The 115,343-nt window shown below is 61.5% G+C and carries 104 protein-coding genes and 1 pseudogene (2 of these 105 cut by a window edge); 66 read left to right on the forward strand and 39 right to left on the reverse strand.

The window, feature by feature from the left end:
• The 25 genes from B5527_RS16855 to B5527_RS16970 form a co-directional block, all read left to right on the forward strand.
• Positions 1-388: the 3' portion of a hypothetical protein gene (locus B5527_RS16855; RefSeq protein ID WP_079602525.1), read on the forward strand. It extends 197 nt beyond the left edge of the window; only the last 388 of its 585 coding nucleotides appear in the window; its start codon lies beyond the left edge, outside the window; the stop codon is at positions 386-388.
• The gene (locus tag B5527_RS16860; protein WP_154072302.1) at positions 388-1,905 is read left to right on the forward strand and encodes a hypothetical protein; all 1,518 of its coding nucleotides are present in this window, start codon (positions 388-390) and stop codon (positions 1,903-1,905) included. The genes B5527_RS16855 and B5527_RS16860 overlap by 1 nt, the downstream gene beginning before the upstream one ends.
• A 14-nt stretch (positions 1,906-1,919) precedes the next feature.
• Entirely contained in the window at positions 1,920-2,201 is a 282-nt protein-coding gene (locus B5527_RS16865) for a hypothetical protein (RefSeq protein ID WP_154072303.1), read from the forward strand.
• A gap of 21 nt (positions 2,202-2,222) precedes the next feature.
• Positions 2,223-2,582 carry a GPW/gp25 family protein gene (locus B5527_RS16870; protein WP_079602527.1) on the forward strand — a complete coding sequence of 120 codons (360 nt, stop codon included), beginning with the start codon at positions 2,223-2,225 and terminating at the stop codon, positions 2,580-2,582.
• 10 nt (positions 2,583-2,592) lie between these two features.
• Positions 2,593-3,468, forward strand: a complete 876-nt coding sequence (locus B5527_RS16875) for a baseplate assembly protein (RefSeq protein ID WP_079602528.1) — start codon at positions 2,593-2,595, stop codon at positions 3,466-3,468.
• A gap of 3 nt (positions 3,469-3,471) precedes the next feature.
• On the forward strand, positions 3,472-4,683 hold the full coding sequence (locus tag B5527_RS16880; protein WP_079602529.1) for a phage tail protein I: 1,212 nt from the start codon (positions 3,472-3,474) through the stop codon (positions 4,681-4,683).
• A gap of 76 nt (positions 4,684-4,759) precedes the next feature.
• Positions 4,760-7,027 (forward strand): hypothetical protein, encoded by a 2,268-nt coding sequence (locus tag B5527_RS16885; protein ID WP_079602530.1) that lies wholly within the window; start codon positions 4,760-4,762, stop codon positions 7,025-7,027.
• Positions 7,028-7,039: 12 nt separating this feature from the next.
• Complete coding sequence (locus tag B5527_RS45725; protein WP_079602531.1) at positions 7,040-7,291, forward strand: hypothetical protein; 252 nt, start codon at positions 7,040-7,042, stop codon at positions 7,289-7,291.
• A 3-nt stretch (positions 7,292-7,294) separates the two neighbouring features.
• On the forward strand, positions 7,295-8,629 hold the full coding sequence (locus tag B5527_RS16895) for a hypothetical protein (RefSeq protein ID WP_079602532.1): 1,335 nt from the start codon (positions 7,295-7,297) through the stop codon (positions 8,627-8,629).
• Complete coding sequence (locus B5527_RS44030) at positions 8,629-9,216, forward strand: hypothetical protein (protein ID WP_154072304.1); 588 nt, start codon at positions 8,629-8,631, stop codon at positions 9,214-9,216. Before B5527_RS16895 ends, B5527_RS44030 begins: the two co-directional genes overlap by 1 nt.
• Positions 9,217-9,219: 3 nt before the next feature.
• On the forward strand, positions 9,220-9,822 hold the full coding sequence (locus tag B5527_RS16900) for a DUF4376 domain-containing protein (protein WP_079602533.1): 603 nt from the start codon (positions 9,220-9,222) through the stop codon (positions 9,820-9,822).
• 68 nt (positions 9,823-9,890) lie between these two features.
• The gene (locus B5527_RS16905) at positions 9,891-11,324 is read left to right on the forward strand and encodes a phage tail sheath subtilisin-like domain-containing protein (protein WP_079602534.1); all 1,434 of its coding nucleotides are present in this window, start codon (positions 9,891-9,893) and stop codon (positions 11,322-11,324) included.
• A 96-nt stretch (positions 11,325-11,420) separates the two neighbouring features.
• On the forward strand, positions 11,421-11,945 hold the full coding sequence (locus B5527_RS16910) for a phage major tail tube protein (RefSeq protein WP_079602535.1): 525 nt from the start codon (positions 11,421-11,423) through the stop codon (positions 11,943-11,945).
• Positions 11,946-12,025: 80 nt separating this feature from the next.
• Positions 12,026-12,289: a phage tail assembly protein gene (locus B5527_RS16915; RefSeq protein WP_079602536.1), complete on the forward strand. Its 264-nt coding sequence runs from the start codon at positions 12,026-12,028 to the stop codon at positions 12,287-12,289.
• Between the two features lie 194 nt (positions 12,290-12,483).
• On the forward strand, positions 12,484-16,125 hold the full coding sequence (locus B5527_RS16920; RefSeq protein ID WP_079602537.1) for a phage tail tape measure protein: 3,642 nt from the start codon (positions 12,484-12,486) through the stop codon (positions 16,123-16,125).
• Positions 16,126-16,181: 56 nt separating this feature from the next.
• The gene (locus B5527_RS16925) at positions 16,182-16,676 is read left to right on the forward strand and encodes a phage tail protein (RefSeq protein WP_079602538.1); all 495 of its coding nucleotides are present in this window, start codon (positions 16,182-16,184) and stop codon (positions 16,674-16,676) included.
• Positions 16,676-16,897 (forward strand): tail protein X, encoded by a 222-nt coding sequence (locus B5527_RS16930; protein ID WP_079602539.1) that lies wholly within the window; start codon positions 16,676-16,678, stop codon positions 16,895-16,897. The genes B5527_RS16925 and B5527_RS16930 overlap by 1 nt, the downstream gene beginning before the upstream one ends.
• A gap of 121 nt (positions 16,898-17,018) precedes the next feature.
• Entirely contained in the window at positions 17,019-18,092 is a 1,074-nt protein-coding gene (locus tag B5527_RS16935; protein WP_079602540.1) for a phage late control D family protein, read from the forward strand.
• Between the two features lie 13 nt (positions 18,093-18,105).
• Positions 18,106-19,278 (forward strand): N-acetylmuramidase domain-containing protein, encoded by a 1,173-nt coding sequence (locus tag B5527_RS16940; RefSeq protein WP_079602541.1) that lies wholly within the window; start codon positions 18,106-18,108, stop codon positions 19,276-19,278.
• Positions 19,279-19,282: 4 nt separating this feature from the next.
• Positions 19,283-19,708, forward strand: coding sequence for a hypothetical protein (locus B5527_RS16945; RefSeq protein ID WP_079602542.1), 426 nt, complete (start codon positions 19,283-19,285; stop codon positions 19,706-19,708).
• Positions 19,695-19,916: a hypothetical protein gene (locus tag B5527_RS16950; RefSeq protein ID WP_079602543.1), complete on the forward strand. Its 222-nt coding sequence runs from the start codon at positions 19,695-19,697 to the stop codon at positions 19,914-19,916. Before B5527_RS16945 ends, B5527_RS16950 begins: the two co-directional genes overlap by 14 nt.
• Positions 19,913-20,236, forward strand: a complete 324-nt coding sequence (locus tag B5527_RS16955) for a hypothetical protein (protein ID WP_079602544.1) — start codon at positions 19,913-19,915, stop codon at positions 20,234-20,236. Before B5527_RS16950 ends, B5527_RS16955 begins: the two co-directional genes overlap by 4 nt.
• A 154-nt stretch (positions 20,237-20,390) precedes the next feature.
• On the forward strand, positions 20,391-22,364 hold the full coding sequence (locus B5527_RS16960; RefSeq protein WP_079602545.1) for a hypothetical protein: 1,974 nt from the start codon (positions 20,391-20,393) through the stop codon (positions 22,362-22,364).
• Positions 22,365-22,396: 32 nt separating this feature from the next.
• On the forward strand, positions 22,397-22,861 hold the full coding sequence (locus B5527_RS16965) for a nucleoside 2-deoxyribosyltransferase (RefSeq protein ID WP_172842573.1): 465 nt from the start codon (positions 22,397-22,399) through the stop codon (positions 22,859-22,861).
• 9 nt (positions 22,862-22,870) lie between these two features.
• The gene (locus tag B5527_RS16970; protein ID WP_079602547.1) at positions 22,871-23,575 is read left to right on the forward strand and encodes a hypothetical protein; all 705 of its coding nucleotides are present in this window, start codon (positions 22,871-22,873) and stop codon (positions 23,573-23,575) included.
• Positions 23,576-23,680: 105 nt separating this feature from the next.
• On the opposite strand, the gene B5527_RS46325 is transcribed toward B5527_RS16970, so the two are convergent.
• Positions 23,681-24,244, reverse strand: coding sequence for a hypothetical protein (locus B5527_RS46325; RefSeq protein ID WP_154072305.1), 564 nt, complete (start codon positions 24,242-24,244; stop codon positions 23,681-23,683).
• A 488-nt stretch (positions 24,245-24,732) separates the two neighbouring features.
• Positions 24,733-24,885: a DUF7220 family protein gene (locus B5527_RS47635; protein WP_425305101.1), complete on the reverse strand. Its 153-nt coding sequence runs from the start codon at positions 24,883-24,885 to the stop codon at positions 24,733-24,735.
• A 104-nt stretch (positions 24,886-24,989) separates the two neighbouring features.
• Here B5527_RS47635 and B5527_RS16980 point away from each other — a divergent pair, with 104 nt between their 5' ends.
• The 3 genes from B5527_RS16980 to B5527_RS16985 all read left to right on the forward strand — a co-directional run bounded on the left by B5527_RS16980 (position 24,990) and on the right by B5527_RS16985 (position 26,380).
• Positions 24,990-25,190 (forward strand): hypothetical protein, encoded by a 201-nt coding sequence (locus tag B5527_RS16980; RefSeq protein WP_245332626.1) that lies wholly within the window; start codon positions 24,990-24,992, stop codon positions 25,188-25,190.
• 99 nt (positions 25,191-25,289) lie between these two features.
• Positions 25,290-25,700: a hypothetical protein gene (locus B5527_RS44040; RefSeq protein ID WP_154072306.1), complete on the forward strand. Its 411-nt coding sequence runs from the start codon at positions 25,290-25,292 to the stop codon at positions 25,698-25,700.
• Positions 25,701-25,870: 170 nt separating this feature from the next.
• Positions 25,871-26,380 (forward strand): hypothetical protein, encoded by a 510-nt coding sequence (locus B5527_RS16985; RefSeq protein ID WP_079602548.1) that lies wholly within the window; start codon positions 25,871-25,873, stop codon positions 26,378-26,380.
• A 32-nt stretch (positions 26,381-26,412) separates the two neighbouring features.
• Here B5527_RS16985 and B5527_RS16990 read toward each other — a convergent pair whose 3' ends face one another.
• Positions 26,413-27,333: a DNA-methyltransferase gene (locus tag B5527_RS16990; protein ID WP_079607332.1), complete on the reverse strand. Its 921-nt coding sequence runs from the start codon at positions 27,331-27,333 to the stop codon at positions 26,413-26,415.
• Positions 27,334-27,454: 121 nt separating this feature from the next.
• Between B5527_RS16990 and B5527_RS16995 the strand changes: the two genes are divergently transcribed.
• From B5527_RS16995 to B5527_RS17005, 3 genes are read left to right on the forward strand one after another with little or no spacing between them, the layout of a single operon-like run.
• Positions 27,455-28,759 (forward strand): hypothetical protein, encoded by a 1,305-nt coding sequence (locus B5527_RS16995; protein WP_154072307.1) that lies wholly within the window; start codon positions 27,455-27,457, stop codon positions 28,757-28,759.
• The gene (locus tag B5527_RS17000; RefSeq protein WP_079602550.1) at positions 28,752-30,671 is read left to right on the forward strand and encodes a DEAD/DEAH box helicase; all 1,920 of its coding nucleotides are present in this window, start codon (positions 28,752-28,754) and stop codon (positions 30,669-30,671) included. The genes B5527_RS16995 and B5527_RS17000 overlap by 8 nt, the downstream gene beginning before the upstream one ends.
• Positions 30,672-31,484 (forward strand): DUF3883 domain-containing protein, encoded by an 813-nt coding sequence (locus B5527_RS17005; protein WP_079602551.1) that lies wholly within the window; start codon positions 30,672-30,674, stop codon positions 31,482-31,484.
• On the opposite strand, the gene B5527_RS17010 is transcribed toward B5527_RS17005, so the two are convergent.
• On the reverse strand, positions 31,481-32,596 hold the full coding sequence (locus B5527_RS17010; RefSeq protein WP_079607333.1) for a DUF262 domain-containing protein: 1,116 nt from the start codon (positions 32,594-32,596) through the stop codon (positions 31,481-31,483). The two genes, B5527_RS17005 and B5527_RS17010, sit on opposite strands and share 4 nt — an antisense overlap.
• A 767-nt stretch (positions 32,597-33,363) precedes the next feature.
• Here B5527_RS17010 and B5527_RS17015 point away from each other — a divergent pair.
• Positions 33,364-33,669, forward strand: coding sequence for a hypothetical protein (locus tag B5527_RS17015; RefSeq protein ID WP_154072308.1), 306 nt, complete (start codon positions 33,364-33,366; stop codon positions 33,667-33,669).
• A gap of 59 nt (positions 33,670-33,728) precedes the next feature.
• Positions 33,729-34,352: a DUF4118 domain-containing protein gene (locus tag B5527_RS17020; RefSeq protein WP_079602553.1), complete on the forward strand. Its 624-nt coding sequence runs from the start codon at positions 33,729-33,731 to the stop codon at positions 34,350-34,352.
• On the opposite strand, the gene B5527_RS47640 is transcribed toward B5527_RS17020, so the two are convergent.
• The 3 genes from B5527_RS47640 to B5527_RS47645 are packed head-to-tail and all read right to left on the reverse strand — an operon-like array spanning position 34,291 to position 35,312.
• A complete protein-coding gene (locus B5527_RS47640; protein ID WP_079602554.1) occupies positions 34,291-34,698 on the reverse strand; it encodes a DUF2493 domain-containing protein in 408 nt (135 codons plus the stop codon). The genes B5527_RS17020 and B5527_RS47640 overlap by 62 nt on opposite strands.
• Entirely contained in the window at positions 34,699-35,058 is a 360-nt protein-coding gene (locus B5527_RS17030) for a hypothetical protein (protein WP_079602555.1), read from the reverse strand.
• Positions 35,058-35,312 carry a DUF6884 domain-containing protein gene (locus B5527_RS47645; protein WP_425305077.1) on the reverse strand — a complete coding sequence of 85 codons (255 nt, stop codon included), beginning with the start codon at positions 35,310-35,312 and terminating at the stop codon, positions 35,058-35,060. Before B5527_RS47645 ends, B5527_RS17030 begins: the two co-directional genes overlap by 1 nt.
• A gap of 229 nt (positions 35,313-35,541) precedes the next feature.
• On the opposite strand from B5527_RS47645, the gene B5527_RS17035 reads away from it, so the two are divergent.
• The gene (locus tag B5527_RS17035; protein ID WP_079602556.1) at positions 35,542-36,462 is read left to right on the forward strand and encodes a DUF2155 domain-containing protein; all 921 of its coding nucleotides are present in this window, start codon (positions 35,542-35,544) and stop codon (positions 36,460-36,462) included.
• A gap of 34 nt (positions 36,463-36,496) precedes the next feature.
• Here B5527_RS17035 and aat read toward each other — a convergent pair whose 3' ends face one another.
• From aat to B5527_RS17085, 10 genes are all read right to left on the reverse strand, one after another.
• Positions 36,497-37,174 (reverse strand): leucyl/phenylalanyl-tRNA--protein transferase, encoded by a 678-nt coding sequence (aat, locus tag B5527_RS17040; protein WP_079602557.1) that lies wholly within the window; start codon positions 37,172-37,174, stop codon positions 36,497-36,499.
• A 97-nt stretch (positions 37,175-37,271) separates the two neighbouring features.
• Complete coding sequence (locus B5527_RS17045) at positions 37,272-38,363, reverse strand: sensor histidine kinase (protein WP_079602558.1); 1,092 nt, start codon at positions 38,361-38,363, stop codon at positions 37,272-37,274.
• Entirely contained in the window at positions 38,360-38,800 is a 441-nt protein-coding gene (locus tag B5527_RS17050) for a response regulator (RefSeq protein WP_079602559.1), read from the reverse strand. Before B5527_RS17050 ends, B5527_RS17045 begins: the two co-directional genes overlap by 4 nt.
• Positions 38,797-40,326, reverse strand: a complete 1,530-nt coding sequence (locus B5527_RS17055) for a sensor histidine kinase (RefSeq protein WP_079602560.1) — start codon at positions 40,324-40,326, stop codon at positions 38,797-38,799. Before B5527_RS17055 ends, B5527_RS17050 begins: the two co-directional genes overlap by 4 nt.
• 131 nt (positions 40,327-40,457) lie before the next feature.
• On the reverse strand, positions 40,458-41,807 hold the full coding sequence (gene accC / locus B5527_RS17060) for an acetyl-CoA carboxylase biotin carboxylase subunit (RefSeq protein WP_079602561.1): 1,350 nt from the start codon (positions 41,805-41,807) through the stop codon (positions 40,458-40,460).
• 87 nt (positions 41,808-41,894) lie between these two features.
• Positions 41,895-42,374: an acetyl-CoA carboxylase biotin carboxyl carrier protein gene (gene accB, locus B5527_RS17065; RefSeq protein WP_079602562.1), complete on the reverse strand. Its 480-nt coding sequence runs from the start codon at positions 42,372-42,374 to the stop codon at positions 41,895-41,897.
• A 41-nt stretch (positions 42,375-42,415) separates the two neighbouring features.
• Positions 42,416-42,883, reverse strand: a complete 468-nt coding sequence (aroQ, locus tag B5527_RS17070; protein ID WP_079602563.1) for a type II 3-dehydroquinate dehydratase — start codon at positions 42,881-42,883, stop codon at positions 42,416-42,418.
• Positions 42,884-43,135: 252 nt separating this feature from the next.
• Positions 43,136-43,882 carry a DUF1236 domain-containing protein gene (locus tag B5527_RS17075; protein WP_079602564.1) on the reverse strand — a complete coding sequence of 249 codons (747 nt, stop codon included), beginning with the start codon at positions 43,880-43,882 and terminating at the stop codon, positions 43,136-43,138.
• Between the two features lie 185 nt (positions 43,883-44,067).
• Entirely contained in the window at positions 44,068-44,835 is a 768-nt protein-coding gene (locus tag B5527_RS17080) for a DsbA family protein (protein WP_079602565.1), read from the reverse strand.
• A 51-nt stretch (positions 44,836-44,886) separates the two neighbouring features.
• Positions 44,887-46,290, reverse strand: coding sequence for a M48 family metalloprotease (locus tag B5527_RS17085; RefSeq protein ID WP_079602566.1), 1,404 nt, complete (start codon positions 46,288-46,290; stop codon positions 44,887-44,889).
• A gap of 124 nt (positions 46,291-46,414) precedes the next feature.
• On the opposite strand from B5527_RS17085, the gene B5527_RS17090 reads away from it, so the two are divergent.
• The 3 genes from B5527_RS17090 to B5527_RS17100 all read left to right on the forward strand — a co-directional run bounded on the left by B5527_RS17090 (position 46,415) and on the right by B5527_RS17100 (position 50,226).
• Positions 46,415-47,602, forward strand: a complete 1,188-nt coding sequence (locus B5527_RS17090) for a pyridoxal phosphate-dependent aminotransferase (RefSeq protein ID WP_079602567.1) — start codon at positions 46,415-46,417, stop codon at positions 47,600-47,602.
• A gap of 153 nt (positions 47,603-47,755) precedes the next feature.
• Positions 47,756-49,081 (forward strand): C4-dicarboxylate transporter DctA, encoded by a 1,326-nt coding sequence (gene dctA, locus B5527_RS17095; RefSeq protein WP_079602568.1) that lies wholly within the window; start codon positions 47,756-47,758, stop codon positions 49,079-49,081.
• A gap of 122 nt (positions 49,082-49,203) precedes the next feature.
• Positions 49,204-50,226, forward strand: a complete 1,023-nt coding sequence (locus tag B5527_RS17100; RefSeq protein WP_079602569.1) for a hypothetical protein — start codon at positions 49,204-49,206, stop codon at positions 50,224-50,226.
• 93 nt (positions 50,227-50,319) lie between these two features.
• Here B5527_RS17100 and B5527_RS17105 read toward each other — a convergent pair whose 3' ends face one another.
• Positions 50,320-51,642 carry an ammonium transporter gene (locus B5527_RS17105; protein WP_079602570.1) on the reverse strand — a complete coding sequence of 441 codons (1,323 nt, stop codon included), beginning with the start codon at positions 51,640-51,642 and terminating at the stop codon, positions 50,320-50,322.
• Positions 51,643-51,800: 158 nt separating this feature from the next.
• Between B5527_RS17105 and B5527_RS17110 the strand changes: the two genes are divergently transcribed.
• Both B5527_RS17110 and B5527_RS17115 read left to right on the forward strand, forming a co-directional pair.
• Positions 51,801-52,136 carry a hypothetical protein gene (locus B5527_RS17110; RefSeq protein ID WP_154072309.1) on the forward strand — a complete coding sequence of 112 codons (336 nt, stop codon included), beginning with the start codon at positions 51,801-51,803 and terminating at the stop codon, positions 52,134-52,136.
• Between the two features lie 87 nt (positions 52,137-52,223).
• Positions 52,224-53,924: a bifunctional protein-serine/threonine kinase/phosphatase gene (locus B5527_RS17115; protein WP_079602572.1), complete on the forward strand. Its 1,701-nt coding sequence runs from the start codon at positions 52,224-52,226 to the stop codon at positions 53,922-53,924.
• A gap of 125 nt (positions 53,925-54,049) precedes the next feature.
• Here B5527_RS17115 and B5527_RS17120 read toward each other — a convergent pair whose 3' ends face one another.
• Entirely contained in the window at positions 54,050-57,190 is a 3,141-nt protein-coding gene (locus tag B5527_RS17120) for an Rne/Rng family ribonuclease (protein WP_079602573.1), read from the reverse strand.
• A gap of 701 nt (positions 57,191-57,891) precedes the next feature.
• On the opposite strand from B5527_RS17120, the gene B5527_RS17125 reads away from it, so the two are divergent.
• The 4 genes from B5527_RS17125 to B5527_RS17140 all read left to right on the forward strand — a co-directional run bounded on the left by B5527_RS17125 (position 57,892) and on the right by B5527_RS17140 (position 64,113).
• Entirely contained in the window at positions 57,892-59,190 is a 1,299-nt protein-coding gene (locus B5527_RS17125; protein ID WP_079607334.1) for an N-acetylmuramoyl-L-alanine amidase, read from the forward strand.
• Positions 59,191-59,408: 218 nt separating this feature from the next.
• The gene (locus B5527_RS17130) at positions 59,409-61,901 is read left to right on the forward strand and encodes a penicillin-binding protein 1A (protein ID WP_079602574.1); all 2,493 of its coding nucleotides are present in this window, start codon (positions 59,409-59,411) and stop codon (positions 61,899-61,901) included.
• A gap of 192 nt (positions 61,902-62,093) precedes the next feature.
• A protein-coding gene (prfB, locus tag B5527_RS17135; RefSeq protein ID WP_154072310.1) for a peptide chain release factor 2 occupies positions 62,094-63,225 on the forward strand; the annotation gives its coding sequence in 2 pieces (ribosomal slippage) (positions 62,094-62,162 and positions 62,164-63,225; 1,131 coding nt in all).
• A 3-nt stretch (positions 63,226-63,228) separates the two neighbouring features.
• Positions 63,229-64,113 (forward strand): NAD(P)-dependent oxidoreductase, encoded by an 885-nt coding sequence (locus B5527_RS17140; RefSeq protein WP_079602576.1) that lies wholly within the window; start codon positions 63,229-63,231, stop codon positions 64,111-64,113.
• On the opposite strand, the gene B5527_RS17145 is transcribed toward B5527_RS17140, so the two are convergent.
• Complete coding sequence (locus B5527_RS17145) at positions 64,114-66,270, reverse strand: carbamoyltransferase C-terminal domain-containing protein (protein ID WP_245332627.1); 2,157 nt, start codon at positions 66,268-66,270, stop codon at positions 64,114-64,116.
• Positions 66,271-66,426: 156 nt separating this feature from the next.
• Between B5527_RS17145 and B5527_RS17150 the strand changes: the two genes are divergently transcribed.
• Positions 66,427-67,650, forward strand: a complete 1,224-nt coding sequence (locus B5527_RS17150; protein ID WP_079602578.1) for an ABC transporter substrate-binding protein — start codon at positions 66,427-66,429, stop codon at positions 67,648-67,650.
• 35 nt (positions 67,651-67,685) lie between these two features.
• On the opposite strand, the gene B5527_RS17155 is transcribed toward B5527_RS17150, so the two are convergent.
• The gene (locus tag B5527_RS17155) at positions 67,686-69,053 is read right to left on the reverse strand and encodes a M23 family metallopeptidase (RefSeq protein WP_079607335.1); all 1,368 of its coding nucleotides are present in this window, start codon (positions 69,051-69,053) and stop codon (positions 67,686-67,688) included.
• A gap of 100 nt (positions 69,054-69,153) precedes the next feature.
• Positions 69,154-69,951: a peroxiredoxin gene (locus B5527_RS17160; RefSeq protein WP_079607336.1), complete on the reverse strand. Its 798-nt coding sequence runs from the start codon at positions 69,949-69,951 to the stop codon at positions 69,154-69,156.
• A 206-nt stretch (positions 69,952-70,157) separates the two neighbouring features.
• Between B5527_RS17160 and B5527_RS17165 the strand changes: the two genes are divergently transcribed.
• Positions 70,158-73,886 carry a DUF3971 domain-containing protein gene (locus tag B5527_RS17165; protein WP_079602579.1) on the forward strand — a complete coding sequence of 1,243 codons (3,729 nt, stop codon included), beginning with the start codon at positions 70,158-70,160 and terminating at the stop codon, positions 73,884-73,886.
• Between the two features lie 203 nt (positions 73,887-74,089).
• On the opposite strand, the gene B5527_RS17170 is transcribed toward B5527_RS17165, so the two are convergent.
• The 3 genes from B5527_RS17170 to tyrS all read right to left on the reverse strand — a co-directional run bounded on the left by B5527_RS17170 (position 74,090) and on the right by tyrS (position 78,503).
• Entirely contained in the window at positions 74,090-75,784 is a 1,695-nt protein-coding gene (locus B5527_RS17170) for a methyl-accepting chemotaxis protein (protein ID WP_079602580.1), read from the reverse strand.
• Between the two features lie 163 nt (positions 75,785-75,947).
• A complete protein-coding gene (locus tag B5527_RS17175) occupies positions 75,948-77,195 on the reverse strand; it encodes an MFS transporter (RefSeq protein WP_079602581.1) in 1,248 nt (415 codons plus the stop codon).
• 54 nt (positions 77,196-77,249) lie between these two features.
• Positions 77,250-78,503: a tyrosine--tRNA ligase gene (gene tyrS / locus B5527_RS17180; protein WP_079602582.1), complete on the reverse strand. Its 1,254-nt coding sequence runs from the start codon at positions 78,501-78,503 to the stop codon at positions 77,250-77,252.
• A gap of 168 nt (positions 78,504-78,671) precedes the next feature.
• Here tyrS and B5527_RS17185 point away from each other — a divergent pair, with 168 nt between their 5' ends.
• Positions 78,672-79,775: an anhydro-N-acetylmuramic acid kinase gene (locus B5527_RS17185; RefSeq protein WP_079607337.1), complete on the forward strand. Its 1,104-nt coding sequence runs from the start codon at positions 78,672-78,674 to the stop codon at positions 79,773-79,775.
• Between the two features lie 38 nt (positions 79,776-79,813).
• On the opposite strand, the gene B5527_RS17190 is transcribed toward B5527_RS17185, so the two are convergent.
• The 3 genes from B5527_RS17190 to B5527_RS17200 form a co-directional block, all read right to left on the reverse strand.
• Complete coding sequence (locus B5527_RS17190; protein ID WP_079602583.1) at positions 79,814-80,326, reverse strand: DUF1697 domain-containing protein; 513 nt, start codon at positions 80,324-80,326, stop codon at positions 79,814-79,816.
• 14 nt (positions 80,327-80,340) lie between these two features.
• Positions 80,341-80,988 carry an alpha/beta hydrolase gene (locus tag B5527_RS17195; protein WP_079602584.1) on the reverse strand — a complete coding sequence of 216 codons (648 nt, stop codon included), beginning with the start codon at positions 80,986-80,988 and terminating at the stop codon, positions 80,341-80,343.
• Positions 80,989-81,271: 283 nt separating this feature from the next.
• Positions 81,272-82,255, reverse strand: a complete 984-nt coding sequence (locus tag B5527_RS17200) for a LytTR family DNA-binding domain-containing protein (RefSeq protein WP_079607338.1) — start codon at positions 82,253-82,255, stop codon at positions 81,272-81,274.
• Positions 82,256-82,285: 30 nt separating this feature from the next.
• Between B5527_RS17200 and B5527_RS17205 the strand changes: the two genes are divergently transcribed.
• From B5527_RS17205 to B5527_RS17245, 9 genes are all read left to right on the forward strand, one after another.
• Positions 82,286-83,530, forward strand: coding sequence for an acyltransferase family protein (locus tag B5527_RS17205; RefSeq protein WP_079602585.1), 1,245 nt, complete (start codon positions 82,286-82,288; stop codon positions 83,528-83,530).
• Positions 83,478-84,635 (forward strand): cysteine desulfurase family protein, encoded by a 1,158-nt coding sequence (locus B5527_RS17210; protein ID WP_079602586.1) that lies wholly within the window; start codon positions 83,478-83,480, stop codon positions 84,633-84,635. The genes B5527_RS17205 and B5527_RS17210 overlap by 53 nt, the downstream gene beginning before the upstream one ends.
• 92 nt (positions 84,636-84,727) lie before the next feature.
• Positions 84,728-86,209, forward strand: a complete 1,482-nt coding sequence (gene sufB / locus B5527_RS17215; RefSeq protein ID WP_079602587.1) for a Fe-S cluster assembly protein SufB — start codon at positions 84,728-84,730, stop codon at positions 86,207-86,209.
• A 130-nt stretch (positions 86,210-86,339) separates the two neighbouring features.
• Positions 86,340-87,092 (forward strand): Fe-S cluster assembly ATPase SufC, encoded by a 753-nt coding sequence (sufC, locus tag B5527_RS17220; protein ID WP_079602588.1) that lies wholly within the window; start codon positions 86,340-86,342, stop codon positions 87,090-87,092.
• Between the two features lie 19 nt (positions 87,093-87,111).
• Positions 87,112-88,437: a Fe-S cluster assembly protein SufD gene (gene sufD / locus B5527_RS17225; protein ID WP_079602589.1), complete on the forward strand. Its 1,326-nt coding sequence runs from the start codon at positions 87,112-87,114 to the stop codon at positions 88,435-88,437.
• Positions 88,434-89,681 carry a cysteine desulfurase gene (locus B5527_RS17230; RefSeq protein WP_079602590.1) on the forward strand — a complete coding sequence of 416 codons (1,248 nt, stop codon included), beginning with the start codon at positions 88,434-88,436 and terminating at the stop codon, positions 89,679-89,681. The genes sufD and B5527_RS17230 overlap by 4 nt, the downstream gene beginning before the upstream one ends.
• Positions 89,678-90,049, forward strand: coding sequence for an SUF system Fe-S cluster assembly protein (locus B5527_RS17235; RefSeq protein WP_079602591.1), 372 nt, complete (start codon positions 89,678-89,680; stop codon positions 90,047-90,049). Before B5527_RS17230 ends, B5527_RS17235 begins: the two co-directional genes overlap by 4 nt.
• A gap of 70 nt (positions 90,050-90,119) precedes the next feature.
• Positions 90,120-90,530 (forward strand): HesB/IscA family protein, encoded by a 411-nt coding sequence (locus tag B5527_RS17240; RefSeq protein WP_079602592.1) that lies wholly within the window; start codon positions 90,120-90,122, stop codon positions 90,528-90,530.
• A gap of 167 nt (positions 90,531-90,697) precedes the next feature.
• Complete coding sequence (locus B5527_RS17245; RefSeq protein WP_079602593.1) at positions 90,698-91,114, forward strand: TfoX/Sxy family protein; 417 nt, start codon at positions 90,698-90,700, stop codon at positions 91,112-91,114.
• A 246-nt stretch (positions 91,115-91,360) separates the two neighbouring features.
• On the opposite strand, the gene B5527_RS17250 is transcribed toward B5527_RS17245, so the two are convergent.
• Together B5527_RS17250 and B5527_RS17255 are read right to left on the reverse strand one after the other, a co-directional pair.
• Positions 91,361-92,428, reverse strand: a complete 1,068-nt coding sequence (locus B5527_RS17250; protein ID WP_079602594.1) for a GGDEF domain-containing protein — start codon at positions 92,426-92,428, stop codon at positions 91,361-91,363.
• Positions 92,429-92,566: 138 nt separating this feature from the next.
• Positions 92,567-94,042, reverse strand: coding sequence for a DEAD/DEAH box helicase (locus B5527_RS17255; protein WP_079602595.1), 1,476 nt, complete (start codon positions 94,040-94,042; stop codon positions 92,567-92,569).
• Positions 94,043-94,351: 309 nt separating this feature from the next.
• Here B5527_RS17255 and B5527_RS46330 point away from each other — a divergent pair.
• Positions 94,352-94,528 (forward strand): annotated as a pseudogene (locus B5527_RS46330) (TMEM175 family protein); the annotation flags it as partial.
• Positions 94,529-95,167: 639 nt separating this feature from the next.
• Here B5527_RS46330 and B5527_RS17265 read toward each other — a convergent pair.
• The 5 genes from B5527_RS17265 to parE all read right to left on the reverse strand — a co-directional run bounded on the left by B5527_RS17265 (position 95,168) and on the right by parE (position 100,554).
• A complete protein-coding gene (locus tag B5527_RS17265; protein ID WP_245332733.1) occupies positions 95,168-95,923 on the reverse strand; it encodes an outer membrane protein in 756 nt (251 codons plus the stop codon).
• A gap of 272 nt (positions 95,924-96,195) precedes the next feature.
• Positions 96,196-96,966, reverse strand: a complete 771-nt coding sequence (locus B5527_RS17270) for an SDR family NAD(P)-dependent oxidoreductase (RefSeq protein WP_079602597.1) — start codon at positions 96,964-96,966, stop codon at positions 96,196-96,198.
• Positions 96,967-97,100: 134 nt separating this feature from the next.
• Positions 97,101-97,286, reverse strand: a complete 186-nt coding sequence (locus B5527_RS17275; RefSeq protein WP_079607339.1) for a hypothetical protein — start codon at positions 97,284-97,286, stop codon at positions 97,101-97,103.
• Positions 97,287-97,461: 175 nt separating this feature from the next.
• On the reverse strand, positions 97,462-98,253 hold the full coding sequence (locus tag B5527_RS17280) for an outer membrane protein (RefSeq protein WP_079602598.1): 792 nt from the start codon (positions 98,251-98,253) through the stop codon (positions 97,462-97,464).
• Between the two features lie 243 nt (positions 98,254-98,496).
• On the reverse strand, positions 98,497-100,554 hold the full coding sequence (gene parE, locus B5527_RS17285; RefSeq protein WP_079602599.1) for a DNA topoisomerase IV subunit B: 2,058 nt from the start codon (positions 100,552-100,554) through the stop codon (positions 98,497-98,499).
• Positions 100,555-100,784: 230 nt separating this feature from the next.
• Here parE and B5527_RS17290 point away from each other — a divergent pair, with 230 nt between their 5' ends.
• The 6 genes from B5527_RS17290 to argC all read left to right on the forward strand — a co-directional run bounded on the left by B5527_RS17290 (position 100,785) and on the right by argC (position 107,983).
• Positions 100,785-101,231, forward strand: coding sequence for a PEGA domain-containing protein (locus B5527_RS17290; RefSeq protein WP_172842576.1), 447 nt, complete (start codon positions 100,785-100,787; stop codon positions 101,229-101,231).
• Between the two features lie 159 nt (positions 101,232-101,390).
• Positions 101,391-101,921: a DedA family protein gene (locus B5527_RS17295; protein WP_079602600.1), complete on the forward strand. Its 531-nt coding sequence runs from the start codon at positions 101,391-101,393 to the stop codon at positions 101,919-101,921.
• Positions 101,922-102,114: 193 nt separating this feature from the next.
• Positions 102,115-104,772: a DUF3857 domain-containing protein gene (locus B5527_RS17300; protein ID WP_079602601.1), complete on the forward strand. Its 2,658-nt coding sequence runs from the start codon at positions 102,115-102,117 to the stop codon at positions 104,770-104,772.
• 219 nt (positions 104,773-104,991) lie between these two features.
• The gene (locus tag B5527_RS17305; protein WP_079602602.1) at positions 104,992-105,981 is read left to right on the forward strand and encodes an MBL fold metallo-hydrolase; all 990 of its coding nucleotides are present in this window, start codon (positions 104,992-104,994) and stop codon (positions 105,979-105,981) included.
• Between the two features lie 356 nt (positions 105,982-106,337).
• Positions 106,338-107,006, forward strand: coding sequence for an FMN-binding negative transcriptional regulator (locus B5527_RS17310; RefSeq protein WP_079602603.1), 669 nt, complete (start codon positions 106,338-106,340; stop codon positions 107,004-107,006).
• Positions 107,003-107,983, forward strand: a complete 981-nt coding sequence (gene argC / locus B5527_RS17315; protein ID WP_079602604.1) for an N-acetyl-gamma-glutamyl-phosphate reductase — start codon at positions 107,003-107,005, stop codon at positions 107,981-107,983. Before B5527_RS17310 ends, argC begins: the two co-directional genes overlap by 4 nt.
• 24 nt (positions 107,984-108,007) lie before the next feature.
• Here the strand turns inward: argC and B5527_RS17320 are convergent, their stop codons facing one another.
• Both B5527_RS17320 and B5527_RS17325 read right to left on the reverse strand, forming a co-directional pair.
• Complete coding sequence (locus tag B5527_RS17320) at positions 108,008-108,736, reverse strand: SDR family oxidoreductase (protein WP_197689309.1); 729 nt, start codon at positions 108,734-108,736, stop codon at positions 108,008-108,010.
• Between the two features lie 13 nt (positions 108,737-108,749).
• Positions 108,750-109,646, reverse strand: coding sequence for an SDR family oxidoreductase (locus B5527_RS17325; protein ID WP_079602606.1), 897 nt, complete (start codon positions 109,644-109,646; stop codon positions 108,750-108,752).
• A gap of 98 nt (positions 109,647-109,744) precedes the next feature.
• On the opposite strand from B5527_RS17325, the gene B5527_RS17330 reads away from it, so the two are divergent.
• A complete protein-coding gene (locus tag B5527_RS17330) occupies positions 109,745-110,587 on the forward strand; it encodes a helix-turn-helix transcriptional regulator (protein ID WP_079602607.1) in 843 nt (280 codons plus the stop codon).
• Positions 110,588-110,602: 15 nt separating this feature from the next.
• Here B5527_RS17330 and B5527_RS17335 read toward each other — a convergent pair whose 3' ends face one another.
• On the reverse strand, positions 110,603-111,001 hold the full coding sequence (locus B5527_RS17335; protein WP_079602608.1) for an MAPEG family protein: 399 nt from the start codon (positions 110,999-111,001) through the stop codon (positions 110,603-110,605).
• Between the two features lie 74 nt (positions 111,002-111,075).
• Positions 111,076-112,881 (reverse strand): PHA/PHB synthase family protein, encoded by a 1,806-nt coding sequence (locus B5527_RS17340; protein ID WP_079602609.1) that lies wholly within the window; start codon positions 112,879-112,881, stop codon positions 111,076-111,078.
• A gap of 197 nt (positions 112,882-113,078) precedes the next feature.
• Between B5527_RS17340 and B5527_RS17345 the strand changes: the two genes are divergently transcribed.
• From B5527_RS17345 to B5527_RS17355, 3 genes are all read left to right on the forward strand, one after another.
• On the forward strand, positions 113,079-113,459 hold the full coding sequence (locus B5527_RS17345) for a hypothetical protein (RefSeq protein ID WP_425305078.1): 381 nt from the start codon (positions 113,079-113,081) through the stop codon (positions 113,457-113,459).
• A 207-nt stretch (positions 113,460-113,666) separates the two neighbouring features.
• Positions 113,667-114,887: an LL-diaminopimelate aminotransferase gene (locus B5527_RS17350; RefSeq protein ID WP_079602610.1), complete on the forward strand. Its 1,221-nt coding sequence runs from the start codon at positions 113,667-113,669 to the stop codon at positions 114,885-114,887.
• A gap of 23 nt (positions 114,888-114,910) precedes the next feature.
• A protein-coding gene (locus tag B5527_RS17355; protein WP_079602611.1) for a homoserine dehydrogenase crosses the window boundary here: on the forward strand, positions 114,911-115,343 show its start. 887 nt of this gene lie beyond the right edge of the window; 433 of the gene's 1,320 nt are visible here — the first part of the coding sequence; its start codon is at positions 114,911-114,913; its stop codon lies beyond the right edge, outside the window.

Consider the following 115,343-nt stretch of genomic DNA (forward strand, 5'->3'; position numbering starts at 1 on the left):
GCTCCGCTGCGTGGTCGTCATCATCGACGAGAACAAGTCAGTCGCCCTCGACGGCGATGCTCGCGCCTGGGATTACGTCGAGACGGTCGCCACCTGGGCCAACATGAATGAGTTCGGCCACCCCGATGCGGCGCCAGCCGGCGCCATCAAGTTCAAGCGCATCAGCCAGCCGGTGCTTCGCCGCGAAGGCGTGGCTGTCGGCGTCATCGAGTGGCAGAGCAACCTGATGATCGGCACCAACCAGGTGATCATGCGCGACTTCGTCTGGAACAATGGCCAGATGGTCACGAAGGTGCCGACGACGAAAAACATGGCGCTCGGCTACGTCCATAACGCAGCTGGCCAGTCCAGCAACGACCAGCTGGATGTAACACCAGAGACTGACTGATGGTTCGTGCAATTCACGCGATGGAGCGCCGCCTCCAAGATCTGGAACGAAAGTTCCAGAACAAAGAGCGCCTCGGCAAGATCGTCGCTGTGAAGTACGAGAAGGACCGCTGGTACGTCAAACTCAATGACGGCCAGAACCAGACGCCGAGCGGCGGCGATGAAGGTGCCGGCGGCAGCCAGGACACCTTCAAGAGCGATTGGCAGCCTTGGCAGGCCCACTCGCACCAGACCATCAAGTATTCGATCCCGCCGAAAATCGGTCAGCACGGAATCATCCGGGCTGTCGGCGGCATCCCCGAACTAGCAACCGTCGAGCCCTTCCATTATGGGCCCGACACGCCGTCACCGCACGGCAAGCAGGATGAAACGGTTGAGCTGATCCACGATAAAGATGATCAGCAGCACTGGGTCCATCAGACCAAGGACACCAACCACCTCATCATCAAGAGCAAACAGAGCCAGGGCGGCATCGGCGGCCTTGGCGACATTGGCGGACTCGGTGACCTCGCCGGTATCAGCCAGATGGCTGGCCTCAGCGGCATGGATTTCTCCGGCCTCATGGGCAGCCTTGGCAATCTCGGCAACCTTGGCAACCTAGCCAATCTCGACATCTCGAACATCGCCAACCTGTCGCAGCTGTCCCAGCTCACCAACATCGGTGGTCTAGCCAAGCTCGCTGACATCGGCAGCATGGCCAAGATAGTCGGCCTCCCTGATCTCGCGCAGCTCGGCAACGTCGCCAGCATCGCGCAGCAGGTCACTGGCGCAGGTCTCCTCGGCCAGGTCGGCGGCATGATCGGCGGCGGTGCCGGCGGTGCAGCCGGCGTCCCTGCGAGCAGTGGAGGATCGGGCGGCTCCGGTAGTTCCGGTAGCGGTTCGAGCGGCCAGCAGCAGTCGCAGCAGACGCAGGCGCCCAAACTTCCGGACGTGCCGGAGGAGGGCGACGACGGCGTCACGCGCACGCTGAACGACAAGGACAAGATCCTCAAGACGGTCGGCAAGAACAAGTCGTACTACCGCCAGGACGAAAAGCTCGTCCACGTCCGCTTCGGTGATCAGGACGCCAAGGGCGACGTGCTGATGGACGACAACCAGGTCAAGATCCAGTTCAAGGACAAGAAGGCCGTCGTCAAGTGGACCGAGAATGACCTGACCGCCCAGATGGGCGATGACGACAAGTCGAAGGTCTACATGACCGAAGACGAGATCCTGATGACGCAGGGCGGCGGCAATGCGTCGACCGTCAAGGTCACGAAGGACCACGTCAAGCTCAGTCAGGGCTCTACCCAGTTCGTGCTGGACAGCGGCGGTCTCACGATCGTTGCCGGCGGCACCATGTGGCGTTTCTCCGGCTCTGGCTACAGCCAGATCGGCGGCGAGATGGGCCACAACCACAAGAACATCGGTTACCTGCACACGCATCCAGGTACCGGACCACCCAACCTTCCATTCCTCGGTGAAGACCCGACCGCGCCAGTCGACGACGGCGGCGGAAGCGGTGTCATCTCCACATAACAGGGAAATCAAAAATGACCGCTTATACCGTTGCCAAGGCCTTCTGGCGCAATGGCATCCTCCAGCCCGTTGGCAAGGTGGTCAACCTCCTTGAGGTTGAAGCCAAGTATATCAAGCACGCGCTGGCGCCAGTCGTCCAGACAGTGGAAGCGGAAGTAGCGAAGGTGGAGTCGGCTGTGGCCGCTGTCACTTCCAAGACCCCCGCTGCTCCTGCAACGCCGGCTGCTCCTGCGGCTCCTGCGGCTCCGGCGGCGCCCGCTGCCCCGGCAGCTCCGGCGGCTCCGGCCTCCAAGTAATCGTGGCGGAGGCGCCGAACAATGGCAGCGCTTCCCACTGATCATCTGATCGACATCGATCGTGAGACTGGCGAGTACATCCAAGGATGGCCTCGCATCAAGCAGAGCATCTTCGTCATCCTCACCACCAGGCTCAAGAGCCGTCTCATGCGCCTGTGGTGGGGCTCGCAGTTCATCGACATGCAGGACAAGCCGATGAACGAGGAGACGATCATGTCCGGCATGATGGCAGCGATCTCCGCGATCAACACCTACGAGCCTGAGTTCAAGGTCACCCGCGTGTCGATCGATTCGGCCGACGCATCGGGCGACATCACCATCACGGTGGAAGGAGTCGATCTCATCGACAACGCAGCGCGCAGGGTGAAAACCGTAATTTAGCGAGGGTGCAATGCCCAACTACACTTCACCCGCGCTCTACATCGACTTTGCGCGGCTGCCTCCGCCTGACGTAATCGAGACCATTTCGTTCGAGACGCTGCTTTCGCAGTATCAGGCGGATGTCGTCTCGAAGAACGACAAGCTCGCCGCGGCGGTCAAGCTTGAGCAGTCCCCGACCAATGTGATCTTGGAGGCGGAAGCCTACGGCGAAATGCTGGTCCGGGCCCGCGTCAATGCGGCTGCTCGCGCGGTGATGCTCGCCTTCTCCAAGGGCGCTGACCTGGACAACCTTGCAGCCTTCTTCGGCTGCGAGCGCCTGGCCGGCGAAACCGACGACAGCCTGCGGCGCCGAGCCCAGCTCGCCCCTGAGGCCTTCACTACGGCCGGATCTGAAGGCGCCTACATCTACCAGACGCTGACCTCCGACGTCCGCATTCGCGATGCGACAGCGGTGAAGATGAACAATTTCGGCGGCGTCCGGGTGAGCGTGATGCAGAGCGGGTCTGATCCCGTGCCGACGACCGACATCATCTACAACGTCGTCAATCGCCTGAACTCGAAGGGTATCAAGCCCCTGACCGACGTGATCAGCGTCGTGCCTGTCAAGGTGATCAAGCAGCAGATCGTCGCCAACATCAGCCTCTATCCTGGGCCCGATGCGGCGCTGGTCATGGCCGATATCGGCACTGCGTTGAACAAGGTCCGCGCGAACGTCTCGCTCATCGGTCGCGATCTGACGCGGTCGGCGATCATCTCTGCCCTCAACCAGGAGGGCGTCCAGTCCGTCGATCTGATCTCGCCGGCACAGAATGTGGTGGTGGACACCAGCCAGTGCGCGCTCATCGAGTCCGCGACGGTTACGCCGCTGCCGTTCCGGGTGGAGTAAGAAATGACGACGTTTCCGACGCGCCGGATGGATCACGTCCTCGCTCCGAACGCTACGGAATACGAGCGGACGCTCGCGTCCCAGGTTGATCGTCTTCTGAACATGGACATTCCGATCCGGGTCCTCTGGGATCCGTGGAAGTGTCCTGAGAACCTGCTGCCATACCTGGCGTGGGCTCTCTCGGTCGATATCTGGGACTCGAGCTGGCCTCTTACCAAGCGTCGGAGCGTGGTCGCCAACGCGATCAAGCACCACCAGGTCAAGGGCACGCTACAGGCGATCGAAACCTACATCGATCTCGTCGACAGCCAGCTGCTCAAGGCAACGACGCCGCCGGCTAAGATATTCTCCGGCGCATCGCTCAGCGTGGAGCAGCGAGAGGCCTGGCTTGCCAAACTTCCGCAGGTCAGGGTCTATCAGCAGTACCTGCTGGGCGCCGCCAAGAAGCGAATCTTCTCTGGTGGCGGCCGGTACAACAGCTTCTTCGAACAGAAGTTCCCGCAGCCGAACGACGCCATCACGCGGCTGTCGAAGCGGGCGACCTGGACCGTCAACGGTGTCGAGACCGACACCAAGATCGAGAACGACGACAGCTATTTCAGGATCTTCATCAAGACGGTCCTGCCGTATTCGGATTTCTGCAACAGACCGTTTAATCTGAAGAAGAAGTTCCCGATCCCGTCGACCGCCTACAAGCGGATCGTGACGATCGCGCCGCTGGTTATCAGTCCATGGCGCGTTGCAGTCGGCCCTCAGCTTGAGCCGGTGTCGACCACGCCAGAGTTGGTCACGACCACGGGCAAGGAAGGGCACGCGGTCTACAGCGGTCGCACGATCTACAAGCGGTATTTCGTTCCGTCGCAGGCGCCGTACCAGATCTACGAGCGGTACGCGGTCAACGACGGCTCGATCCTGACGCCGCAGCGACCGTCGATCCAGTTCATGGGCTACGGTAGGTACGGCATCGCGCCTCACTCTGCCGAGCTGAAGGTGCGGATGAACACGCAGTGGAGCAGGTACAAGGCACGCCTCGGCGAGCCGTTCGCTCCGCGCACGAAGTTCTTCACGCCGCATGACCCAACGCTCATGGCAAAGAACAGGCAGGCGATCATCGCCGCCAAGCGCCTGAGCGACAAGATCGTGCTGGATACCAACACCGTGCCCGGGTTCATCGCCGGACTTCCCAAGTTCGCTGGCGATCCCATCGTAATCTGATCTTTCAACCGAAAGCACAATGCCCATCGTCCGCGGGGACGGTGGGCTTTTTCGTGCCCCAACAAGAGGCCCATAGATGGACCGCCAAGTAATCTTCCGCGACTATCAGGAACAGGTCGCGACTGACCACAACAACATTCAGGATTATGTGCGTACCGCGATGGACAACATCGTGACGGACGCGGTCTCTGCTACCCGCAAATACTCTGGCCTGATGGTCACCAAGACCGGTCAGGTCGAGGTCACCGTGGGTATGGGTCGCGTGTACGATACCGGCGCTGTCTACGCGCTCCGCGCCATCCTGACGCAGTCGCTGGCAACCTATGTCGCTGCAGCCGCAAGGCGCGTCGTCACCATCTCGGCCTATGGCCAGGAAGTGCAGACGGACGTCCAGACCCGCGACTATCTGACCGACGTCGATACCGGGACCGTCGAGCCACGCGCTGTCGCGATGACCGACTCCCGTGACGCACAGATCGTCTTCACGGCCGGCGCCGAAGCAGCTGATCCGGTTCCTCCTGCGATCCCTGCGACCCACGTCGTGATCGCCAACGTCGTGCTGGATACCACGCAGATCGTCTCGATCGACATGCAGGACCAGAACGCGGTCGTGTCGACCGACGCCCTGGACATCCGCACCGATCTGCTCGAAACCTTCAAATCCCTCATCGAGCCGCGCGTCACCTCGCTGGCGTCCGACCTTGCGGACCTCTCGAACCGCATCACCGGCCTGGCTGCTCAGGATGACCTTTCCCGCGTCTACCTCGATCTGGCGCGCGTGAAGGAGAGCCTGCGCTTCCCGCCAGACGCTTCGGGCTTCGACTCTGACTTCTTCCTCGACATGAATAAGTCGGACTACAACAACACGCTGTTGCTCGGCTACGACGCGAAGGTCGAGGAGGGCATCCGCTTCAACGATGCCAACGCGAACCAGTTCGAAATCTCGCTATTCTCGGCGAACGATCCGAACGCGGCGTTGTCCGGCGGCTATCTGATGCCGAAATACACCAACGTGCTGAAGATCCAGACCGGTGCCTACACCGAGTCTCTCGGCATCGCTCAGTACGGCTACCAGGTGCATTCGATGCAGGTGGGATACATGGCCCGCACGCGCATTCGGTATGGCGGAAGCTACACGGTCTGCACCAACGGCAACAGCTACAACACCCCGGGAGAACAGGTCAACACCACCAACCTGTACGATTTCAACACGACTGAGTTCACGACGGTGGAAAACAATCCACCGACTCTCGCTCATCCGTATGCCTGGTCTCGTACCGACTACTACTGGCTCGACACCTGGGAAGAGCCGTTCATGTACGAGGTCACCACCAACCTGTCGATCACAGGTGCTCAGGTGGCTCAGACCTTCCTGGTTTCGAACGACATCATCGCGACCCAGCTCGGATTCTACATCACGGCCAAGGCCGCGAACGAAGACATCCACATCGCGCTCTGCGAAGTGACCGCCGGTCAGCCTGACCTCGACAAGGTCTGTTTGAAGACGACCTACTCGCAGGCGAGCATCGTCACGGGTTGGAACCTGTGCCCAATACAGCCGACCTTCCTCCAGAAGGGTAAGCGTTACGCCTTCGTGTTCATCTCGAACGCGAACCACCAGATCGGCATGACCTCCGGTCAGTCCTATCTGGACGGCACGTTCTTCTACTCGACGGACGGCATCTACTACATGGGCGATCTGACCAAGGACATGATGCTCCAGGTCTATGGCGCTTCGTTCGCTTCGTCTCAGGTTGCGATCGAGTTCGCTCCGATCAACCTCGACGGCGGCTTCCGCGACGTCGACATCCTGGCCGAACAGTGGGTTCCGGGTTCGTGCGAACTCGTCTTCGAGATGCGACCAAACGGTACCGGTGAATGGCAGCCGCTGATCGCCGACAATTCCGGCGTTCTCGGAACTGCTCCGCCGCTCGCTCAGTTCAGGGCTCGCTTCATCGGCACCACCGACATGGCGCCGATCCTGCATCTGACAGGTTCTCGCGTCAGCGTCTCTCGTCCGAAGACGGCATACAAGCATGTCTCGACCCAGATGACCGTGCCGGCGCTGTCGAACATCGCGCACAACCTGACGTTCGTGAACTTGCTCGAAATGTTCGATCCGACGCCGCACACCTACGGCATCTCGGTTCGAGTTGGCGGGACTGAGTACACGCCCGACACGACCATCACCGAGGTGATGGACGCGACAGCGAAGCGTTACCAGAAGACCTACACGTTCAGTCTTCCGGCCGGGACCACGCAGTTCACGATCGAGCAGACCGGAACGACGAACTCTCCGCAGGTCACGTACCACGTCGCCGAGCGGACGTTCTACACCAAGTAAGGAAACCACTTCATGGCAGACACGTCTACCGCAGCCGCTCCGGCGGCTGCTCCTGCTGCTGCTCCGGCGGCGGCTCCCGTCGCTCCTGCGGCACAGCCTGTTTCGCCTGCCGCGCCCGATCCGAACAAGCGTTACCGGGTCAAGCTGGCTCGCGCAGTCGAGGTTGTGCCTGGCATCTGGGCGCGGCCTGGCCACAACGTGACCCTCAGGGGGTCCGACGTCGTCAAGCTCGGCGCCGCAATCATCAGCTACGAAGAGGTCTAAGGAATGGCCCGCCGGTTTGATCAATATTATCAGGTAAAGTCGAGGGACAACCTTGGCGATCCCGATTACTGGAACCGGCGTTTTGATGACATCGATCGTCGAATTTCGTCCAACGAGGACGGACTCTCGGCGATCGGTGGGTTGACGACGTACATCGAGGGTCTCGCTCTCGACCGCCTCAACCTCGTCCTTGCGCCGGCCTTGGACAAGATCACCCTGGTCTCAGAACAGGGCTTCTTGCTTGCCCATTCGAACAACGCGGTGACGCTGGACACGGCGACCACCCAGACGTTCGCCATCTATGATGCCGCCGAACGTGAGCTTTTCGCCCCGTCGCCTTTCGTCACGATCGTGCGCGAGGCCAACCAGACCGACTATGCTTTCGCAAGGCTCGTGTCCTGGGACAAGGTGGGCGGCCAGCTGGTTCTCCAGCCGGTTCAGATTTTCGGCAATCCGGGACCGTTCATCGACTGGACCATCTACGTCGGAACGGCCCTTTCGCAGGCCATTCAGCAGATGCTGGCTGACACCCAGGCGGCGCGAGACGCAGCCAAGGGATATCGCGACAACGCTGCTGACAGTGCAAATCAAACATCGTCTGACAAGACTGCCATCGCGCTGATGAAGTCAGACACGCTGGCGGCTCGTGACGCTGCCGCGGCTTCTGCTGCTGCGGCCAAGGTCTGGGATCCGACGAACTACTATCAGAAGACCGAGGTCGATGCCGAAGTCAACGCCAAGGTCGCCGGCTTGGTCAACAGCGCGCCATCAACGCTCGACACGCTGCAGGAACTCGCCTCGGCGCTCGGCAACGACGCCAACTTTTCGACGACCGTCACGGCTTCGCTCGGAAATAGGGTGAGGGTCGACACCAACGCACAAGGACTGACTGCGGCTCAGCAGTTAAACGCCAGAACCAACCTGGGCTTCCCGGCGAACACTGTTGGCCTTGTCAACATCGCGTCCGCTGCGCAGATCACGGTTGGCGCGGCTGCTGACGCCGTCACCGTCAATCAGGCGTGGGCTGCGGCTGGCTGGGTGCCACTCGGTAACCTGACTGGCACTGTCACAATCGACGGCAACACTGGCTCTCGCTTCGTTGGCACTCTCGTTGGCAACGTCACTATCGCCACCACCAATATGAAGCCCGGTCAGGTCTTAGAACTTTCCTTCGTTCAAGACGCCACCGGCTCGCGAACTGTGAGCTGGTCTGGATTCCTATTCCCAGATGGTATCGCTCCGACAGTCTTCCCGAATGCCAATAATTGGGCGGTTTTCTACTCCGGTGTCTACCATTCCTACGGTTTTATGCTGGGCAATGGCTGGAAGACGTACTGATGATCATCCCTAGCCTTCGACACATAATTACCCCGGCTGGCCACACGGTTATTCCCGGCAGCGTCAGCTACACCACGCCAGGCACCTACTCCTTCACCGTCCCTTACTATCACTCGCTCCTGGCAGACTGTCGCGGAGCGAGTGGGGGCGGCGGCGGTTACTGTTGGAATCAACCATATGGCGGCACGGACGGTGGCGCGGGTGGCTATAGTTACTTTAACGCACCCACCGGCAACATCGTAGGCTACGGCGGTGGTGGCGGTACAGCGGGTAGCTCACAAACACCAGTTCATCACGGTACCAACGGTGCGAACGGCACCGGGTCTGGTGGTGACTACAATGGTGTTGGTGATGCGACCACTGGCGGTATCGGCGCTTACTATCCTGCAAACAGGTCGTATGACGGAGGTAACGGCGGCAATGGCGCTCGGGCCTACAAGACATTCTCCAAGGGTGGCCCGCTCATCCCGCTCTCCGTTATCACCGTTGTGGTTGGCCAGGCTGGCGCTGCTGGTTACGCCGATAACGCAAACCTCGTGAAGGCTACCCCCGGCGTCAATGGCGCAGTCTACATTTCATGGAGCTAATCAATGCTGATCGCCAAAGAGACGACGCCTGGAACATTTGAAGAGATCTTATTTGGGTCTTCCTTCACTGGCCCAGATGGAGTGCTCCATGGATGGCAGTGCATCGAATTGTGGTCCGATTCTGATCTGAATGCGATCGGCGTGTATCGCGTTCAGCCAGTCACGCCGCCCACCGACCCTGAAGTGACGATCTCCGGATACCACTTCGAGCGTGTCAACGGAATTGTCACCCAGATCCTTGATCTGGTTCAGCCTCCACCGCCGACCAAGCAGGATCTTCTGGACTATGCAGCCGCCAAGCGATTCGACCTCGAAGTCGGAGGCATCGTCTCGGCAACATATGGTCCGCTTCCGACTGACCGAGACACCCGAGCCATCGTTGGCCAGACAATTCAGTCTATCGACCTTGGCATCGTCACAGCTCCAGTCAACTTCAAGACGCCGCAGGGATTTGTCCCGCTCGATCGTGCGGCATTCGTAGCAATCGCCACGGAAATGGCCGCCCACGTCCAGTCTACCTTCGACAAAGAAGGTCAGGTTGACGCTCAGATCCAGGCGGGGACGATCACCACGAAAGCGGCGGTTGACGCCGCGCTCACCTCATAAACCAAACCAACCAACCTCACCACGAGCCGCTCCATCCGGGGCGGCTTTTTTGTTTGGGAGAACCATACGTGACTGTTCAATATCTCCACGGCATCGAGACGATCGAACTCGACAGCCCTGCTGGTCCGGTCGACACCGTCAAGTCGAACGTGATCGGCCTCGTCGGCACGGCGCCGGACGCTGACCCCGATATCTTCCCGCTCAACACGCCTGTGGCCGTCTTCTCTGACGCGCTGAAGGCGGGTCAGCTGAAGTCCACCGGCACCCTGCTCGACGCAGTCGACGCGATCTACAGCCAGAAGTCGGCCGTGGTCGTCGTGGTCCGCGTGGACGATGGCCTGAGCATGGAGGAGACCTGGTCCAACGCTGTCGGTTCGCCGACCGGCAAGACCGGCATCTGGTCGCTGCTCAAGTCGCGCCCGATGCTTCAGGTCATCCCGAAGCTGCTCATCGCGCCCGGCCTCACCAGCGGTCGCCCGACCAACGGTCTGATGAACCTGGTCATCGGCGACGTCGGCCAGAACTATGTCCTGGCGACGACCACGATCACGATCGATGCACCACCGGCTGGTGGCCGTCAGGCGACGGCTGTGCCTCAGGTTGTCGGCGGCAAGTTGACCGGTGCGATCATCACTGACCCTGGCTACGGCTACGACGCTATCCCGAACGTCACGGTGAGCGGCGCCGGCACGGGCGCAACCATCACGGCGACCCTCGGCCATGTGGCCAACCCGGTCGGCGTGGCGTTCGCCTCCATCGTCGATCGCCTCCGCGCGGTGGCCTTCCTCGACGGTCCCGGCACCAGCTACGACGACGCGGTCCAGTATCGCCAGGACTACGGCAGCCAGCGCATCTCGATCATCGATCCAGGCGTTCTCTCCTGGAACACCGAGAACTCGGTGTACGTGCAGAAGCCTGCTTCGGCCTACGCGGCCGGCATCCAGGCTCGCATCGACGAGGAGAAGGGCTTTTGGTACTCGTTCTCGAACGAGGTGATCCAGAACATCGGCGGTCCATCGCGTCCGGTCGATTGGATGCCCAACGATCGCGACAGCGAAGCGAACATGCTGAACTCCAACCAGGTCACCACCATCATCCACGATGCTGGCTACAGGTTCTGGGGTCTGCGTGGCACCGGCACCGACCCGCTCTGGGCTCAGCTGTCTGTGCGCCGCACCGCGGACATGATCTACGAGAGCCTCGAACAGGCCGAGCGCGATCGCCTCGACAAGCCGTTCAGCTACCAGCTGCTCACCGGCATCCAGGGCGACGTGAACGCTTACCTCCGACTGCTCCGCTCGCGCGGCGCGCTGATCGGCGGAAAGTGCTGGATCGACCAGACGCTCAACACCCCGGCGACATTCGCTTCGGGCGAGCTGACCGTGAACTTCGATCTCGAGCCCCCGGCGTGCTTGGAGCACCTGCAGTTCCAGGCGGTCCGTAACCCGAACTACTACACGGACTTCATCGAGACGTTCGCGCGGCAGGTCGCCAACGGCTAACGCCGAGGCCACTCCGCATCACCCACCACAATGAGCTAGTCACGAGCCGTCCGGTCCTTGCGGGCCGGGCGCGCTCTGGCGTGGCCGGAGACATCTATGAATAACCTTCGCGACTCCAACATTTTCCAGGACTTCACGGTCTGGATCCAGGACATCGGCAAGATCGGAGAGGCGCCCGAGTTTCAGCCCCCGGAAATCCAGATCGAGACCGAGGACTTCCGCGGCGGCGGTATGGACGGCACCATCGAAATGCCGATGGGTATCCAGAAGATCGAGTTCGACTTCATGCTCCATACCTGGGACGCGCAGATCTGGCAGAACCTCGGCTACGGCCCTGGATCGCTGGACGTGCCGATCACCTTCCGCGGCTACCTGCTGTCGGCAAACGGCGCCGAGAAGAGCGTCCTGATCGAGACTCACAGCCTGATCAAGGCGATCAAGCCCGGCAAGGTGCAGGCCGGCAAGAAGGTCGACCAGACCATCAGCCTCTGCGCCAACTACTTCCGTCACAACATCGACGGGACCGATGTCACCGAGATCGACGTGTTCAACAAGATCACGATCATCGGTGGTACCGACAAGAGCGCCAACGCTCGACAGATCCTGGGCTTCACCTACTAAGCCCTGAGATCACTCCAACCGAGGCCTCGCCATAACCGGCGGGGCCTTTTTGTTTTCCTCATCAAGGTGTGCAAACCAAAATGGCCGAACAAGTTTTCCCTCTCAACCATCCCTTCGAGTACCGCGGCGCGAGCTACATCGAGTTCAAGGCCCGCCGGCCGAAGGTCCGTGACCTCCGCAACTTCATCAAGAACGTCGACAAGGACGGTGTCGCTGCGATGGAAAAGGTCCTCGCTGACCTGTGCGAAGTCGACGAGAAGATCATCGCCGAAGTCGATATCGAGGACTTCACCCCGATGAAGGCGTGGTTCGAAGGTTTTTTGAAGCCAATGCTGGGCGAATAGACCGGATCCTCCAGGACTCCTTCCCGATCTTCGAGCGCTTCCACTGGACGCTCGACGACGTGGAGAACATGGAGTTCTGGGATTTCTGCCTAGTGGCAGACGGTGTCCAGCATCTAAACGCGCGAGACGCTGAAGCGCTCGCAAAAGCTCGGGGTGGATAACCCCGGGCTTCTTTTTTGTTTTCAGGAGCGGTGATGTCCGACGATCTCAATCTCAGGGCCAGGCTGACGGGCGAAGACTCGCTCTCGCCGCTGGTCCAGCGCATCGTGTCCCAATTCGACCGCCTGGAAAAGAAGCTGAAGGCTCTTGGCCAGAACTACCGGAACCCCATCGCTGGGCTTGATGACAAGTACATCAAGCAGCTGCAGAAGGGCGGCAAGGAGATCGACGGCCTCACCGAGAAATACATGCGGTGGGCGCGCTACCAGCGCGACTTCGGCAAGATGTCGTCCACCCAGTGGACGAAGATGACCAATGAGCTGCAGGGCTATCACGACCGGTTCGACAAGCTCAACCGAAAGGAAATGAAGGCCTACGCCGAGAAGGTGAAGCGGGCACAGGCCTACAGCGCTGTCTGGAACTCCCAGGCGAAGGAGCGCGTCCGCATCGAAGACAACATGCGGGACCAGATCAACCGCATCGACGTTGAGCACCTGCGCCAGGAAGAGCGGCGCAACCGCGACCATCAGAACAGGATGCTGAGTGCGCGGCGCCAGTTCGTGCAGCAGGTCAACAAGATCTACCAGGGCGTACGCCGGCTTGGCTATGCCGAGCTTGGTGCGGCGGCTGGCGTCGGCGCAATGGGCGCCTCGTCCGTCCGGTCCGCAGTGGATCTGGACAAGGCGGAGTTCAACGCCCGCATCAATATGGACCAGAGCCAGGTCAACGCCCGGCAGCTGCGTGACATGTGGGCGCTCCCGCGTGCTGTGGCTCTCGGCCAGAACCCGGCAAGGCTGATGGAGACGGCGGCAGACGCCGCCAAGGCAGGCGTTCCTGAAAAGCTCGCCGCCGGCACCGCCGAGATGGTGACCAAGCTCGCCAAGACCATGGGCATCGACGCAGCCCAGGCCATGGAAGGAATGGGCTACGCCATCGCTCAGGAGATCGGCGCCGGCCGCATGTCCGACACGGACATCAAGCCGATCCGACGCCTGGCGAACACCTCGGCGTACCTCGCCAACAAGACCTCCGCGCGTCCGGACCAGATGTTCTCGTTCCTGCGAACGGGTATGGGTTCCGGTGCCAAGCTTGGTCTCGATCAGGAGACCACGCTCGCGTTCGGCGCTTCGGCAATTCAGGCCGGTGCGCAAGGCCAGCAGGCATCCCGATTCCTCGGTTCGTTCGGCGCTGACATCTACGGCCTTCAGATGAAGGCGCGGGACATCCAGCGCAAGGGCGGCAATCGCTCTCAAGAAGACAAGCTGTTCCTGAGCCTGCCCAGCAAGCTCGGCTTCGGCTCGTACGGAAACCTGATCCAAGGTTTCAGGAAGGATCCCAACAACGCCATCTTCGACCTGATCAAGTCGTTCGGCAAGATCAAGGACAACATCCAGCGCGAACAGGCGATGGATGCTCTGTTCGGCAGCGGCTTCGGTCGCTTCCTCGCGAACATGGTCGAGTCACCTGCGATGCTCGATCGCACCCGGGCCCTGTCCAGAGAGGCGATGGGTCAGTCGGAAGAGACCGACTTCATCAGCAAGTCGTGGCAGGAGTTCACGAACAGCCTGGAGTACTTCGTCGACAAGGTGAAGGCGACCTGGACCGTCCTCAAGGACGAGCTGGGCGACGTGCTCAAGCCGTACATCCAGCAGTTCAGCAGCTGGGTCGAAGACTGGTACACGACCGTCAAGACCAGCGGCATCAAGGAACGCTTCGCCGGATTCCTGAGCGGATTGACGGAAGGCTTCCTCGGCCACCCCGGCTCGTTCCGCGACCTGCTCGACAAGGCATTCGGTAAGCCTGGAGAGAAGAGCGGCTCGAGCGCCGATGACTTCATGAAGCTGGGCAAGGGATTTGCGGAGGGCATCAAGTCTGTCGCGAAGGCCTTCGTCAGCATCTCGGCGTATTTCGGCAACAACTCAGCTGACCCTGAGGCGATCGGCCGGTTCGCCGGCAAGATCGTAGCGCTCGTCGGCGCATTGACACTACTGAGTCCTCTCATCAGCGTCATGGGCCTCGTGGTTTCGAGCCTATTCATGTTGGGATCAGCGCTGAAATTCCTCAGTGACCTCGGCGTACTAAAGTTCCTCGCCAAGATCACAGGCCTCAAAGCCGGTAAGGACATGGCCTTGCAGTTCGGCGCGAAGGCTGCCGGCAAGGTTGGACTTGGCGCGCTCGGTGGCTGGATGGGCATGTTGCTATATGGCGACGGCCGGCCGGACAATAGCCCTGAAGACATGAAGGGCCTCCAGGATGAGCTGAGGAATTACTACGAGAAGAACGGCAAGCTGAAGAAGAAGACCTCCGGTGAAGGCTTCGATCCTTCGATGGTCCACCCTGCGGCCTACTACACCCGCAGCTCTGTCGACGATCTGAGCGACCAGCTGAAGAAGTTCGGCGGTATGGTTGAGCGCGCTTCGTTCATCACCACGACCGGCGGCGCAATCCGCGGCGCTGGCTTCGTTGGTGGTGGCGGACTCAGCTCAAGCTACGGATCGTCTTCGGGCATCAGCCTGGGCGGCGGTAGCGGCAGCCCGATGGCTCTGATCCACAGCACTCCGGGCGCACGGCTGCCGAACTTCGGCGTCGGCTCCGGCGGCATAATCAAGCGCAGCAACATCCCGTCCTTCTCGGGCGGCGGCGGTAGCGCTGGAGGGCTGAGCAAGTCGGCATACGAGCGGGTCTTCGCTGGAACGCCGCTCGCTGGCATGTACGACAATGTCGTTGCAGCAGCGAAGGCGAACGGCGTCGATCCGGCTCTGCTGGCCAGCGTCATGGCTCATGAGACTGGCAAGGGCAGTGTGCTGACTGGGAATAACCCCGGCGGCATCATGGACCCTGCCACCGGCATGGCCAGGAAGATGCAGTTCGGTAGCCTTGCTCAGGGCATCGACCGGACAGCTGCCACGGTTGCGAAGAACTACCAGAGGGCTGGCGGTAGCATCGACGCTCTGGGGCGCATCTACGCTCCGGTCGGCGCAGCTAACGATCCGCGCGGCCTGAACGGCGGATGGGCTGCTGGCGTCAAGGGCTACCTCAGCCAGATGTCGGGCTCGGACCAGGCCAGCGGCCTCGGAGATCCGGTCAAAACGGCGGAGCGCTTCCTCAACAAAAACGAGTGGCGCGACACCAAGGAGATTGCGAACTTCATCAAGGCCGACCCGCGTGGCAACGTGAACGCTTGGTGCGCTCGCTTCGTAAACGCCGCTCTCAAGGAAAACGGCGTCCAGGGTACCGGAAGCGCTGCGGCAGCCAGCTTCTATAAGTGGGGCTCCGCAGTTGAAGGTGCTGTGAAGCGCAACGACATCATGGTCTCTCCGCATCACGTCGGCATGGCCACCGGTAAGGTGGACGAGAATGGCAACATTCAGATGATCTCCGGCAACCACGGGGATTCGGTCCAGTACAGCTGGGAACCCCGCGGCAAGTATCAGTTGCGTAGGGCAACGCCTGGACTCGTCAGCGGTGTGCCAGACCCGAAGAGTGTCACCCGGGGTGTTCCGTCGACACCGATCCCTGGTGCTGGTGCGAGCGACATCCGTCGCAATCCTGGTAACGTGGCGATCCACATCAATGGTGGTTCGCACGATCCGGAAGCTCTGGCGACGTTGGTCCAGCGCCGCATCGACGAACAGATGAACTGGCGTATCCACGACAGCGAGTCCGAATACACCTAATTGTCCTGGCCCTACGGGGCCGGGACTTCCCCTTCAATTCCAATCGAGAGGATTCCATGGCATCGGTGCTACTGGGGTTGGGTTCGCTTGACCCTTCCGCAACTGACAACGTGATCCTTTTCTACGCGCCGCTGCCCGGGAACGACACTCCGGGCTTCGAAACTTTTGCGCGAGACTCCCAATACACTTGGGTCTCGAACGATCGCCTGTCACGTGACCCGGCGATGCAGTTCACTGGACCCGGAGAGGAGAACATCGTAATCGACGGGCGGATGTACCCCTACCATTTCGGTGGCCTCTCAACCCTCAAGCTGCTGCGCGATGCTGGTCGCAGCGGCAAACCTTACATCCTGGCACGGTTCTATCCGCTCTCCGGTCCTGGCGGATACGGGAGCGAGAACCTCGGCAACTTCGTCATCATGCGGGTCCGCTCGGCGGAATCGAAGATCGGTGCTGTCGGCATCGCTCACAAGATCGATTTCACGCTGGAGCTGAAGCGCTATGGTGACGACCTGGAGTCGACCGCGCCCGACAATTTCGTGGTGACCTAATGTCAACCTACGTTACCAAGACGTACGATCGGCTCGATCGTATCTGCTACGACAGGTACGGATCGACCGACAACCGGATCGTCGAGTGGGTCATCGACCAGGACTACGGCATTGAGCTGTACGGCATCGTTCTGCCGATCGGGATCGTCATCGACCTCCCGGATGCGCCGCAGCAGATGTCGGGTCCGAAGGTTCTCCCGCAAATCTTCCTCTGGAGCTGATCTGCAATAGCAGATCGTTCCGATCAAAATATATGCGTTAGCGCATCAGGCCGTCCTTCGGGGCGGCCTTTTCGTTTTGGAGGCGTGCGTGCCTACAGGTTACACCCCGATCTACCGGGTCATGCGGAACGGCATCGACATCACTGGTCGCTTCAACGATAGGACCACGCAGATCAAGGTCGATCTTACCGCGGGAGGCGGTGAGGGCGACATCTGCACTATCATGCTCGATGACCGAGACTGGAGAATCGTTCGGCCGTACCCCGGCGAGAACATCTCATTGTGGCTTGGATATCAGGAAGTAGGCCTAGCCTACATGGGGTCGTTCGAAATCGACGACGTCACCTTCCTCGGCAAGCCTCGCAGCATACAACTTACAGGACTCTCCACGGGACTTCGTGACATTCAGAAGTCACCGCAGATCGCAAATTTCGACAACAAGACGGTCGGAGACATCCTCGGGCAAATGGCCGGACAAACCGGCATCAGTACCGCCATCTCGGGCGGACTTGCCTCACAAAAAATCCCCTTCAAAAATCAGGTCGTCAGCAACCTGCACATGATCCATGAGCTGGAGCGCATCTATGGCGCTGTGGCCAAGATCGCTGACGGCAAGCTGGTGTTCGCGCCACGTGACTCGACCGAGAGCGTGAGCGGCATCGCGCTTCCAACCCTCGTCCTGCTGCCGGAACATTTCGGCGATTGGTCAGTCCGGTACAGCTCCAAATCGGAGTTCGCCGGGGTAAAGGCCGCCTATTGGGACAAGGACCAGCACATCCGACAGTGGGTCAATTCCGCGATCCCTGGTGCGGACAACGGCGCTGAACATTTCACCATCGGCAACGTCTTCAACTCCGTTGAGGAGGCCACGGCGGCTGCAGCTTCGAAGGGCGAAGCGCTGAAGCGATCAGAGGTCTACGCGGTCTTCGATCTCGCCAAGGGTGATCCCTGGGTCCGAGATCAGCAGACGCTGTTGGTCAGCGGCATGCGCGACGGCATCAACGGATCCTACGTCGTCGACAAGGCGACCCACACGTACGTCAGGAGCACGGGCATTCGGACGAACCTCGAATGCAGAGCACCTGGTGATGGCGCTGATTACAGCGACCGCGCCGAGGAGTGGTTCCTGAAGCCGCTTCCTGGTGAGCCGATGGGCTCTGTCATCCCAGACGGGACCTTCAACGGTCCGTTCTAACCGAAAGAAAGAAATGTTCAGTCAAGAAATCATCGACGCCATCATGGCGGCGGCGAAGGCCCAGGGCTGGCCCGAGTCGTCCCTGTTGGCTGTAGTCGAGTGTGAAACCTCTGGTCAGCCGTTCGAGGTTGACGGACATACCCCGACCCTCCTGTTCGAGCGGCATAAGTTCTATTCGGAGATGCAGAAGCATCAGCCGAGCAAGCTGAGCAAGGCCATCGCGGCCGGCCTCGCCATCAAGACCTGGAGCCCGAAGACCCAATACAAGGACGAGGGCACTTCCGCCAACCGCGTGAAGCTGATCGCAAAGGCCCGCGAGATCGACGAGGAAGTCGCCAACCGTGCGGCGTCCTGGGGTCTCGGCCAGACCATGGGCTTCAATGCCGAGGAGCTTAAATACGCCAGCGCCACGGCGATGGTGGCCGAGCTGTCCAAGGGCATCGCCGAGCAGATCGAGGCTCTGGTCCGCGAGATCAAGGCCAACCATCTGGACGGCTATCTCAAGGAGAAGAACTTCGCCGCCTTCGCGAAGGGCTACAACGGCGCCGGCTACAAGCAGAACAACTACGACGTCAAGATGCGCAACGCCGATGCGGCGTGGGAGAAGCGTATCGCCAACGGCGACATGCAGGCCAAGCCGGCCAAGTCCGTCACGCTGGTCTATCAGGCCAAGCTGAAGGCGCTGAACTATCAGGTCGGCACGGTCGATGGTGACTGGGGCGATCTGACCACGGGCGCGTGCTCCGCGTTCCAGCGCAAGCAGGGCCTCAAGATCACCGGCCACCCGGATGACGAGACCACTGCGGCGCTCGACAAGGCGACCCCTGATCAGGCCCGCCAGGTCAGCCAGGAGCGTGCCAACGCCACGGCAGAGGATCTGAAAGCCAAGGGCTCGAAGACGATCGCTGCGGCCCAGAAGGGATCCGGAGTGACCAAGGTGCTGATCGCGACCGGCGCGATCGGCGGCGCGGCCCAAACCGGCGCTCTCCACAAGGCCAAGGTTGCGGTCGGCAACGCCACCGGGGCGCACAGCTTCCTCGACTCCGTCCGAGATGTGGCTGTCCACGCCGCCCACTACTGGTGGGTTGGTCTCATCGTGGCCGGCGTCGTCATCCTCGGCTGCTACGGCAAGGTGATCGAGGCCCGCCTGCTGGATCACCAGACCGGCAACAACATCGGAAAGTAATCCAGTGTCCGTCATCGAAACGATCGTGGGGCTCGTCCCCACGGTCCAGGCTCGCGCGAAAGCGGTCCTGGACTTCCTCACCTCGACCACCGGCAAGGTGATCTCGGCCGTCGTGCTCGTTCTCGCCATCCTCGGCTACGTCCACCACCTGGGCGTCGAAAGCCAGAAAGGCAAGATCGAGTCCCTGACGAAGGAACTCGGAGTCGTGAAGCTGCAGCTCGCCGCAGCTCAGCAGAAGACCCAGGCTTGCCCCGAGCAGAAGGCTGAAGCGACTCCTCCGAAGGCCGGCTGGCTGGACGAGCAGGCGAAGGCAGCCGCCGCCCTAAACTCGAAAGTCAATTCCTATGAACAAGAGCTGGCCAAACGCCCTGCGCGCAGCGGCGATCGCCTTTCTGCCGCTGAGTCTCGGCGGCTGCTTGACATCCGGTAAGCCGGATCTGCGCAACCTGCCGCCCGCTCTCGCCGAGTGCGAGAAGGTCGCCAAGAAGGTGGCGCTGCCGCCAATCGCCCCGGGGATGGACAAGGTCGCGGTGATCGCCCGCTACCGATCTGCCCTCATCACTGCCAACAACCGCATCGAAGGGGCATCTGAGTGCTTAGCTGAGATCGACGCACTTCAGACTGGAAACCAAAAATGACCGCGCCGTCTACCATCGACGTGATCAACATTGAAGGCCTCGTAGGCCTGTTCGGACCTACCGTTGCAGCGGTCGGCCTCATCCTCACCGTCTGGTGGCGCATGGATGCAAAGATCGAGTCTGCAGCTGAGAAAGCGCACGATACTGAAAAGGCGCTTGCCGACTTCAAGCTCAAGGTTGCCGAGGAGTACGCCTCCTGGGAGACCGTGAAGTCGATCGAGACCCGTCTGACCGAACGGATGGACGGCCTCGCGGAGCAGGTGATGAAGATGCCTGACGCGATCGTCGACCGGATCATGAAGTACCTGATCAAACAATAATAAGCCGGGTCAACCGGCAACCAACCTCGGCCCCGGTGTCAGCTTCGCGCTGGCCTGGGGCCTCTTTTTTTGTGCCTTCATTTGCCCGAAATTTGCACGAATGCAAATTCTGTGGTAGGCGTCAACCCATAAAATCCCTCCATCCAGAGGCTCCATGACACTGTCAACCGCTGAGCGTGCCCGCAGAAAGAAGATCGTCGAGGATCTCCTGCAGATCGGGTACCACCCTCAGGGTCAACGCGGTGGCCTTGCTTCGGCCACCAAGACCGCTGAGCGCCGCGAAGGCATCAACTATCCCAACTGGGTCCGCGCTGAAGAAGCGCTGAAGCGCAAGCGCAGAGAGAACTTCGCGGTCGATTGGTCGCTCTATGTTCCGCCGGCTAAGGCCGCCACCGTGACCCGTGGGTCCGAAGAAGTTGGCGAAGAACTGTCCGCCGAAGACCACGCCCACATGCGGGCGGTATCGCTCTCGTCGGAGGTTACTGACCTCATCACCGCCTCGAAGTATCCGGTTGTGAATCCGGAAGCTATCATCATCGACTCCTACCTTGTCCGGCGCTATGACCGCTCGGTCGGCGGTTATGTCATCAAGGAGGGCACCCCGCGGACGTGGATGACAGACACCCTGCGTGTCGCGCCGATCACCAATCCGCGGAACCGCAACTTCATCTTCACGGGTGCGCAGAACGATGCGCCGATCCATGAGGAGTTCTGGGCCAACCTCCAGGCCTATGCAGCCTATCTCGACGCTGAGATCGTCGTGGGTCCGTGGACATATGAGACCCAATGGTGGGCTGAGAACAACCCGACCGCGCGTGCCTACGCCACGGAACTGACGCCGTATCTGTGCTTCGGCCAGATGAAGATCGGCGACAACTTCATGTTCTGCGGTGAGATGAACACCTTGCCGACCGCGTCGCAGCCGATCTCGGACCTCGTGACGTATAGCCGGGGCCGCTGGGCCGTGTTTCCGCACGCCAAGCGCCAGCTGAAGTCCGTTCCCTCGACCGACCCCAACATCCAGGCCCACCAGGTCATGACGTCCGGCGCTGTGACGCGCCCGAAGGTCATCCCGCGTAAGGCCGGCGTGAAATCCATCTTCCATCAGGTGGTTGGCGCCACCGTAGTCCAGTTCGACGAGGAGGGGGATGTGTTCTGTCGGCAGATCACCGCTGGCGAGGATGGGGCCTTCTACGACCTCGACGCCCATGTGGAGGACGGAGAGGTCACGACGGGTCACCGCGTCAAGGCGATCACCTGGGCCGACATCCACGTCCGCAAACTCGATGCAGCCAACACCATGGCGTCCTTCGGCTGGGATATGCGTGGGAACGTGGGCTACCAGCGCAACTCGGTGATCGAGGTGCTCAATCCCTACTTCTCGATCTATCACGACATCTTCGACAACGAGCCGGGCAACCATCACCACGTTGGTGACAACGCCTACAGCTATGAGATGGCCATCCGTGGCCGCGATAGCGTCGAGGGCGAGGTCATCCAGTGCGGCGACTTCCTGTTGCGCACCTGCGGCGATGATCGTCAGGGCGTCGTTGCCGAGGGCAACCATGACCTGGCGCTGGAGAAGTATGCCCGCGAGGCCCGCTACCGAAACGACGGCATCAACGTTCGCTTCGGCCTCCAGCTGGAGGATGCGTACCTCGGTCACGTCGAGGCGCGCTCGCACGCGATCGACAATGATCTGCCGGTTCCGCGCTTCTCGCTGCTCGAACACGCGATCCGCATGAAATATCCCCAGCTCGGGGACAAGATCAGGTGGTGCCACGATGGCTACAGCTACCTGATCGACGGCATCGAGGTCGGCAACCACGGCTTCCGCGGCGCGAACGGCGCCAAGGGAACGGTCGCTGGCTTCGCCCGCATGGGTCGCAAGATGACCATCGGGGACAAGCATTCACCGGAGATCAACGAAGGAGTTTACGTGGCTGGAGCGATGAACCTGCGTCACGGGTACAACAAGGGACCGAGCGGCTGGGCTGTCTCGCACGTCGTGCAGTATGCGGACGGCAAGCGGGCCATCATCACGCTGCAGAAGGGCAAGTGGCGGCCCGAGAAACCGATCATCCGGATGCCGGCGGCGCGTGAAGCCGTGGCCCATTCGGTTGCCTAATCGTTTGCATGAATGCAAATAAGGAGGCTTGCATGCTTGTCTATCTGGCCGGTCCGATCTCCGGTCTGAACTTCGAGGGCGCCACGGACTGGCGGCAGTACGCGAAGGCGGAGCTGGCGCAGTTCGGGATCAAGGCGCTCTCGCCTCTCCGAGAGCAGGAGCACCTGAAGACGGTAGGCGTCTTCACGGACTGCGCCAAGGAGACCGAGCGCCTGAAGAGTCCCATGTCGATGCCTCGCGGCCTGACCGTGCGGGACCGCTGGGACGCGCGGCGCTGCGACGTGCTGCTCGTGAACCTGTTGGGGGCAACCAGGGTCTCGATCGGCACCGTGCTGGAGATCGCCTGGGCTGATGCAGCCGGCACACCGATCGTCGTGGCGATGGAGCCGGACGGCTCTAACCCCCACGAGCACGCGATGATCAACCAGCTCATCGGATTCCGCGTCCCGACACTGTGGGACGCGATCGACGTCACGCGGCAGCTGCTTGCCTGCTGATTAGCTTGAATGCAAACAAAGGAGTATGAAGTGACTGTTGTTGGACTCGCAGGTTTCGCCCAGTCGGGCAAGACGACCGCGGCGCTGTACCTGGAGAAGAAGTACGGCATCCGCCGCAAGCACATCGCCGAGCCGCTGCGGGCGATGCTCGCCGTGCTGCTCCAGGCGAACGGCATGTCGAGCGATATGATCACCCGCTATCTGGTGGGCGATCTCAAGGAGCAGTTGATCCCCGAGCTGGGTGTCACCTCCCGCTATGCACAGATCACGATCGGAACAGAGTGGGGCCGCAAGCTGATCGGCGAGGATATCTGGGCCAACACCTGGGAGCGCGGTATCGCTGACGTCGAGTCCGTGATGAACGACTCCGTGCGCTTCCCGAACGAGGCTGAGGCTATCCGCCGCCGAGGTGGCATCGTCATCATGATCAAGCGCCCCGGCACCAAGCCGGCGAAGTTCAAGTGGGGGAAGATCGGGGAATTTCTGTACGACAAGTTCGGTCTGATGTGGGGCGTGCATCCGAGCGAGCGTATCGACCTGATCAGGCCGGACTTCATCATCCACAACGATGCCAGCATCGAGGAGATGTATGCAGACCTCGATCAGGCGATGCGTATCCACCTGAACAAGATGGTGGATACCAATTTCGTTGGATCGGCAAAGAGAACGAAGGCAGCCGCCCTGCTGCCGCTGGCTTATTCGCCGGGGCTCTGATGGCAATTACTTTGAGTCCGTGATGACAGCGGACTCAACTAGTGCCGGAGCCTGCCTCGGGCGATGGGGCAGGCGCCGACGTGATAATAAGTCTAATACAGTGCGTTATCTCGGCTCGGCAGTTTCTTTGACGTCTATCTTCTCCTTAATTCTGATTTTGATCAGCCCGGGAATACCACCCTCAATCTCCCACTCACCTTCGGTGGTCGTGTCGACCCGAACTGTCGTCAACGTTCCCGCATCGACGTAGCCAGCGTCAGGGCTACCGGCATCGCCGGCATGGCTGGCACCGCCGGTAGCGCCGGCACCGCCGGCATCGCCGGCACCGCCGGTAGCGCCGGCATCGCCGGCACCGCCGGTAGCGCCGGCACCGCCGGTAGCGTGGGCATCGCTCCAATCGTCCTCTGTTTCTGTTTCTGCTTCCACGCGGCTCCGCTTTACTTTTTCCTCCCTGAAGGTTCTATCCCTTGCGTCGATGTCGAACTCTAGTTTGAATGGCCGACCGTTATCGGCTTTGGCGTCAAGCTTGTGCAGTTGGTACAGCACGGCAATGTTATTCGCACATATACGGTTGCTCAGCAGTTGGACCGCAATTTCCCGCATCAGAAGTGACCGGATTCCCTCAAGCGACTTCACGGGAACCTGTTTTCCATCCAGATTGCTCTTCATGTTGGCCTCCGTCTGAAGGTAGGAGACCGAGCATTTTACGCCGCGATGATCTCCTTCGCCACCCAGAGGAGGGCTGGATCGCTAAATTCTTGCGTGACCGTCAGTCCGACGAGATTGGACGCATCAAGGCCGTCTTAGGACTAGCCTTTCCGAGAAAATCGGGTCGGCGGTCTAGTGCTGCCGCTTGCTCTCCGCCTCAATAGGGCGGGCATCTATGCGATAAAAAGTCTGGGATGCAGTCTGCCAGTGCTCAGGAGCAAGGACGTTCCTGAGTGCCCTGGGCAGCTCCCTCTAGCGCTGCCCGAAGATTGTCGGATAGACGTTCATCTACGAGAAGCGCATCCAGTTCGAGGATCTCGGCTTCGATGCTGTCGCAGTCTTTCTGCACTGCCGATCCTTCCCCTCGTTGAATTTGCATTCTCTGCAAAGAAAGATGTAGCTCCCTGGCGCCCAGCCATAACGCTGGGGCCGTATGTCTTCATTCCAGTTCACGTCAACCCCCACGTGCTGAAAAAGCAGTCATAGACCTCCTGGCACCACGCATGACGAACGTATGTCTCGCAGAACCGGCGCACGAGGTAGCTGCGGACGACCGAAATGATAGTGAAGATCAGGGTGATGGCGAAGCTCTGCAGATTGATCCCTGAGCGAGCGAATCAGGCAACGATCCAATATGCTGGCGGTATGCATCGGCGACAAGCGGGCAATCATGTGCGCCGACTGCGCCTATGCGCTGCCTTAACCTGTGCCGATCGATCGAGCGCAGAACGCCATCGCCGTCGTGATGGTCGATAATCCCGACAAGGTGGAGCAGGCGAAGCTTCGACCACAGCTGCTGGGATGGTTTGTCGGCCATACGATGAAGCGGCTGAACGGCGCCGCCGACCCGCAGGAGGTCTACGACAAGGTGGTCGAGGCATTTAGCGCCCACGGCCACGGGGTTTAAGCGACAGATCTACGTGTATTATGCTGCAATGCAACCCTTCAAAGTATGCTATCGTTCGACTGCTGGTTGCCTCAACGATTAGTACAGGAGGGGTGAATTATGCGCGTATCGATTGGTTTGATGTCCATAATGCTCACTGCTTTTATACCGCAGATGGCTAACGCCCAGACACCGATCAAGTACGACCTTATGCCTAATGGGTTTGGCATCAACGGAGTTTATTACGATTGGACGTCCATCGTGCTCAATCGCAAAGAAAGCAAAGCTTACGATTGCCTCGCAAGAGAAAAGAGCAGTGGACCGCCACCACTTCTTCTCAAGTTAACATGCGCTGAGACCCACCAACTTCATGGAACCGTATTGAACGGAGATAATGTAGTAACAAGACTAACTCCAGTTGCGCAGCCCAATCCGGTGGTGCTTGGCTTTTGGCAAATCGATCAGGTCGCAGGTGATCTGATATTTTGCGCGCTTCCTAGCGGAGAATGCGGCAGTACACGCGTGCCGTGAGTCATCGTCGGTGTTCATTGGTCGAGCGGCCTCCATTTCGATCGCCAGACCTGCCAGAAGTTAACCTCGCCACACCGGCAGCATGAATTGGCCCGAAAGTATCGGTGCTGATTTGAAAAACATGCAGGGGTTGTGATAGATCATCTTACTGCTTTTGGTGGGGTGAGCCGATGAACGTGAAGCGTGGACTGTGGCGTGCTTGGATATTCGTATCCGTGCTCTGGGTCTTGGGAGCGGTGCTGCTGTCAGCATCAATGGCCCCGGCCAGTTTCGCCAAGAAATATTCTTACATTTACCAGATGAGATCGGACGTACCAGACCCGAACAAGGTTGACTGGACGAAGAATTTCTACGACCTGATGCAATCGCCGTCCCGCAACATGTTGTCATCGACATTCGACGTCGTCAGCTATTCGAACGGGTTAACCTGGGACGAGGACGTTAAAAAAGGTACCCTTATTAGCGCTGAGTTTCCGGACAATTCGAAGCTCTACTTGAGTGCCCAGATGACCAAGGACGACCAGAATTACGTTGCAAAACAGTTCTGGAATCAGCGTTGGTGGCGATACGGCTCTGACATCATACCGTTTGCAGCATGGACAGTCGCGCCACCCATCGTGCTCTTAATACTAGGCGGCAGTTTTTTGGTTTGGGTGGCCCGCGGCTTTGCTCGTGATTAGTCTCGCTGGTTGAGGTTGCGATGTCGCGATAATCAAATTGTCGAAAAATGGGGTGGCCGAGTTGCCACCGAATGGGACTGAGGAAGATCTACTATCGGTTTGTCCAGGGGCCGATGAATCACCTTCCCCTGCCGAAATTCGCCAATTCGTTTTTGGGCGATTTTCACATACTTCTTTTCCTTGTCGCAGCCGATAAACTTTCGACCTTCGATAGCGCTGGCTAAAGCCGTTGACCCCGAGCCCATAAAGGGATCCACCACTACTCCGTTTGGGGGCGTCATTGCCCGTATACATCGTTGCACAAGCCCAACCGGAAATTGGCAAGGGTGAGCCGTTTTTTCGATGTGGGAGGACTTTACATTCGGAATATCCCAAACGTCGGATGGGTTTTTTCCGGCCGGATTCCCGCTCCACTCCCCCTTCTTTGGCCCTTTATAGTGTCGCTTACCCGGATATTTTTGCGGCACTCGAACGGCATCCAGATTGAAGAAATAATCAGCGCCCTTAGTGAACCAAAGAATGCTTTCGTGTCGGCCACTAAACCGCTTTGACGCATGAACACCGTGGCCGAAAGTCCAGACGATCCGATTTCGAAGCTTCAATTCTTTGTCATCAGCGAATATCCCATAGACGACTGCATCAAGAGGAATCACGGTCCCGGCTTTAACATGGTTGCCGACTTGCCAACAAATACTACCGCCGCTCTTGAGGGCTCGGACGAGCAGTGGCAGCAGACGTATATGCTCGCTTTTGAATTCCTCGATGCTTGAGGATTTTTCGTATTCCTTCCCCATGAAATAGGGGGGCGAGGCAATGATGAGGTCAACAGAATCAGCCTTTAGTTCTGACAAAAATTCGAAAGCATCCCCGTGCACAAGCTCAACTGGCAGCCTGCTTTGTGCGCCCCGCGACTGAATCTTCCCGTTGGCAAGCTTCTGGATGTGGTTGGGCATAATAATTTCCATCGGTACAACACCCAGAGCTATCATAGGAAGGCTAGCGGATCCAGAGGATTCTCTGTTAGGTTGCAGAAAGAAACAACCTTGCCGGCGGCTTCGAGGGGGGAGCGGGGGGATGAGCTATCAGATTACGTTACGGTCGAGCGCTGAACGCGAATCGTTAATCAATTCCGCTATAGCAGCAAGTAGGCAAACTCGCGAATTCTATGATTTTCGGAGTCAGCGGACTGAACTTCCGTTTGTCCGCCTACCGGAAAACGCTTTGGTCTATCGTATGGAGAATTTTCGAACCTTCATTGATCAAAAGGAATATGTCAGACGAGAGAATAAGCCCGCCGGCTTTTTTGGTACCGGGCAAGAAACGGAAAGCGTCCAGCAGCTTCAGCACGAAATACTCGCAAAACTTTCGCGTAAAGGCGTTGCCGATTCGGTCGTCCCAATTATCAATGTGCTTAAGACCGACAAACAAAGAGAGCCTCTCCTGATCTCGTTCAGGGGTGTGGTCGTAAACGGCAATCGTCGATTAGCCGGGATGCGAGAACTCCTGTTCGAGGATCCGCAAACGTTTGGCGTATTCTCCCACGTAGACTGTTTAGTTCTACCTCAGGATGCTACTCCGGATGAGATAGTCGATATCGAAGCCGCCCTACAAGCTAAGCCAGAGACTCGCCTGGACTACGATTGGATCGGCGAATGCCAGTTGATCGCCCGCCTCTTAGAAACCCACAAAAACATCGAGACTGTTGCTCTGCGACTTGACCGCAAAGAAGCGGAAATTAAAAATTACTTGGCCGCATTAACTGAGGCCAACCTCTATCTTCGCGATTGGGCTAAAGCTGAAGGAGAATACAGTCGCGTTGTGGATGCCTTTCAGCTCTTTAAAGATCTGCCGTCGAATGTTGAGGGGAAAAGTGCCAGCCTAGCCGAGGCCAGTCGCGCCATTGCTTGGAGCCTGTTTGACAAACGAAGTGATCTAAAGGAGCGGCTGTATGCTTTCAATGTCACGTTTGGTGCAAAGGCTGCTGATGTTCTAGATCGCGTCGCAAACAATCTAAATATGCCTCTCCAGGAAAAGGCGAAGCCCGCTGACGATGGAAGTTTCGATGTCGATTTCGAATCCGACGGAAAAGATTACGAGCCACTGATTCAGGCTTTAAAAAACCCGAAGACAAAGGAAGAGGCGACCGAAACTCTTTTAGACGTTTGCCGAGGAATACTAGAGACAGAGAGGGAGCTGAAGGGAGGCAACTCCGCTTTAAAGGCTGTCACACAGATTAACGCTCGATTGAAGGATGTTGATATTGGAGCATCCGATCCGAACACGCATGCTGCAATCGAGAAACAGCTGCTTGAGATACTAAGTCGGACGACCGGCCTGCGGACCATTCTTCAGAAATTGAGAGGCCCCGATATTGGTTGATTCGAGCTCGCCAGATATTTCCGACATAAATATAGAGTTCGATGCGGTGCGGCTTACAGGTCGCTTCGTTCGGCGTGCACCTGATGCCGACTCAATCTGGGACAGGTTGCGCGCGAAAGCTATCTCCGATGCCATGGAAGCGACAATAACTGATAATGTACTTGAGTTACCCTGGGCCAATGTTCTTTCGCTAGTTCGAGAATTCGGATCGCGTTCCCAGCAACAGCAATTCGGGTTTCGCTTTCGTCCTGTCGGCGCAGCTTCAGAAATGCTACGCAAATTCTCGGACGAGGTTAGAGCAACCAATCTGTTTAAAGCGACGGGAGTACCCTTTCAGGGGGACATTACGGGGCGACTTAGCGAACTCGGTTTTACAAAAAGATCCCTGAAGCCTTTTCAACTGAGAGATTTGCGACAATTACTGCAATTGCCTCATGGTGCAAATTTTTCAGTGCCGGGCGCCGGGAAGACAACCGTAACATTTGCTCTCCATCTTTTAGTCCACAGGCCGAATCAAAAGCTGGTGGTAATCGGGCCAAAATCTTCCTTTGCCGCTTGGCGAGAGGTTGTGGACCAATGCATGGATCCAACAATCTCAACGAACGCAATCGAGCAGTTTTGCATTCTTGAGGGCTCGGCCACCGATATCGATCAGCTTCTTCGGTCGGGCAATCAACGATATCTCATCTCCTACGATTTAGCGGTAAGACAGGCAGATTTGCTCGCCAGCTATCTCGCGCGAAACCCCGTGCATTTAGTGCTTGATGAGGCGCACAGAATGAAGGCTGGCCTCGCGTCGCAGCGTGGTGCGTTTTTATTGAACGTGGCGAGTCTGCCCGTCAGGCGCGACATACTTACCGGAACGCCCATGCCACAGGGTCCAAATGACTTAGCAGCGCAGTTGGGTTTCTTGTGGCCCGGGCAAGGGCTCGACCTGCAAATATCTCGTGGTCGCGTGCCGCGCGAAGTTTGCCAACATTTGTATGTTCGGACGACAAAGAATGAACTTGGTATACCTCCAGCAAAGCGCCATTTCATTCAGGTCCCAATGGCGCCCGGACATCTGGCTCTATATGCGGTCGTTCGCCGCGAGGCTTTGAGCCAATTAGCGCAGGTTACTTCAGCAAAAATCGGTAGCCAGATTGATTTTGTTGGTGCGCGACGATCCGTGATGCGCTTGCTTCAGTTATCTTCCAATCCAATCTTGGCGTTACAAGGTATGACCCGGGATATTGTGGGCTTGGATTCCGGAATTGCCGACCAAGTTATACTGGAAGGACCGTCTCTTAAGATGAGGGCAGTCGAAGATCATGTCCGGAGTTTGGTATCCGAGGGCAAGAAGGCGCTTGTTTGGACGATCTTCACCGACACTCTCCACGAACTTGAACGAATGTTGGCCGACTTAAACCCGGTATCTCTCTATGGCGACGTGCCGACCGGTAATGATAGTGACTTAAACAGCCGCGAGGGTCGCATACGACGCTTCCACGTTGATTCCTCTTGCCATGTCTTGATTGCCAATCCGGCCGCCGCAGGAGAGGGAATAAGCCTTCATACGGTTTGTCATGATGCGATATATTTGGATCGAAGCTACGTCTCCACGCATTATTTGCAGTCCATTGACCGAATACATCGCTTGGGACTTGCAGCTGGCACTGAGACCAATATCTCGATTTATCAGACCAAGGCGCCTGCCGGCTTAGGCAGTATCGACTTCTCAGTAAGTCGCCGTCTGCGAAGTAAGATCCGAGGCCTACAGCAGCTGCTTGATGACCCTGATTTGCATGAAGTTGCACTAGACGAGGAAGCCGCCGACGACCCCATAGATTATTCCGTTGATCTTCAAGATCTCGTCGATCTCGTCGCAGAACTTGAGGGCACCGCACGGAATTTGGACGAAGACGAAACGTAAATGCGCGACGGCGTTCAACGCATGTTTTCGATGAGCGCTTTTGAAGCATTAAAGCACCTTCGTTCTTATCGAAAAGCTCATCCACAACTCACTGATACTGATTTGATTGCCTTGACAACGAGAATGGAGATAGGTGCTCTTGACTACGACGCGGCAGCGATGCTTGACCTGCTAATTCCCGAAGCGTCTGAGATAGATCATCCTGTCCGCTTCCTTCGAGCATGCATCGAAGCGGCTCTCGTTCAAAATCCAATTTGGTCCAGATTGGTCACTTTGGGTCGTCAGAAATTTATTCAGAAAATAAGCCGAGATGAGGTGAGCTGCTTTCGGTGTGCACAATTGTTGGATGAGCCTCCGTCGGAAGAGACCGTTGCTTGGTGGGACAGGATTCAATCCAACGGTCGAACCATTAGCGCTGCCTCCGCGATGGATCAGGCGCGGAGGGCGGAAAGACTTTCGCTGGCCTTCGAAACTGAAAGACTGAAGATTTTGGGTATTTCGCGAGCGCCAACATGGATGGCGATTGAGGACAATACTGTCGGGTACGACATTCTGTCATTCGATGCGGGTGAAGCGGAACCAATATCGCGACTAATCGAAGTAAAGTCGTTCCGCGGCTCGGGTCGCTTTTATGTTACTCGGAACGAATGGAGGACGGCGTTGAAGTTTGGTCCACGATATGTATTCCACATTTGGGATATGGACAGAAATAAATTGCACGAGCGCACTGTCTCTGAACTGATGCCGCAGATCCCGACTGATGGCGACGGAGGCGAATGGAACAACGCAATATTAATTTTGCTGGCGGCTTAGTAGTCAAAACACTCATTGAGCACAGCTTCCGCCAGCTCGAAGCGGGTCGTAACTGCCTGAGTGCTATTAGTTCCATAGGTAATAGCTTTTAGAAATCGATCGTCGGAAAGTAAGTACTTAAATGCCAACCTAACGCGATCCCCTGACTTGGATTTGGTCGCAAGTTCGTCGCTATACCGCGCGATAAGTACTGAACAAACATCAAAAAGTGCAATGTTAAGCACGTTGCGGCGACCGTCGGGGTTTCCGAGAGACTTTCGAAATGCATGGTCTCCAAATAAATACCGGTTCATGCGCATTGATTCGCTGAATTTATTGCGCAGGCCAAGAAGTTCCGATTGCGGCAAAACATTCATCGCCTCTAGGCCAGATGCCAAGAACACCTCCATATCGCTCTTGTAAGACTTCCAACCATTTAGGAAAAACGAACAAAATCTGTTTATCGCTTCGCGATCACGCATCGCTTTGCGGTCCAGCGATTCGCCAGTCGCCAATTTAAACATTGTGCTATCGGCAGCGTGCTTTAGCCACAGGGTCGCGGGACCGTTATAAAGTGCATTGCGCATCTGTTGTCGTGTGAGAGGCACACCACTGTTAACGCGTTCGAAGATATCCAGCCTCGCTCGCTCTGGTGCCTTAGAATCAAGAATGTACGTAATGAGCTGAGTGTCGAGTAAACGCTCCTGCAGTTCAATCGCCAACTCAGAAAATTTCTTTCCATCCAGTAGGTGGGAGACATCCGCCGATTGCTGCGGAGCCAAATCTTTGAGCCGAAATAGTCCCTTCACGTATCTATGAAACGTAGTCAAACGCTGAAGCCCATCGACGACAATTATTCGGCCGTCTTTTGCCTCCGCGAGATAAAAAACGGGAAGCGGAATGCGCATAATACAGCTTTCGATCAGCTTCGATTGCTTATCCTCCGGCCATACAAAATCTCTCTGGAAATCCGGATCTAAAATGTATCGCTTGCTATCAATGCGGCGGATGACATCCGAGATTGAGCGAATTTCGTTGCGCACAAAGACTGAGTCGAGTGAGTACTCGCCCCATGAAGCGGACGGCGCATCATCGAACCCTTCGACCTCCGAAACTAACGCGATGGTCGTCATGAAGCTCCGTTTATGTGTTGCTTTCAACCTTAAGCGTCTCACCTTAAATTTAAAGCCCAGCAAAACCAAGGCTTTCCCTTCAACAAGGAGGGTAAAACCGATACGAAATTGGAGAAGGCCCACCGGCGATCTTGGTGGTATCGGCCTTTAGGAGGTGGCCAAGCGTCACCCGGCTTGCCTTGGGCGCGGCGGCATAGACCAAAGTGGTACGCACCATCGCTGTCTAGATCGATTCGGCGGCCATTACCGCGCCAAGAATAGCGCCAGGCCGCCTCACGATCAGATCGCGCTGCTGCCGCCGGGATCGTTAATGTACAAGCGTTGTCAACCATAGTTGGCGTAACGTCGCTTGCCTCCAGATGTCTCAAGGTCCGTGATTTCTCCAAAAGCCCGTAAAAGCTTGATGAAATTGAATTTAGGAACCTGCGGAACAATTGCCCCTCCATTTGCATTCGTCGTTTGCGTTACCTCATAGAATGCAAATTGGCAAGTGGGCTAATGGAACCGTGACCGATTTCGAATTCGGGCCATATAGCTGAGATGATGGAACTTTTTGGAACTTTTTGCTCAGTCTGCAGAACAAAAAGGCAGGGCTTGCACATTTGAGCAAACCGCGTTAGTGCAAATGCCAAATCGAGGGCCGATTGGCGGCATCGCGAAGACTGGCTGGCAGCAAAAGAAAAATGAATAGTTCGTTTGAATACAGATCCTACTGCGTCGAAAATGATGGCCCACTCTATACTGCGAGACCGATGGATGGGGACGAGATGACGCTGCGGTCTGCCTATCTCATCAGCATCATGAAAGGCGTCGATGCCCTCTGGGACGCCATGGACCTTGTGGCAAAGAAAGCATCCACTGACAGCCTTCCAGTCTGGATCAAGGACTGGCTCAAGAATCCATCAAGCTTCATCGATCTCGATCTCGCCAATGGCGCCGCTCCATTTACGGAGCCGGCGAGCATCCTGCCGTTCCCCAAAATTCCTCTTTCGATAGTTACGAAGGCTGCTGCAAGTGGCGCCGCCCTCGTAGTACTTGCACCCTTGGTGGCAGATTTGGCGACTGTCTTGTAGATGTAGGGAACGTTAGGAGGCGAGCGGTAGGGAGGCTCGCCTTTTCTTTGGGGCGACAAATGAAAAAAAACTTTGAGTATCGCCACTACGCGATCTCGCACCTCGGTTCGAACTTCATCGCCAAGTCTCAGGACGGCGACGATGTGGCGCTGGTGTCGGTTGATGTTCAGCGACTGATTTTCGCAATCGACAAACTGTGGGATGGCTTGGAGAGCGGATACTCGCCGGCATGGTTCAAGCAGCTTCCCATTCATGTGCTCGATCTCGATGATCCAGCTTTCGCCAGACACTTCCCTCCGATCACAGAAACCGTACCGATCGGGCTGTCGCTGATTCCGAGCATCTCCTATGCCGTGATGGCTCTGTTTGTCACATTACCGATCGCCTTCTTTATGCATCGGTTGATCGTGGCTTCCGAGCCCGAGGTAATCTTCACTCTCGCGGTTTGCACAGCGGCAATGGGATTCGGCACCGTGCCAGCCCTCGTGCTCACGGTTCTTTCGGCGGTGGCGTACAACTTCAGCATTGTTCCGCCGGTCACAGAGTTTAGCTTCCCGACCGTCTGCGAGATCGTATACCTGATGATCAATGTGAGCGTATCGATTGTGGTACCGTGGGCGCTCAGGAAGGTGGGCGAGCACCAACGAGCTGCGGCTCAAGGCCGTATAGCCAACATCTCTTAGTCATGTCGCGCGTTCCGTTGCCTCCAGGGAAGCCGATCGCGTGCTCCGGCCGGCCTTCTCTGAGCATGCGCTCGTTCCTGATCGCGCCAGCAGCTGCATCGTAGAATTTGCCGGCGCGGTTGCGTCTCACCACGGCGCCGGACCTTGTGATGTTGTCCCAGTCTGCAGGGTAGGGGTCGAATGCGACTCCGCGGTCCTCAGCCCATTCCCTGGCCAGCCTGTCGGTTCCGGACGCTTCCCCCTCAATGATGCAGCTTATCATGGAGCGCGCATCCTGTGCGTCCAGAACGCGATACAGCCATCTTCTGTCGCGGAAGTTTCGGCCGCCGAAAACTAATACCCTCATTTAGTGCATCGCCTTCGGACCCATAGCAAAGGCGTGAAGCCTGGCCTTGAGCGTTTCGTCGTTCTCGTCGGTCTGACGCTCCGTGAGGTAGCACTTCGCGACATAGTCGAGGAGTTCTCCGCTTACGGGATCTAGCTGAACCTGGATGATCTCGGGGCGCAGTTGATCCCTGACACGCGATGCCGGGAATGTGCGCTCCATCCGCTGGAGTCCGGGGTTGGTGCAGATCACCTTCACCTCACCGGCACCCACAGCCTCAACGACCTTGAAGTAGACGCCGGTCGCTGACTTCATTCCAGACAGCTTTGTCAGAGCCATGCCAGCGATGCGGCCGAGGAGTTCTTTGTTGTCTTGTTCCATTACTTCACCTTGGCAGCCTTGCTTAGCCAGCTCAGCTGCTCTCCAATTTTCAGTCCATCCATCGGGATGCCAATTTCGTAAAAACGTGTCCACAGGAATTGCATCAGGCCAGACCGATAGATCTGTCCTGCAAGGATCAAGAGCCTCCCGCCATGGATTCCTAGTAGACCCGGTCGCCGAACCCGATCTCGTTTCCGTTCTTGTCGATGCCGCTCATCGGCGTGGTCATCGTCTTCTCCATGAAGTAAGGTCAATTGTTCTGGGGAAGGCGGGTTTCTCGCGTACCAGTTTCGTACCAGAAACGAGTGTTAAAGGGTGAACGAGGTGCGAACATGTGACGTCTGATGCATTGATATTGCTGCAGAAAAATCTGACGTCGTAAACCCGCCGTATTCGGCGTGTTAACCGGAGGCCCTGCGAGCGGCGGATTACCCCGTACCGTGTACGATGTCGCGAGCCCGATTCGCCTTTTAAAGCCGCGAGATGCTTCGAACCATTGCCCTGACCGGTTTTGCGGCCCTCGTGGCCGCCTCAGCGATCTCGCTTGCGCCGCCGGCGCACGCGCAGATCGGCAATATCTTTTCCGAACCCCCGCCGCGTCCGCCCGGTGCCATTCCGCGTGGCTATCAGCAGCAGCAGCCCGACGACGAAGAGGACGTGCCGGAATTGCCGCAGGGCCGGCTGTTGCCGACCCCCAACCGTCCGCTGCCGGGGCAGGGCGTGCCGCCCCCCGGTGCGGTGACGTCTCAGCCGCTGGCGCCGCCGCCCGGTACCACCGTCATTCCCCAAAATGCCCCGCCGGGGATCGCGGTCGCGCCGCCGCAGCCCAACCAGGGCGTCGCGGTCGCGCCGCCGGCCGCCAACCCGCTGCCCGGACTGCCGCCGGGGCAGCACCAGCCCAAGGGCGTGCCGCAGGCGCCGGCCACGTTGCAGCCCGGTGACGAGGTGGTCACCGAACCGCCGGCGCAGAAGATCGTCAACAAGAAGGCGAGTTTTTCGGGCCTCGACAAGATCACCGGCCGCATCATCAATTTCGACGAGGATATCGGCGAGACCGTCCAGTTCGGCGCGTTGCGCGTCAAGACCGACGCCTGTTACACGCGTCCGGCCACCGAAGCCGCCAATACCGACGCCTTTGTCGAGGTCGACGAGATCACGCTGCAGGGCGAAGTGAAGCGGATTTTTTCGGGCTGGATGTTCGCGGCAAGCCCCGGCCTGCACGGCGTCGAGCATCCGATCTACGACATCTGGCTGACCGACTGCAAAAACCCGGAAACCACCGTCGTCAGCGCCGCGCCGGCCGATGTGCCGAAGCCGGCGCCGCCTCCGGTCCAGAAACGCGCGCCACCGAAGCCGCGTCCACCGCCGCTGCAGCCCGCGCCGTTCCCGGCCTTCAGGCAATAACGTGTCCGGACGCGGTGCAGCGTCCGGAGAACGTTCACCCCCGCGCCGCGATGATCTGAAGCGCCCGCAGGCCGCTGATCGGCCGGTCGACCGGTAATGTCGAAAAATCCGCCTCGCCTGCAATCGCCCTGTCGAGCAGGGCGGTGTAGCGCCGCCGCGAGATCTCGACCGCGCCGAAGCTGCGCAGGTGCTCGGTGACATACTGGGTGTCGAGCAACTCGAATCCTCCCGCGATCAGCCGCGCCACCAGATGCACCAGCGCCACTTTCGAGGCGTCGCGGGCGCGATGAAACATGCTTTCGCCGAAGAAGGCTCCGCCGAGACTGACGCCGTACAGGCCGCCGACAAGGTCGTCATCGTCCCAGACCTCGACGCTGTGGGCGTGCCCGAGTTCGTGCAGTCCGATGTAGAGATCGCGGATCCGCTTGTTGATCCAGGTGTCGTCGCGGCCTGCCTGCGGCGCCGCGCAGCCTGATATTACCGCCTTGAAGGCGGTGTTGACGGTGACGGTGAAGGCGTCGGAGCGCACCGTACGCGCCAGGCGCGAGGCGATGCGAAAGCCGTCGAGCGGAATCACGCCGCGCATTTCCGGCTCGACCCAGAACAACGTCGGATCGTCGGCACTTTCGGCCATCGGGAAGATGCCGCAGGCGTAAGCGCGTAGCAGCACTTCGGGGGTGATCTCGGAAGCGGCGGAGTCGCGTGACGTCATGGGCGCGAGGATAGCAGGCGGAAAACGGCCGTGCGATGGCCGGATCATCAATGCCGCGTGTCACGCCCGCCGGTGGCCGGCCCGCGCACCACCGCCGCTAGCTGGCGGCCGCGCTGGCGGGCGTGGTTGCGGGCGCGCTGACGCGGCGAAACCGCAGCACGATGCGGGTCCCGGCATGGGCCGGGTCGCGCTCGACGCTGGCATCGAGCTTGGACGCCATCGCGGTGACGATGCGCTGCCCCATGCCGGTGGAACGCGGGTCGGTCTTGACATTGAGGCCGACGCCGTTGTCGGCAATCGACAACACCACATTGTCGCCCTCCGCATTGAGGACGATGTGAATAGGGCCGGCGCCGTCGGGGTAGGCGTATTTTACGGCGTTCATGACGAGCTCATTGACGATGATGCCGATCGCTACCGCCCGGTCCGGATCGATTTCGATCTGTTCGGCCTTCAGGGTCAGCCGCGACATCCGGTTGCCCTCGGCGGACCTCCTGAGATCCTCGAGCAGGGCGTCGAGATACTGATTCAGCAGCACGCTCTTGAGGTCGTGCGAGGTGTAGAGCCGGCGGTGCACCTGCGCTACGGCGGCGACCCGCCCCATCGCATTGGTCAGCGCCACCTTGACGTCCTCCTGGGTGCTTGAATTGGCCTGCAGGTGCAACAGCGAAGCGATGATCTGCAAGCTGTTGCCGACGCGGTGGTTGACCTCGCGCAGCAGCACCTCGCGCTCGGCGGCCAGCGCGGCGTAGCGGTCGCGCGAGGCGTGGACTTCGGCCTCGGCGTCGTCGCGGGCCTTCCGGATGCGCGCCTGCCGCAGCGCGCCGTCGATGGCGACGTGGAGCAGGGGAATGAAATCGCCCTGGACATCCTTGACCAGATAGTCGGCGGCACCGGCCTTCAATGCGGTGACGGCAATGCTGGAATCCTGCGCGGCGGTGACGAATACCACCGGCGGCGAATTCGGGATCGCCAGGATCCGCTCGAGGGTTTCGAGGCCGTCGAGGCCGGGCATGTATTGGTCGAGCGCGATGACGTCGATGTCGCCCTGCTCGAGGCGATCGAGCCCGTGTTGGCCGCTGGCCGCATGAACGACGTTGAAACCGAGCCGCGTCATGCCGCGGTCGACCAGCCGGGCGAGCGCCTCGTCATCGTCGATATAGAGCAGCGTGGGCATGGCGGAGGTCATATGGCGGCTGACGGAACCTGAATGACGGAGAAGAACAGCCCGAGCTGGCGAATCGCGTTGGCAAAGCTTTCGTAGTTCACCGGCTTGGTGATGTAGACGTTGCAGCCGAGTTCATAGCAGCGCTTGATTTCCTGGGAATCGTCGGTCGTGGTGAGCACCACCACTGGCGCACATTTGAGATATTTGTTGTCCTTGAGGCGGCGCAAGATCTCGATGCCGGTCATGTCAGGCAGATTCAGATCGAGCAAAATCAACAGCGCGTGGCCCTTTTGATCGAGGCCGGTGCCATCGCTGCCAAATAGATAGTTCACCGCCGCCGTACCGTTGGTGAACGGTATGATCTGGTTATTGACTCCGGACCGGCGGATGTTTCGCTCGATCAGACGGGCGTGTCCCTCGTCGTCCTCGATCATGATGATGGTAACTGGTTTGCTCATGAATCCCTGTTCCGGTTACTGGCGGTCCAGCCAATGGGCAGTGTTATCGTGAATGTGCTGCCATTGTGAAGGTCCGATGCGACTGACATGGTTCCACCCAGGCGCCGCACCAGGGCCCTGACATGGGCAAGTCCTATTCCCTGACCGGGCTTGTCCTGGGTACCGGCGCGGCGAAAAAGGTCGAAAATCCGCTGGTGGTCCCTGGGATCGATGCCGCGCCCATTGTCGGCGATCTCGAAAATCGCAAAGCCCAGCTTTGTCCGGCCCCGAACCGAGATTTCGCCGGGAACTCCGGGCTTGAGATATTTGATGGCATTGTCGATCAGGTTCGAGAAAATCTGTTCGATCGCGAGGCGGTCGCTGATGATTTCCGGCAATGGCTCGATGTGAATCTGAGCATTGGCATCGGCGGCCTGATGGGCAACCGTTGCGACGATGCCTTCGATCAGTTCGCGGGTATCGATCCGCACCGGTTCGAACTCGCGCCGCCCCTCGCGGGTCAGATTGAGGATGGCGGTGATCAGGCGGTCCATCTTGGCGATCGACGATTTGATGAAACCCAGGGCCTCGGTGAAATCCTGCGACAGCTGTTTGTCGTCATCGTCGAGCACCGGTTCGGTGTCGCTGGCATCAGCCGGCACCAGCGGCGCCGAAGCCGCGTCGCGGCCGAGCGTCGCGATTCGCCTGAAAATATCGCCGCGCAATTCCTCGAGTTCGCTGGTGAAACCCATGATGTTCACCAGCGGCGAACGCAGATCGTGGCTGACGATATAGGCAAAGCGCTGGATTTCGTTGTTGGCCTCGCGGAGGTCGGCGGTGCGTTCGTCGACCGTAGCTTCCAGATTGAGGTTGTTGTCGCGCAACCGCGCTTCGGCGTTGTCGCGTGCACGCGCCGAGCGCCGCACCAGAAAAATCGAGATGGCCGCCAGCACGACGACGAAGCCTGAACCGATCCCGGTCATCGAGGCTGCCAAGGTCTGGCTGCGGTCGGCGTTTGTGGTGCGCTCGATAAACAGACGATCTTCTTCGGCGCGCATCTGGCCAGCCAGATCATCGATGTGGTTCATGGTGTCGCGGCCAATGTCCTCGCGCACGATCCGGGTGGCGTCGTCCATGCGCTGCGTGCGCGCGAGTTCGATCGCCTTGCGGAATTCCTCGATCTGCTGATTGACGAGAGGAAGCATTTCGTCGAGGAGCCGCTTTTGAATGGGGTTGTCGCCTGCGAGTGCGCCGAGCCGCTTCAATGCAGGTGTCAGCAGGGACGCGGCTTTTTCAAAATCGATCTGAAAATCCGGCAGCAAGGTCGAAAGATAGCCGCGCTCGGTGCTTTCGGCGCGCTGCAACTGCAGTTGGCTGAACGATATCTGGTTTTCGACTTCCACGGTGTGCAGCACCCAGCGGGCGTCGTCGCGCGCCTTGTTGACCAGGTAAACCGAGCCGGCGCTGATCACCGTCAGCACCACGAGGCCCGCCGCAAGCAGCAGGATTTGCCCAATCGCGCGCCGGCGCGTGACATCAGGCGTCACAACAGTCTCGCGTCATGAAGCAACAAGATTCAAGCAGGCCCCCGGACGGGAAGGTTTCCCAACCGGGCCAAACGCTCGTTCGCGCAATTGGTTCCATCGACTTAGAGGGGTTTTGGACGTTGGACAGCCGCTCAACCGGCCGGCTGTCCGGCCAGATACTGTTCCAGCCAGTGGATATGGTAGTCGCCGTCGATAATGGCGGGTTCCCGAACCAGCGCCCGAAACAGCGGGAGCGTGGTCTCGATGCCTTCCACCACCATCTCATCGAGCGCCCGCCGCAGCCGCATCAGGCATTCGGCGCGGGTCTTGCCATGGACGATCAGCTTGCCGACCAGCGAGTCATAATAAGGCGGGATCACGTAACCCTGGTAGACGGCGGAATCGATCCGCACCCCGAGGCCGCCCGGCGGGTGATATTGCAGGATCTTGCCGGGCGAGGGGCGGAAGGTCACGGGGTTTTCGGCGTTGATGCGGCACTCGATGGAGTGGCCGTTGATGACGACTTCATCCTGCGTCACCGGCAGATCGCCGCCGGCGGCGATGCGGATCTGCTCCAGCACGAGGTCGATACCGGTGATCATCTCGGTGACGGGATGTTCGACCTGGATGCGGGTATTCATCTCGATGAAGTAGAATTCGCCCTCTTCATAGAGAAACTCCACGGTGCCGACGCCGAGATACTTTATCTCCTGCATCGCTTTCGCCACCGTGGCGCCGATTTTCGCGCGCGCGGCGGCATCGAGCGCCGGCGAAGGACCTTCCTCCCAGACCTTCTGATGGCGTCGCTGCAGCGAGCAATCGCGCTCGCCGAGATGGATGGCGCCGCCGTGGCCATCGCCGAGCACCTGTATTTCGATGTGCCGGGGCTTCTGCAGGTATTTTTCGAGATAGACCGAGGCATCGCCGAACGCCGATTTGGCTTCGTTGGCGGCGGTGGAGAGTGCCAGCATCAGGTCGTCGGCGGTCTGCGCGACCTTCATGCCGCGCCCGCCGCCGCCGGAGGCGGCCTTCACCAACACCGGAAAGCCGATGGCCTGCGCGATCGCCATCGCGTCGTCTTCGGGACCAACCCCGCCGTCGGAGCCGGGCACCACGGGAATGCCGAGCTTCTTCGCGGTCTTCTTGGCCTCGATCTTGTCGCCCATCAGGCGGATGTGTTCGGCCTTCGGCCCGATGAAATCCAGATTGTGCTCGGCGAGGATTTCGGCAAAGCGGGCATTTTCCGACAGGAAGCCGTAACCGGGATGCACCGCGTCGGCGCCGGTGATTTCGCAGGCCGCCAGCAGCGCGGGGATGTTGAGATAGCTGTCCTTTGACGGCGGCGGACCGATGCAGACGCTCTCGTCGGCAAGCCGTACATGCATGGCGTCCGCGTCGGCGGTGGAATGCACCGCGACGGTGGCGATGCCGAGTTCCTTGCACGCCCGCAGAATACGCAGGGCGATTTCGCCGCGATTGGCTATCAGGATCTTGTCGAACATGTTGTCCTAAATGGCGAATAGCGAACAGCAAATGGCGAGTGGCAAGAGCGCAAAAACCATTCGCTATTCGCCACTCGCCATTCGCCTCTACTCAATGATCACCAGCGGTTCGCCGAATTCGACCGGCTGGCCGTCCTCGATGAGAATCTGCGTCACGGTGCCCGCGCGCGGCGATGGAATCTGGTTCATCGTCTTCATGGCTTCGATGATCAGCAGCGTCTGTCCGACCGACACCTTGGAGCCGACTTCGATGAACGGCTTGGCGCCGGGCTCGGAAGCCCAATAGGCGGTGCCGACCATCGGCGAGGGCACCACGCCCGGATGCTTGGCGATGTCGGCGACATCGGGCAGCGCCGCTATTGCCGGCGCGGACGCGGCGGGCTGAACGGCCTGCGGCATCGATGCTGCAATGCTGATGTTGCGCGCGACCCGCACCCGCAGGCCCGCGCGCTCGATCTCGATCTCGGTGAGGCTGGTCTCGTCCAGCAGCAAGGCGAGTTCGCGGATCAGCGCGCTGTCGTCGCTGGTGAATTTTGCGGCTGTTTTGTCGTCAGGCTGGCGCGCCATGAGCTTGATCCGGGGCTTTCTGTTTGGTGACGAGCGGAGCGTCAGGGTTTCGCCGTGACGCCGATCCGGGCGGCAAGACCTGATATCGCGAGCCTGTAACCCTCGATACCGAAGCCAGAAAGCGTTGCGAAAGCGGCCTTGGCGGTGAAGGAATGATGGCGGAAATTCTCGCGGGCGTGAATATTGCTGATGTGCACTTCGACGGCCGGAATCTTCACGGCCACCAAGGCGTCATGCAGCGCGATCGATGTGTGCGAGTAGGCCCCGGCATTGATGATGATCCCGGCCGCCTTTTTGGCATGGGCCTCGTGGATGAAATCGATCAACTCGCCTTCGTGGTTGGACTGCCGGCAATCGGCGCTCAGGCCGAATAGCGCCGACGTGTCCACGCACAGTTTCTCGACATCGGCGAGCGTCGCATGGCCATAGGTCTCGGGCTCGCGGGTCCCCAACAAATTAAGGTTGGGGCCGTTGAGCACGTAAATCGTCTCGGCAGCACTGTTGGCCATCCAGATCCCGGCAATGTGGCGGTGGTGGCGGGGTTATAGGTAACAACAGGCCCGAGGGGAAGCCTTTAGGCCGTCCGGCAGACCCCTCAAACGCCTCATCCGGTTGTTGAAAAGCGGTGCGGACGCTGCAGAAACCAGTCGTTAACCAAAGTTAAGGATGAATCGGCGGGGCCGCGCAGCGGTTGGAGAAATACCGGCAGACAAAAAGGGGCGGGCCAAAGGCCCACCCCCTGATTGTCGGGTTAAGCGAGATCAGGCGTCGATGACCGCGACGATCTCGAGGGTCCGCGGATCCACCACCACGATCTGTTCGTTGACGAGGACGAACTCGTATCCACGCCATTCCGGATAAATCGTCACGACTTCCGTCGGCAGCGGACGGAACGACACATCGCGGGGAACGCGGGTTCCGACCGAGATCGAGAAATTAGCGTGGGTTAGCGGCTGAACGTGTTCGCCGCGGATCACGGTGGTGATCTTGGTGCGCTGCTCACCCGAGAGCTTGGCGCCAGCGGCCGCCTGACCAGTCGTGGTCTGTGACTTGCTGTCCGCGCCCTTCGATTCCGCATTCATGTTGCCGTTGCGGTCTTGCCGGCCCTCGGCCTTCATGTCCTTGCCCGCGGCGCCCTTTTCATTCGTTTCCGAGCTCATGCTCTTCGACTTTTCGTTCTTCATATTGTTGTCTTGGGCCGATTTCTCGCCCTTCTGGCCGCCCTTCATGTCTTCCTGAGCGCGCTGGTTCTTGCCGCCCTGGGGCTGCATCTTTTCCTCGGACTGGCTGGACTTCATGCCCTGATCGGAACCCTTCGAATCCGAAGCGCTATCGCGATTCATGGGAGTTGCGGAGGGTGAACCTCGGTCCGACGACGGCGCGCTCTGCTGCGCACTCGAACCTGCCGACGGTGTTTCGCGGCTCATTCCGGTTCCCTGCGCGTTGGCAAAACCAGTTCCGGCGATCAGCGCCGCCGCTGCTACCGAGATCATCAAGCGATTAGTCATAGAAAGTCTCCTCAAGCGTTTGCATTGCCCGCACCGACAACGAAAGGAGATGTGTCATGTTCCGCGCAATTCGCGGTTCCACCGGATTTGTTTTTTGAACGTGCGATGAACACACAAATAAAAGGCCGGCGAGACAGCCGGCCTTTCAGTTCAACAATAGCGATATCAATCGTTGCGGACGTTGCTCAGCACGTCGCCTTGCCGCAGCGGGCGAGGCCGATCTTTTCCTTGAGACCGTCGAGGCCGATCGCGCCGACCACCACCTGCTTGCCGATCACGTAACTCGGCGTCCCGTTCATGCCCATCGCCTCGGCGAGCCTCATGTTTTCCTCGATCGTGGCTTTCACCTCCGGGCTTGTCAGGTCCTTTTCGATCCTGGCGGTATCGAGTCCGGCGTCCTTGGCCGCCGCCATCGCGCGCGCTTTGTCCGCGGCACCGCGGCCGCCGAGCAGCTTCTGGTGGAAGTCGAGATATTTTTTGCCGGTCGGATCCTGCATGCGCACGGCGACCGCGACTTTGGCAGCCTCCACCGAGCCCTCGCTCAGCACCGGGAATTCCTTCAGCACGACTTTCAGCCTGGGATCGGTTTTCAGCAGCTCGAGCATGTCGGCCATGGCGCGTTTGCAGTAACCGCAATTGTAGTCGAAGAATTCGACGAAGGTGACATCGCCATCCTTGTTGCCGAGCACAACGCCGCGCGGCGAATTGAAGATCGTGTCCGCATTGCTGGCGACGCTGGCCTCGTGTTTCTCGGCTTCTGCGGCCGCCTGGCGCTTGTTCAATTCGGCCATCGACTCTTCCAGCACTTCGGGGTGCGCCACCAGGTAATTCCTGATGATGGTCTCGATATCGCTGCGCTGGCTATCGGAGAAACTCTGCGCCGATGCAGACGGCGGCGCGCCGAAAAGGGCGAGCGCGAGCAGTGCGGGAACGAGCAGGCGGAACGAAGGCATTGGCAAATCCTCTTGTGAAAGCCGGTTTTCGAAAACCTTTGTGTCTATTTTCTAGTTGCTGTTTTGGCCGGGAAGCGGCTTTGCAGCGACGATGTCGTCGGCCTTGACCCATCCGGGCGTGCCGACGGCGAAGCGGGCTTTGGCGCGGGAGGCGAGCTCGCGCGCCGTTTTGTTGTCGCCGCGGAGAAAGGCAGCCTGTGCCGACGCCAGATCGGCCTCCGCGTAATCTCCCTTTCGGCCATAGGCCATTGCAAGCTGCATGTAGCCGAGCGGCGCCTCGGTCTCACGTCCGACCGCCGCACGCAGAATCGTGATCGCTTCCTCGGTGTAGGCCTTATTATCAGTTCCCACGAGCGCCTGCCCAAGTAACATCTCGATGAGCGGTGCGTTATTCGAGAGCTGCACCGCCTTGCGCAAGGGCGCGATGGCCTCGGCGGGCTTGCCGCCCTCCAGCAGCGCCTGGCCGCGCAATTCATAAAAATAGGGGTTGTTGGGCTGCAGCTGGATCAGCCCGTCGATCTGGGCAAGCGCGCTCCGCAAATCGCCGTGCAAGTAGGTCGTGATCGCGTGGGCGTAGCGCGAGGGCAGGCTCTCGTTCGACAACGGATAGCGCCGATAGACGGTGTCCTGCCGCTCCATGAAGGCGGAGATCTTGGCGCGCACCATGTCGTGGCGCATTTGCAGGGCCGGATCGTCCTTCTTGTCCCAATAGGGGCTCGAATGCGCGATTTCCTCGAGCGCCGCGACGCGTTCGGCCGGCATCGGATGCGACTGCAAATAAGGATCGGCGCCGTGCGCGGCGAACAAGCTGTCATTGGCGAAGCGCTTGAAGGTGTCGTACATGCCCTTGGCGGATTGGCCGGTGGCGGCCAAAAACTTGACCCCGGCGCGGTCGGCGTTTTCCTCCTGCTGGCGCTGATAGGAGATCAGGTTGTGGCGGATCATTTCCTGCGGTCCGGCGATCGCAGCCGCCCCGACATTGGCCAAACCGTTATCGCCGCCGCCTCTTGCACCCGCCACCAGCGCGCCGGCGCCGAGCAGCATGGCGATGATCATCTGGGTCTGCGCCTGCGCCAGTTGCTGGCGCATCTTGGCGAGATGACCGCCGGCCAGATGGCCGGTTTCATGCGCCAGCACCCCGATCAGCTGGTTCGGAGTCTCGGACTGCATGATCGCGCCGTAATTCACGAAAATGCGGTGGCCATCCGCGACGAAGGCGTTAAAAGCGCTCTCATTGATAATGACAACCTGGATGTTCTGTTTTTCCAGGCCGGCGGCGCGCAGGATCGGCCGCGTGTAGTCGCGGAGCAGTTGTTCGGCCTCGGTATCGCGGATGACCGGCGGGCCCTTCTCCTTCTGCGCAAGCGCCGGCATCGGTGCGACGGCGAACGCAATGGCGGTCGTGAGCGCGGTCAATTTCGATGTCTTTTTGCGTAACGCTATGCGGAATGACATGGCGGTCTTTAAATGATTGGCGGCGGCCCGGATACGCGATATGCCCTAACAAACCGTGGAATGCGGCCAGTCTGGGGCGCACGTGCCCCGTTTCCGGCGTAGTCAGGCCAAATAGCAGAATTCGATGCTTGAAGCGACACTGAGAGACCGTGTGAGGCACCTTCTGACGGCGTCGGGGCGAAGCGACGTTCCACCGTTCATGGTGATGGACGTGATGGCGGCGGCGGCCCGCATCGAAGCGGCCGGCGGTCATGTCATTCACATGGAAGTCGGACAGCCCGCGGCTTCGGCGCCGAAGTCGGCGATTTCGGCCGCGCACGCCGCGCTCGACGCCGGGCGGATCGACTATACCTCCGCGCTCGGCATTCCCTCGCTGTGCGAACGCATCGCGAGACATTACCGGGAGGCTTACGGCTGCGCGGTGGATGCCGGGCGGATTGTGGTCACCACCGGCTCGTCGGGCGCCTTCATCCTCGGCTTTCTGGCCATGTTCGAACCCGGCGATCGTGTCGCGGTCACCGTGCCCGGTTATCCGCCGTATCGCCACATTCTGACCGCGCTGGGCTGCGAGCCGGTGCTGATCGAGACATCGAGCGAAACCCGCCACGCGCTGACCGGCGAGGCCCTGCTCGCCGCCCACCGCAGGACGCCGCTGAAAGGTGTGCTGGTCGGCAGTCCGGCCAATCCCACGGGCACGATGATGTCGCGCGAGGCGCTCACCAGCCTGATCTCGGCGGCGGAAGACGCGGGCATCCGTTTCATTTCCGACGAAATCTATCACGGCCTCGACTATTCGTTTCCGGCGGTGACGGCGGCGGAGCTTTCTCCGCATGCGCTCGTGATCAATTCGTTCTCGAAATATTTCTGCATGACGGGCTGGCGGGTCGGCTGGATGCTGGTTCCCGAACCGCTGGTGCGGCCGATCGAGCGGCTCCAGCAGAATCTCGCCATCTCGGTGCCGACCCTGTCGCAGATTGCCGCCGAGGCCGCGTTCGACGGCCGTGCGGAAATGGAAGAGGTCAAGCGCGGCTATCAGGCGAACCGCCGCATTCTGATCGACGGCCTGCCGCAAGCCGGTCTCGACAAGTTCCTGCCCGCCGACGGCGCATTTTACCTCTACGCCGACGTCTCGGCATTCACCTCGGACAGTTTTGAGTTTGCCAGGCAAATGCTGGAACAGGCCCACGTCGCGGCAACTCCCGGCATCGACTTCGACCCGGTCCACGGCCGCGCCTTCATCCGTTTTTCCTATGCGCGTTCGGCCGACGAGATGCGCGAGGCCGTTGCGCGCATCGCGCGGTGGCTGCGATAGCGGCACAACACCCCCGTATCGCGAGCAAAACTCCCTTAAATCAGGCGCAACGCCATTGACTCCGCCGCCCCAATTGATTTTGGCTGTTTGACGGAATGACCGTTTGCGGCAAAGCCGGCGACGAGATTCGTGCAGGCAGGGGAGTAAAACGTCATGGCGCCAACGATGGTATCCGCAACGCCGGTCCGCGCGGCGAAGCCCTGGTACAAAGTCCTTTATGTTCAGGTACTGATCGCCATCCTGCTCGGTGCCCTCATCGGCTGGCTGTGGCCCAATTTTGCCACCAATGACTGGGTCAAGGCGCTCGGCGACGGCTTCATAAAGCTGATCAAGATGCTGATCGCGCCGATCATCTTTTGCACGGTGGTCTCGGGCATCTCGCATATCCAGGATGCCCGGAAAGTCGGCCGCGTCGGCGTCAAGGCGCTGGTCTATTTTGAAGTCGTTTCATCGTTCGCGCTGATGCTCGGCCTGCTGATGGGCAATCTGATCCAGGTCGGCCACGGGCTGGCGGCGAAGCCGGATGCCGCGGCGGTCGCGACTTACGTCAAGCAGGCGGAGGCGGAGAAGTCGGTCGATTTCGTGCTCAACATCATTCCGGACAGCGTGGTCGGCGCGCTCGCGCGTGGCGACATCCTGCAGGTGCTTTTGTTCGCGATCCTGTTCGGATTTTCGCTGATGGCGCTGGGTGAGCGCGCCAGCCGATTGCGTGACATCATCGACGACACCTCGCACGCGGTGTTCGGCGTGATCGCCATCGTCATGAAGGCGGCGCCGATCGGCGCCTTCGGCGCCATGGCCTACACCGTCGGGAAATTCGGAACCGCCGCGCTGGTGAATTTGTTCGGGCTGGTGTTCCTGTTCTATGCGACGGCGGCATTGTTTGTGATCGTCGTGCTCGGCGTGATCGCGCGCGTCGTCGGCTTCAGCATTTTCAAGTTCATCGCCTATATCAAGGAAGAGCTGTTGATCGTGCTCGGCACCAGCTCATCCGAAAGCGCGCTGCCGCAGTTGATGGAGAAGCTCGAGCGGCTTGGCTGCTCGAAGCCCGTGGTCGGGCTGGTGGTTCCCACCGGCTACTCGTTCAATCTGGACGGGACCAACATCTACATGACGCTGGCGACGCTGTTCATCGCGCAGGCGCTTGGCGTCGATCTGTCCTTTACCCAGCAATTGACCATCCTGGTCGTCGCCATGCTGACGTCGAAAGGCGCCAGCGGCGTGACCGGGGCAGGGTTCATCACGCTGGCGGCGACGCTGTCGGTGGTCAATCCGGCGCTGGTGCCGGGCATGGCGATCGTGTTTTCGATCGACAAGTTCATGAGCGAAGTCCGCGCCCTGACCAACATCATCGGCAATGGCGTCGCCACGGTGTTCGTGTCGTGGTGGGAGGGCGAACTCGATCGTGACAGGTTGCACGCCAACCTCAATAAAGTGATCGATCCGTCGGACCTGGAAACGGCGGTCACAACGGGTTAGCCAGCACGTGAAATCATCGGCGTGCGATCGGCCGCTGCTGGCGCGCAATGGGGCTGCCGTACTCGAAAACGGGTTCAAAATGGCGTAAAGTGAGGTCGCCGGGCAGGAAAGGACCTCCTCCCATGTCGAACCCAGCACCGTCGCGAGTCGTCGCCGCTTCGTCGCCGGCGGCTTCCGACAATCTTGCTCTCTATGAATTGCAGAAGCCTTTCGTCGAGCCGTTGCTGCGGCTGTTTCGCCTCACCAATACCGCCCTCGATGCGCTGTTCTACGATGTGGGCGTATTGACGAGGGCGTTGCTGGCGCAGGACACCGTCGTCAACACCGGCGCAACCCGCAATGTCGTTTCCTCGCGTCATCCGCTGCAGGTGCTCGACCTCTCCGCGGCGACCAATCCGAGCGGCTCCATCATCATCGTCGATGCCCAGCTTGCCCCGTTCGTGCGCCAGCCGTTCGAGGACATGAAGCAGTTCATCGATTATGCCAACGGTGTCGACGGTGCGGCGCTCCATACCCTCGCCATCACCGGTGTCGGCAGTTCGGCCTACGGCGCGGTGGCTTTTGCATGGGACGTCTCGACGGCGATCGGCGAACCGGTGGCGGCCGTCGTGCCGGGTTACGGTCTGGCCGATGTCGTTCCGCAGGCGCTCGGCGGCTGGTTCGGTTTCGGAATATATGACGCGTTGCAAAGCGCGGCCCAGCAGGTGCTGGCGAGCTTCGCTCCGAGCCTGGCGATGATGGGCAAGGAACTGGCGCTCAGTACGCCGGGGCGGGTGCTCGCCGAGACAGGCGCGCCGGTGTTTCGTCACGGCAGCGCCGCCTCCGACGATGTGCACGCCATCCTCGAGGCCGTTCCGGCCATCACGCGGCTGGTCGGCCACAGCAAGGGAGCACTTGCCATCGAGAACGCGCTGCGCTCTCTGAGCGCGCCCCGCGCCGGGGGAATTTCCGTCTTCACCCTCGGCTGCGTGATCGAGGAAGAGTTTTCCGACAACCGGTATCAGCAGACCCTCGGTTGGCTTGATGCGCTTGGTAGTCTCAACTCGTGGAACCGGACGCCTGAACACCGGGCCTTCACGCATCACAGCACCAACAGCGCGATCCCGCTGAGCATGCAGGTCGCCTCCTGCGTCGCGCCCGGCTGAAATGACCGGTTGCAGACTCGGAGCCGTGAGTCCGCGGGGTGCAGAAGTCGACCCGCGGACTCCAAGTCGTGAGGCAGAAGCGGGCAAAGCGGGCTATTCGCCCTCCGTACCGATCGCGTAGGCGGTCTCGCCGTGGACCGCGTCGTCTCCCACTTTGAGGGTGGCTTCATCCATGCGCAGCGGCACGATGATCGAGATGATCTTGAGGATGATGAAGGTCGCGACGGCGTTGTAGACGATGATGAATGCCGCGCCTTCAGCCTGGAGCAGAAGCTGACCGGCATTTCCGTAGAGCCAGCCGGTCACGTTGATGCCGGGCGCCTCCTTGTCGGTGCCGATGTACATCAGCATGTCGGGATTGGCGAAGATCCCGGTCAGCAAGCCGCCGGTGAGTCCGGCCACGCCGTGGGTCGAGAAGACGGAAAGCGTGTCGTCCACCTTCATCATGAAGGCGGTCTTTTGCAGCTTGTTCATGGCGAGCCAGGGAATGATCCCGGCGATAACGCCGATGATGATCGCGCCCATGCCATCGACATAGCCGGCTGCCGGCGTGATGGCGACGAGGCCCGCGATCATGCCGTTGACCGCGCCGAGCACCGACGGCTTGCCGTAGGCCATCTTGTCCAGCAGCGTCCAGACCAGCAGGGCCACCGCGGTGCAGGTGTTGGTGTTGAGCACCGCCGCGCCGGCGTCGGTGTTGGCGAAATAGGGATCGCCGCCGTTGAAGCCGTTCCAGCCCAGCCACAGGATTCCCGCGCCGACCAGCGTCATCAACAGGCTGTTGGGCGGGAAATGGTCACGATCGGCCTGCAGCCGCGGGCCGATCACCCATGCCGCGACGAAGCCCGATGTGCCGGCGGCAAGATGGATGACATAGCCGCCGGAGAAGTCGGCCACGCCCATGCCGGCGAGCCAGCCGCCGCCCCACAGGCTAAACGCCCCCACGGTATAGACCAGGGTCATCCAGACCGGGCAGAAGATCATCCACGCCGTGAAATTCATGCGACCAAGCACTGAACCGGCGAGGATGATCACGGTGATGGCGGCGAACACGAACTGGAAGAAAATCAGTGTCGCCATCGGAAAGGTGAGCGCCGGCATGCCGGATGCCGCCGCCGGAACGATTGCCTGACCGGTGGTAAAGGTGGCCGATGTCGCCAGGCCCGGCGTGCCGAGGAATGGAAACAACTGTGGTCCGAACGCCATGTTGTAGTCGAACAGAACCCAGACGACCAAGACGGAGGCGAATGCGTAGATTGCCATGAAGGCGGAGTTGATCGCCCATTTCTTCTTGACGATGCCGCCATAGAGAACCGTTAGTCCGGGGATGCTTTGCAATCCGACGAACGTCGCCGCCGCCAGCTGCCAAGCGTTGTTTCCGCTGTCTAGCCATTGTGGTGATGGTACGAGTGCCATGTTCCTTCCCCCAAAAATCGATTGTGAGCCGAAGTCCGTACACGCGGAGCGATTGAACCACCGCAAAAACTATGCCAATGAATTGAGCGCCAACTGGCCTTATTTTCCCGACCGGGCTTGGGGAATTTGTCCATGAAATATGCATCGTTGATCAAGAAATGAGCATAAGGGTATCGCGGCCGTTGCTTCGAACGCGGCGATTGGCGGCGGGAATCGGCGCCCTGTTGCTCGGGATGTCCGCGCCCGCCATGGGCGGCGAGAGCGCGATCACCTGCACCAACCCGGCCAGCGGCGCGAGCTTTCAGATCAGGATCGACTACGATCGCAGCACCGTCGATACCAATCCGGCGGAGATCAGCGACGGCAAGATTTCCTGGCGCGACGAGAACCGGTGGAATTACACGCTGGATCGAAAATCCGGAAAGCTGACGATTATCCTTGCCTCCTCCACCGGCGGCAGTTTCCTCTATGATCGCTGCAAGCTGGAGAATTGAAGCCGCGATCAGGGAAGTGGACTGTGCACCATCCCTTGCGTCACGATCCTCATCGCCGGCCGCCCCGCGAAAACCGGAGCGGTGGCGATGGCTGAGGGAGTCCCTGGCGTCAGGGCAAGCGTGGGTTTCGCCTCGCAGACAGGACCCCGCGAACGCAACGAGGATTTCGCCGGTGCGGTTCTCGGCTGGGAGCTGCCGCAACCGCGCCACGACGTGGTGGCGGCGATCGCGGATGGAATTGGCGGAGCAAAGGGCGGCCGTGTCGCAGCCGAAACTGCGGTGCGCGGCTTCCTCGACGGCTTTTGCGACCTGCCTGAAACGATGGAAGTCCGGCGTGCCGCCGCCAACGTCGTCACTGCACTCAACGGCTGGATTTATTCGCTGCGCAAGCAGGATTCCAATCTGGCCGGAATGGGGTGCACCTTCACCGCGCTCGTGCTGCGCGGCCGGATCGCGCATATCCTCCATGTCGGCGATACCCGCGCTTACCGGCTGGGCCGCGACCGCCTTACCTGCCTCACCGTCGATCATGTGCAGGAGGACGGCACCAGCCGGTCGGGCATTCTCAACCGCGCACTGGGCGTCGAAACCGAGGTTCGGCTCGACTATGCGACCCAGCCGGTGGCGCGGCACGACCGCTTCCTGTTGTGCAGCGACGGCGTGCACGGGGTTTTGAGCTCCGACACCATCGCCGACATCCTGCGTGAGCGCTCGGCAGCGGACGATACCGCACGGGCGCTGGTTGCGGCGGCGCTCGATTCGGGCAGCACCGACAATTGCACGGCGATGGTGATCGACGTGGTCGAATTGCCGACGGTCGAATCCGCCGATATCGGCGTCGCCATCGGCCAATTGCCGTTGTTGCCGCTGCCGGTTGGCGGCGAGACGGTCGACGGTTTCCTGCTCAAGGTCCTGGTCTCCGACGGCCGATACACCCGGCTGTTCGGTGCGATCGACGAGATCGAGGGCGGTGAGGTGGTGCTGAAGTTTCCAAAGCCGCAGGTGGCGGCGGTCGCCACCTATCGCGCCGCGTTCGTGCGCGAGGCCTGGGTTGGCGCGCGCGTGCACAGCCCTTGGATTGTCCGTACGATCGAACTGCCGCCCGGCCGCCAGACCTGCCTTTACACAGTCATGCCGCTCTACCAAGGCGAATTGCTGGAAACACGGCTGACGCGCCGTCTCGGTCTGGAGGAGGGGCGCAACGTTGCGATCAAATTGGCGCGCGGCGCTGCAGCCTTGCATCGTGCCGGCGTTATCCACCGCGACATCAAGCCGGACAACGTCATGCTGGAGCGCGACGAATCGTTGAAGCTGCTCGATCTCGGCGTGGTCCGCGTACTCGGATTGGAGGATGCGCCGCCCCAGGACATTCCAGGCACCGCCGCCTACATGGCGCCTGAAATGTTTGACGGCGAAGCCGGCAACGAGGCCACGGACATTTATGCACTCGGCGTCACCATGTTCCGCGCTTTCACCGGCGAATTTCCTTACGGCAATCCCGATGCCACCAGCCCGCCGCGTCGAACCCGGCCGCAGGCGCTTTCTGCGCTGCGCCCGGACCTTCCCGCCTGGCTCGAATCTGCGATCGGGCGAGCGATCGCCATCGATCCCGCCGCGCGCTTTCGCGACATGATCGAATTTGCGGTGGAAATGGAAGCGGGACCGGCGCGCGCGCCGGTCGCGGTGCGCCGGCCACGGACGATCTATGAACGCTACCCGGTTCAGTTCTGGCAGGGTGTGGCCGCACTGCTCGCGCTCGCGCTCGCGCTGTCACTGCTGCGGCATTGATAGCAGACATCGAGCGGGCCTCGCTCGCGATCTGGTTTGATGTACGCGCGCCCCAATTCGATTTCCGGCAAACAAAAACCGCCCGGTTTTGCCGGGCGGTTTTTTCGTCTCACAATCCAGATTCGTTACTGGTTGCCATTGCCGAAGCGGCGCGACCACCATCCCGCGCGGCGGGGCTGGGTTTCGTTGGCTACTTCGGCAGCGGGCTGTTGCGGAGCCGGGGCGGGGGCCGGCGATGGCTCAGGCTGGCTATGACCGACTGATGGCGCTGCATCAGGCTGGGCGTCGACCAGGAAACTCACCTTCTCGCGCACGGTTGAACGCCGGCGCGCGGCCCTTTCGGCTTCCTGGACGGTTTCCTCTTGCGCAGGCGCATGGGCCGCCTCCTGCGGAACGCGATCCATGGGTGGTTGCTCGGGCGGTGGCGCGATGGATTCCGGCTGCACCATCGGCAGCGGTGGCTGGGCTGAACCTCCGTCGAAATCGGCAACCGCGGTGATCGCCTCCGGTGTGGATGGCGGCCCCAGTTCGTCGGAAATAGATCCGGCCAGACCGTCCTCGAGCCCGCCGCGCCGGCGGCGGCCGCCGCGACGGCCGCGGCGGCGAGGCCGCCGTTCGCCGCCGGCCGGCTGATCGGCGCGAACCGCGCCGGGCTGTTCGTCAGATTCGTCCTCGTCGGATTCGCCTTCCTCGGCGATGACGCCGGGAATCGCGACCGCTTCGAACGCCACGCGTCCGCCCTCGGTTTCCTCACGCGGCGGACCGCCTTCGCGCGGTTCGCCGGGACGGCCGCGTCGCCGCCGACGCCGCTTGCGCTTGTGGCCGTCGGCCGTGGTTTCACCGTCGGTCGTCTCGCTGACCGCCGAATCCTCGGTGAGCCCTTCGGTCTCGTCGGTCTCCACCTCCGATTCGGTTTCGACGTCGAACGGCTCGTCGTCGTCGAAGGCTTCCTCGGTCTGCGGCGGGAAAGCTGCAACCTGCGCCGCCAGCAGCGCCTTGGCGGCCTCCAGCGTGTGCACCTGTTCGCCGCGATCGATGATGAACGACTGCTGCGCGCTCACGGTCGGGTCGGCGATGACGGCAAGCGTCACCTTGAAGCTGTTTTCGAGATCGCGCAGATGGCCGCGCTTGTGATTGAGCACGTAGAGCGCGACGTCGGTCCGGGTGCGCACCACGAGATTGTGGGTCGCGCCCTTCATTAGGATCTCCTCGAGACCCCGCAGCAGTTGCAACGCCACCGACGATACCGAACGCACATGGCCGCTGCCGCCGCACTGCGGGCAGGGTTCCGTCGAACTCTCCAGCACGCTGGCGCGAATGCGCTGGCGCGACATTTCGAGCAGGCCGAAATGCGAGATGCGGCCGACCTGGATACGGGCGCGGTCCTGTCGCAGGCAATCGCTGAGCTTGCGCTCCACCGAACGGTTGTTGCGCTTCTCGTCCATGTCGATGAAGTCGATGACGATCAGGCCCGCGAGATCGCGCAGGCGCAGTTGCCTTGCGACTTCCTCCGCGGCCTCCAGGTTGGTCTTGAGCGCGGTGTCCTCGATATGATGTTCGCGGGTCGAGCGGCCCGAATTGACGTCGATCGAAACCAGCGCCTCGGTCTGGTTGATCACGATGTAGCCGCCGGACCGCAATTGCACGGTCGGCGAGAACATCGCATCTAGCTGGCTCTCGACGCCCATCCGCGAGAACAGCGGCTGGCCGTCGCGATACTGCTTCACCGCGCGCACATTCGACGGCATCAGCATCTTCATGAAATCGCGGGCTTCCTGATAGCCGGCTTCGCCGGCGACCTGGATTTCGTCGATTTCCTTGTTGTAGAGATCGCGCAGCGATCGCTTGATCAGCGAGCCCTCTTCATAGACGAGGGTCGGTGCCTGCGACTTCAGCGTCATGTCGCGGACGGTTTCCCACATCCGGATCAGATATTCGAAGTCGCGCTTGATCTCGGGCTTGGTGCGCGAGGCGCCGGCGGTGCGCAGTATAATGCCCATGCCCTCGGGCACGTCGAGATCCTGCACCACTTCCTTGAGGCGCGAGCGATCCTGCGCGGAAGTGATCTTGCGGCTGATGCCGCCGCCGCGCGCGGTGTTGGGCATCAATACCGCATAGCGGCCGGCCAGCGAGAGATAGGTCGTCAGCGCGGCGCCCTTGTTGCCGCGCTCTTCCTTGACGACCTGCACCAGCATCACCTGACGGCGCTTGATGACTTCCTGGATCTTGTATTGACGGCGCGGACGGAAGGCGCGCTCCGGCACCTCTTCCATGACGTCATCGCCGCCGACCGATTCAACGACTTCCTCTTCGGCGTCCTCGCCATCGTCCTCATCGTCGTGATTGTCGTCGCCATGCGGTTGAGTTGCATGCTCGTCGTGAGGCGCGGCGGCGTGTTCTTCACCGGCTCGCTCGGCATGCGCGGCATCGTCGGCATGGGCTGCGTTTTCGAGCGCGTGCTCCTCGTGGGTGTGCTCATCATGTGCATGCTCTTCATGCGCATGCTCTTCATGTGCTTCCGCCCCAACCGGCGCGTCCGGCGTGGCGACGGACGCCTCGATCGCAGCTGCGATCGGCACAGCGGGCTGGGATTCGGCCGCCGGCGTCTCGTCCGCGTGAGTCGCGTGGATATGGTCATCGTGATCGTGCTCATCATGATCGTGTTCATCATGGGCATGTTCATGATCGTGCGAATGTTCATGATCATCGTGATCATGATGCTCCGCATCATCGTCGTGATCATGATGCTCGGCATCGGCATGGTGATGCTCGGCGTCGTGGGTGTGGCCGTGTTCGGCGTGCTCGCCTTCGACATGCTCGTGGCCGTCATGCGGCTGAGCGGCATGCGACGGATCGGCGCCTGCGTTTTCAACGATGTCGCTCTGGACCCGCTCGCCATTGCCGCGGCGGCGCGAGTTGCGGTGGCGCGGACGGCGGCGGTTGGAGCGATTCTCGGTTTCTTCCTCGGCCTCGCGATGGGCGCGTTCGTCGGCCTCGATCAGCGCCTGACGATCGGCGACCGGGATTTGGTAATAATCCGGGTGGATTTCGCTGAAGGCGAGAAAACCGTGGCGGTTGCCGCCGTATTCGATGAAGGCCGCCTGCAGCGACGGCTCTACCCGCGTGACCTTGGCGAGGTAGATATTTCCGCGCAGTTGTTTGCGCTGAGCAGTCTCGAAATCAAATTCCTCGACGCGATTGCCGCGGACCACAACGACCCGGGTCTCTTCCGGGTGGGTGGCATCGATCAACATTTTGTTGGGCATTTTGGGACTCTTGACGGCGGCGGGCGCGTATGACCGGGAGCGCGTATCGCGCCGCCGGGTGACGCGACGGTCCACCTGATTCGGGGGTGAGGGGAAGGCCGAAACGCAACCCGGGGCGCCCAGCCGAACGCGATCCCGTGGAAGTGAAGCGACGCGCGGAACTTTCGCTTCGCGTCGGCGCTGGTCTTCCGTGGATCATGGTCGGCAATACATTCTGGCGCATCAAGCGTCGGCCCGTCTGAACACATGGGCGGCGAAAGTCGCCGCTTTGTCTGTTGCTGAAGGTCCGGCGCGGCGCCAAAGCGCTCGCCGGCGATCGCATATCAGGCTTTTGAGCCCGGATAATCGGTTATGCCGCGTCTGAAGTCGTCCCTGGAACAAGATGGTAACCTGGGACCGGACGCCGCTCGGGCTCGAAACCGCCGCTCCTTGTCAGCCGCGCGCTGCGCTGGCTTTGGAGGGATCGGAAGGACGCTGGAATCTTCAGAATTCGAAGGTTCCGGCGCTGCACCGGGAGGCTGAACGTGACACAACCGGGAGTTTTAGCCGTCAGCCCCCTGTACATACGTCGATTGGCCGCCGCGTGCAAGAGAAGCGTCGCAACGCGGCAACACTTCGCCTTATTCGCCGCAGGCGCGTTAAGGTTGGATTAACCCTGCGGTTCTATTGCGGTATGAGGGCTGCTCGGAGGCTTGGATTCGTTGGCGATCCGCGCAAATCATCGGGTTTTGCTGGGATACGCGCTGGTGTGCGCCGCAGCATTGCTATGCTCCGATGTCAACCGGGTTGGCGCCGCGGAGGGGCAACCCTCGACCCCGGTCACGACGTCGGATTTTCCCGTCGCCTCCGACGCCAGGCTGGCCGGCGATGCCAAACAAACCCGCTTCGTGCTCGATCTCGACAAGACCATCCAGTTTCGTGCCTTTGCGCTGGCGGATCCGTACCGGGTGGTGGTGGATATCCCTCAGGTCAGCTTCCAGCTTCCTGCCGGAACCGGCACCGCTGGGCGCGGCCTGATCAAGGCATTCCGCTACGGCTTGGTGATGCCGGGCGGTTCGCGAATCGTGTTCGATCTGACCGGTCCGGCCAGGATCTCACACTCCTATGTGCTCGACGCCGCCAACGGCCAGCCGCCGCGGTTGGTGCTCGAACTGGAAGAGGTTGACCGCACCGCCTTCGTTCAATCGCTGGCGGTCGAAAGCCGGCCCGAACTGCGGTCGGCCATCGCGGACGCGGCGGACGCCGCGGTACCCGCCGAAGCGGCGGCTCCGCCCAAGCCTGCCGCGCCGGCGGATCTGCGTCCCGTGGTGGTGATCGATCCAGGCCATGGCGGTATCGACAACGGCACCCAGGCCAGCGGCGAGAGCGAAAAGAGCCTGGTGCTGGGATTTGGCCTGGCGTTGCGCGACCGCCTTGAAAAAGGCGGCAAATATCGCGTCGTGATGACCCGCACCGACGATACCTTCATTCCGCTTGCGGAGCGGGTTCGGATCGCCCGCAACCAGTCGGCGGCGCTGTTCGTGTCAATCCATGCCGATGCGTTGCCGCGCGGCGAGGGGGACGCCCAGGGTGCGACGATTTACACACTGTCCGACCGCGCCTCCGACGTCGAAGCCGAAAGGCTCGCCGAGGCGGAAAACAAGGCCGACGCCATCGGCGGGGTGAATCTGACGGAGGAGCCGACCGACGTCGCCGACATCCTGATCGACCTTGCGCAGCGCGAAACCCGCACCTTCTCGAATCGGTTCGCCCGGCTGTTGATGGGCGAGATGAAAAATACCGTCCGGATGCACAAGCGCCCGCTGAAATCAGCCGGATTTAAAGTTCTGAAGGCCCCCGACGTGCCCTCGGTGCTGGTCGAACTCGGCTATGTCTCAAACAAGGGCGACCTCGAACATCTGGTATCGGATAGTTGGCGTTCGCGGACCGTTGGCTCGATGGCGCAGGCCGTTGACGCCTTCTTTGCCGAACGCATCGCAACGGCGGGCTCGGCCGACTGAAAAGGGGAACCCTTCCGGTGGTGGAAGCCCTAGTTTGGCCACAGCGGCGGCCCTATAAAAAAACCACCGCGAGATCCTAGGAATCGATCAAAATGCCCTCCGGGCCGACGGGCTAGACAATATTATGCGGGCTGTGCGGGATGGCAGATCGTCCCGTAGTGGCGTTCACGCTGAGCAAGCGCCCCAGTCACGGGGCAAGGGGAAACGGATATTTGATAATGCGCTTGCTGGTGCGGTTCATGGGTTTCTTGTTCGCCGCCGGAACGGTTTTGTTTCTGGTGGGCGTCGCCGCGGCGGCGGGGCTGATCTGGCATTTTTCCAAGGACTTGCCCGACTATTCGCAGCTTCAGGATTATGAGCCGCCGGTGATGACGCGCGTCCACGCGGCGGACGGCGCGCTGCTTGGCGAATATTCCAAGGAACGCCGGTTGTACCTGCCGATCCAGGCGGTTCCAAAGCTCGTCATCAACGCGTTCCTCGCCGCCGAGGACAAGAACTTCTATGAGCATGGCGGCATCGATTTTTCCGGCATGGCCCGCGCGGCCGTGCTCTACGCGCAAAATTATGGCTCCAACCGTCGTCCGCAGGGCGCCTCCACGATCACCCAGCAGGTCGCCAAGAACTTTCTGCTGACCAACGAAGTATCGTTCTCCCGCAAGATCAAGGAAGCCTTGCTGGCGATGCGGATCGAGCGCGCCTACTCCAAGGACAAGATCCTCGAACTCTATCTCAATGAAATCTATCTCGGCCTCGGCGCTTACGGCATTGCCGCCGCGTCGCTGGTTTATTTCGACAAATCGGTGAACGAACTCACCGTCGCGGAAGCGGCCTATCTGGCCGCGCTGCCGAAGGCGCCGGCGGCGCTGCACCCGGTGCGCAACCACGACCGCGCGATCGAGCGGCGCAATTACGTGATCGACCGCCTGCTGGAAAACGGCTGGATCAAGCAGGCCGATGCCGACAAGGCCCGCAAGGATCCGTTGATTGTCACCAACCGGACCAACGGCGCCCACATTTTCGCCGGCGAATATTTTGCCGAGGAAGTCCGGCGCGACATCTTCGAGCGATACGGCGAAAAGAAACTCTATGAAGGCGGCCTGTCGGTCCGGACCACGCTCGACCCCAAAGTGCAGGTGATGGCGCGCAAAACAATGGCCGCCGGCCTCGTGAACTACGATGAGAATCAGGGTTGGCGCGGCGCCATCAGCAAGATCGACATCACGGGCGACTGGGGCGTGAAGCTCGCCGACGTCAAATCGCTGTCGGACATCTCGCCCTGGCGAATGGCGGTGGTGCTGGAGACCAGCGAGCAGTCGGCGCGGATCGGTTTTCAGCCCGGCCGCGAACTCGGTGGCGCCGTGCTCAAGGATCGCCAGACCGGCAACATCACCCTTGAGGGCGTCCGATGGGCAAAAGCCGCGGCCGGTCTGGCGCGGGGCAGGACGCCGACCGCGGTTTCGCAGGTGCTGTCGCCGGGCGACGTCATCTATGCGGACCCGTTGATTGGCAAGGATGGCGCTGCGGTCGAGGGCCAGTATCGGCTGCGCCAATTGCCGGAGGTTTCCGGTGCGATGGTCGCGATGGATCCGTGGACCGGCCGCGTGCTGGCCATGGTCGGCGGATTCTCCTTCGACCAGAGCCAGTTCAACCGCGCCACGCAGGCCTACCGGCAACCGGGATCATCCTTCAAACCGATCGTGTACTCTTCCGCGCTCGACAACGGCTACACGCCGTCGACGGTCGTGGTCGATGCGCCGATCGAGATTGATCAGGGGCAGGGCGCGGGCGTCTGGCGTCCAGACAACTATTCGGCCGGCCATTATCATGGCCCCACGACGCTGCGGAATGCCCTGAGATGGTCGCTCAACACGGTGACGGTGCGGCTGGCGCAGGACGTCGGCATGCCCCTGATCGGCGAATACGCCAAGCGCTTCGGGGTCTATGACGAGTTGCCGAACTATCTGTCCTACGCGCTCGGCGCCGGCGAGACCACGGTGATGCGGATGGTCACGGCCTATTCGATGTTCGCCAATGGCGGCCGGCGCGTGAAGCCGACCTTGATCGACCGCATTCAGGATCGTTATGGCCACACCATCTTCAAGCATGACCAGCGCGAATGCCGCGGCTGCGACGCTCCCGGCGGCTGGAAGAATCAGCCCGAGCCGCAGCTTGTCGACCGCAGGGAGCAGGTGCTGGATTCGATGACGGCCTACCAGATCACGTCGATGATGGAAGGCGTGGTCCAGGGCGGCACCGCGATCGCCCTGAAGGACGTCGGCAAGCCGATCGCCGGCAAGACCGGCACCACCAACGATGAAAAAGATGCCTGGTTCGTCGGCTTTTCGCCGGACATCGTGGTCGGCATCTATATCGGCTACGACAAGCCCCGCAATCTCGGCCGCAAGGCTACCGGCGGTGTTCTGGCCGCGCCCATCGCCCGGGATTTCATGAAGCTCGCGCTCGCCGACAAGCCCGCGATTCCGTTCCGGGTGCCGGCGGGCATCAAGCTGATCCGGGTCGATCAGATGACGGGAATGCGCGCCGGTCCTGGCGACGGCGGAAAGACGATTCTCGAAGCCTTCAAGCCGGGCACCGCGCCGCCGGATAATTATTCCGTCATCGGCGTCGCCGATGCCGACGGCCGCTCGCTCACGGTGTCGCCCGACGCCGACCGCACCATCATGCGCTCCGGTACCGGTGGGCTTTACTAGCGAAGCCAGGTGCCGGTTCGCCTGAAGAAAACACGCCGATACAATACGAGCCGATTGCGCTTTGTGGCGCCCGCCGCTACATCCCTTGCAGCATCAGAGCGTTTTCACGCGAAGTGGGTGTCGGTTCGCGTCAAGAAAACGCGTCAAAACAGCAGATGAGAATGGCGGCCTGTGCCGCAGATCAGAGAACCCATGCGCGCTGAAGTCGAACGTTTAGTTGAAGAGATCAAGCAGTCGGTCGGGCTGCTGAGGAGGCATCTTTGACGTCGATGCATCCACTGCGCGCCTTGCGGAGCTGAACAAGCTCGCAGAAGATCCCAATCTCTGGAACGATCCCCAGAAGGCGCAGAAGTTGATGCAAGAGCGCACCTCACTTGAGGATGCGCTGGGTGGCATCGGCAAGGTCGAGCGCGAACTCGAAGACAATATCGGGATGATCGAGCTCGGCGAAGCCGAGAACGATTCCGGCGTCGTCGCCGAAGCCGAGACCGCGCTGAAAAATCTGCAGAAGGAAGTGGCCCGCCGCGAACTGGAAGCCCTGCTGTCGGGCGAAGCCGACCGTTTCGACTCCTATCTCGAGGTTCATGCCGGCGCCGGCGGTACCGAGAGCCAGGACTGGGCCGCGATGCTGCTGCGCATGTATACGCGTTGGGCCGAAAAGCACGGCTTCAAGATCGAATATCTGGAAGAGACGCAAGGTGAAGAGGCCGGCATCAAATCGGCCACCATCCAGATCAGCGGTCACAATGCCTATGGCTGGCTGAAGACCGAAGCCGGCGTACACCGGCTGGTGCGGATATCGCCGTTCGATTCCAACGCGCGCCGGCACACCTCGTTCTCCAGCGTCGCAATCTTTCCGGTGGTCGACAACAGCATCAAGATCGATATCGCGGAGTCCGATGTGCGGGTCGATACCATGCGTTCGGGCGGCGCCGGCGGCCAGCACGTCAACAAGACCGAATCGGCTGTGCGGCTCACCCATATTCCGACCGGGGTTGCGGTGGTCTGCCAGGCCGGCCGGTCGCAGCACAAAAACAAGGCGCAGGCGTGGGACATGCTGCGCGCGCGGCTCTACGAAATCGAGCTGAAGAAGCGCGAGGAGCAGGCCGCCGCCGATCAGGCCGCCAAGACCGATATCGGCTGGGGCCACCAGATCCGCTCCTACGTCCTGCAGCCCTATCAGATGGTGAAGGATCTGCGCACCGGCGTGCAGACCTCGGACACCTCGGGTGTCCTTGACGGCGACCTCGATGAATTCATGGGGGCGACGCTGGCACAGCGCGCGTTTGGCGCGCCGCCCGCATCGATCGAGGACGTGGATTAACCCATGGCACAGGTCGCGTTCATTGGCCTCGGACGGATGGGCCACGGCATGGCCGGCCGGTATCTCGACGCCGGCTTCACGGTCGCGGTCTGGAACCGGAGCAAGGCCAAGGCTGAAGATCTGATCGCGCGCGGCGCGCGATGGGCGACGTCGCCGGAGGATGCCGCCATCGATGCCGAGGCTGTCGTGACCATGGTCGCTGACGACGAGGCATCGCGCGCCGTGTGGCTCACCAGGGATGGCGCGGCCGCGACCATGAAAGCCGGCACGATCGCGATCGAGTGTTCCACCGTATCGTATAACCACGCGATCGATCAGGCGCGCGAGCTTCGCAGACGCGGCCTCATCTACATCGATAGTCCCGTCGCCGGCTTGCCGGATGCCGCGGCCAGCGGAAAATTGACGCTGCTGGTCGGCGCCGAGCCCGCGGATCTCGAACGGGCGCGGCCTTATCTGGCGCCGCTCTCGACGACGATCCGGCATTTCGGCGCCGTCGGCACCGGCACCGTCTACAAGCTGATCAACAATCTGATGGGCGCGATCCAGATTGCCGGTATCGCAGAGGGCCTCGCGATCGCCGAGCAGGCCGGTCTCGACATGAAGCTGGTGCTGGAGGCGATCGAGACCGGCGTTGCCGCCAGCCCACAGGTGCTCCGGCATTCCAAGCGGATGGTGGCGCGGAATTTTTCCGGCGCGACCTTCACCGCGGCGCTGCGGCACAAGGATGCGGCTTACGCCGTGGCGTTGGCCGAGAGCCTTTTGTCCGACGTTCCCCTGATGGGGCGCGCCGCGGTGGAGGCGTATGCCAGGGCGACAGCCCATGCGCCCGACGACGATGAAGGCAAGATGATCGAGATCGTATCGCGGTCGAAGGGCGCAGCGACGTAATCAGCCACCTGTCCGCGCCACCTTCCATTCCGAAAGCCACCCCGTAAACCTGCCGCTGTCGCGATTGCCGCCGTGCCAGGCCGCATACACCGCGCCGTCGTCAGCCACCAGCAGCACGACGTCGAGACCTTTGGAGCGGCGCAGCGTATCGATCGCCTGGGCGGGCGTCTGCGCGATGGGACCTGCGACATTAAACGACGTGTTGACGGATATCTCGACACCGATGTGGCGGCCGAGTGCCTTCAGATAGGCGTAGGTGAGGGGGTCGTCTTGCGCGCGCACGATCTGAATTCGCCCGGTGCCGTCGGCGTGAATCACCGCCGGAATCTTTTCGCGCGCGTGCGGCTTCGATCGCGCCGTCAGGACCATGTAGTTGTAGGCGTTGTATTCGGCGTCCGACGCGCCCTCCTGCAGATCGAAATACTCCCGCGCCGCGTCCAGCGTCGCCATCGGCGCCAGCGGGCGGATCGCTTCGCGGTATTTGACGCGCTCGTTGAGCCGCTCGCGCACTTCGGGGTCGCATGGGTTGGCCAGGATCGAGCGATGGCCGAGGGCACGCGGCCCGGTTTCGGCTGCGCCTTGATAGAGCGCGATGACGCCGTTTTGCGCCACCAGGAATGCCATCAGATCGGCAACGGCGTCGCGTCCGTCGGGCGTCGCAATATCCCCGATCCCTGTTGAGGCGATGTCGTCGGCCTCGAGCGCGGCTGCGATGTCCTGACGCTCTGGCGAGGATCCGCAATAAAATGCGTGCGTCATCGGGGCGCCGCGCGGTGCGCCTGCCAGATGCGCGAACAGCCAGGCGGCGCCGATGGTGACGCCGGGGTCGCCGGGGACAGGCGGCACCCACAGATGCAGGCGAGCCCTGCGTTGCTGCGCCTTCGCGAACCACGCCTCGTCGAAGTGCTCGAGCAGGCGCATGTTGCCGACCGCATTCAACGCCACGCCGCCGGTCAGCACCAACCGGCTGGCGCCGGTTAAGCGCAGCAGATGATCGACTACATGGATCATCGCATCCTCGAGCACCAGTTGCGTCGCGGCGGCCTTGTCGAGACGATTCCTGGTGTCGGGCCGGTGCTGGATGTCCTCGACCCGCAGCACCGCGTCGGGATTCCAGAGCTGATCGGATCTTAGCGGCACGCCGAGGATATCGATCAAGGCCGCCTTGTAGGGATGATGGAACGGGTCGCAATACCAGTTGGCAAGAGCGCGATTGAGCCGCACTTCGCCGGCGCCGCCCAAATCCAAAACCTGTCTCAGCCGTGGATAGTACGGATTGCTGGCGCGGTTCATGTCGCCCCACGCCGCGGCGCCCATGTAGCGGCCCTCGCAGGACAACCAGGTCCAGCCACCCTGGGTCGATGAAATCACGCTGTAGAAGGCGCCGAGCGAGTCGAACATGCTGTCATTGCAGTAGAGCCGCCGCATTTCGCCATTTCTGACGACATAAAGCGAGACCGATCCCTTGTCGCCGGTGCCGTCGAGCACGGCAATCGCGACGGGTTCATCGTCCCCGGCGAAGGGCGAAGCCGCGAACGAAAACCAGGCATGGTTGTCATGGTGCGGCATGCAGATCAGCGGCACACGCTCGGAAAGGCCGAGCCGCCTGGCGAGGATTTTCGGCGTGCGGGTCATCTGATCGAGCCGGCGGCGGTCGTATCCGGCGGCCTCCGTGGTGCGCAGCAGCTTCAGGCTTTGCGGCAGTTCCTCCAACACCGAGCGGGCGAGCGTCCCGGCCAGCGTCGGGTAATCCCAGGTGGTAAGCCAGGCGGCGATATCATGGATATCGCGCCCCATGCCTCGCAGCGTTTCCACCATCGCATCGATCGAGGCGCGCGGATATTCTGTGGTGTGCTTGTTGCCGGAAAAGCGTTCTTCCTCGTTGTTGACGATCAGCCGCGGGCCATTGGCCTCCGTCACCTCCACCAGCGCCACGCCAGAATTGTGCGTGCCGGGCAGCCCGAGCCCCGCGAGATAGACCGTCTCGCCGCGGCCAAGCCGTTCGCGGACGCGCGCGATCCGCTCCTTGGCGAAGGCCGATCCGAGCTGATGAAAACCCAGCGCCCCCATCGATTTCGCGCCGAGCCATCGCGCGGCGCGAAATCCGAACGTTGCGAGTTTGGGATACCGCGGGCCAATTCGTCTTTTCAGTTCCAAACCACGGGCCTTGTCAGTGACAGGTGCTCGCTTGCATCAATCATAATTGGCGGCAAGCAACAATGCGGTTTCGGGTCACGGAATAAGCCGATGCTTGCATGCGCGCGCGGGGCTTGCAACACTTGGTCAAAAGAAAACGCCTAGCGGGAGGGAACGATGTCGGTGCGGATGCGAAACCTTGTTGCGTTGGCGGCATTTGCTGGCGCCGCGTTGACGGCAGGCGCGGCGAGTGCGCAGAAGAAATATGATCCGGGCGCGAGCGATACCGAGATCAAAATCGGCAATATCATGCCCTATAGCGGTCCGGCTTCCTCCTATGGGGTGATTGGCAAGACCGAAGCGGCTTACTTCAACAAGATCAACGCGGAAGGCGGCATCAACGGCCGCAAGATCAATTTCATCTCCTATGACGACGCCTACAGCCCGCCGAAGGCGATCGAGCAGGCGCGCAAGCTGGTGGAGGGCGACGAGGTCTTGCTGATCTTCCAGCCGCTCGGCACGCCCTCCAATGCGGCCATTCAGAAATACATGAACGCCAAAAAAGTGCCGCAGCTCTTTGTCGCCTCCGGCGCCACCAAGTGGGGCGATCCCAAGCACTTCCCTTGGACGATGGGCTGGCAGCCCAACTACCAGAGCGAGGGGCGGATCTACGCCAAATACATCCTCGACCATTTCCGGAACGGCAAGATCGCGGTGTTCTGGCAGAACGACGACGCCGGCAAGGACCAGGTCAAGGGATTGCGCGACGGGCTCGGCGACAAGGCCGGCATGATCATTGCCGACAAATCCTATGAGGTGAGCGATCCCACGATCGATTCCCAGATCGTCGCGCTGCACGATTCGGGTGCCGATATCTTCTTCTCTTGGGCGGCGCCGAAGGGATCGGCGCAGGCGATCCGGAAGGTCGGCGAGCTCGGCTGGAAGCCGAAGTTCTTTCTCGCAAACACCGCGACATCGGTGGCCGCCGTGCTGAAACCGGCGGGTCTCGAAAACGCCAAGGACATCATCTCGACGGCCTATCTGAAGGATCCAACCGATCCGGCCTGGAAGGACGATCCGGGCGTGAAGACATGGCAGGCCTTCATGGACAAGTATTACCCCGACGGCGACAAGCTGAACGCGAACAACGTCTACGGCTATGTGCTGGCGCAGAACATGGTTCAGGTGCTCAAGCAGTGCGGTGACAACCTGACCCGCGAAAATGTCATGAAGCAGGCCGCTAATCTCAGGGATTTCTCAACCGACATGATGCTGCCGGGCGTCAAGGCCAATACCAGCCCGGACGACTTTTTCCCGATCGAGCAGATGCAGCTGATGAAGTTCGACGGCGAGGCGTGGCGATTGTTCGGCGACGTCATCGACGGCGAGGTCGGCCACTGACGCCATGCCCTGGCCATCGGCCCGAGGCCGTAAGCTCAGCCCGCGCTCAGCCGCACGCCGGCGCGCAAGAACTTCTGGGGATCGACCGCGTCGCCATCGATTCTGGTCTCATAGTGCAGATGCGGACCGGTGGACCGGCCGGTTGAACCCACAGCGCCAATTACTTGTCCGATCTTGATGGGATCCCCGACCTTGACGCCGATCTCCGACAGATGGCCGTAGCGGGTCGACAGACCGTTGCCGTGGTCGATTTCCACCATGCGGCCATAGCCGCCAGCCCATCCCGCGGACACCACTTTGCCGTTCGCGGTCGCGCGGACGGGGTCGCCCATTTGCGCGCGGAAATCGAGACCGGTGTGCATGGCGGGGCGGCCGAGGAAGGGATCGGTGCGGATTCCGAAACCGCTGGTGAATTCGACTTCGCCGACCACCGGCTTGCGATACGGCACCAGCGCCAGCGTCCGGTTCAGACGCTCGACCTGGGCGCGGGTGATGTTGATTCGGTAGAGCTGGCGCTCGAACGGCCCCGCGTCGGAAGGAAGTTTGACCGGAACATAGGGTCCGCCTATGCCGACGCGCGGGGTCGCGGCTTCCAGCTGCGTCATATCGAGGCCGAGATCGGTAATCACGCCGCGCATTCGGCGCACCCTCGATTCCATGCCGTCTTCGACCGCGCCAAGCGCCGCGATCTGGCGGCCCTCGACCTGGTCGAGCGAGGTCTGCAGGCGCACCAGGACGTTGTCGACGCCCTGGATCTTGGCAAACTGATTCGGTTGCGCGTTGACGGCGATCGGGGCGCGCGATTCGAGCCGCGCTTCGCGATCCGGGGGCGCCACGAAAATCACGGTATCGCTGATCGGCGAAGGTTTCGGCACACCCGAGACAGCGTCAGTTGCCGCGGCTCCACGCACCGGGGGCCTGATCGATCCGGTGACCTGGCCGTCCGGAATGGCGCCGAGCGCAGTGGCGCGGGATTCCAGCGTGGTCTGCCGGCGCATGATCTGGTCGAGCTTCTGGTCGAACTGCTCCTGATCGAGCAACTGGCGGCTGGTCGTGCGATCGACCTTGGCGCGCAGTTCGGCGATGCGGTCTTCGTAGGCGTATTGCATCTCCGCCTGGCGAGCGATCAGCCGGGTGAGAACGTCGTCGCGGAACGCGAAATAGGTCGCGGTCGCGGCCGACCACATGCCGAGCACGCTGACCGTGCCGACCACGATCCAGAACGCCACCGGCCCAAACCGGACCTGTTTGCCGGCATGGACGATGGTGTAGCCCTCTCGCGCGGGCGGGGCAGCAGGAGCCGAGGCGTGGCTCATCGCCGGCCGGCGGGCCGACGATGGCCGGCCGTGGTCGTGAGGATGGCGTTGGGGGTACTCGGAGTATTGACCGGAACGGTACGGCATCGGCACTCCCGCGCCGGTCGGACAGGAGTTCCGTACGGCTAAATTCGCGGGGGTGATTTGACCTGGTCATGGTTAATTTTTAGCGAACGGGCCGCTCGAATTACAGGGTCCGCACCGCCGCCAACACCTCGTCGGCGTGGCCGTCGACCTTCACGTTGCGCCAGATCCTGATGATTCGGCCGTCGGCGCCAATCAGAACCGTGGTGCGAAGAATGCCATGGAAGGTCCTGCCATACATGGATTTTTCGCCCCAGACGCCGTAGGCAACCAGCATCTCGTGCTGCTCATCCGACACAAGAGGAGTAGTGAGATCGTGCTTGTCGCGAAACGCTTCCTGCGCCTTCGGCGGGTCGGCGGAAACGCCGAGCACCGCGGTCTGGCTTTGCGCAAAGGCGCTCGCCAATCGCGTGAAGTCGATGGCTTCCTTGGTGCAGCCCGGCGTGTCCGCGCGCGGATAAAAGAACAGCACCAATTTTTTCCCGGAGTAGTCGGCCAGCGAAACGGTGTCGCCGCCGTCGCGGGGAAGCCGGAAGGCGGGGGCCTTCGCGCCTTCGACCAAAGCCGATTTGCGAGCCGCCGATGGATCTGCCTTTCCAACCGACGGGCTTTTCGCCGGTGGATTTTTGGCTGCGGCCGTAGCGACGGCCGGCTTTGAGACTGCCGCAGCAACCCGTACGGCGGATGCGCCTCGGCCCGGCGATTTTAACGCTTTTGATGCGGCCTTGTGCGATGCTCCCGCAACAGTCTTTCGCGGTTGCTTGCTGACATTCTTGCCTGACTTGTTCGCCGTCACCAGCCGGGTTTTCGAAGCCGGCGTTTTCGCCGATGTCTTCGATTGGGCACGCGCAGCCTTCTTGGGGGCCGCCTTGGGGGATTTCTTACGCGTTTTCTTGGACATACGCCTTCCTTTCGTCGCTTTCGGCGGATCAACCATGGGGGTATTGCGGGCCTTGTCATGGCAAGCTGGAATCAAGCCGGCCGCTGGGCAAGTCTGATGGCCTCGGAGTAAGCTTACAAGGAATTCGACGCACCACCCGTCCGCTCGTTGAATGTGCTCCTTGGGCCCGGAAGACGAGTAATAGTATTAATCGAGGATTGGCAGCGATGCCGGCACAGGAGCGCTCGTTACGTGTCGACGCGCGCGGCCTTGACGGCGATCAATCTTACGATCAGCACCGGCACCGAGAGGCAATGACAGGAAAAACGTCGCCCCAGGGGTCGAATCCACGTGCTGACCCCGAGGTCTCGCATTGGGATGATCCCGATTGGGATCAGGACCATGATGAGGCCGCGTGCCATCAGGCGCGCCGGCTGCTGTCACGATCGAATTCCGGCTTTCATCAGCTAGCGGATCGCTTCGGCGGGTTGCGCCGATGGATCGCCGGCGAGCGCTGGGTAAGGCGCCTCGCCGTCGTGACCGCGGTTTTGATGGTGATCTTCGCCACCTGCTTCGGCGGATTGTGGTGGCGGCTTGGCGCCGGTCCGATCAATCTCGAAATGGCGACACCCTGGCTGGCCGCGGCGATCGCGGAAAATATTGGCCACGGCAACACCGTCGAGGTGGGCGGCACCCAGATCGAGCGCGCCGGCAGGATCCGCATCGCCGTGCGTATCCGCGATATCATTGTCAGGGATCGCGACCACGCCATCGTGGCGAGCGCGCCGAAAGCCGAGGTGAGATTATCGGGCACCGCGCTATTGATGGGACGGCTCCGCGCCGAGAGCCTCAACTTGGTGGACGCCGAACTTGCGGTGCGCATCACCCCGGACGGCTATGTGACGGTTTCCACCGGCGACAACGCCCGGCCGCTGGCGACCGGCGTAGCGTCAAAAAGGCAACCAGGGGGAATGCCGTCGTCAGCCGGTCAATCCGCACCACCGATTCCCCTTGGCCAGGTTGCCCCGTCATCGTCAGGTACTCCGCCCGCTGCCGCCGCAGCGGCTCCCGATAACCGCGATACCGCAAGCGGACTGCTGGCCGGCCTCGATTGGCTCGACAGCCTGAGCCTGACCGGACTCGACGGACAAAATCTCAATGAAATCGGTTTGAAGAACGGCAACCTGATCGTCGACGACCAGCAGCGCGGCAACAAATGGAATTTTGAAAACATCACTCTCAGTCTTCGCCGCCCGAGCGGCGGCGGCGTGGCGCTGAGCGTGGGCGAAGAGGGCAGCCATGCCTGGTCGCTTCGGGTTGCGGTCGGACCTCCCGCCAACGGCGTGCGGTCGGTCGATATTCGCGCCGACAAGGTCTCAACCACAAATATCCTGCTGGCGCTGCGGCTGAAGGATCTGACCTACAGCGCTGATCTGCCGCTAACCGGCGAGTTGAAGGGCGAATTGGGCCGCGACGGCCTGCCGACCTATTTCCGCGGCAAGCTTAGCGCGGGCGCGGGCAACATCATCGACAGCGACACGCCCGATTATCCGATGGCGATCGATTCGGCGGAAATGGACGTCGAGTGGGATTCCGGGCGGCGCGTGCTGGTAGCGCCCTTCAAGATCGTTTCCGGCCCGAACCGGATCACGCTGCTGGCCCATCTCGAGCCGCCCAACGACAGCGTTACCGATTGGCAACTGGGCTTCAGCGGCGGCACCATCGTGCTGGCGGGGATCGACGACGAACCCCCGCTGATTTTCAATCGCATCGCCATCGGCGTGCGCTTCGACACCGACAAGCGGCGGGTGCTGCTCACCCAGGCCGATATCAGCAACGGTGAGATCGGATTCGCCGGGACCGGCAGTGTCGACTATTCGGCCGAGCCGCGCCTGACGCTCGGCTTTGCGGGAACGCCGATGTCGGCATCCGCGCTGAAACGGATGTGGCCGGTGCTGATCGTGCCGGAGGTCCGCGAATGGGTGGTCGACCGGGTCGAGCGCGGCTCGCTTCAGCGAATCGAGGTAGGTGTCAACTCTCCGGTGCGAAACCTTTCGCGCCGGGGTCCGCCGATCCCCGATGACGGTCTCTCCGTCAACATCCTCGCCAGCGGCGTGACCTTGCATCCGGTCGACGAACTGCCCTCGGTGCGCGATGCGGATTTGAAAGCCCATGTCACCGGCCGCACCGCGACGGTGACGATCGCGCAGGCGGCGGCCGATACGCCCGCTGGGCGCAAACTCAACATTTCAGATTTTGTATTCGAGGTGCCGGACATGGCGCCCAAGCCCGCACCGGCCCGGGTCAAATTCCGGATCGACGGTCCGGTGCCGGCGGCGGCCGAAATTCTCGCCTCCGATCGCCTCAGCGAATTTTCCGGCACATTGATCGATCCCAATTCGAGCAAGGGCACGGTTTCCGCGGTGGTCACGCTCGGGATGCCGATCAAGCGCGAACTGACCAAGGCCGACACCACCTACGCTATTACCGCCGACCTCAGCGGATTTGCCGCCGATCACCTGGTGATGAGTCAGAAGCTCGAAGCCACCACGCTGAAAGTCATCGCCAATAATCAGGGCTATCAGGTCAAGGGCGACGTCAAGATCAACGGCCAGGCGGCTTCGCTGGATTATCGCAAGCCCAGTGATGGCGATGCCGATATCAAGTTGCAGGCGACACTCGACGACGCAAGCCGCGCCCGCCTTGGATTCGATCTCGGCCCGGCGGTCAGCGGGGCTATCCCGGTCAAGCTCGTCGGCAAGATAGCAAGCGCCGATCACGACAGCCGCATGGGCATCGAAGCCGATCTGACCGCGCTGAAGCTCGATAATATCCTGCCGGGCTGGGTCAAATTGCCGGGCAAGTCGAGCCGCGCGGTTTTCAACGTGGTGCAGAAACCGCAATCGACCCGGCTTGAAGACATCGTCATCGACGGCGGCGGCGTGTCGATCAAGGGATCGCTCGAGGTCGATCAGAACGGCGACCTGATGAACGCGAACTTCCCGACCTATTCCCCGTCCGAAGGCGACAAGGCCTCGCTGAAGGCCGATCGTGGTTCTGATGGCGTCGTCAAGGTGACCATGCGCGGCGACGTGTTCGACGGCCGCGGCTTTCTCAGGTCAGCCATTTCGGGCAAGGAGGCAGACGCCAAAAGCAAAACCAAGAACATCGATTTCGACGTGGACCTGAAGCTCGGTGCGGTGGCCGGCTATTACGGCGAAGCGCTGCGCAGCGTCGACTGCAAGGTATCCCGGCGCAACGGCATGTTCAAAAGCTTCGCGCTTACCGGCAAACTTGGACGAGATACGCCCCTGACCGGAAATCTGCGCGCACCTGCCCAGGGACAACGCGAAGTCATCTATCTCGAGACCAGCGATGCCGGCGCATTCCTCCGCTTCACGGATACTTACGCCAAGATGCTCGGAGGCCAGCTTGCGCTGGCGATGGATCCGCCGACCGTTGAACCGAGCGCGAAAGAGGGCCTGCTTAATGTCAGCGATTTCTCCGTCAAGGGCGAGGCCGCGCTCGATCGGCTGGCCGCGGGCGGGCCGGCCGGCCTACAGAACGGCGTTTCCTTCTCGCGGTTGCGCGCGGAATTCACCCGGCAAAACGGACAGCTCACGATCCGGGAAGGCGTCGTGAAGGGCCCTATGATCGGCGCCACCATCGAAGGCAGCATCGATTACCCCGGCAATCAGGTGCGCATGAGCGGCACCTTCGTTCCGATGTATGGGCTGAACAACATGTTCGGCCAGATTCCGATTGTCGGGCTGTTCCTGGGCGGCGGCAGCAATGAGGGGCTGATCGGCGTGACCTACGAGGTCGTCGGTTCACCCGGCCAGCCGGTGCTTCGCGTCAATCCGATCTCCGCCATGGCGCCCGGGGTTTTACGGAAAATCTTTGAATTCCCCACCGGCAAAGCAAACAATCCGGTGGATTTTCCGCCCAACAACTGAGCGTTCGGCGGCCTGCAACCGCGGCCGGAGTATGACCGAAAATGCGTGGAGCATTTTCAAGCTGCTCCTTCTTGAATAAACATTCGTCTTTTCGTCATGGCCGGGCTTCGTCCCGGCCATCCACGTCTTTGTTGCTTAAATGCGGTCAAGACGTCATGCCCGGCACAAGGCCGGGCATGACGAGATTCGTCGTTAAGCCGGCACTAAGCCGCGCGGACTCCGGCCAGGAAGGTGTTGACCTCACCGGACAGTTGCTCGGCCTGCTTGGAGAGGTTGGAGGCCGCGGTCAGAAGAAGGCTGGCGGCGTTACCGGTTTCATTGGCCGCGGCGCTGACGCCGCCGATGTTCGTCGTCACCTCCTGCGTCGCCTGCGCGGTCTGATTCACATTGCGCGCGATTTCGGCAGTCGCTGCACCCTGTTCCTCGATCGCGGAACCGATCGCTGTTGCAATGGTGCTGACTTCCTCGATCGTCGCGGTAATGCCCTGGATGGCCTCGACGGCTTCCTTGGTTGCGCCCTGGATCTGGGTGATGCGGGTGCCGATCTCCTTGGTTGCCTCCGCGGTCTGGTTTGCGAGACTCTTGACCTCGGCCGCCACCACGGCAAAACCCCTGCCGGCCTCGCCGGCGCGCGCGGCTTCGATGGTGGCGTTGAGCGCGAGCAGATTGGTCTGTCCCGCGATGCTCGAAATCAGTTCTGCGACATGCTCGATCTGGTGGGCTCCGTCGGAGAGGGCGCGCACGATGGTATCGGTGCGGCGCGCGTTATCAACGGCGCGGATGGTGATATTGGCGGATTGCGCGACCTGACGGCTGATTTCACCGATCGACGAGGTCAGTTCTTCGGCCGCCGCGGCGACCGTTTGAACCCGGGTGCTGGCCTCCGCTGCCGCCGAGCTGACGACCGACGCCCGGTGGTTGGTGCGTTCCGCCGTGCCGGTCATGGATTGCGCGGTCGCTTCCAGTTCGGTCGATCCCGACGCCATCATTCCAACCAGCCGGCCCACGGACGCATCGAAGCGGTCGGCCAGTGCAATCAGGGCCTCACGCTTCCCGTTTTCGGCCTGTTGCTTGGTAGCGACCTGCTCGGCCTCGAGCGTCCGCGCCGTCATCGCCGTCTGCCGTAACAACTCCAGCGTTTCCGCCATGCGTCCGATCTCGTCGCCGCGTTCGGTTTCTTCGACCGCCTGGTCGAGCGAACCGGTGGCGATGCGCTGCATCCGGATCCTTTGCCGGTCGAGCGCGCCCAGGATGTCGCGGGCGATCAGCCACGACAGCAAGGCCATCAGCGCCGACACGACGGCGCCGACCGCGCCAAGGCGCAGCAGCAACGCATGAACATCGGCATCGACGTCGTCCACGTAAAGTCCGTAGCTGACGACGATATTCCACGGCGCAAAGTGGCGTGCGAACACCATTTTCCGAACCGGAACGGTCTCGCCGGGACGCGGATAGAGATAGGAGCCGGTCCCTCCCTCCGGACTCTGCATGGCGGCGCCGATCTGGGCGTCGGCGATCACGGTGCCGTTGGAATCGGTCGCGCCGGTGATTTTGCCTTCGAGCTGGGGCAGAGCGGCGTTCAGCAACAGCGAGGTGTCGGCGTTGTAGACGACCGCGTAGCCTTGCCCATTGCCGAACGTCATCTTCCTGCCGCGCAGCCGAAACTGGGCCTGCGCCTCGGCGAGAGTCATTTTTCCGGCCGCGACCTCGTCCTGCAGCGTCTCGGCCATGCCGACCATGAGGTCAACCGCTGTGCGCAGTTGGTTTACCCGGTCTGCCAGCATGCGTTTCTCGCTCAGCGAAGCCGTAAGCGCAATGATCGCGCAGACGGCCAGCGCCGACAGCGCAACCATGCTCGCGAGTTTGGTGCGGATCTTCCATCGGCTGAGCAGATTCATATCGACCTCTGTTGACGAACTGTTTGCAGAGGAACTATCAGGAACTTTCTTACCAATAGTGAACGATGAATCCGTATCGCGCGTTGCGCGAACTGAGACTTTCGTCCGCCGAATCATCGGGCGTCGATTGCGGCAGTTTGTTTCTGCGGAGGCGGGACGGAATCTAACGCCGCAGCGCGGGCACCACCAGGAACGGGATCATGCCCAGGAGCACGCTGACCAGCGAGAACGCGATCAGCGGATTATAGCTGTGGGTCCAGTCGTGGATCAGTCCTCCGCCCCAGGAGCCGAATGCCGATCCCAGCCCGCTTCCGATCGAAATCGCGCCATAGATGGTCCCGACCCGCTCGCCGCGAAAGATCTTCATCGCCGTCGCGGTGAGGAGGGGGCCGCGCGAGCCGATCATGCTGCCGAAACACACAACGAACCCTGTCAGCAGCCAGAAGTTCGGATACCATTGCAGCAGCCACAGCATGACGATGCCGACGATCGAGATGGCGTAGCTGAACAACACCGACGGCCTGCGGCCGATGATGCCGTCGAGCCAGCTGACCCCCAGCATGCCGAACAGCAGTACCACCCCGCTGAAACCCCAGGCGGTCGCCGCCTGCAACGGCGGGAATCCGGTGTCGATCAGATAGGCCACGACCTGCGGCGAAATCGCATACATGCCGATCGCGGTGAAGAAGAAGGTCGAGAACAGCGCCCAGAATGCGTGGTGGCGCATCGCACTCAGCAAGGTCCAGCCTTCGTCGGCGAAGTCGGCGGCGGCGCTCCTGGCGAGATGCGGCGAACCGGTGGAGAACAGCCGCCACGGCAACAGCAACAGCGGCACGAGCAGAAACAGCGCGGTGGCGCCGAAAATCTGATAGGCGTCGCGCCAGCCGAGATGATCGATCAGGACCTGCGACGCCGGCAGCAGGATCAGCACGCCGGCGCCGGTCGCGGAATAGACGATTGCCATCGCGGTCGGCAGTCGCGGGCCGAACCAGCGGCCGAGCAGGATGGAATTTGGAACGTTGCCGATGAACGCAATGCCGAAACCGACGCAAATCCCGATGCTGAGCTGGAACTGCCAGAGGTGTTGGGCATGGGCCGCGACCAGGAACGCGCCGCCAAGCAGCAGCAGGCCCAGCGAATAGACGGCGCGGGGACCCGAGCGGTCGAACAGCCGGCCGATCAGCGGTGACGCCAGACCGCCCGCAAGTGCTGCCAGCGAATAAACCGAGACCACCTGGGCGCGGTCCCAGCCGAAGCTCTCCGAGATCGGCTTGAGAAAGACGGTAAAACTCTCGCCGAGGCCGCGGCCGAGCACCGATAGTGCAAAGCACAGCGCAAGCACGTTCAGCGCCACGCGCGCCGGTTTCACCGGCTTGGTCGAAGGTTCTTCTCGGGGCGCGGTCTTATCCATGCCGGCAAGGAGCGCGTTTCCTTGTCCTGTAGCAAGGGTCTAAAACGAATGCGCCTATGCAGGCCTGAGCAGGACGTGGCGCTTCTTGCCGAGCGACAGTTTGATCACGCCTTCCGGCGTGAGGTCGCTGAGCCCGAGAATCAACTTCTCGTCGCTAACGGCGACGTCATTGACGCGCAGACCGCCGCCCTTGATCTGGCGCCGCGCCTCGCCGTTCGACGTGACCAGGCCCGCTTTGACGAACAGCGCCAGCATGCCGATGCCGGCTTCGAGTTCGGCGCGAGGGATTTCAACCGTCGGAAGGTTTTCGGCGATCGCGCCTTCCTCGAACGTTTGCCGCGCGGTTTCCGCCGCCATAGCCGCCGCGTCAGCACCGTGCAGCAGCGCGGTGGCAGCGTCGGCGAGCGCCTTTTTGGCTTCGTTGATCTCCGCTCCCCGCAGCGCCGCCAGCCGTTTGACCTCGTCCAGCGGCAGCGTCGTGAACAGCTTCAGGAAGCGCTCCACGTCGGCATCATCAGTGTTGCGCCAGAACTGCCAGTATTCGTAGGGGCTCTTCATGTCGGCATTGAGCCAGACCGCGCCGCTGGCGGTCTTGCCCATCTTCTCGCCTGAAGACGTCGTGATCAGCGGCGTCGTCAGCGCGTGCAATTGCGGCGTGCCCATGCGGCGGCCAAGGTCGATGCCGTTGACGATGTTGCCCCACTGGTCGGATCCGCCCATCTGCAGGCGGCAGTCGTAGCGCTGGTTGAGCACGGCATAGTCGTAGGCTTGCAGGATCATGTAGTTGAATTCGATGAAACTCATCTCCTGGTCGCGCTCCAGCCGGAGCTTGACCGAGTCCATCGCCAGCATGCGGTTGACCGAGAAATGCCGCCCGATGTCGCGCAGCATCTCGATCCAGTTGAGCTTGGTCAGCCATTCGGCATTGTCGGGCATGATCGCGTCGTGCTTGCCGTCGCCGAATGTCAGGAAGCGCGAGAACACCTGCTTGATGCCCTCCTTGTTGCGCTCGATGTCCTCGATCGAAAGGATCTTGCGGGTCTCGTCCTTGCCGGAGGGATCGCCGACGCGGGTGGTGCCGCCGCCCATCAGCGCGATCGGCTTGTTGCCGGTCTGCTGCAGCCAGTACAGGCACATGATCTGCACCATAGAGCCGACATGGAGCGAGGGCGCCGTACAATCGAAACCGATATAGGCCACAAGTTCGCGCCTTGCCGCCAGCGCATCCAGCGACCCAGGGTCCGAAATCTGATGAATGAAGCCGCGTTCCTGCAGCACATTGAGAAAATCAGATTTAAATGCAGTCATTTGTGTGCGACTCTGATCATTCTTATTTCACGGTAATTGTACGGAGTTGCGGAACCCCGTGGCGGAATAGGCTGCCGCCGCCCGGCGCACTGTGGCATTATAAGATGTGCTTGTTTGGCACAAGCGCATCAACGGCGGGCCTCCTAATCCTAAGAAGGCACCATGGCGATGATGATGACGGCAATCGGTCTGATGAGCGGCACCTCGCTCGACGGGGTCGACATCGCCTTGATCGAAACCGATGGCAAGCGGGTCCAGTCCTTCGGCCCTTCGGGCTACCGGCCCTACACCGACACCGAGCGGGGCCTGCTGCGCCAGGCCCTGACTGAGGCCGTCCACCTGCCGCAGCGCGACGCGCGGCCGGGCGTCCTGCGCGAGGCCGAGCGCGCGGTCACCATTGCCCATGCCGAGGCGGTTGCCGCCTTTACTGCGCAGAACCGCATCTCACGCGAGGATATCGATATCGTTGGCTTTCATGGCCAGACCGTGCTGCACCGGCCGGCCGAGAGGATGACCGTGCAGATCGGCGATGCCGCGGCGCTGGCGAAAGCCATCCATATCCCGGTCATGCATGATTTCCGCGCCGCCGACGTCGCCGCCGGCGGCCAGGGCGCGCCGTTCGTGCCGGTCTATCACCGTGCGCTGGCGCAGTCGCTCGAGCGCGAGGGCCCGATGGTCGTGGTCAATATCGGCGGCGTTTCGAACATCACCTATATCGACGGCGCCGACACCCTGATCGCCTGCGATACCGGGCCCGGCAACGCGCTGCTCGACGATTTCGTGTTCCGCACCACCGGCCAGCGCTTCGATTGCGAAGGCCGGATGGCGGCCCAGGGCGCGGTTCACGTGGCGTGGGTCGTCCGCGCGCTGGAGCATCCGTTCTTCGCGCTGCCGCCGCCGAAATCGCTCGACCGTAATGATTTTGCGTCGCTGATGCTACGCGACATGGCTCCTGCCGATGGCGCTGCCACGCTGACGGCCTTCACGGCAGAAGCCATTGCCCGGATCGTGCCGCTATTGCCGAAGGAGCCGCGGAGCTGGATCGTCGCCGGCGGCGGCGCCCGCAATCTCACGATGGTTCGGATGCTGCGCGAGCGGCTGGCCCCCGCCACCGTCGAGGCCGCCGATGCGCTGGGCTGGTCGGCCGACGCGATCGAGGCGCAGGCTTTCGGTTTTCTGGCCGCACGCGGCCTGAAAGGCCTGCCGCTCAGCTATCCCGCCACGACGGGGGTGCCGATCCCGATGACAGGCGGCGTGATCGTTCAGCCGTAAAACCAGGTTTGATGAAGACTGCCCGTCACCGGCCGGTGTCAGGCCTCGGCAGCCATGCGCGCGAGCGTCGCCACGGTGTTCATATTCCGCGCGGTACCTGTCCTGGCGGCGGCGATGACGAGCTTCGACTTGGCCATGCCCTCGCCGTAGTGAATGAATATCTCACGCCGCCCCAATCGGATCTGTTCGCCGCGCTGCCCGCTAACGCCCGTCAGCGTGTCCGGGGGTGGCGCGCGATCGAGGAACACCGCCATGGTGCGGTTGGGCGCCGCCTTCGGAAACGGATTGTCGGCCAATACCTGCGCCATCTCGGTAGCGTCGCGCACCAGCACGCCGACCGGCTTGTCGGCATAGGCCTCCAGCCGCCGTTCAAGCGCAATCTTGATCGCGGCTTCCGACTTGCGGCTGGTGAAGACGACATTGCCGCTGGCGATGTGGGTGCGGGCGGCTCCGAAGCCGAGCTCCTCGCACATCTCCTTGAGATCGCTCATCGGCAGTTTTCCGGTGCCGCCGACATTGACCGCACGCAGCAAGGCGACGAACGAGTTCATCGACGGTCCGGCACCTAGCGAACGTTGGCGAGCCGCATGTCGAGATATCCGGTCACCGTCTGCATCAGCGGCTCCAGCTTGCCGTCGAAGAAATGATTGGCGCCCGGGATGATCTGCTGATCGATCACGATGCCCTTTTGCGTCTTCAGTTTCTCAACCAGCGTGTTGACGTCCTTGGGCGGCACCACCGCGTCTTTCTCGCCGTGCACGATCAGGCCCGAGGACGGGCAGGGCGCCAGGAACGAGAAGTCGTAGAGATTGGCGGGCGGCGCGATCGAGATGAAGCCTTCGACCTCGGGGCGGCGCATCAGAAGCTGCATGCCGATCCAGGCGCCGAACGAGAAGCCGGCGACCCAGCAGGCGCGCGCTTCCGGATTGATGGTCTGCGCCCAGTCGAGCGCGGACGCGGCATCCGAGAGTTCGCCGGTGCCGTGGTCGAACGATCCCTGGCTGCGGCCGACGCCGCGAAAATTGAAGCGCAGCACCGAAAAGCCGCGGTGCGCGAAGGCGTAGTAGCACTGGTAGATGATCTGGTGATTCATCGTGCCGTGAAACTGCGGATGCGGGTGCAGCACCATCGCAATCGGCGCGTTCTTCTGCTTCGCCGGATGGTATCGGCCTTCGAGGCGGCCGGCGGGGCCGGTGAAAATGACTTCAGGCATTGTGATCCCTTGGCAAAATCAACCGCCTTTGGGCTGGCTGCATCCGGCTCTTCGCAGATGAGCCTCGCAACGATAAAGGGGCGGATCAGGCGTCGTTGGGCGCTTAAGCAAACGGCGCTCGGTGAACTGGAGGCCGCGTTCTAGCATGAGGCGAGGGGCAAAAAGCAAGGGTTTTGTGCGCCCAAGGCACCTCGCATGCGCTTCAGCATCCCGGATTAACGATCTGCAATACCTGTAGAAATTTGTCCATGGCGCGGCGGCCAGAGGGCGTTCGGCGGCGATATCAGGGACGGGCGCCGGTATCGTCCCGAACCGACGTGGAATTGGCGGCAAGCGCTTCGAGCGAGTTGACGGCGCCGCGGTAGCGGCGGCTGCCTGAGATGGCCTGACCGGTATCGAGCGTCAGCTCGAAGTCCCCGTTTGCCCCCGTCTTGAGCCCCGTCACGCGTGACAGGTTGACCAGCCGGGTCCGGTGCACCCGCACGATGTTGAACCTTGTCAACCGCGCTTCCTCGGCGGCCAGGGTTCCGCGGACCAGGTGATTGATGCCGTCGGCAAGGCTGTATTCGACATAATTTCCGGCCGAACTGACCCAAAGAATGTCGCGGGGTTCGATACGGATCCGGGTCGACCCGTCGCGGAGCCAGACCATGTGGGGCGCCGCAGATGGCGGGTCCGCCGGGACCGTCGCCACGACCAGGCGGGACTGCTGCGCTTCGCGGCGGCTATCGATCAGCCACAGCGCGCCGCCGATCAACAGGCAGGTGATCACGTCCTTGCGGAATTCGTAAATCAGCGTCGCGGCCGAGGAGTGAAAATCGTAAGTACCGCCGACAAGGAACATCGCGAGTTTGCGAAGGCCAACCATGCCGGCGATGTGCAAGGTCGAGAAAATAATGATCGCTGCGACCGCGAGACCGATGCGCAGCGGCCAACCCGAAACGTGGCGCATCCGCCGAACCGCGACGAACAATACCGGCGCGACCACGATGATCGTGACGATGCTCGTCATCTCCCAGAACAGCGGCGTGCGGGCATCGTAAGCGGCGCCACGCCAGGCGGCGTCTTGCGCTGCGGAGAGCGCGTTGACGATCCCGATCCCGAGCGAGACGGCCGCTACCGCTCCATAGAGCAGCCAGTCGGCACCGGATATCCCGCCAAGCCCGCCGCTTGTCCCGCCACGTCTCACTTCATCCCAAGCTCGCCCGTTCTGGTCCCAAACCGGCTCGACGCGGGGCCTGCTTTGCGCATTTTTGACGTCAGTCATGAGGTTCATCGCGCATTCGGAGACCGAGCCATGAAGCGAGAAATCATACCACATTCACCCCATTTCGCTGCGCGGGAGTCAGAGCGGCGGGTCGATCTCGATTGGGTGCGGATCTCGGCCTTCGGGCTTTTGATCCTCTACCATGTCGGCATGCTCTATGTGTCCTGGGGCTTTCACATCAAGAGCGCGCACCGGATTACGGAACTGGAACCGTTGATGCTGCTGCTCAATCCGTGGCGGTTGGCGTTGCTGTTTCTGGTTTCCGGCGCGGCGACACGGTTCATGCTCCGGAAATTGACCGCAGGTCAATTGCTGCGATCCCGCACCCTGCGGCTGCTGCCGCCACTGATTTTCGGCATGCTCGTGATCGTCCCGCCGCAGGCCTATGAGCAGATTCTGGAAAGCGTCGGCTATGACGGCGGCTTTCTCGATTTCTACCTCACGCGGTATTTTGCGTTCCGTCACGCGTTCTGCGATCCCGGCCCCTGCCTGCTGCTGCCGACTTGGAACCATCTGTGGTTCGTGGCTTACCTCTGGGTCTACACGATGGTCCTTGGTGGGGTTCTGCTGGTGGCGCCGGATTTGGTGCGGAGGGTCGAGCAAGCGATCGCGCCGATATTCTCCGGCAGTTGGCTGCTGGTTCTGCCGGCGGCGATGTTTGCGGCGTATCGCCTGTGGCTGCTGCCCCGCTTCCCGCAGACTCATGCGTTGTCCGGTGACTGGTACAATCACGCGCTGTACGGCACCGTCTTCCTGTTGGGATTTGTCGTCGCACGCGCGGATAACGTCTGGTTCGCGCTTCAGCGGTTTCGCTGGCTGGCCCTTGTGACGGCAGCGGCGCTGTTCGTCTCGGGCCTCGTTCTGCGCCCCCTTTACCCGCTGGGGCAGCCGATCCCTTTGGCCTTGAAAATCTACGCCGGGCTTGCTTACGGCTGTTATCAGTGGTTCTGCATCGTCGCCGTGCTTGGTTTTGCCCGGCGCTGGCTGAACCGGGACTCCGCCGCGCGCCGCTATCTGACCGATGCGGTGTTTCCCTACTATATCGTCCATCAGACCGCGATCATCCTGATCGCGCATGGATTGAGGGGTCTTGGCTTGCCGGCATCGATCGAGGCGAGCATCGTGATATCAGGCACGCTCGCCAGTTGTGCCGTGACTTACGAGATCGTCCGGCGCATCAGCGTGCTGCGGCCGTTGTTTGGACTGAAACCTGGAAAGCTCTATGTCCCCTCGGGTCTACCTCGACTGGAATGCGACCACGCCGCTTCGCCGTGAAGCCCGGGAGGCGATGGCCGCGGCATGGGAAATCCAGGGCAATCCCTCGTCGGTTCATGCCGAGGGCCGCCAGGCCCGCCGGTTGGTGGAGGACGCCAGGGCCTCGATATCGGGCGCGGTCGGCGCGCAGCCTGGGAATGTCGTGTTTACGTCGGGTGGCACCGAGGCCAATGTGCTGGCGTTGACGCCGGGACTTCGGCGCGGCGCCGGACTTCCGGTCAAAAGATTGTTGGTTTCGGCGATCGAGCACGCCTCGGTGCTCGCGGGCGGCCGGTTTCCGGCTGAAGCGATCGGCAGCATTGGCGTCACGCGCTCGGGACTGCTGGACCTGGACGGTCTACGGGCGGTGCTTGAGGGCGGGTCTCCGGCGCTGGTCTCGATCATGCTGGCCAACAATGAGACGGGCGCGGTGCAGCCGGTTAAGGAAACGGGCGAGATCGTCCATGCCGCGGGCGGATTGCTGCATGTCGATGCGATCCAGGCGTTCGGTAAAATATCTTTTGATATCAATGCGATAAATGCCGATCTGGTGACGGTTTCGGCGCACAAGATCGGCGGCCCCAAAGGCGTGGGCGCGCTGATCCTGGCCGAGGGGTTGCTCGGGTTCGAAGCGCTGCTGCGCGGCGGCGGTCAGGAACGGGGGCACCGGGCGGGAACCGAGAATGTTGCGGGAATTGCCGGGTTCGGCGCTGCGGCGAAGGCCGCCATGGGCGCTCTGGAAGCAGACGCGGTTCGCGTCGAAAGCCTGCGGAATCGGCTCGAAAATGGCCTGCGGCAGACGCTGGGCGGGATCGTCTTCTCTGAAGATGCGCCCCGGCTGCCGAATACCACGCTTTTTACGGTTCCCGGTCTGAAGGCGGAGACCGCCGTGATCGGCTTCGACCTCGCCGGGATCGCGGTTTCCTCGGGTTCCGCCTGTTCTTCGGGCAAGGTCCAACCCTCGCACGTGCTGCAAGCCATGGGATTCGGCCCGGAACTGGCTCAGGGAGCGGTGCGGCTCAGTCTGGGCTGGTCCACCTCCGATGCAGACATTGATCGCTGTCTTGAGGCTTGGCGAAAGCTCGCAGGTACCCTACTTAGAGGTAAGCGACGAAACACTGCTTGAACGGTTCTAAAGCAGGTGATTTCCGCCGAGAAACATCGTAAAGCTTGGGATTGATCCACCGCGGTCCTTGAAACCGCGAGCGGAGGATTGGAATGGCGGCCGTACAAGAGACCGTCGATCGGGTTCGCCAGATCGACGTCGATCAATATCGGTATGGATTTGAGACGCTTATCGAGTCCGACAAGGCCCCGAAGGGCCTGTCGGAGGATACGATCCGCTTCATTTCCGCAAAAAAGAACGAACCGGCTTGGATGCTGGAGTGGCGGCTGGAAGCCTATCGCCGCTGGCTGACCATGGTCGAGCCGAAATGGGCGCGCGTCGACTATCCCAAAATCGATTACCAGGATCTCTATTACTATTCGGCGCCGAAGCCGAAGAAGACGATCGGCTCGCTCGACGAGGTCGATCCGGAAATCCTGAAGACCTACGAGAAGCTCGGCATTCCCCTGCGCGAGATCGAAGTGCTGGAGGGCGTGGTGCGTCCCGAAGGCGAGCGGCGCATCGCGGTCGATGCGGTGTTCGACTCGGTTTCCGTTGCGACCACCTTCCAGAAGGAGCTGAAGCAGGCCGGCGTGATCTTCATGCCGATCTCGGAAGCGATCCGCGAACACCCTGACCTCGTGAAGAAGTATCTCGGCACAGTGGTGCCGACCTCGGACAATTTCTTCGCGACCCTGAACTCGGCGGTGTTCTCCGACGGCTCGTTCGTCTATGTGCCGCCGGGCGTGCGCTGCCCGATGGAGCTGTCGACCTATTTCCGCATCAACGAGCGCAACACCGGCCAGTTCGAGCGTACCCTGATCATCGCCGACAAGGGCGCCTATGTCAGCTATCTCGAAGGCTGCACCGCGCCGCAGCGCGATGAGAACCAGCTGCATGCCGCCGTGGTCGAACTGATCACGCTCGACGACGCCGAGATCAAATATTCGACGGTCCAGAACTGGTATCCCGGCAATTCGGAAGGGCTGGGCGGCATCTACAATTTCGTCACCAAGCGCGGCGACTGCCGTGGCAACAATTCGAAGATCTCCTGGACCCAGGTCGAGACCGGCTCGGGCATCACGTGGAAATACCCGAGCTGCATCCTGCGTGGCGATAACTCGCGCGGTGAATTCTACTCGATCGCGATCTCGAACGGTCACCAGCAGGTCGATTCCGGCACCAAGATGATCCATCTCGGCAAGAACACCACGAGCCGGATCATCTCCAAGGGCATCGCGGCCGGTGTGTCGCAGAACACCTATCGCGGCCTCGTCACCGCCCACCGCAAGGCGACCGGCGCGCGCAACTTTACCGCATGTGACTCGCTTTTGATCGGCGACCGATGCGGCGCGCACACCGTGCCCTATATCGAGGCGAAGAATTCCTCTGCGCTGTTCGAGCACGAGGCGACCACGTCGAAGATTTCCGAGGACGTGCTGTTCTACTGCGTACAGCGCGGGCTGTCGCAGGAGGAAGCGGTCGGCCTCGTGATCAACGGCTTTGTCAAGGACGTGCTGCAGCAGCTGCCGATGGAATTCGCGGTCGAGGCGCAGAAGCTGATCTCGATCTCACTGGAGGGATCGGTTGGGTAACTCCTCATCCTGAGGAGGCCGCGCAGCGGCCGTCTCGAAGGATGAGTGAGGAAAAGATAGATGATTGGCCACGTCCTTCGAGACGCGCCTGCGGCGCTCCTCAGGACGAGGGAAAAGATGGAAGAATGTGATGCCACTACTCGAAGTCAAAAATCTGCAAGTTCGTGTCGAGGAGCGTGAAATTCTCCACGGGCTCTCGCTTGCCGTCAACAAGGGCGAGGTGCACGCCATCATGGGGCCGAACGGCTCCGGCAAATCGACGCTGAGCCATGTCATCGCCGGCAAGCCCGGCTACGAAGTCACCGACGGCGAGATCCTGTTCAATGGCGAGGACCTGCTGGAGATGTCGCCCGACCAGCGTTCCGCCAAGGGCGTGTTTCTTGCGTTCCAATATCCGGTGGAAATTCCGGGGGTCGCGACCATGACCTTCCTGCGCACGGCGCTGAATGCCCAGCGCAAGGCGCGCGGCGAGAGCGAATTCTCCACGCCCGACTTTCTCAAGAAGGTCCGCGAAGTCGCCGCCCGGCTGAACATTCCGCAGGACATGCTCCGCCGCGGCGTCAATGTCGGCTTCTCCGGCGGCGAGAAGAAGCGCAACGAGATTCTGCAGATGGCGCTGTTCGAGCCGAGCCTGTGCATTCTCGACGAAATGGATTCCGGCCTCGACATCGACGCGTTGCGGGTCGCCGCCGACGGCGTTAATGCCCTGCGCTCGCCTGACCGGGCCATCGTCGTGATCACGCATTATCAGCGGCTGCTGAATTACATCGTCCCCGATTTCGTGCACGTGATGTCGAAAGGCCGCGTGGTGAAGAGCGGCGGCAAGGAATTGGCGCTGGAGCTGGAAGCTTCCGGCTACGCCCAGTTCGAAGACGCGGCCTGAGCTTAGAGCGGATTTTGTGATGAACGTAGTACTGGCGAAAACCGAAACCGGACGCGCGCTGAGCGACATCTTCGCCATCGCAGGGGACCGGCTGCCGGGTACGGGCAAGGTCTCCGATGCGCGCCGCCAGGCGTTCGAGGCTTACGAGCGTGCAGGCTTGCCGCATCGGCGGATCGAGGACTGGAAATATACCGACCTGCGCATGCTGATGCGCGAGGTGCTGCCGTCGGCGGCTGCGCCCGATGCCGCGGCGCTGACGAAGGCCAAGGTCGCGCTCGCCGAACATGCGCTGGCCGGCGCGACGCGGCTGGTATTGGTGGATGGCGTCTATTCGGCCGAACTGTCCGATGTCGAAGGGCTCGACGCGGGCGTTCAGGTCCGGACGGTGCGCGAAGTGCTGGAGAACGCCGGCAACGAGAGCCGCGCCGACCTGCTCAACATCAGTGTCAGCTCGAATGCGATGATTGCGCTCAATGCAGCGATGGTCACCGATGGCGTGCTGATCACAGTCGCCGAGCGGACCGCCGCCAGCAAGCCGATCCAGATCGTGCATGTCGCGACGCGCACGTCGGCGGCGGCCTACACCCGCTCGTTCCTGCAACTGGGTCATGGCGCCCGCGCCTCCCTGATTGAAAACTTTGTCGCCGCCGACGGCGCCATGGCCTATCAGGCCAACGACGCGGTCGTCATCTGGCTGGGCGACAGGGCCGAACTGGAGCACGTCCGGCTGATGGTCGACGCAGCCGACGCGGTCAACATTTCCACCGCCGTGTTCACGATCGGCGCGCATGCCCGTCTCAACACCTTCAACATGACCAGCGGCGGCGGCGTCAGCCGTTATCAGGGATACCTCGCCGTTGCTGGCGAGGGCGCCAACGTGGCGACCAACGGCGTCAATCTGCTCAATGGCCGCCAACACGCCGACACCACGCTGTTTCTGGATCATGCGGTGCCGAACGGCTCAAGCCGCGAAATCTTCCGCGCCGTGGTCGACGACCGCGGGCACTCGGTATTTCAGGGCCGCATCATCGTGCGCCCCAAGGCGCAGAAGACCGACGCCAAGATGATGACACGGGCGCTGTTGTTGTCCGATGAAGCCGAAGCCGACAACAAGCCGGAACTGGAAATTTTCGCCGACGACGTCACCTGCGGTCATGGCGCGGCCACTGGCGCGCTCGACGAAAGCCTGCTGTTTTATCTGCGGGCGCGCGGCCTTTCCGAAAAGGAAGCACAGGCGCTGCTGATCCAGGCGTTCGTCGGTGAAGCAATCGAATCGATCGCCAACGATGATTTGCGTGAACTCGCGATCTCGGCGGCGCAGCGCTGGCTGGCGGCACGGGGATGACCATGCATCCGGCAGTCTCCAATGGTTCCTACGACGTGGCCCGGGTCCGGGAGGATTTTCCCGCGCTGGCGCTGAAGGTCTATGGCAAGTCGCTGGTCTATCTCGACAACGCCGCTTCCGCGCAAAAACCCAATGCGGTGCTCGATCGCATGACGGAGGCCTACAAGAGCGAATACGCCAACGTGCATCGCGGGCTGCATTACCTCGCCAACGCGGCGACGGAAGCTTATGAAGGCGGCCGCGCCAAGGTCGCGAAATTCCTCAACGCCGCACGCTTCGAAGAGATCGTCTTCACCCGCAACGCCACCGAGGCGATCAACCTCGTGGCCTATTCATGGGGCGAGCCCAACATCGGGGACGGTGACGAGATCGTGCTGTCGATCATGGAGCACCATTCCAACATCGTGCCCTGGCATTTCCTCCGGGAGCGTCATGGCGCCGTCATCAAGTGGGCACCGGTCGATGACGAAGGCAATTTCCTGATCGACGAATTCGAAAAGCTGCTGACGCCGCGCACCAAACTGGTGGCGATCACCCAGATGTCGAATGCGCTGGGCACCATCGTGCCGGTCAAGGAAGTCGTGAAGCTTGCCCATGCCCGCGGCATTCCGGTGCTGGTCGACGGCAGCCAGGCCGCGGTTCATCTGGCGATCGACGTGCAGGACATCGACTGCGATTTCTACGTCTTCACCGGCCACAAGGTGTACGGCCCGACCGGGATCGGCGCGCTCTACGCCAAGCATGAGCACCTCGTCGCCATGCGCCCCTACAACGGCGGCGGCGAGATGATCCGCGAGGTCGCAAAGGACTGGGTCACCTATGGCGATCCGCCGCACAAATTCGAGGCGGGGACGCCGGCGATCGTGGAGGCGATCGGCTTTGGCGCCGCGATCGACTACGTCAATTCGATCGGCAAGGAACGCATCGCCGCGCACGAGCACGGCCTTTTGACCTATGCCCAGGAGCGCCTGCGCGAGATCAATTCGCTGCGGCTGATCGGCACCGCGCACGACAAGGGGCCGGTGATCTCGTTCGAGATGAAGGGCGCCCACCCCCACGATGTCGCGACCGTGATCGACCGGCAGGGCATCGCGGTCCGGGCCGGCACCCATTGCGTGATGCCGCTTTTAGAGCGGTTCAACGTGACGGCGACGTGCCGCGCCTCATTCGGGATGTATAATACCCGTGAAGAAGTCGACCATCTGGCTCAGGCGCTGATCAAGGCGCGGGAATTGTTTTCATGACCGACACCATCGAAGCCAAAATCAGCAATATGGAAACCCATTCGGCGCTGCCGCCGGAAGAGACCGAGCGGCTCGGCGGCGAAATCGTGGCCGCGCTGAAGACTGTGTTCGATCCGGAAATTCCGGCCGACATCTATGAGCTCGGCCTGATCTACAAGGTCGACATCAAGGACGACCGCACCGTCGACGTCATGATGACGCTGACGACGCCGAACTGTCCGGCGGCCGGAGAATTGCCGACGATGGTGGAGAACGCGGTGGCCAGCGTTCCCGGCGTCGGCGTGGTCAACGTCAATCTGGTCTGGGAGCCGGCATGGACACCGGACCGGATGACCGACGAGGCGCGCCTCGTCCTCAATATGTGGTGAAACGTTAGTGGATACGGCTTAATTTGTTCATGGGAAATGGCAGCATTGATACGCTGCGAGGACTGAATAGATGACAGACATGACACCCGCCTCACCAACGCCGGCATCCAAGCCGAAACCGCGGCCCCGTCCGCAGGTGATGAAGCTCACGGAAGCCGCGGCGCAGCGGATTACCGAACTGACCAAACGCGCCGATTCCGAGATCGTCGGCTTGCGGGTCGGCATCAAGAACGGCGGCTGCGCCGGGCAATCCTATACGGTGGAATATGCCCACGATGTTCGCCCCTCCGACGAGGTCGTCGAGGACAAGGGCGTCAAGATCCTGGTCGATCCCAAGGCCGTGCTGTTTCTGCTGGGTACCGAGATGGACTACAAGGCCGACAAGATGCAGTCGCAGTTCATCTTCAACAATCCGAACCAGACCGGCGCTTGCGGCTGCGGCGAGTCGGTGCAGCTCACCGCCGCGAAAGTGGATGGCTAGCCTCGTGTCCGGACGCGGTGCAGCGTTCTTCACGCTGCTCCGCAGAGCCGGGACCCAGAGCGATATCGCATACAATATGGGCCCCGGCTCAGCAGCGCATCGCCGCGCGCTGCACTGCATCCGGGGCACGAATTTTCTTGCAGGGCCCTCATCGAAGCAGATCCCTCATGGACCGCGATTTCCTGATCGATTTGTTTACCGACTTCGGCCCCGTCACGATCCGCCGGATGTTTTCGGGCTTCGGCATTTCCGCCGACGGCACCAACTTCGCGTTGGCGCTGCGCGGCGGTCTTTACTTCCGCGCCGACGATCAGACCATTGCGCGCTTCGAGGCGGAAGGCTCACAACCGTTTCAGTATCAAACGCGGACCAAGACGGTCACGGTGGGCTCGTACTGGCAGCTGCCGGAACGGCTGTATGACGATCCGGAGGAACTGACCGGCTGGGCGAGGGCGGCCCTGGCGGCGGCGCAGCGCGCGGCCCTGCGCAAGCGTCCGAAGGCGGAGAGGGCGAAGCCTGCAGCTAAAACGAAGGCTGCGGTCAAAAAGAAAAAGATAGCGAAGCGGAAGAAGTCCTCATCCTGAGGAGCGGCCACTTGGCCGCGTCTCGAAGGATGGCCGCGAGTCCCCACGTTGCATCCATCCTTCGAGACGCTTGCGGAGTTTATCATCGGGCCGCGCTTCGCGCGGACCCGGTGGCAAGCTCCTCAGGATGAGGTCCGAATCCTTCACAGGCTCTGGGGAGCGCGCACCGGTCGCAACCCCATGGTTCGAGACGCGCAAGATGCGCTCCTCACCATGAGGTTGTCGTGAGGGCGGTGTAACGAAACGTCACGCCACCTGGCTCTGGGTCTCGGCGGCGTATTCCGGGTCGACCTCGCAGATGACCCGGTTGCGGCCGTTGCGCTTGGCGGCGTAGAGGCAGGCGTCGGCGCGTTCGATCAGCGAATCCGTATCGTCGCCCGGCTTCAGCATGGAAACGCCGACCGAGATGGTGACGCGGCCGAGAATTTCGCCGGTGGACTTTTTCTTCAATTCCTTCGCCATCACGGCGCGGCGGATATGATCGGCGACCGTCAGCGCCTGGCGCAGCGCGGTGTTGGGCAGCACGACCGCGAATTCCTCGCCGCCGTAGCGCGCGGTGATGTCCTGGCCCTTGATGGTCTGCTTCAGCGACATGCCGACCAGCCGCAGCACCTGATCGCCGGTGAGATGGCCGTAGGAGTCGTTGAAGGATTTGAAGTGGTCGATGTCGAACATCAGCAGTGAGAGCGGCTCGCCGCTCGCCAGCGCATTCTGGACCGCCATATCGATCGAGCGGTCGAAATACTTGCGGTTGCCGAGGCCGGTGAGGGGATCGGTCAGGCTCTCGGCCCGGATCGCCTCGAGGCTGTGCTGGAGATTGCTGATCTCGGTCTTCGACAGCGACAGCCGGTCTTCAAGCGCCTTGTTGGTTTCACGCATCTCGCTGGTGGATTTCACCAGCATTTGGACGATCGCTTTGACCTGTTCGCGATTCTTGGCGACCGAGAGCTTGCGGGTAGCACCGGACAGGCTGTCGTCGTAGCTCGCCGACATTCCCAGCGCATCGGTGATGAGGGCCATCACGTCGTCGATTTCGCCGATCACGCGCGCCCCGACCTTGTCGATGCGATCGGTGGTCTTGATCTGGGAAAGATAGGTCTCGTAGAGCTGTTCGAGGTCGGCCTCGGTCAGCCTGCCGTTGCGTGCCAGCGTCTCATTGATGATCTTGTTTAGCTGCGAATTGTATCCGGTGGCGTAGACGTACCAGATTTCATAATTGCGGGGGACAGCGGTTTGCCGGAGCGATTTGATCTGGCCAAGCGCGACTTCGGCGAAGGCCATCGTGCGCTCATGTTCGTCCAGCACTTTGACCACTGATGTCCCCAATAGCGGGCGTCCTGCCCGTTTTCGCGCGGCAATAACTAAAATTATCGCCGGCAAGTTAATTGAGGAGAATGAACGACCGGTAAACGTGCGTTTCCGGTTTTTCGCAGTTGTTCAGAGCTTCTAGCGTCAGATGCGGGCGCGCACCGGTCGCAACAGGAATGCCGGAAGATGCGAGTGATCGGCGGGTTCTGACGATGACTCCTGCGGGGGTTGCGGTGCTGGCGCCCGGCCGATCGATGGCGTGCGCGAGACCGGCGGAGCGACCGGCGGGGTGAACGCCGCCGCGGGGGCCTGTGGCTGCGGTGTGGAATTGCGGCCGCCGCCGGAGCGCCGGGGTTCGCGTTCCCTGCGCGGCTTGCGGCCGCCGCGTGAACCTTCACGTGATCCTTCTCTTGCACCTTCGCGCGAACGCGGCTCGTGTGGATGCTGTGTTTCGCCGCTGGACGGCGCTGCCGGGCTGTCGGCCGACTGGCTCTCGACGCCGTCGTCGATGCGCGGAATGGTTTGCCCGATCAGTTTTTCGATTGCGACGATGGATTTTTGATCGAGCGGGGTGACGATCGAGATCGCGGTGCCGGCGCGGCCGGCGCGGCCGGTGCGGCCGATGCGATGGACGTAGTCGTCGGCATGATGCGGCACGTCGAAATTGAAGACGTGGCTGGTGGTGGGAATGTCGAGGCCGCGGGCGGCGACGTCGGATGCGACCAGCAGCGGAATTTCGCCCTTGCGGAATTGATCGAGTGCGGCGGTGCGCGCCGACTGATCCATGTCGCCGTGCAGGGCGCCGACGCTGAAGCCGTGCTTCTGCAGCGATTTGTACAGCAGCGCCACCTCGCGCTTGCGATTGCAGAAGATGATGGCGTTCTGGAGGTCCTTGGCGTCGCGCAGCAGGCGACGCAGCGTCTCGCGCTTCTCATGCGGCTCGCGGCCAACGCTCACCTGAAACTGTGCTACGCCGGCGGCCGTTGTCGCCGGCCTGGAAACTTCGATCTTCTCGGGATTGTGCAGGAAGGTTTCGGTGATGCGGCGGATTTCCGGGGGCATCGTCGCGGTGAAGAACAGCGTCTGCCGTGTAAACGGGATCATCTTGCAGATGCGCTCGATGTCGGGAATGAAGCCCATGTCCAGCATGCGGTCGGCTTCGTCGATCACCAGCAATTCGACCCCGGTGAGCAACAGCCCGCCGCGTTCGGTATGGTCCAGCAGCCGGCCGGGAGTTGCGATCAGGACGTCGACGCCGCGCGTCAATTTGGTGTCCTGGTCGCCGAATGAAACGCCGCCGATCAGGAGCGCGACATTGAGCTTCTGTCCGGCGCCGTATTTATCGAACTGTTCCTTGACCTGGGCTGCCAGTTCGCGGGTCGGCTCCAGGATCAGGGTGCGGGGCATTCGGGCCCGGGCGCGGCCCTTTTCCAGCATGGTGAGCATAGGAAGGACGAAGGCCGCGGTCTTGCCGGTGCCGGTCTGGGCGATGCCGAGAACATCCCGGCGGGCCAGAACATGGGGAATCGCCTGTTCCTGAATGGGGGTGGGGGTGGTGTAACCGGTGGCCGCGACGGCGGCGAGCACCTTGTCGGACAAGCCGAGATGGGAAAAAGACATTGAGCCTCTGGTAGAAACCGCCGCTTGGAATCCCGGAAATAACTGTCGCGCTCAACCCCGGAACGGCATGCAAATTTGCACGGGATTTTTGGATACGCAGACAGGCGGCTTACTCAAGATATCGCGTTTCGATACCGGGCCGCGTCAAGCCGGAACATAGGGGCGAATTGGCCAAAGTCAATGGAGCAGGCGCGGAAGCATTGAAAAAGCTTAATGTTTTTTGCACAAATGCGGTCAAAGGGCACGGGGAATCACGTGTTTTCTAAGGCGCGTCTCGACACCCTCAGCGATGGAATCTTTGGCGTCGCCATGACGCTGCTGATTCTGGACGTGCGGCTGCTCGGTGATTTTCACCCCCGGGATGCCGGCGAGCTGTTGCAGGGCCTCGCCGATCTCTGGCCTAAATTCCTGCCTTACGTCCTGAGCTTCGGCGTGCTCGGCCTGCGCTGGCTTTCCAACATCGAGATTCGGACCCGCGCGGAATATGTCGACCGCGAATATGCCAATTGGTGGCTGCTCTATCTTTTCCTGATCACGTGCGTCCCGTTCACCACCATCGTGGTCGGCCGCTTCGGCCATTTGGCGCCGGCGATCTGGCTCTATGCCGGTCATACCCTGCTGATCGCTATCGTGGGCCTTCGTCCGGTTTCGATCACGCCGCATCTGGAGCAGGGCAACCATCTGCGTCACCGGCAGCTGTCTGCGGGGTTGCTGATCGTCTCGTCGCTGCTGGCGATTGCGCTCAGCTTCGTTCACTCCCGGGTGGCGCTGTGGGCGCTCGCGCTCACCGCTGATCAGGAAATGGAGCCGCCCGGCAGCCGTGCTCGATTGAACCGGCAATGCGGGTTTGCCGGTTACGGCATCGGGTCAGCATCGACAGCGCGGTGCCGGAAGGCGGTGAAAACGCCGCCCTCGACCCGAGGGGATCCCGGCGCACGATACGCGGCCGTATCTCAAGTTGGCGCCCTCGACCCAGTTCGTGTCGGCGGAATTGACCTATCGCGACGGCAGCGTGTCGGAGATCAAGAGGTTCCGGCGTTGAGGGCAGGGCCGCACGACATCTCCGAAACGCAAAAAAGCCCCGGTCGATGCCGGGGCTTTGATTTGAGGGGGTGCAGGCAGAAATCAGTACCTGGCGACCGCTGGTCCTGCCCAGTCGAAACGATAGTTGGCTTTGAGCAGAACCTGATGGGTCTGGAGATCGACGTGAGTGGTCGCCGGAACGAATGCAAACGGGCCACCTGGCCCTGCCGCAATGGCTGCCACCTGGCCCAGCCCAAAATCCGCACCTTCGTACCTGGTGTATCGGTACTCAGCACCGATATCCCAGTTCCTGCTCACCGAGTAAGCGAATCCGGCACCCACTGTCCCGCCGATCAGAGTCTTGGTGTCCGAGCCGATCGTTCCGGGGAATGCAATTCGTGCCGCCACCGTCGGAATGAAGTTTGAGTTGGCTCGAACATCGGCGAAAGCCACGCCGCCCGTGACATAGCCCAGCAACCGATCCCACGTGTAGCCGACGCTGCCGCGAATCGAAGCCTGCCAATTGGTCTTCACCGAAAACGTGTCGCCGGGCACGAACGTCACGTTTGCCGGAGACAATGCGGCAGCCGTCAGGGTTTGGGTGTTGTGCAGATCGACCCAGTTGAAATCACCTTCGACGCCAAGGACCCACCGGCTCGGGGTCTGCCACCGGTAACCGATCTGGCCACCACCCGTGAACGAGCTGTTGTTCGAACTGAGCGGAATCGTCTCGGCCGGAGCCACGATGCCGAAAGCAGTTGTTCCCGCGGTAGAAACCGGATCGCGGAAGCGGCCCCATTCTCCGCCAACGTTTCCGCCGATATAAAATCCCGTCCAATTGATGACGGGCGCGACCACCGGGGCTGCCTTTGTATACATTGGAAGATCGGCGGCAGACGCTGCGCCCACCCCGAGAATTGTACTTGCGGCGAGGACGGAAGAAACGGCAGTGGAAGAAATAACGGACTTAAAAATGCTCATGATGCGCCCCAAAAATGCAAGAATCTTGACACTTCCGCGCCCAATCTAATCGAAGACTGAAGCTCGTTCACGCCTGTATTGTCCAGAAACAAATGAATCTCAGGGACTGTTGCGGAAATAACGCAGCATTCCCCTCCTGGTTGCCACGCCTATCCCATCACCGAAAATCCGCCATCGACGGGAATCGCGGTCCCGGTGACGAAGTCCGACGCGCTTGATGCGAGAAACACCGCGATGCCCGCGAAGTCGGCGATGGCGCCCCACCGCGCCGCCGGCGTGCGCCCCAGAACCTTGTCGTGCAGCCCGTCGATCTCCCGGCGGGCGCGCCTGGTCAGGTCGGTGTCGATCCAGCCCGGCAGCACCGCGTTGGCCTGGATGTTGTCGGCGGCCCAGGCGACCGCGCAGGAGCGCGTGAACTGCACGATGCCGCCCTTGCTCGCGGCATAGGCCGGCGCAAAGCTGGCGCCGAAGATCGACATCATCGAGCCGATATTGATGATCTTGCCGCCGCCCGCGGCCTTCATGGCCGGGTGAACTGCCTGCGAGCACAGGAATGCGCTGGTGAGGTTGGTCCTGATCACGCTGTCCCATTCATCGAGATCCAGCGCGTGCGGGGGCTTGCGGATATTGATGCCGGCGTTGTTGACGAGAATGTCGATCCGACCGAGCTCGCGCACCGTCCGCCCAACCATGTCGGCCACCGCGGTCTTACCGGTGACATCGGCGATGACGGAGATTGCCCTGATGCCGCATTGTTTGAGTTCAGCGGCCGCAGCGTTCGACTTCGCTTCATTGCGTCCGACCACCGCAATGTCGGCGCCGGCTTCCGCCAGCCCGCGCGCCATGCCAAGGCCGATACCGCCATTGCCGCCGGTGACGATGGCGACCTTGCCAGTGAGATCGAATGGTCCTGTTGTCATAGCCAATGCCCTTCCGTTTCTCGTCATGCCCGGGCTTGTCCCGGGCATCCACGTCTTTCTTGCCTTCGGTGTTAAGAGACGTGGATGGCCGGGACAAGCCCGGCCACGACGTGCTGGTTACGCGTTCGCTTCGATCAGCGCTTGCTCTGCCAGATCAGGATCAGGCCGAGCGCGCCCAGCGCCGCTCCGTAGCCGGCCCACTGGATCTGCCGGATCATGAAGCTCGATTGCGGCCAGGCGATCACACCGGTGCCCTGACCGATCCACAACAGCCCGACGGCGAGCGCGAGCAGGCCAACGATCAGAAGCAGTTTGCGCATCGGCTTTCTCGCGTTCGCGTTGGCCGCGCGGCCATCGCGCACCGATCGCCAGAGTGGCGCGCTCACTCGCCTGGGGCAAGAGCGGGGAGGCACCTTTCGAGCGATGTCACCCTTTGCCAAGGTACAAAAAAGCCCCGGACGAGCCGGGGCTTTTAAGCGGTGAAGGAAGATCAGATCAGTACTTCGCGACTGCCGGTCCGGTCCAGTTGAAGCGGTAGACCAGCGAGGTGCTGATGGTCTGCACGAACGGCTTGAAAGCGATGTCGTTACCGGCGGGGGCGTTGGTGACGTTGACCAGCTCGCTGATGTTCTTGTTGCCGTAATAGGCAGCGCGATATTCGGTCTTCATGAACCAGCCCGGTGCCGTGATGCCGAAGATGTTCAGGTTGTTCTCGACGCCGCCGCCGACAAAGACGCCATTATTGAGGTTAAACGAATTGGTGTGGCCGCCCACCGGAAAGCCACTGAACGTGTTCAACAGCGTCGTACCCGACCAGTGCGAACCGGTCCAACCGCCGTTCACGTAGGACAGGACATTCGGGGCCACCAGATAGCCGATTCGCGCGCCAGCGGCCCAAGCGTCCTGCATCTTTATGGATCCGGTCAAGGGGAAGGTCGGATCCTGAATGTCGCCCTTCAGGCTGCCGAACTGGCCGTCCGCGAGCAAACCGAAGACCCAGGGACCATTGAATTGCCAATCATATCCAAGACCGACTGTTCCAAACCAGCCGTCGCCGCCCGTTCTCGAATTGATGCTGAGGGGAAGGCCCGTCCCCGTCACCTTCGCGTTGTCGTTCGCATCCCAGATGCCGCCGCCGCCGCCGCCGAAGATGTAGAAGCCGGTCCAGCTCGGAGCCACCGGCAACGGCTCCGGGGCCTTCGTGTAAGTGCGGGCGGGAAGGTCGGCCGCAACGGCCGATCCGGTGAATGCCGCCAGTGCAGTCAGAGCGAGCACTAATTTCTTCATTTTTCAATTCCCTCGATAATTGAGTGTTCGGACCGCGTGACGGGGGCGCAAAATGCGCCGATTCCCAAAAACCAGTGTTGGGACTATAGCCGCTTTGGCCCAGAAAGCTGTTGCTGGACAGGCACACCCGCCGGAAAACGGTCCGGGAACCGGGCTTCGAGGAGGCCGAACCCGGGCTCGCATCTATCTTTGAAATGACGAACTAACCCTCAGCAAACGCTACTGAAAAAGGGTGGTCGTGGTCTAAACGTCCAGCTGATCATCGCTGGCGAACTCGGCCTTGTCGGAGATGAAGGCAAAGCGCGCTTCCGCCTTGGTGCCCATCAGGCGTTCGACGGAATCGGCGGTGCCCTCGCGGTCGTCGGCCAGCAGCACCACCCGCAGCATGGTGCGCTTGGCCGGGTCCATGGTGGTCTCCTTCAGCTGCGCCGGCATCATTTCGCCAAGCCCCTTGAAACGGCCGACATCGACCTTGGCGTTGGCGTTGAATTCGCTCTTCAACAGCGCGTCCCTGTGGGCCTCGTCGCGGGCGTAGACCGTCTTGCTGCCATGAGTGAGCCGGTAGAGCGGGGGGACCGCCAGATAAAGGTGGCCTTCGTCGATCAGCCGCGGCGTCTGCCGGTAGAAGAACGTGATCAGCAGGGAAGCGATATGCGCGCCGTCGACGTCGGCGTCGGTCATGATGATGATGCGCGAGTAGCGCAAATCCTCTGCGCGATAATGCGCGCCGGTGCCGCAGCCGATCGCCTGCATCAGATCGGAGAGCTGCGCGTTCGCGGTCAGCTTGTCCTTGGTCGCGGAGGCCACGTTGAGGATCTTGCCGCGCAAGGGGAGAATGGCCTGCGTCTGGCGGTCGCGCGCCTGCTTGGCGCTGCCGCCGGCGCTATCGCCCTCGACGATGAACAGCTCGGAGCCTTCGGCAGCCGTGTTGGTGCAGTCGGCGAGCTTGCCGGGCAGACGCAGCTTCTTCACCGCGGTCTTGCGCGAGATTTCCTTTTCGGCCCGACGGCGCAGCCGCTCGTCGGCGCGCTCGATCACGAAATCCAGCAGCTTGTTGGCCTGCACCGGATTGCCTGACAGCCAGTGGTCGAACGGGTCCTTGATGGCCTGCTCGACGATGCGCTGGGCCTCGGCGGTGGCGAGGCGATCCTTGGTCTGGCCCTGGAATTCCGGCTCGCGCACGAATACGCTGAGCATCACGGCAGCGCCGACCATGACGTCTTCCGAGACGATGGTGGCGGCGCGCTTGCCCTGGCCGACCCGCTCGGCGTGATCCTTCAGGCCCCGCAAAAGCGCGCTGCGCATGCCGGATTCGTGGGTGCCGCCGTCCTGGGTCGGCACCGTATTGCAATAGGAAGACAGAAAACCGTCGGCGTCGGCGGTCCAGGCGACGGCCCATTCGCAGGCGCCGCGGGCGCCGACGCGGCCGGATTTGCCCGAGAAGATATCCGGATGCACCAGGGTGTCGTTGTGGATGGCCGCGCCGAGAAAGTCCTTGAGACCGCCGGGGAAATGGAACGTCGCCTCGGGCTGGACGTCTTCGAGACCCTTGAGCAGTTCCGGGTCGCAGCGCCAGCGGATTTCGACGCCGCCGAACAAATAGGCCTTGGAGCGGGCCATCTTGAACAGGCGCTGCGGCTTGAACGCAGCCTTGGCGCCGAAGATGTCGGTGTCCGGCTTGAAGCGGATTTTGGTGCCGCGGCGATTGTTGATCTTGCCGAGCTCTTCCAGCTTGCCCTTGGGATGCCCGCGCTCGAACGCCATGCGATAGAGCTTTTGGCTGCGCGCGACTTCGACCTCGAGGCGCGAGGAGAGGGCGTTCACCACGGAGACGCCGACGCCGTGCAGGCCGCCGGAAGTCTCGTACACCTTGGAGTCGAATTTGCCGCCGGAATGCAGCGTGCACATGATGACTTCGAGCGCGGATTTTTTCGGAAACTTCGGATGCGGATCGACCGGAATGCCGCGGCCATTGTCGGTGACGGTCAGAAATCCGTCGGCGTTCAATTCCACTTCGATGAAGGTGGCGTGACCGGCCAGCGCTTCGTCCATGCAATTGTCGATGACTTCGGCGAACAGATGATGCAGCGCCTTCTCGTCGGTACCGCCGATATACATGCCGGGCCGGCGCCGCACCGGCTCGAGGCCTTCGAGCACCTCGATATCCCGGGCGGTATAGCCGGCTTCGGCGCTTTCAGCGCGCGAGGCGACCTTCAGCGGCGCTCGGCCCTTCGGCTCCGCGGCGCCGAACAGGTCATTTGACGATTTGCCTTTAGGGGGTATTTTCAATGGTTTATGCATATTGTTTCATGTGTTGCGCGCGCCGGTGGCGCAGCGAATCATTGCTCTGACTATGCCATGGATGGGCTTAAAAAGTGACGGCCGCGCGGCTCACCCTTGCCCCATAGGTACGCGCACCACTGCCAATAACCCAGCCTCCACGGAATTAATAATATCTCTACGTGGCCGCGAGCATTCTCTTGCTTTCATTCAAAGGTTGCGCAAGGGTTCGGCGGGGCTGGGGGAAATCCATGATCAAGCTGCTGGTGGCCGCGGCAATCGCGATGCCATGTCTCGGCTGCGCGTCGGTAACGCGGGGGACGACGGAGAACATTTCCATCGCGACCACGCCGGCGGGTGCAACGGCCGAAATATCCGGACTAGATACCCCGATTACCTGCCTGACCCCGTGCGTGGTCCAGGCGAAGCGAAGTGCCGACATTACCGTCACGATCAACAAGGATGGCTATGAACCGCTGATGATTCCGCTCACCAAGGAGGTTCCGGGCTCCGGCGCGGCAGGCTTTGCGGGCAACATTCTTGCAGGCGGGTTGATCGGCATGGGCGTGGATGCCGCCACCGGCGCCGCACAGGATCACAAGCCGAATCCCGTTATCGTGACCTTGCAACCGCGTGTGCCGGCGCCATCCCCAGCGGCAAGGCCGCGGCCGCCGAAACCGCCGCCGCCTCAGAGTTGAATAGGAAAACCGGTTGCGAGAGCCGAAGGCTCACGCGTGGTCCGCGCCTTTGTGACTTGATGTCGCCGATGGCGCTGGCTTACCTGTTCTTGGGCATCGAACCCGTACAGGGATTCAAAAGGGTCGGACGGGACCGCGGCCGGGGAAGGGCGTTTGAAAATGGAAGATTTTGCGCACGCGCTGGCCGATTTCGTGCGCGAGCATCAGACTTGGGCCGCACCGATCGTCCTGGTGCTGGCGTTCGGCGAATCGCTTGCCTTCATTTCGCTGCTGATCCCGGCCTGGGGGGCGCTGGTTGCGATCGGGGCCTTGATCGGCGCCAGCGGCATCAGCTTCTGGCCGGTGTGGATTGCCGGCGGAATCGGGGCAGCACTCGGCGACTGGGTCTCCTACTGGTTCGGCTTCAAATACAAGGAACACGTCGCCCAGATCTGGCCGCTGTCGCGCTATCCGGAGATCCTGCCGCGGGGCGAAGCCTTCGTGAAAAAATGGGGCGTGCCGAGCATTTTCATCGGGCGATTTTTCGGACCGCTGCGGGCCTCCGTGCCGCTCGCTGCCGGGATATTCGAGATGCCGTACTGGAGTTTTCAGGTCGCCAATTTCGTCTCCGCGCTGGTGTGGTCGGCGGCGCTGCTGCTGTTCGGCGACGTGATCGGCCAAATCGCCGAATGGCTGTGGCGGGTGGTCTAGGTTTAGACGTCAGAGGTTTAGCCGTCAGACCCAAGACGATGCCAGAACAAATTAAACTGCAAAGGCAAATTCTGGCCCCTGACACATCTTATGAGAGAAGATAAAATCTTTTCTATCTAAAGAAAGCAGCGGTAATTTCCTGATGTTTAGCTGAGCGGCCGATGTAAGGGTCACCCGCGGGGCTTTCAGCGTCATGATCGCACGTATCTATCCGGCTTTGCTGTTGTTGCTGATCTCGTCGCCCTTCGTTGCTGCCAACGCTGCGGACGCGACTGGCGCGTATCACGGGTCCAATTGGGTCGATCCAGGCTGGCGGCGAACGGTCAGCCGTTACAACGTCACTTTCGACGAACAGGGATTGAGCACGACCATTTTCGATTTCGAAATCCAGGCGCTCGATGAGAAGGGCGCCGCGGCCATCTCGCAGCAGACCTTTGCCTATAACAACTATTTCAACGAATTGACGTCCGATGACCTTGCTACCCTAAAGCCGGACGGGAGTGTGATCGCAGTCGACAAGCGCGCCATCCGCGACCAACCCGCATCGGCGGATTCCGCCTCACCCTATTTCGACGAGCAGCGAAACAGGATCATCGCTTATTCAAACGTCGCCCCTGGCGACAAGATAAGGGGACGCCTGATCATCAAAGCAAAGAGGGCCGAATTCACTGGAGAGTTTGCACGCTATTGGAGCCAGCCGGCAGATCAACCTCCCGAGTTGATCGAAATTACCCTCGATGGACCGGCCTCTAGACCGTTGCATATCGCCGGGCGGAACTTCGAGCACAGCGAAGAGAGGTCAGGCAAGCGGATCATTCATCATGTGCAGATAAGACAGGACACGCCGAAGCCGCGCCAGATGAATATTGACTCGTTCGACGACGCCCGGCGTTTCGAAGTCAGCACCTTCGGGGACTATGCTGCTTTCGCGGCCATGCTGAATGCCCGTAACGCTCCCATGGCAGTACCTGACGAGACGTTGAGGAAGCTCTCGACCGAGATTGTCGGCGATGCCGCCGATACACGCCTCAAGGTGGAGCGAATCCACAACTGGGTCGCCCGGAATATACGCTATGTCGGGATTGGATTCGAGGACGGGGGCTTGACTTCGCAGCCTGCGTCGGCGGTGCTCGCATCCCGCTACGGCGACTGCAAGGCGCATGCGACCATCCTCAAAGCTCTGTTGGCGGTGCAAGGGATCGAAGCGAATCTCGTAGCGGTGAATGCCGATGCGCAATACACGCTCACCGAGGTCGCTACCCCGAATTTCAACCATGCCATCGTTTACGTGCCAGAGCTCGACCAGTATCTCGATCCGACAGCGTCGCTTTTGGCCTTCGGCTCATTGCCACCGAGCCTCAGCGGCAAGCCGGCGCTCAATATCGACAAAGGTACCCTGGCCAGCATTCCCGTGGCTAAGCCGGAACGCTTCACGCTGACGGCGGATACAGACTACACGCTGCTCAGTGACGGCACGCGCCGGGCCCGTTCGATTTTGTCCGGAACTGGGCTGGGTGCACTAGTAGGGCGCTCAGTCGCGCAAGGGTTGGAAGCGGTGGACCGGCCGAACGCCGCCAAGAAGCTGATCGAGTATGCCAATCTTAGCGGTACCGGCGACTACAGCTTCCCGAACCCGCGCGAGCTGTTTGAGAGTTACGCCATCACCGCGACGTTTCAGATCAGCAAGCCTGTCGGCCTCGATGGACCGGAGCGCGTCAGGATGCTGCCGCTGACCGATCCTCGGCCCTCGCTGTTGCTGTTAAGTACCGGCGGTACGACCGACCAACCCTTTCCTTGCCGCGCTCTGGAATACCGGGAGACCGCGTCGCTCACCGTGCCCGAGGGAATCAATTTCTACGAAAAGCCGGCGCCGATCGCCTATGAAAGAAGCTTCAACGGCAGGACGGCGTATGGAGCCGCGAGCGGTCGCATCGAGGTAAATGGGACCGCCGTGCTCGATGGCCGGACAATGCGTTCCAGCGCTGTCGTCCGGCTGAGTTTCGACGCAGCGGTTTGTCCGGCGGAATTCGCCGCAGCGATCAAGGCAGGCTTGGACAAGTTCAACGGGTTCAAGTACGGGCCAATTGGCCTGACGCCGAAATCGGCGCCCCATCTCACGGAAACCAGCACCGACTTTAGCGAAGGCGTAAATGCGTTTCTGGCGCAGAACTACAAGCTTGCGATGGCGCGGCTTAAACCGTTTGCCGAGAGCGGGAGCGCCAAGGCTCAATCGTATGTGGGCAGCATGTACGAGAGCGGTCGGGCAGTTGAGCGCAATTACACCGAGGCTATCCGCTGGTTCCTTTTGGCGGCCGAGCAGAGCGATCCCTACAGCCAATCGCACCTAGGCTATCTGTATGAGAAGGGGCTCGGCGCCGCACGCGACGAAAAGGTCGCGGCTCAGTGGTACGCGAAGGCGGCCGATCAAGGCGACGCTTGGAGCCAAGCTCGCCTGGCAAGCATGTGTCGGGACGGCCGTGGGGTCGCCCAAGACCTCCAGCAAGCTGTAGTTTTGTTTGCAAAGGCAGCCGATCAAGGCAATGCATGGGCGCAGATGAATCTTGGATTGCTCTACGTCAAAGGCCAGGGGGTGCCGCTTGACTACACGAAGGCGGTATCCTGGTTTCGCAGTGCCGCCGACCAGCATGACAGCTACGCTGAATATAATCTGGGCTTTGCCTATGAGAGCGGGGTGGGCGTTCCCAAGGACACGCAGAAGGCCATCGAATGGTATAGCAAGGCCGCCAATGGCGGCAATCCGGAGGCCACCGCCCGGCTTGCAGGGCTGACCAGTGGAAATTCCTTCTGGCAGGTTCTGTTCCGCCACATCGGATTGTTCTCCGGGCAGTGACAGCGAGGCAAATCGCACCATCTTGCGCTCGGGTCGGTCGCACCGTTTGAGGCTGCCTGGAATAGGTGGGGGGCGCAGGGTTAACCTTTCAAATGCCGACCGTTGCCATCGCTTGTTATCGCGCCTGAACAAAAACGCTGGTAAAAGTGGCCGCTACAAGCTGCGAGCAAGCGGATAATCCCGCGCGGCAATCGTAGGTCACAGGGAGAGGACATCAGTATGGAACTGACACGACGTCACGCACTGGCCGGAGCCGCTGGAATCGCGGCCGCGCCGCTATTGCCGTTCACGCCTGCGAGCGCAGCCGCGCCGGTCGCCGACAAGCAGGCGCCGAGCTTCTATCGTTACAAGGTCGGCGACATCCAGGTCACAGTGGTCTCCGATGGCCGGAACACCTTCCCGCTGGAAGATTCCTTCATCACCAATGCGAAGAAGGAAGAAGTCAACGCCGCGCTCGAGAAGGCGTTTTTGCCGCGCGATGTGTTCACGATCTACTTCGCGCCGCTGGTGATCAATACAGGCGGCAAGCTGGTGGTGATCGATACCGGCAATGGCCCGGTCGCCAAGGTCAACAGCAAGAACGCCAACGGGCTGTTCGCCGAGAACATGGCCGCCGCCGGCTTCAACCCGAAGGCCGTCGACACGGTCGTGATCTCGCACTTCCACACCGACCATGTGAACGGCCTGCTGGCGGCCGACGGCACGCCGGCGTTTCCGAACGCCGAAGTGCTGGTACCAGCGACCGAGTGGAAATTCTGGATGGACGACGGCGAGATGAGCCGGGCGCCGGCGGGCCGCATGCAGGGCCTTTTCAAGAACAACCGCAACATCTTCGAGGCCGGCCTCAAGAAGAAAGTCACGCCGTACGAGTGGGGCAAGGAAGTCGTGCCGGGCCTGCTCGCGGTCGAAACCGTTGGCCATACCCCCGGCCACACCTCCTATGTGCTGTCGTCCGGTTCGGGCAAGGTGTTCATCCAGTCGGATGTCACCAACAATCCCAATCCGTTCGCGACCAATCCCGGCTGGCACGCGTTCTTCGACCAGGACGGCGATGTGGCCGAGAAGACCCGTCGCCGGATCTACGACATGGTGGTGGCCGAGCGATTGCAGGTACAGGGCTTCCACTATCCGTTCCCCGGGCTTGGCAACGTCGTCAAGGACGGCAGCGGCTACCGGGTGGTGCCGGCGCCGTGGAATCCGACGATCTGACCCAAGCTGTCATTCCCCGATGCGCCAATTGGCGCATCTGAGGGCGTGAGCGAAGCGAGCGAACCCGGAATCCTTGGATTCCCCGATGTGCAATTGCACATCTGAGGTCTGGTCCTTCGGACCATCCCGGAATGACGGTGGCACATCTTGACGAAAACCGGGCGTGGCCTTATAGCCGCGCCCATGTTCAACGCCGCGACCACACTGTCCGCTCGCCGCCGCCGCATATCAGCGGCATTGGCGGACGTCTGCGTTTAAGATCGTTTTGCCTCTGCCGCCGGATCCGGTCCGCGGCATTTTGCTTTCCCACCAGCGCGATCTGATCCGGCGGCTCCTACGTCAAGCAGGAGTTTGAAATGTATACGCCTCCCATGTTCAAGCCCGATCGCGCCGCCAGCCTCGGCTTTGCGGAAGCCCGCGGATTCGGCACGGTTTGCGCGTGGGACGGCACCAGGCCGATCGCCTCGTCGCTGCCGTTTTATCTCGCCTATGCCGATGACGGCACGCCGCAGGCGGCGTTTCATGTCGCGCGTCATAATCCGCTCGTGAGACTTGCGGACGGGACATCGTCCTGGCTGATGGCCGTGAACGGCGCGGATACCTATATCTCGCCGGACTGGTACGTCTCGCCGGACCAGGTGCCGACCTGGCTGTATCAGGCCGTGCATCTCACCGGCACGGTGCGGACATTGTCTGACGGCGAACTCGGTCCGCATCTCGATGCACTGAGCGCCAAGTTCGAAAGCTGGCTGGCGCCGAAGCCGCCCTGGATGTCGTCGAAGATGACGGCAGGGCGTCTGGATGCGATGAAAAAGGCGATCATGGGTCTGGTCATGACGGTCGAGGAGGTTGAAGGCAGCTTCAAGTTGAACCAGCATAAGTCCGAGACTGACTATGCGGCGGTTGCGGGGGCGCTTGCCGGGCAAACCGACGGCGGCGCCCAACAGATTGCGCAGCTGATGCGGGAAGCGCGGCCGCAGGCCTTTGCAGGCGAAACCGACAAGATCGAGAGGAGTGTGCCATGACGCTGACTGACACCGACCAACCGCGGTCTATCGGCGCTACCACGAAGCCCACGGTCTTTGTCGATGGCGGATCCGGAACGACGGGCCTCGGCATTCAAGAGCGCCTTGGCCAGCAGAGCGACGTTGCGGTGAAAGGCATCGCAGAGGACAAGCGCAAGGACGTTAGCGCCAAGCGCGCGCTGATGGCAGAAGTGGATCTCGTCATCCTCTGCCTGCCGGACGACGCTGCGAAGCAGACCGTTGCGTTGATCGACGGCATGGGCGCTGCAGCTCCCAAGGTTCTCGACGCGTCGACGGCTTTTCGTGTCGCGCCCGACTGGACCTACGGCTTTCCAGAGCTTGCGCCGGATCAAGCGGACAAGATTCGGGCGGCGCGGAAAGTGTCCAATCCGGGCTGCTATCCAACCGGCGCTATCGCGCTGCTCCGGCCGCTCGTCGATGCCGCTCTGTTGCCTGCGGACTATCCCGTCACCGTCAACGCCGTCAGTGGCTATTCGGGCGGCGGCAAGTCGATGATCGCAAGCTTTGAAGACGGCTCCGCACCGGCCTTCGAACTCTATGGCCTCGGCTTCGAGCACAAGCACCTGCCGGAGATGCAGCTATACTCGGGACTCACGCGCCGGCCCATCTTCGTGCCCTCGGTCGGAAACTTCCGGCAGGGCATGCTGGTCTCCGTCCCTTTGCAACTGGACACGCTTCCGGGCAAACCCGGTGGGGCTGACCTCCACGCCACGCTGGCGAAGCGCTACGCCGGCAGCACCCATGTCGCGGTGATGCCATTCGACAACGCGGCTTCCGGGAGCGGGAAGCTCGAGCCTGAGGCGCTCAACGAGACCGACAGGCTTGAGCTTTACGTCTTTGCCAGCGACAAACATCATCAGGCGGTGCTCGTCGCGCGCCTCGACAATCTTGGCAAAGGCGCCTCAGGTGCCGCGGTGCAGAACATGCGGCTGATGCTGGGGTTCGCCGATTCATAAGCTGAAGCCATTGGGCACGGCTGGTCAGACCACCAGGCCGCCGCCATCGATTGGCAGGATTTGGCCCGTCGCGTAGCCGTTGAGCATGAGGTAAATATAGGCCTTCGCGGCCTCCGCCGGCGACGCGCCGCGGGGCACCGGCAGGGGCGCTACGATCGACTGCAGCATGGCCTCCGGCATCTGCTTGACGTGGTCGGTGAGGACGATGCCCGGACACACGGCGTTGACCCGCACCGGGATGAGATCCATCGCCAGACCGCGGGTCAGGTGTTCGACCGCTCCCGCCACGGCGGTCGCCATCGGCGCGCCTTTCCTCGGCCGATGCGCGAGCATGCCGCTCGTCAGCGTGATCGAGCCGTCCCGGGCGATCGTACGGCAGCCGTGCTTGACCGCCGCGAGTGCGCCCCAGAAGCGTACCGTGAAGCATTCCCGCGCCTGCGTCAGGTCGAGGTCGCCTGAGGAAGCGAAGAACGTCGATCCGCCCCAATCGCCTGCCGTTATCGCCAGATGATCGAACGCGCCGAGCTCGCCGAAGAAGCCGGCAACGCTGGCCTCGTCGCGCAGATCGACGGTGCGACCCGTCGCATCCTGCAGGCGCTCGAGGGCCGCGCTGACATTCGCCCCGGTGCTCGAACCGATGACAACTGCAGCGCCTTGGGCGCGCGCCAGTTCGGCGACGGCGAAGCCGATTCCCGACGCGCCGCCAATGACAACCACGCGCTTTCCGTCGAGCGACATCCTTGTATCGGTCATTGCTGTTTTCCTGTCAGGGGTGCGCGTAGTAGCTGGGCTGGCCGATATCGGTGAGAAGGTCGGGGCCGGTCGGCGTCCAGTCCAGCACCGTGCGGGTCCGCGCGCTCGATGTCGGCGCGTCTATGCCTGCGAACCGCGTAAACCAGCCGAAGTGCTGGGCTGCGTCGTCAACAGATTTCGAGACTACGGGAATGTTCAGGCGGCGGCCGATCACCTCGGCGATCGCCTTGAATGGCACGCCATCTTCGGCGACGGCATGGAATGGGCCACCGGCGGCGCCGCGCTCCAGCGCGAGCCGATAGAGCCGGGCGGCGTCGAGCCGGTGCACCGCCGGCCAGCGGTTGAGTCCATTGCCGATATAGGCGGACACGCCCTTCTCGCGCGCGAACTGGACGAGCCGCGGAACGAAACCGTGATCGCCATCGCCATGGACCGACGGGGCGAGCCGGACGGTTGATGCGCGCACGCCGCGTTCCACCAGCTCGGCCGTCGCCGCCTCCGATTTGCGGGGATAGGAGGGAGAGTTGAAAGGCGGCACATCTTCCTCGGTCGCCGTGCGGCCAGGGGAGAGGAGCGCGACACCCGACGTCACGAGCAGCGGACGGTCGGAGCCTTCGAGCACGCCGCCGATCGCCTCAATGGCGCGGCGGTCCTCCGCGCAATTCTCCTCGAATTTTGAGAAGTCGTGGTTGAAGGCGGTGTGGATCACCCCGTCCGCTGCCGCCGCGCCCCGGCGCAGGCTGTCGAGGTCGCCAAGCGAACCGTGGACCGCCTCGGCGCCGGCTGCGGTGAGCGCGGCCGCTCCTTCTTTTGAGCGAGCGAGGCCGAGAACCTGATGGCCGTTCGCGAGCAGTTCGCGGACAACAGCGGAGCCGACGAAGCCGGTGGCACCCGTGACGAAGACGCGCATGTGATGTTCTCCCAAGTGATCGAGAGAGCTATGTGCAACGGCGCTCCATCCTGTTAAAGTAGTGACATTATCCCGGTATAACCTCTAACAGGCTGCGCATGACAGAGGTGAACGACAATCGGCTCGGCGACTATCTGAGGAACCGGCGCACGAAGCTCGATCCCGCGTCGTTCGGCTTGTCCGGCAGCCGCCGGCGCACGGCGGGACTGCGCCGGGAAGAAGTGGCACAGCGCGCCAATATCAGCGCGACCTGGTACACGTGGCTGGAGCAGGGCCGCGGCGGCCATCCCTCCGCGGACGTGCTGGACCGCATCGCCAAGGCGCTGACGCTGACCGAGGTCGAGCGCGAACACCTGTTCCTGCTCGGCCTCGGCCGTCCGCCCGAAGTCCGCTATCGCGGCGGCGACGCGATCACGCCGCGACTGCAGCGCCTGCTCGAAGCGCTGGCCTACAGTCCGGCGATTGTCAGGACGGCGACGTGGGACGTGGTCGCCTGGAACCGGGCGGCGGCGGCCGTACTCACCGATTACGGCTCCCTGCCACCCGAACAGCGCAACGTTCTGCGCATGATCTTCTGCGATCCCCGCGTCCGTGCCGCGCAGTTCGACTGGGAAAGCGTGGCCCGCTTCGTGGTGGGCGCCTTCCGGATCGATGCCGCGCGCGCAGGCGCCGCGGCCGAGGTCGAGCCGCTCGTCGATGAACTGTGTCGCACGAGTCCCGAATTCGCGGCGATGTGGCGTGACAATGACGTGCGAACCCACGGCGACGGGGTGAAGCGCCTGCGCCATCCCGTGCTGGGGCCGATCGCGCTGGAATACTCGGCCTTCGCGGTCGACGGGCGGCCGGATCTTCAGATGATCGTCTACAATCCGGCGACATCGGCCGATGCGGAGCAGGTCAGGTCTCTGATCGAGCGAACGTCGGCGATCGCTGCGGAGTGAATGCGGGAGGCGCTCTCAAACAATCCCGAAAATCGCCAGCGCCAGCACGGCCTGCGCCAGGAAGCCGACGGTGAAGGCTAAAGTGCGGAACACCGGCAGGCCCATCGTGTAGACGATCAAATGCGCGACACGCGCCCAGAAATATACGGCGCAGGCGTAGACCGTCCACTTCGTCGAATAATCGATCTGCGCCAGAATCAGCACCAGCGGCGCGAAGATGACCAGGTTTTCGACGGCGTTGTCATGGGCGAACATCAGGCGCGTTGCCCATTCCGCATGCGGCTTGTCGTTGCGCGACGGGTTGGCCATGGCGCCGCCGAGGCCGCGGACCTGGCAGCGATTGAGTATGTAGGGTACCCACAACAGCCCAGTCAGAATAACCGTCAGCGTCAGCCAGAACAATTCGCGCGTCATAGGTTTCCCCCTAATTGGAGTTTCGAATCTCGTCCCGGCGGGACGGCCTGTTATATCAGACGCGCTTGGTTGCGCTACGCGCGGACCCGGACGTAGCTGCCGGGCGCGTCTTCGATCGCAGGCAGCGCGTCGGTGCCGACGGCGCGCGCGGGCACTTCCTCGGCGTCGATGCTGGCGAGCCACTCACGCCAGTCGGACCACCACGACCCCCTGTGTTCCCGGGCGCCCTTGAGCCAGTCCGCCAGCGTCACGTCCTTGATGTTGTCGTTGGTCCAGAACTGATATTTGCCTGACGATGGCGGGTTGACCACGCCCGCGATATGCCCGGAACCGGACAGCACATATTTCACCGGACCGCCGAAAAACTGCGAACCGTAAAGCACCGAATCCGCCGGTGCGATATGATCCTCGCGCGTCGCCAGATTGTAGATCGGCACCTTCACCTTCGACAGATCGAGCAACGTGTTGTCCAGCACCATACTGCCGGTCGACAGCCGGTTTTCCAGATAGCAGTTGCGTAAGTAGTACGAATGATTCGCCGCCGGCATCCGCGTCGCATCCGAATTCCAGTGCAGCAGATCGAACGCCGACGGCGACTGTCCCTTCAGGTAGTTGCTGACGACGTAGGACCAGATCAGATCGTTCGAGCGCAGCATGTTGAACGCCATCGCCATCTTGTTGCCTTCGAGCACGCCGCAGGCCTGCATGTCGCGCTCGAGTGCCGAGATCTGGTCTTCATCGACGAACACCAGGAGATCGCCGGCGTGGCTGAAATCGACCTGCGCCGCCAGCAACGTCGCCGACGTCACCCGCACGCGGCGTTTTTCCGCCAGCCATGCCAGCGTCGAGGCCAGCAGGGTGCCGCCGACACAGTAGCCCAGGGTGTGGACCTTCAGTTCGCCGGTGGCCCGCTCGATGGCATCCATCGCCGCCAGCGGACCTTCCTTCATGTAATCTTCGAAGGTTTTTGCGCCGAGGCTCTTGTCCGGGTTGACCCAGGAAATCACGAACACGGTGATGCCCTGATCGACACACCATTTAATGAAGGATTTCTCCGGCTTGAGGTCGAGGATGTAGAATTTGTTGATCCACGGCGGCACGATCAAAAGCGGGGTGCGCAGCACGTTTTCGGTCGCCGGCTGATACTGGATCAGCTGCATCAGCTCGTTCTGGAAAATCACCTTGCCCGGCGTCGTCGCCATGTTGACGCCGACCTCGAGATTGGCCGGGTCGGACTGGCGGATGCGCAGCGTGCCGTGTCCGGCCTCGATATCTTCTGCCAGCATTTTCATGCCGCGAACCAGATTGTCGCCGTTGGACGCCAATGTCTCGCGCAGCACTTCCGGATTGGTGAGAACGAAATTCGACGGCGCCAGCGCGTTGGTGATCTGCTGGACGTAGAATTCCGCCTTCTTGCGGGTGTGCGGGTCGAGGCCGTCGGCGTCGCGCACCAGATCCTGCGCCCACCGCGTCGTGAGCAGGTAAAGCTGCATCACGAAATCGAAGAACTGGTTGGACTTCCACTCGGGGTCTTTGAATCGCTTGTCGCGCGGCGATGGCTCGATCGCCGGCAGCACCGCTTCGCCGGCCAGGCGGCGCATCGAGGAGCCCCACAGATCGAGATAGGCCTTGGCGATCTTCATCTGCAGGTCTGCCGACCGCTCGTTATCCGACAACCAATATTCCGCGACCGCGCTCAAGGTCTTGACCACCTCGCCGATTTCGTTCGGCGGCTTATCCCTGGGCTCGGCGTTCTCGCGCGGCTTGAGATAGGCTGCGAGCGCCTGGCCGCTGCTCTCCATGGCCCGCGCGAGGTTCATCGCAAAGGCTTCGGGATCGAATTTTTTTGTAGCCTCGGCTTCAGTCGTAACGTCGCTCATATCCCGACACTATAGGTTCATTTCAAGTTCGTCACCGCGCAGATCGATGGCTGGCTTGAGGTTAATCTCGGCCGCTGGGCTGTTGCACTGCGACAAAGTATCTTGGCTCTGTCATATTGAAGCCCCAACCGTGCGGTTTGGTGTTCAGGCTTTAATCGTTTTGGGCGACAATGGTTTGGGCGCCGCCGCAACAATTGATGAAATTAAGCATCACGCACTACCACGCACTACAGGGTCAGCTCGGCGAAGTGAGGACTTCCGGACGGATGATGTCGGCCGATCGAAAAATGAACGCGCTGACGTTGGCAGCCGGGCTGCTGTTGGCGCTTGCGCTCGGCGGTTGCTCGAGTTCGATCGCGGATTTGCCGTCGGTCGGCACGCCGGCCGGCGCCCCGGTGCGCCCGACCGATGCCGGCGGTTACCTTCCGGTTCATGATCTGCCTCCGGACCGCGGCGATCCCGAACTGGAGCCGGCGGAGCGGGCCAAGATACAGGCCGAACTGATTGCCGCGCGCGATCGCCAGGCGTCGGCGGCAGCGGCCCAAGACCCGGCCGCCAAGGACCCGGCCGCAAAGTGACCTGACGGCCCAGTAAACGGCTGGTGCAGCCGGGCGTCCGTGGTAAAAGGACCCAATTCAACCGCAAATCAGGGCGAAGACTTGGAATGTTCGCCAGAATGCGCCCTAAATCCTTGATTTAGTGCGCTTTCCGGACGAAGCCGAATTCCGTGTCGTTAAGCAGGGTGTCGGCGATTCCGCCCTGATGGGTTGTCGGAGCAAGGTCCCATGGAAGATTTCTACCGCATCCGCCGTCTGCCGCCATACGTGTTCGAACAGGTCAATCGCGCCAAGGCGGCCGCGCGCAATGCCGGCGCCGATATCATCGACCTCGGCATGGGCAATCCGGACCTGCCGACGCCGCCCCATGTCATCGAGAAACTCAAGGAAACATTGGGCAAGCCGCGGACCGACCGCTACTCCGCCTCACGCGGCATTACCGGCCTGCGCAAGGCGCAGGCGGCCTATTACGCCAGGCGCTTCGGGGTAAAGCTCAATCCCGAGACCCAGGTGGTTGCCACGCTCGGCTCGAAAGAGGGCTTTGCCAATGTGGCGCAGGCGATCACCGCGCCCGGCGACGTCGTGCTGTGTCCGAATCCGAGCTATCCGATTCATGCCTTTGGATTTCTGATGGCCGGCGGCGTGATCCGCTCGGTGCCCTCGGAACCGACGCCGCAATTCTTCGAGGCGGTGGAGCGCGCGATCATCCATTCGATCCCCAAGCCGCTCGCGATCGTCGTCTGCTATCCCTCGAATCCGACCGCCTATGTCGCGAGCCTCGATTTCTACAGGGATCTGGTGGCGTTCGCCAAAAAGCACGAGATCTTCATCCTGTCGGATCTGGCCTACGCCGAAGTCTATTTCGACGACGATAATCCGCCGCCCTCGGTGCTGCAGGTTCCCGGCGCGATCGACGTGACCGTGGAATTCACCTCGATGTCGAAGACGTTTTCGATGGCCGGCTGGCGCATGGGGTTTGCCGTCGGCAACGACCGGATCATCGCCGCCCTGGCGCGGGTGAAATCCTATCTCGATTACGGCGCGTTCACGCCGATCCAGGTCGCCGCGACCGCGGCGCTGAACGGTCCGGACGATTGCATTCGCGAGATGCGCGACACCTACCGCAAGCGCCGGGATGCGCTGGTGGAGTCATTCGGCCGGGCAGGGTGGGAGATCCCGCCGCCGCAGGCCTCGATGTTCGCGTGGGCGCCGCTGCCGGCGGCGTTCCGCGGGGTCGGCAGCATGCAATTCGCGACCCTGATGGTTGAGAAATCCGGCGTCGTGGTGTCCCCGGGTGTTGCCTTTGGCGAGCACGGCGAGGGCTATGTTCGTATCGCCATGGTGGAAAACGAGCAACGTATTCGCCAGGCCGCCCGTGGCGTGCGCCGCTTCCTTGAAAGCGGCATCGAAACGTTGCACAACGTGGTTCCTCTCGCCAACCGGCGGTAGCTTCTCCGGCAGGTTTTTGCTTCATGGTCGCACCCCTGAAAGTGGGTATTGCGGGGCTCGGCACTGTTGGCGCCGAAGTCGTCCGCCTTATCGAAGAGCAAGGCCGAACTTTATCCGCGCGCTGCGGCCGCGGCGTGCGCGTCGTTGCCGTCACCGCGCGTTCGAAGGTGAAAAAACGCAGACTCGATCTGCGCGATATCGCCTGGGCCAAAAATGCACTGGCACTGGCCAGCGATCCCGGCATCGACTGCTTCGTCGAATTGATGGGCGGCTCCGGCGAGCCGGCGCTGTCGGCGATCGAGGCGGCGCTGAAATCCGGCAAATCGGTGGTCACCGCCAACAAGGCGCTGATTGCCAAACATGGATTGCGGCTGGCGAAGTCGGCCGAGAAGCATGGCGGCGCGTTGAATTTCGAGGCGGCGGTCGGGGCGGCTATCCCGGTGGTCAAAACCTTGC

Source organism: Bradyrhizobium erythrophlei (genome assembly GCF_900129425.1).
Taxonomy (GTDB): domain Bacteria; phylum Pseudomonadota; class Alphaproteobacteria; order Rhizobiales; family Xanthobacteraceae; genus Bradyrhizobium; species Bradyrhizobium erythrophlei_C.

Coding starts and splice junctions, on each gene's coding strand:
- B5527_RS16860 (WP_154072302.1), top strand. CDS start 388: ATGGTTCGTGCAATTCACGCGATGGAGCGCCGCCTCCAAGATCTGGAA.
- B5527_RS16865 (WP_154072303.1), top strand. CDS start 1,920: ATGACCGCTTATACCGTTGCCAAGGCCTTCTGGCGCAATGGCATCCTC.
- B5527_RS16870 (WP_079602527.1), top strand. CDS start 2,223: ATGGCAGCGCTTCCCACTGATCATCTGATCGACATCGATCGTGAGACT.
- B5527_RS16875 (WP_079602528.1), top strand. CDS start 2,593: ATGCCCAACTACACTTCACCCGCGCTCTACATCGACTTTGCGCGGCTG.
- B5527_RS16880 (WP_079602529.1), top strand. CDS start 3,472: ATGACGACGTTTCCGACGCGCCGGATGGATCACGTCCTCGCTCCGAAC.
- B5527_RS16885 (WP_079602530.1), top strand. CDS start 4,760: ATGGACCGCCAAGTAATCTTCCGCGACTATCAGGAACAGGTCGCGACT.
- B5527_RS45725 (WP_079602531.1), top strand. CDS start 7,040: ATGGCAGACACGTCTACCGCAGCCGCTCCGGCGGCTGCTCCTGCTGCT.
- B5527_RS16895 (WP_079602532.1), top strand. CDS start 7,295: ATGGCCCGCCGGTTTGATCAATATTATCAGGTAAAGTCGAGGGACAAC.
- B5527_RS44030 (WP_154072304.1), top strand. CDS start 8,629: ATGATCATCCCTAGCCTTCGACACATAATTACCCCGGCTGGCCACACG.
- B5527_RS16900 (WP_079602533.1), top strand. CDS start 9,220: ATGCTGATCGCCAAAGAGACGACGCCTGGAACATTTGAAGAGATCTTA.
- B5527_RS16910 (WP_079602535.1), top strand. CDS start 11,421: ATGAATAACCTTCGCGACTCCAACATTTTCCAGGACTTCACGGTCTGG.
- B5527_RS16915 (WP_079602536.1), top strand. CDS start 12,026: ATGGCCGAACAAGTTTTCCCTCTCAACCATCCCTTCGAGTACCGCGGC.
- B5527_RS16920 (WP_079602537.1), top strand. CDS start 12,484: ATGTCCGACGATCTCAATCTCAGGGCCAGGCTGACGGGCGAAGACTCG.
- B5527_RS16925 (WP_079602538.1), top strand. CDS start 16,182: ATGGCATCGGTGCTACTGGGGTTGGGTTCGCTTGACCCTTCCGCAACT.
- B5527_RS16930 (WP_079602539.1), top strand. CDS start 16,676: ATGTCAACCTACGTTACCAAGACGTACGATCGGCTCGATCGTATCTGC.
- B5527_RS16935 (WP_079602540.1), top strand. CDS start 17,019: ATGCGGAACGGCATCGACATCACTGGTCGCTTCAACGATAGGACCACG.
- B5527_RS16940 (WP_079602541.1), top strand. CDS start 18,106: ATGTTCAGTCAAGAAATCATCGACGCCATCATGGCGGCGGCGAAGGCC.
- B5527_RS16955 (WP_079602544.1), top strand. CDS start 19,913: ATGACCGCGCCGTCTACCATCGACGTGATCAACATTGAAGGCCTCGTA.
- B5527_RS16960 (WP_079602545.1), top strand. CDS start 20,391: ATGACACTGTCAACCGCTGAGCGTGCCCGCAGAAAGAAGATCGTCGAG.
- B5527_RS16965 (WP_172842573.1), top strand. CDS start 22,397: ATGCTTGTCTATCTGGCCGGTCCGATCTCCGGTCTGAACTTCGAGGGC.
- B5527_RS16970 (WP_079602547.1), top strand. CDS start 22,871: ATGCAAACAAAGGAGTATGAAGTGACTGTTGTTGGACTCGCAGGTTTC.
- B5527_RS46325 (WP_154072305.1), bottom strand. CDS start 24,244: ATGAAGAGCAATCTGGATGGAAAACAGGTTCCCGTGAAGTCGCTTGAG.
- B5527_RS44040 (WP_154072306.1), top strand. CDS start 25,290: ATGCGCGTATCGATTGGTTTGATGTCCATAATGCTCACTGCTTTTATA.
- B5527_RS16985 (WP_079602548.1), top strand. CDS start 25,871: ATGAACGTGAAGCGTGGACTGTGGCGTGCTTGGATATTCGTATCCGTG.
- B5527_RS16990 (WP_079607332.1), bottom strand. CDS start 27,333: ATGCCCAACCACATCCAGAAGCTTGCCAACGGGAAGATTCAGTCGCGG.
- B5527_RS16995 (WP_154072307.1), top strand. CDS start 27,455: ATGAGCTATCAGATTACGTTACGGTCGAGCGCTGAACGCGAATCGTTA.
- B5527_RS17005 (WP_079602551.1), top strand. CDS start 30,672: ATGCGCGACGGCGTTCAACGCATGTTTTCGATGAGCGCTTTTGAAGCA.
- B5527_RS17010 (WP_079607333.1), bottom strand. CDS start 32,596: ATGACGACCATCGCGTTAGTTTCGGAGGTCGAAGGGTTCGATGATGCG.
- B5527_RS17015 (WP_154072308.1), top strand. CDS start 33,364: ATGACGCTGCGGTCTGCCTATCTCATCAGCATCATGAAAGGCGTCGAT.
- B5527_RS17020 (WP_079602553.1), top strand. CDS start 33,729: ATGAAAAAAAACTTTGAGTATCGCCACTACGCGATCTCGCACCTCGGT.
- B5527_RS47640 (WP_079602554.1), bottom strand. CDS start 34,698: ATGAGGGTATTAGTTTTCGGCGGCCGAAACTTCCGCGACAGAAGATGG.
- B5527_RS17030 (WP_079602555.1), bottom strand. CDS start 35,058: ATGGAACAAGACAACAAAGAACTCCTCGGCCGCATCGCTGGCATGGCT.
- B5527_RS17035 (WP_079602556.1), top strand. CDS start 35,542: ATGCTTCGAACCATTGCCCTGACCGGTTTTGCGGCCCTCGTGGCCGCC.
- aat (WP_079602557.1), bottom strand. CDS start 37,174: ATGACGTCACGCGACTCCGCCGCTTCCGAGATCACCCCCGAAGTGCTG.
- B5527_RS17045 (WP_079602558.1), bottom strand. CDS start 38,363: ATGACCTCCGCCATGCCCACGCTGCTCTATATCGACGATGACGAGGCG.
- B5527_RS17050 (WP_079602559.1), bottom strand. CDS start 38,800: ATGAGCAAACCAGTTACCATCATCATGATCGAGGACGACGAGGGACAC.
- accC (WP_079602561.1), bottom strand. CDS start 41,807: ATGTTCGACAAGATCCTGATAGCCAATCGCGGCGAAATCGCCCTGCGT.
- accB (WP_079602562.1), bottom strand. CDS start 42,374: ATGGCGCGCCAGCCTGACGACAAAACAGCCGCAAAATTCACCAGCGAC.
- aroQ (WP_079602563.1), bottom strand. CDS start 42,883: ATGGCCAACAGTGCTGCCGAGACGATTTACGTGCTCAACGGCCCCAAC.
- B5527_RS17075 (WP_079602564.1), bottom strand. CDS start 43,882: ATGACTAATCGCTTGATGATCTCGGTAGCAGCGGCGGCGCTGATCGCC.
- B5527_RS17080 (WP_079602565.1), bottom strand. CDS start 44,835: ATGCCTTCGTTCCGCCTGCTCGTTCCCGCACTGCTCGCGCTCGCCCTT.
- B5527_RS17085 (WP_079602566.1), bottom strand. CDS start 46,290: ATGTCATTCCGCATAGCGTTACGCAAAAAGACATCGAAATTGACCGCG.
- B5527_RS17090 (WP_079602567.1), top strand. CDS start 46,415: ATGCTTGAAGCGACACTGAGAGACCGTGTGAGGCACCTTCTGACGGCG.
- dctA (WP_079602568.1), top strand. CDS start 47,756: ATGGCGCCAACGATGGTATCCGCAACGCCGGTCCGCGCGGCGAAGCCC.
- B5527_RS17100 (WP_079602569.1), top strand. CDS start 49,204: ATGTCGAACCCAGCACCGTCGCGAGTCGTCGCCGCTTCGTCGCCGGCG.
- B5527_RS17105 (WP_079602570.1), bottom strand. CDS start 51,642: ATGGCACTCGTACCATCACCACAATGGCTAGACAGCGGAAACAACGCT.
- B5527_RS17110 (WP_154072309.1), top strand. CDS start 51,801: ATGAGCATAAGGGTATCGCGGCCGTTGCTTCGAACGCGGCGATTGGCG.
- B5527_RS17115 (WP_079602572.1), top strand. CDS start 52,224: ATGGCTGAGGGAGTCCCTGGCGTCAGGGCAAGCGTGGGTTTCGCCTCG.
- B5527_RS17120 (WP_079602573.1), bottom strand. CDS start 57,190: ATGCCCAACAAAATGTTGATCGATGCCACCCACCCGGAAGAGACCCGG.
- B5527_RS17130 (WP_079602574.1), top strand. CDS start 59,409: ATGCGCTTGCTGGTGCGGTTCATGGGTTTCTTGTTCGCCGCCGGAACG.
- B5527_RS17140 (WP_079602576.1), top strand. CDS start 63,229: ATGGCACAGGTCGCGTTCATTGGCCTCGGACGGATGGGCCACGGCATG.
- B5527_RS17150 (WP_079602578.1), top strand. CDS start 66,427: ATGTCGGTGCGGATGCGAAACCTTGTTGCGTTGGCGGCATTTGCTGGC.
- B5527_RS17155 (WP_079607335.1), bottom strand. CDS start 69,053: ATGCCGTACCGTTCCGGTCAATACTCCGAGTACCCCCAACGCCATCCT.
- B5527_RS17160 (WP_079607336.1), bottom strand. CDS start 69,951: ATGTCCAAGAAAACGCGTAAGAAATCCCCCAAGGCGGCCCCCAAGAAG.
- B5527_RS17165 (WP_079602579.1), top strand. CDS start 70,158: ATGCCGGCACAGGAGCGCTCGTTACGTGTCGACGCGCGCGGCCTTGAC.
- B5527_RS17170 (WP_079602580.1), bottom strand. CDS start 75,784: ATGAATCTGCTCAGCCGATGGAAGATCCGCACCAAACTCGCGAGCATG.
- B5527_RS17175 (WP_079602581.1), bottom strand. CDS start 77,195: ATGGATAAGACCGCGCCCCGAGAAGAACCTTCGACCAAGCCGGTGAAA.
- tyrS (WP_079602582.1), bottom strand. CDS start 78,503: ATGACTGCATTTAAATCTGATTTTCTCAATGTGCTGCAGGAACGCGGC.
- B5527_RS17185 (WP_079607337.1), top strand. CDS start 78,672: ATGATGATGACGGCAATCGGTCTGATGAGCGGCACCTCGCTCGACGGG.
- B5527_RS17190 (WP_079602583.1), bottom strand. CDS start 80,326: ATGAACTCGTTCGTCGCCTTGCTGCGTGCGGTCAATGTCGGCGGCACC.
- B5527_RS17195 (WP_079602584.1), bottom strand. CDS start 80,988: ATGCCTGAAGTCATTTTCACCGGCCCCGCCGGCCGCCTCGAAGGCCGA.
- B5527_RS17200 (WP_079607338.1), bottom strand. CDS start 82,255: ATGACTGACGTCAAAAATGCGCAAAGCAGGCCCCGCGTCGAGCCGGTT.
- B5527_RS17205 (WP_079602585.1), top strand. CDS start 82,286: ATGAAGCGAGAAATCATACCACATTCACCCCATTTCGCTGCGCGGGAG.
- B5527_RS17210 (WP_079602586.1), top strand. CDS start 83,478: ATGTCCCCTCGGGTCTACCTCGACTGGAATGCGACCACGCCGCTTCGC.
- sufB (WP_079602587.1), top strand. CDS start 84,728: ATGGCGGCCGTACAAGAGACCGTCGATCGGGTTCGCCAGATCGACGTC.
- sufC (WP_079602588.1), top strand. CDS start 86,340: ATGCCACTACTCGAAGTCAAAAATCTGCAAGTTCGTGTCGAGGAGCGT.
- sufD (WP_079602589.1), top strand. CDS start 87,112: ATGAACGTAGTACTGGCGAAAACCGAAACCGGACGCGCGCTGAGCGAC.
- B5527_RS17230 (WP_079602590.1), top strand. CDS start 88,434: ATGACCATGCATCCGGCAGTCTCCAATGGTTCCTACGACGTGGCCCGG.
- B5527_RS17235 (WP_079602591.1), top strand. CDS start 89,678: ATGACCGACACCATCGAAGCCAAAATCAGCAATATGGAAACCCATTCG.
- B5527_RS17240 (WP_079602592.1), top strand. CDS start 90,120: ATGACAGACATGACACCCGCCTCACCAACGCCGGCATCCAAGCCGAAA.
- B5527_RS17245 (WP_079602593.1), top strand. CDS start 90,698: ATGGACCGCGATTTCCTGATCGATTTGTTTACCGACTTCGGCCCCGTC.
- B5527_RS17255 (WP_079602595.1), bottom strand. CDS start 94,042: ATGTCTTTTTCCCATCTCGGCTTGTCCGACAAGGTGCTCGCCGCCGTC.
- B5527_RS17270 (WP_079602597.1), bottom strand. CDS start 96,966: ATGACAACAGGACCATTCGATCTCACTGGCAAGGTCGCCATCGTCACC.
- B5527_RS17275 (WP_079607339.1), bottom strand. CDS start 97,286: ATGCGCAAACTGCTTCTGATCGTTGGCCTGCTCGCGCTCGCCGTCGGG.
- B5527_RS17280 (WP_079602598.1), bottom strand. CDS start 98,253: ATGAAGAAATTAGTGCTCGCTCTGACTGCACTGGCGGCATTCACCGGA.
- parE (WP_079602599.1), bottom strand. CDS start 100,554: ATGCATAAACCATTGAAAATACCCCCTAAAGGCAAATCGTCAAATGAC.
- B5527_RS17290 (WP_172842576.1), top strand. CDS start 100,785: ATGATCAAGCTGCTGGTGGCCGCGGCAATCGCGATGCCATGTCTCGGC.
- B5527_RS17295 (WP_079602600.1), top strand. CDS start 101,391: ATGGAAGATTTTGCGCACGCGCTGGCCGATTTCGTGCGCGAGCATCAG.
- B5527_RS17300 (WP_079602601.1), top strand. CDS start 102,115: ATGATCGCACGTATCTATCCGGCTTTGCTGTTGTTGCTGATCTCGTCG.
- B5527_RS17305 (WP_079602602.1), top strand. CDS start 104,992: ATGGAACTGACACGACGTCACGCACTGGCCGGAGCCGCTGGAATCGCG.
- B5527_RS17310 (WP_079602603.1), top strand. CDS start 106,338: ATGTATACGCCTCCCATGTTCAAGCCCGATCGCGCCGCCAGCCTCGGC.
- argC (WP_079602604.1), top strand. CDS start 107,003: ATGACGCTGACTGACACCGACCAACCGCGGTCTATCGGCGCTACCACG.
- B5527_RS17320 (WP_197689309.1), bottom strand. CDS start 108,736: ATGACCGATACAAGGATGTCGCTCGACGGAAAGCGCGTGGTTGTCATT.
- B5527_RS17325 (WP_079602606.1), bottom strand. CDS start 109,646: ATGCGCGTCTTCGTCACGGGTGCCACCGGCTTCGTCGGCTCCGCTGTT.
- B5527_RS17330 (WP_079602607.1), top strand. CDS start 109,745: ATGACAGAGGTGAACGACAATCGGCTCGGCGACTATCTGAGGAACCGG.
- B5527_RS17335 (WP_079602608.1), bottom strand. CDS start 111,001: ATGACGCGCGAATTGTTCTGGCTGACGCTGACGGTTATTCTGACTGGG.
- B5527_RS17340 (WP_079602609.1), bottom strand. CDS start 112,881: ATGAGCGACGTTACGACTGAAGCCGAGGCTACAAAAAAATTCGATCCC.
- B5527_RS17345 (WP_425305078.1), top strand. CDS start 113,079: ATGAAATTAAGCATCACGCACTACCACGCACTACAGGGTCAGCTCGGC.
- B5527_RS17350 (WP_079602610.1), top strand. CDS start 113,667: ATGGAAGATTTCTACCGCATCCGCCGTCTGCCGCCATACGTGTTCGAA.